This window comes from Sphingomonas natans (assembly GCF_030546695.1).
In the GTDB taxonomy this organism is placed as follows: Bacteria; Pseudomonadota; Alphaproteobacteria; order Sphingomonadales; family Sphingomonadaceae; genus Sphingomonas_I; species Sphingomonas_I natans.
Genome location: NZ_JAUOTP010000005.1, coordinates 1 through 114,586, shown reverse-complemented (window position 1 = coordinate 114,586; position 114,586 = coordinate 1). Strand labels below are relative to the sequence as shown.

The following is a 114,586-nucleotide window of genomic DNA, read 5'->3' as shown; positions in this document are numbered from 1 at the left end:
GGCAAAGTCATGCCGATCGTCAGCGCGGCGGGATCGATCCCCCGATCGCGCAGCACCGTCTCAAAGGACGAGCGCGTCCCCGATCCCTGTTCGCGGACAATCCAGCGCGCGGCGCGCAGCCATTCGTCGTCGATATCGGTCGCGGGCGCGGTGCCCACCAGCGCGAGCCGATCGCGCGCGACGGTCCAGTGCGCCAGCGCCGGCTCGTCGATCACGCCTTCCACAAATCCAAGATCCGCCCCGCCATCGAGTACCCGTCGCGCGGCGCCTTCCGTATTGTCGATCGCGAGATCGACCGCGATCTGCGGGAAGCGCGCGTGGAAGCTCGCAAGGCGGGACGGCAGCCAGTAGCTGGCGATCGTCTGGCTGGCGACGAGCTTCAGCGCGCCGCGCTGCAGACCGGCATAGTCCGCCAGCGCCTCTTCGGCCTGCGCCGCGCGCGCCAGCACGGCCCGTGCTTCGTCGAGGAACATGCGCCCGGCTTCGGTCAGCCGGATGCCGCGGCCGACGCGGTGAAACAGAGGAACGCCGTGCCGCGCCTCCAGCGCCGCGATCGCCCCGCTCGCGGCGGACTGGGTCAGATTGAGGATCGCCGCGGCGCGTGTGACATGTTCGTGCTCAGCGACGGCGACGAAGATGCGAAGATGGTCGAACGTCATATGATCTCCTGCAGCAAATCATGCTCCAGCGAGATCGATCGGTCCAACCGATTGATGCGATCGATCCGATCTCGAAATCGGATCGATCGAGCGGACTACCGCTCAGCCGGGCCGCAGCGCATTCTGGCGGACCGCCTGCGCGCGCAGAGCCTTCACCTGTTCGGCCGTGACGGCGCCCGGAAAATTGTTGCCGAGCTTGGTCCGGATATAGCCAGTCACCTCGACGATCTGAGCATCGCTCAGCTCGGAGAAGGACGGCATCGCCTTCTGGCCCTTCAGCATCACCAGCACCGGATAGAGCGGCGACTGCAGCTTCGGGTTACCGGCGAGTGCGGGATAAGCACCCGCGCCCGTGGCGCCCTTGCCGTCGGGCATGTGGCAGCCCTGGCAGATGTGCGTGTAGAGGTCCTGGCCGGTCTGATAGCGGTAGCCGCCTGCGAACTGCGCGCCGGCAGACGTCGCGAGTATCGCGATCGGGGCGATCGCGGCCGCCAGGCCGAGCCCGCGCATGAGCATCCTGTTCATCGCCTTCACCCTTGCACGATACGTTTGTGGAGCCGCCCGATCGCATCGAGCGAGGAAAGGACCGCGCCCTCCTGCCACGCCGGGATCATCGAGACATGTTCGCCCGCCATCACGATGCGGCCGTCGATCGCGCAGATGTCGTTGTAATGCGCGGCGCGCGTTTCCTCGGTCCAGGATCCGGCGCAGCCGAGCGTCCAGGGGACGCGGTGCCATGCGACCGTCGCGCCGGTCTCGAATTCCTCGCGATATTGCGGGTGAATGTTGGCGCCGTATTCCACCGCCTTCGCGATCCGCTCTTCGGGCGGCATCGCCGTGAATTCGACTGCGTTCGGCCCGAACGTGTAGGCGCCGAGCAGCACGCCCTTGCCGCGCTTGAAGAAATCGGTGCTGGGGTAGCTGATCATGCTGTTGGGCTGATCGGTATAGGTGATGCCGCCGTAAATGCCCTCATCCTCCTCCCAGAAGCGCCGCTTCATCTGGAGGCCGACCTTGGCCGACGCTGCATAAGGCAGAGCGTCGATCGCCGCCTTCATCGGCGCGCCGACGTTGATCGGGATCTGGCTGAGCACCGAGGCGGGGATGGTGCAGACGCACCAGTCGGCATGCGCGGTCTGCGGCGCCCCGCCCTTCAGCGTATCGACGAACGTGGCGGTGACGCCGCGCTTGTCCTGCCGGATCTCGGTGACCTTCGCATTGTAGCGGATGATCTCGCCCAGTTCCTTGCCGAACGCCTTGCCGATCATGCCCATGCCGCCGACGGGCTGGAACATCGTCTGCTGCACGTCATAGGCCTTGGAAGAGCCGATCGAGCGCCACAGGCGCCCGCGGATCATGTCCTCGAGGCTGACGGGATCGGTCGGCGTCGGCATCGCGTCCAGCCCGCCGCCCGGGGGATGATCGAAGCCGCGGCGATTGCTCGCATCCTCGCTTTTGACATAGGCGTAATTCTTGTCGAGCGCGCCCCAGCCGCGCAGCGCCTGCAGCAGGATCTCACGATCCTCCTTCGTCACCGGCCGATCGAGCTTGTCCTGCTGCACCGTCTTGGCGAGCAGCTCGGCGACATAGCCGTCGAAATCGGCCTCGACCGATCGGTAGCGCTGCGGCTTGCCACCGAAAGCCTTCGTCGAATGGACATAGGCCGCATAATTGATCTGGATGAACGGCTCGAGCTGGACGCCGAGCAGCTGGCAATAATGGAGGATGGCCTTGTGGTGGTGCGGGATGCGCCATGGGCCGGGGTTCAGGTACAGGCCTTTGTCGAATTCGATATTCTGCTTGAAGCCGCCCAGCTCGGTATAGGTGTCCCCGCCGTAGAGCGACCAGTTCCGCCCGCCGGGACGGCCCTGATATTCGAGGATCTGAACCTTGTAGCCCGCCTTGCCGAGCTCATAGGCGGCGACCATCCCGGCGAGCCCCGCGCCGAGGATCAGGACCGAGGAACCCTTGGGCGCTCCCGTCAGCGCGATCGGCTGCCTGAACGTGGAATCGGCGGCATAGGCCATCGTGGCCATAGCTTCGTACATGACGGCGATGCCGGCCGTCTTCCCGATCATCGAGAAGAGCGAGCGGCGGCTCATCAGCGCAGGCAATTCATCGCGCACGCAGGTCTACCCCCTTTTAGTGTGTTCGCCCTCCCGTCGCCGCCCTGATTGTCCCCGGGGTCGATCACGCGCGTTCGATCATGCGCGATAAGCCCTGTCAAACAGCCGGGCGGGCGATCATCGCCCACAGAGGCGCTTCTGATCGCTCGTGGGTCGATCAGCGTAGCGTTTCGGATGTTGATCGCGATTTCGGCGACAATAATGCTGCGGCCAAATCACGATCCTCAACGAACTTTGATGTAAACCAGCAGATTGGTCAGGCACCTATTCCGACCGTCATTCACCGACGTCAGTTGAAGCGTTCGTGCCCGCTCGGCGCAGCCCCAGGCGGATTTGCGATTCCGCCGGCCATTCCCATATTCCTGTCATGGACGAAAACCTCACCCGGCTCGGCCTCATCGACGAGGAGGCCATCGTGCTCGACGAGGCGGCCTTGCAGCTGGCCTTGCCCGATCATCCCGAAACCGATCTCGATCCCTATCATAGCCTTCTCGCCGAGATCGCCTTGCGTTTGCGGGCGGTGGCGCCCGACGCGGCATCGCCGCATGCCTGCGCGGATGCGCTGTCGCTCGTCCTGAACGGAGAATATGGCTTTACGGGCGATCGCGACACGTATGACGATCCCGCCAATGCGGATCTGATCCGGGCGATCGACCGGCGCCGCGGTCTGCCGGTCAGCCTGTCGATTCTCTACGTCGCGGCCGCGCGCCGGCTGGGCTGGAGCGCACATGTGCTGGACCTGCCTGGTCACGTGCTCGTCCTGATCGGTGAGCCGGCGGAGTCGGTCATGATCGACCCGTTCTCGGACGGAGCGCTGGTCCCCGCAGGGCAGCTCGTCGCCCTCCTGTCCGCCTCGGCGGGGCCTTCGGCATCGGACGTCGTCGAGGTGCCGGCGATGCCGAACCGGGCGATCCTGGCCCGGCTGCTGCTCAACCAAGCGGTTCGCGCCGAGGATGGCGGCAGCGGCCGTCGCGCGCTCGATCTCTATCGGCGGATCACGGCCTTCGCGCCCGACAATGCGCATGCCTGGTGGCAGCGGGCCAGATTGGAACTCGTCGATCAGGACGTGGCCGCCGCTCGGCAAAGTCTTGCGGCGATGCTGGAGGTCACGCGCGACCCGGCTTTGCGGGTGACGATTACCGATACGCTGGAGGCTTTGATCGCCTCGTGAGGCGCTCCGGGGAACCGGCGGGCATCCGTTCTCATTGATGCCGTACTAGAACGGAACGACGATGGCCAATGGATGGGCGCCGGACGGCGCGGTGCAGGATCAGATCGACGACACCGTGAAGGATGCGGTCTCGGCCGCGCGCGCACGGATGCCGGACGGGGAGGGCGCGGACGACTGCGACGACTGCGGAGAGACGATCTCCGCAGGCCGGCGCGAGGCATTGCCCGGGGTGCGGACCTGCGTACCATGTCAGTCGATCCGCGACGGAAAACGCAGCGCGGCCGGGATCAATCGACGCGGGAGCAAGGATAGCCAGCTCCGGTGAGGGACTGAAGCGTTCGATACTGGCGGATCGTCTTCCGCTTCAAGCCGCCGTCAGCTCGGCGGCTATCCCGCGCAGCGCCTGCTCGAACGCCTCGGGAGGCTGACCGCCCGAGATCAGGTAACGTTCGTTGATGACGACGGCCGGAACGGCCTGGATCCCGCGCGACTGCCACAGCCTTTCTTCGGTGCGGACGGCCTCGGCATGACGATCCGAGGAGAGGATCGCTCGCGCTTCATCCGGATCGAGCCCGACTGAGGCTGCCGCAGCGACGAGCTGGTCGTGATCGGACGGATCGCCGCCGTCGGTGAAATAGAGCTCGAACAGCGCTTCCTTGAGCGCCTTCTGCCTGCCCTGGGGCTCGGCCCAGTGAAGCAGGCGATGCGCATCGAACGTGTTGTAGATGCGTCTGCCCTCCGTCATCTTCATGGTGAAACCGAGCTCAGCCGCGCGATCGCGGATCATCGCGCGGTTCGCCGCGGATTGGGCGGGCGTCGATCCGTATTTCTGGGCGACATGCTCGTCGAGATCCTGCCCGTCCGGCCCCATCGCGGGATTGAGCTCGAATGGCCGGAAGACGATCTCGGCATCGACTGCATCGGCGGCGCGCGCGAGGCCTTCCTCGAGACCGCGCAGGCCGATGACGCACCAGGGGCAGGATACGTCCGAGACGAAATCGATCTTCAGATGCGTGGTCATCGCAATTCTCCCAAACAGTGCGCGGGCGGCCGATGCGGTAGCGCCGTTATCGTATGGCGCCGCGGGCCCAGTCGACAATCGCGCGCTCGGGCATCGCGCCGGACTGGCGCGCGATCTCCTGACCCTTTCGGAACAGGATCATCGTCGGGATCGATCGGATGCCGTAGCGGCCGGCAATCGCCTGCTCGGCCTCCGTATCGAGCTTGCCGAGGCGGATCCACGGCTCCAGCTGTCTGGCGGCGGCCTCGAAGGCGGGCGCCATCTGGCGGCAGGGGCCGCACCACGATGCCCAGAAATCGACCAGCAGCGGCAGATCCGATCGTGCGGCGTGCGCGTCGAAGTTGGCCGAGGTCAGCGTAAGCGGTCGCGCGGCGAAGAGCGCGCTCTTGCATCGCCCGCAGGTCCCGCCACCCATTCTTTCCCGCGGGACGCGGTTCGGCGCGGCGCAACTGGGGCAGGTGATGATCAGCGCGTCGCCAGCTACTGTCGCCATGCGTGTCTCCTTTCGCTCGCTGACCCCGATATGGGGCCGGCCGCCGTGGAGAGAAGCGTTACGCGAGCACGCGCACTGCGAAAGCGGCGGCCGCGGACAATCCGTCCTGGCCGACCGAATGCGCAACGCCGGGCGAAACATGCGTCTCGACCGGCACGCCGGCTGCGGTCAGCGCCTTCGATGCGAGCTCCAGCGAGCGGAACGGCACGACATTGTCGGCCGTCCCGTGAATGAGCAGGACCGGCGGCCGGCTCCGGATCTCGGCCTCCAGCGTCTCGGGAGCGACCAGCATTCCTGAAATGCCGATGATGCCGGCGATCGGCGCCGACCGCCGCAGCCCGACATGGAGCGACATCATCGTGCCCTGACTGAAGCCGACCAGCAGGAGCCGGTCTTCGGACAGGCCGTGGCGGTCGAGCTCGCTCGTCAGGAAGTCGTCCAGCGCCGGCGCCGCCATTTGCGCGCCGGCTGCGCGTTCGGCCGGCGAGAAGGTGTCGATCGGCCACCATTGATGCGCATTGGCCATGTTGGGGATCCGCGACGTCGCGTTCGGCGCCACGAAAGCGACTGTAGGCAGCGCGGGCTGGATCATCTGGGCGAGCGAGATGAGGTCGTCTCCGTTGGAACCATATCCGTGGACGAGGACGACGAGGGCATTCGCCTTTCCGCCTGCGAGCGGGGCGAGTCGGGGACCGTCGAGCAATTGCTATCCTTTCAAGGCAGGGGCGGGCCTCTACGCGATTCCGGTTCCCCGGGCGACTTCATGCCGCCAGCCTTGCGGACACCTCCGATCTGCGGGAGAGGCGTGCACCGATCGAGGCTGGCGCGAGCCACTTGGCGGAGTATTCGCCCGCCGGTGGGCGCACCCGAACAGGAATTGCGATTGCTGAAACTGCCGTCCCGCTTCCGCCGCCTCGACGAGATTCTCGCCGATCTGCCGGTCGACGAGCCGATGCTGCTGACCGAGCTGGACGGCTACCTCACCGCAGTCGTGGTCTGCCCGGCGCCGATGGCGCCGGCGCTGTGGCTACCGCCGATCTGGGGCGGTGCCTATGGAGAGACGCCGCCCTTCGACGATCCGATCGACGCGACGCTGTTCGGCGACATGGTGGTGGCGCGGCAGAGCGAGATCGAACGGGATTTCGCGCGCGGCCGGCCCAAGCCGATCTACGACGTCGAGCGCAACGGCGACATCGTCTGGGAGGACTGGATCGGCGGGTTCGCGATGGCGATGGACCTCGCGCCCGAGGGCTGGGCTTCATCGGATGAAGCGGTAGCGGATGCCTTCGTCCAGATGCGAACGCTGATCGACGTCGCGTTCGATCGATCGGACCTGACGAGCGCCGAGATCAACGCGGTCAGCGACGAGGCGCCAGTGATGCTCGCTCGATTGCTGATGACGTTGTACGGCGGTCGTGCGCGTCCCGAAGCCGCGTCGGCGCCGGGCAAGATCGGGCGCAACGATCCGTGCTCCTGCGGTTCGGGCAAGAAGCACAAGCGCTGCTGCGGCGCGTCCTGATCGACGATCGTCCGTCATCTTCTCGGCCGCAGCCGCGCGGTCAGCCCGGCAGTGTCGCGGTTTGCCGCAATGCCTCGCCCAATGCGAGCGCTGCCGATGTCGCGAGGTTCATCGATCTCACCTGCGGGCGCATCGGCAGGCGCAATTGGGCGTCGCAGCTCTCTGCTATGATCGACGGGACGCCGGCACTCTCCTTGCCGAAGAGCAGGATGTCATCGGGCAAGAAGCGAAAATCGTAGGCTGATTGCCGGCTCTTGGTGGTGAACAAGATCAGCCTCTGCGCGCCGATCGTCGCTCTGAACGCGTCGAAGCCGGCATGGCGGGTGATTGCGACATGATCGATATAGTCCATCGCGGTCCGGCGCACCCGGCGATCGTCCCAGGCGAAGCCCATCGGCTCGATGAGGTCCACCGCCACGCCGAGGCAGGCGCCGAGGCGCAGGACGGCGCCGACATTTCCAGCGATTTCGGGTTCGAAAAGAGCGATGCGCATCCGGCTGATTGGCGCCGACGGACGCGCCACGCAAGCCTGCGCGATGATCGTAAGCGGTCTGATGCTGTGCGCCCGTCCGCTCTTCCGCTAGGGGTCGGCCATGTACTTGCCCGATATCGCCGCCCGATCGCCCGCTTCCGACCGCGCCTGGACCGACGAGGCCGTCCGCATCATCGAGGCGGATTATAACCGTTCGGCCGATACGCATCTCGTGCCCGTGCCGCTTCCGGCTTTCCCCGACGTCCATCTCTACCTGAAGGACGAATCGAGCCACCCGACCGGAAGCCTCAAGCACCGGCTCGCGCGATCGCTATTCCTCTATGCGCTCTGCAACGGGCGGATCGGTCCCGGAGCGACGATCGTCGAGGCGTCGAGCGGATCCACCGCGGTCTCGGAAGCTTATTTCGCGCGGATGCTGGGATTGCCGTTCGTGGCGGTCGTGCCACGCGGCACGGCGACCGAGAAGATTGACGCGATCACCTTTCATGGCGGGCGAACCCATTTCGTCGATCGGCCGGGCGATGCCTATTCGGAGGCGGAGCGGCTCGCGCACGAACTGGGGGGCGTCTATCTCGATCAGTTCACCTTCGCGGAGCGCGCGACTGACTGGCGCGGCAACAACAATATCGCCGAATCGATCTACGCGCAGATGGCGATGGAGCGGCATCCGGTGCCGGCGTGGATCGTCTGCGGGGCGGGAACGGGGGGCACGTCCGCGACGATCGGGCGCTTCGTCCGCTATCAGCGGCATGCAACGCGGCTGTGCGTGGCGGATCCCGAAGGATCGGTGTTCCACCGGCATTGGGCGGATCGAGCGGTGACCCATCTGGAGGCCTGCGCCAGCCGGATCGAGGGGATCGGCCGGGCGCGGGTGGAGAAGAGCTTCCTGCCAGACATCATCGACGAGATGATGGCGATCAGCGACGCGCAAAGCGTCGCGGCGACACGGCTGCTGAGCGCGCGGCTGGGGCGGCGGTGCGGCGGATCGACGGGGACGAACCTGTGGGCCTGCGCGCGGATCGCCGAGCGGATGGCGGCGGCGGGCGAGGCGGGATCGATCGTCTCGATCCTGTGCGACGACGGCAATCGCTACGCCTCGACCTATTTCGATGACGATTGGGTGGCGGCATCTGGGCTGGACCTGGCGACGCCCGGCGCCGAGCTGGCGGACCGGCTGGGCTGGGCATGACGGCACCTGCGTGAAATCTGCGTGCAACATAGCGGCGCCAGATCGCACGCTGGGCGACGCGACGGCGCACGCCAGGGAGCCGAAGTCGAGGGCATGAACGGGGTTCGCAGGCCACGCTGGCGGGGGCCGCCGCTGGCATTGCAGATCATGGCGCTTCTCGTCGGCGGGCTCGTCGTCGCCCAGCTCGTGACGCTAATGCTGACGCTGCTGCTTCCTCCCGCGCCGGAAGCGCAATATGGGCTCGACGATATCGCCGCAGCCTTGCTGGACGATCCCGACGCGGATCTGCGCGGCAACGGTCTGCAGAGGATCATGCAGCCCGGCCCGCCCGATGTGAACGGATCGGGCTGGCTCGTGTCCGAGCGCTCGCGCAGCGAGCTCGCCAAGCTGATGGGAGTCGATCCCAAGCGCGTCTCGCTGGCCTTTTACACCCCTCTGCCGTTCGCGGGGACGGCGGCGGCGCGCAGCCTGGCGATGGCGAATGACGGCACTGCTCCGCCCTTCAAGGCCGCGGCCTATGTCGGCGAGCAGCCCGCACATCTCGTGCTCGCGCAGTTCGCGCCGGACATGCCGGCGATGCCGCGCGGCAACCAGCTGGACGGGGCGGCTCCGCCCCGCGACGGCTTGCCGCCGGGATTGATGGGGCGAGGTTCGCTCGGGCAGATGGCGCCGGGCGGGCAGCAGGTACTGATCGCGCCCGACCGCCGGGGCAGGGCCGCCGAGCTGCGTGGGCAGATCCTCTCTCGGCAGGATAGTGCGCGACCGCTGATCAGTATCGATCCGCGTTTCGCCGGCACGGGTCTGCTCATTCCGGGCGACGGCGGAGCCGCGGTGCCCGGCTTGCTGCGCGGGGGCGACGCGGCGGCGAGCGCGGCGGCTTTGGGCGCGGTGCCCGTGACGAGCGGAGCAACGGCGTCGGCGACGGCGCAGGTGCCGATCGGCGGCGTCGCGGCGGCTCGGCCGGGTTTCACGACGCCCGGCTTCGAGGGCGGCGCGGGAGCGCGGCCGCTCTCGCCGGGCTTCGCACCCGGCGCCGGGCGGATGCTGCCGGATCGCGCCTTGATCGCACAGACCCAGGCCCCGGCCGTGGTGCCCTCGCGGATCGCACCGCCGCTGATCGTCGGTTCGATGCAGGCCGCGCCGGCACCCGCACCGCCTGCGCAACGCCCTGCCGAGCCAGCACCCGCCGCGGCCGCGCCGAGCTTTCCGGGCACGTTCGCGCAGGCCCCTGTCACGCCGGCATTGCAGGCGCCGGTCTTCGCGCCGACCCCCCAGGTCGCGCCTTACGAGGAGCCGGCCGGGCCGCCTATCGCGATCACGCCGACGCGGCGAAGCCTCTTCGGGCTGGCGCAGGCGCCGTTCGTGGAGGGTGATTTCGTTGCCTCGCTGAAGCTGCCGAGCGGGCAGTGGGCGGTGGTGCAGCCCGCGCCGGCGCCGTTCCTCAACAGCTGGCAGCGGCGCGTTTTGCTGTGGTTCGCGATCGCGCTGGGCGTCGTGCTGCCCTTGGGGTGGCTGTTCGCGCGGCGGCTGGTGACGCCGTTGCAGAGCTTCGCGCGCGCCGCCGAGCAGCTCGGCCGCTCGCCCGCCTCGACGATCGTGCCGCTGGACGGACCTGCCGAGATCGGCCGCGCCGCGCACGCCTTCAACCTGATGCAGGGGCGGCTGCGCGCGTTCGTCGACGATCGCACCGCGATGGTCGGCGCGATCAGCCATGACCTGCGTACTCCGCTCACCCGGATGCGCTTCCGGATCGAGGATATCGACGATGGCGACGTGCGCGACGGGCTGCTGGAGGAAGTCGACGAGATGGAGGCGATGATCGCGCAGGTCATCGAATTCATCCGCGACGCATCAACCCCCGGTGCGCGCGAGCGGCTCGATCTGCGGACGCTGGTGGACGACGTAGCCGAGGATGCGCGGATGGTCGGCGGCGAAGTTATCGTCGAGCAGGCGGATCAGGCCCCGGTCGAGGTGGATGTGCTGGGGATGCGCCGGCTGCTCGACAATCTGCTGGAGAATGCGGTCAAATACGGGACGCGCGCGCGGATCCGGCTGCGGACCGATGCCGAGAATGTCTTCGCCGAGATCATCGACGACGGGCCGGGGCTGGCCGATGATGAGCTGGAGCGGGTGTTCGAGCCCTTCTATCGCAGTGACGAGGCGATCGCTTCGGACAAGAAGGGATCGGGGCTTGGGCTGGCGGTTTGCCGATCGATCGCCCGTGCGCATGGCGGTGATGTGCGGCTGATCCGCGGAACGGACGGTTTTCGCGCCGAGGTCAGGCTGCCGCAAGCGTTCGGGACCGCGCCGCTGGCGGCTTAATCGCTGAGCCGCAATCGTCTCAGGAAACGCATTTCGTTTGTTACGCAGATGCGCAATGTCATTGCGTGATTGATCACTCCGCTCAGTTTTCAGGCGAGAGAAAAAGTCGCGGCTTCACGATTACTGCGACGAATGTTTATATTCGAAATGTCGAGGCGGCCTCGCCCGAGACCTACCTCGACATTCCGGCTATCCGATGATTTCCAGCCGGCCCAATCCCAATCGTCGGTCGCTGGCTGCGGCCGCGTCGAGCGACAAGCCGATCTTTTGGATGGCCTCCGGCGTGAGCGAGACGAGAGTCCGGCGGCGATCATGCGGATCGGCAGTCCTCTCGATGAGGCCGCCTTCGCGGAGCAGGTTCAGCCAGCGCAGACCGGTCGTCAGCGGAACCTTCGTCGCGAGGCAGGCACTGGAGATATTGACCACGCGCCCTTCGGCTTGCTGGATATAGAGATCCAGCAGAACCTCCCAGGCGGGATCGGCGAACAGGCGATCACCCTCGCCGAAAATGACCCGTCGGACTTCGCTTGCGCGTTGCCAGGCCTTGGCGGTGACAAGACGCAGCGCCGCAGAGCCCGGTGGGGCATCTCCGGAAAACCGGCTTGCATCCAGTTCGCTCTCCGAAACGTTTAGTTCTTTTGCAATTGCGACAACATGGGCCTTAATTCGATTCATCGTCGCTTTTGAACCGTCCACTTCTCGCAGCTCCCAAATCAATAGTGGTGAAACCTCTGCTGGCTAAGGGCGTGGCGTAAATCTGTACGTGACATTTCTCCGATCGATGGGGCGGTCGCGTCTTGTGCGCATTGGAAAATGGTCTGTCGTAAACCCATGTTTGGATCGAACGCGGTCGCGCGCGGCGTGGCGTCGGTGCAACAAAATGTCGCACAGGTCCGAGGGGTTACGTGCCGATCGTCGCGTCAGCGCCGGATCACGCGGTAGGAACGGGCACCCTCTGTTTCGACAGATGCAGATAGATAGGATCGAAGTCGGTTGCCGCGCGGAGCGCCGCAATGTCCGAAATCGTGATCTGGCGCCGGCGGAAGCTCATCAGCCCCTCCTCACGCAGGCGTTTGAGCACGCGATTGACGTGCACGGGCGTCAGGCCGAGCGCGTCGCTCAGCTCCTCCTGCGTCAGCGGCATATCGAAGGTGCCATCGTCGGCCAGGCCGACATTGTGGAGCCTCGCGTGCAATTCGCAGATCAGATGGCCGACGCGGTCGAACGCATCTCTCCTGCCGAGATTGACGATCCAGGCGCGCAGGACGGCTTCGTCGACGAGGCTGGCCCACCAGAAAGCGCGCGCGATGCCGGGCCGCTCCGTCAGCTCCAGCATGCGTCCCCGCGGGACATAGGCGACCCGGCTTTCGGATATCGCGGCAATCCCATGATCCATCTCGTTGAAGATCGTCACGTGCGTGTCGCAAAAGTCGCCGGGGAGGAGGAAGGCGGTAATCTGGCGCGGGCCCGCGCGCAGCACCTTGTACCGGCAGGCCCAGCCTTCGATCATGACATGGACATGATCGGGACGTTCGCCGTCACGAATGATGTCACGACGTGCCGCAACCGTGCGCACGTCATCGAGCAGGCGGAGCACAAGGCTTTGATCCGCCGGCGAAAGGTCGCCGGCTGACAGGATTTTCGCAAGAAAGGCCTGGGACATCGGCCTCCCTAACATGGATCAGGAGGAAGGCCTATCGGCGCGTCCGTCGCGCAAATCGTGCAGCCGACCGTGGCGAATGCGGGGCGAGCGCGCCTCGTGAGACTATCGGAGCGTATCGAGCTCTGTCATCCCGAAGACGGCCTTTCGCCCGCCGATGAGGCCGAAAAAGGAGAGTTTGCCGCCATGTTCGATGCCTATGTCGCTCATCATGCCCGGCTGCGGCCTACCGCGCCGGCGATCGTGACCGCCGCCGGCGCGACCAGCTTCGCTACGTTCGACGCCGAAATCACGCGGACTGCGATATTGCTCCGAACTTTGGCGGGAGGGACGGACCGGCCCGTGGCGGTCGAGATCGAGAATGTTCGCCTCAACTGGCTCGTGACGCTGGCGCTGGCGCGACTGGGACTTCCCTCGGCGCCGGGCGCCGACCGGGATTGCCCGCTGCGCATATCCGATCGCGCCGCGGCCGATCCGACCCTGCTGATCGGCGAGCGGGAGATAGCGGCGATCCTGTCGGGTCCGGTGCCGATGCTTGCGCGGCCGGCGCGCGCGCCGGAGGATTGCGGACGAATCCTGCTTTCCTCGGGAACGACCGGGCAGGAAAAGCGGATCGCGCTGAGCTGGCGGATGATCGACGCGAGCATCCGCAATGTGCCGGTCACCTATGGCGCGATGCCGGGGCCGTGGCTGACGGCGACCGGCAACCATACGATCCTGGGCTTCGTGCTTGCGCTCGGCTGCTGGGGATTAGGCGAGGCACTGCTGATGCCCGATCGGCCGCTGGACGGGGCGCAACTCCGGGCGCTGCGCCCCAGGCTTGTGGCGATGACGCCGGGCCAGCTCGACCATCTGCTGGATGACCTGCCCGCAGATATGCCGAGGCAGAGCGTGCGCGTCGTGACCGGGGGTGGGCCGATGCCGCCCCGCTTGCTAGCGCGGACGCGGCGTGCGCTGACCGAGGACCTGATGAGCGTCTATGGCGCATCCGAATGCGGAGCCGTGGCGGTTGCGACGCCGGCGCTGTGCGATCGGGTGCCGTGGGCGGCGGGCGTCGTCCTGCCGGGCGTGACGGTGGAGATCGTCGACGAGTCCGGCGACGCGGTGGCAGTCGGCGCACTCGGCCATGTCCGCATCCGCAGCGATCGCACAGCCAATGCCTATCTGCGCGGGGAGGCCGATGCGTTTCGCGAGGGCTGGTTCTGGCCCGGCGATCTCGGCCGGCTCGACACGCAGGGGGTGCTCTGCCTGGAGGGCCGGGCCGACGACCTGATGAATCTGGGCGGGCAGAAGGTGTTGCCCGCGTGGATCGAGGCAGCGGCGCTGACCGCGCCCGGCGTGCGCGAGGCTGCGGCCTTCTCCCTGATCGATGACGACGGGTGGGAGCGCTGCTGGCTCGCCTTCGCGGTGGAGGACGGGTTCGAGGAGCAGGCGCTGGGCGAAGCGCTGCGTCCCCAGCTGGCAGCGGCGGAGCGGATCAGCTGGTTGCATGTCGATCGCCTGCCGCGCAACGCCATGGGCAAGATCGAGCGCAACCGGCTGCGCGATCTCGCGCGGACTATCACAGATTAGGAAATGTAAAAAAACGTTACCAATATTTCGCTTTATTGTCGTTCACCTTAACAAGACTGCGTGACATGCTGAATGATCAGCAATATAGAGGATAGGAAAATCATCGGTTGGTAAGGTCAGCGTATGCCGATTGCCTCGAAAAACCGGCGTGTCGCTGCGGCTTTTGCTTCGGGACGGTCAGCCGCGATCGGTTTCGGTTCGACCGCCGAATGCCCCTTCGCGATTTCGGATGCGACGCTACGGGCAGGATGGCTCGACGGCTTCATGAGCGGAAAGGCGGAGGCCGGCGACAAGGCTCAAGGCCAGCATCATTCCGGGACGACTTCGCTCGATCGATTGATCAACGGCGGTTGAGACGGCCGGCCGGGCGATCCGCCCGCCGATGCGAATGGCGACGGACCCGACCGCGGCTCACCCGAAATAATTGTTGAGCTTCACCGCGAGCTTCTGATCGGGGGCGCCGTGCGTGAAGACGGAATCGCCGAAGCGCGGCGGGCGCAGCGGTAGGCCTTTCATCCCGGAAAAACCGAAGTCCTCCTTCGGGATGCCGAGCCAGCGATCGAGCGCGCCGTTCGCATTGACGTCATGGAACGCCATCGCCGCATAATCACCGGGCGGCACGTTGCGGAAGGTGACGACGACGATACCAGCGCGCGCCGGGGCATGCGCGCCGAGTACGCATTTGCCGAGGAAGTGCTGGCGATCGCACAGCTGGACCATCACCATGCCCTTGTCCGAGCGCACATTCTCGACCGTTACCTCGACCGCGCCGCCATTCAGCATGGCGGGCGCGGCGGCGAGCGTGGCGGCGGCGAGAAGGATCGGGGCAGGCGGCAAGGCGTTCTCCCGGCCCGAGCGGAGATCCGGGGCCAGCTCCCAGGGCCCTAGCCGACAGGCGCGCGGGCGCAAATGTTCGAGTTTCGGTTCGTCCCAAGTGCGGCTAGGCTCGTCGCGTGCCCGTTGCCGATCATCCGCAGATTTACACGATTCCGCCGCACCGCGCCTTCGCCGATGCGCTGGCGGCGGGGCTGATCGCGCGCTTCGGCGGCGAGCCGCTCGGGCTGGCGCGCGGAATCGTGCTGCTGCCCAACAATCGCGCCAGGCGCGCGATTCGCGATGCGTTCGTGCGCGCGAGCGGAGGGGCATTGCTGTTGCCGCGGCTCGTCTCGATCGGCGATCCGGCGCTGGACGAGGCGATCGGCGCGGCGCTGGATCCGGTCGACGCGCCGGTGATCCCGCCCGCGATCGATCCCGTCGCACGGCAGCTGATCCTCGCCCGGCTGATCGAGCGGGCACGCGAGGGCAGCGGCGCAGGCGTGGATGCGGGCGAGGCGATGCGGCTTGCCGCCGATCTCGGGCGCACGCTCGACCAGCTGATCGTGGAGGGCGTGCCACCCGAAAATCTGCGCGATGCCGTGCCCGAGGAGCTCGCGGAGCATTGGCAGGCGAGCCTCGCGGTGCTGGCGGTGGTGCTCGACCAGTGGCCGGTTGAGCTGGCGCGGCGCGGACGGATCGATCTGGCGGACCGGCGCAACCGGCTGATCGTGGCGACCGCGGCGCGCTGGCGGAGCGAGCCGCCGGGCGGGTTCGTCGTCGCGGCGGGGATCAGCGCGGCGGGGCCGGCGGTCGGCGAATTGCTGCGGACGGTGTCACGACTGGAGCGCGGCATGGTCGTGCTCGCCGGGCTCGATCGGGCGATGCCCGAGGAGGAATGGGAGGCGCTGCGCGGCGCCGAGGGAATCGACGGGATCGAGACGCATCCGCAATTCGGCCTGTCGCGGCTGCTGGAGCGGATCGGCGTGGCGCGCGGCGAGGTGCGGCTGTGGCGACCGGCCGGGGCGGAGGGTGCGCGATCGGCGCGCAGCGTCGCGATCGGCAATGCGATGACGCCGGCGGGCTTCACCGACAAATGGCAGGTGCTCAAGCCCCACCAGCGGCGCTTGAGCCATGTGCGCGCGGTGGAGCTGGCCAACCCGGCGGCCGAGGCGCAGGCGATCGCGCTGGCGCTGCGCGAGGCACTGGAGGTGCCGGGGCGGACCGCGGCGCTCGTCACGCCCGATCGCGCGCTGGCCCTGCGCGTGGCGCAGCATCTGAAGCGCTGGGGGATCGATGCGGACGACAGCGCGGGGCGGCCGCTGGCGCTGATGCCGTCGGGGACGTTGCTGCTCGCGCTGGCCGAGGCGATCGCGGCCGACTTCGCGCCGGTGCCATTGCTGGCCCTGCTCAAGCATCCTTTGGTGCGCTCGGGCGAGGCGCGGACGGCGTGGCTGGAGGATGTGCGGAGGCTGGATCGCGCGCTGCGGGGACCGCGGCCGGGGCCGGGGCTTGACGGGATAGCGCGCTTCCTGGCCGAGGGCGACGGATGGAGCGCGCGCGATCGCGAGGCGGCGCGCGCGCCGTGGCTCAGGATATCCGAAGTGCTGACGCCGTTCCTGGCGCCCGTGAAACCCACCCTCGGCGGGCTGCTCGCGCTTGTCCGCGAGGGCGCGAGCGCGCTTGCGGGCGATGCGGCGTGGAGCCGGCCGGCGGGGCGCGCGGCGGCGGATATCGTCGCGGCGCTGGAGGAAGGCGCGCCCGACGGACCGGTGCGGATCGACGTCGCGACCTTTCCGGCGCTGCTCCGCGCGGCGCTGGAGCAGGTGGCGGTGCGGCCGCCGCAGGGCGGGCATCCGCGCCTGTTCATCTGGGGGCTGATCGATGCGCGGCTGCAGCGCGCGGACCTGATGGTGCTGGGCGGGCTCAACGAGGGCGTGTGGCCGGCCTTGCCCGCGCCCGATCCGTGGCTGGCGCCCGCGATACGGCGCGCTCTGGGGCTGCCTGGGCTGGAGCGGCGGATCGGCGCGGAGGCGGAGGAGTTCGCCGCCGCTCTGGGCGCTCCGCAGGTGCTGCTGACGCGCAGCCGCCGCGATGCGCGCGCGCCGGCGATCGCCTCGCGCTTCTGGCTCCGGCTCGATGCGATGACCGGGCGGCTGCCGCGCGCGCATCAAATGGCGCGCTGGGCGGATGCGCTCGACCGGCCCGAGATATTCGCGCCTGCCGACCAGCCCGCGCCGGTGCCGCCGGTCGCGGATCGACCGCGGCGGATCGCGGTGACCAAGCTCGATCGGCTGAAGGCGGATCCGTTCGCTTTCTATGCGGATGCGATGCTGCGGCTGCGGACGATGGACGCGGTGGATGCTGATCCGAGCCCCGCGTGGCGCGGCAGCGCGGTCCACGCAATCCTCGATGCGTGGTTCAAGCAGGATCAGTGCGACCCGGCGCGCTTACGCGCGCGGGCGGAGGCGTTGCTCGGCGAGGCGGCGGCGCATCCGGTGTTGCGGGCGCTGTGGAGCCCGCGGCTGCTGGAGGCGATCGACTGGATCGCGGCGACGGTGGCCGAGGATGAAGCGGCGGGGCGGCGGCCGATCGCGGCGGAGATCAAGGGCCGGATCGCGCTGCACGGGATCGAGTTGGAGGGGACGGCGGACCGGATCGATCGCGATGCTGCGGGCAAGCTCGGAATCGTCGACTACAAGACGGGCAAGCCGCCGTCGAAGCGCGCGGTGGCGGAAGGCTATTCGATGCAGCTCGGGCTGCTCGGGCTGATCGCCGAGCAAAACGGGTTCCAGGATGTGACGGGCCTGCCAGGCACGTTCGAATATTGGTCGCTGGCGGCGAAGAAGAGCGAGCTCGGTTATCGCGACAGCCCGGTGGGGCTGAACAAGAAAGGCGAGGGGATCGCGCCCGAGGATTTCACGACGCGCGCGGCCGGCGTGCTGGGCGAGGCGGTGCGTACGTGGCTGACCGGGGACGCTCCGTTCGTGGCGAAGCTGCACCCGGAATATGCGTCTTATGGCGATTATGACCAGCTGATGCGGCTCGACGAATGGTATGGCCGCGTCGCGCGCAGGACCGAGCCGTGAGCGCGGGTATCAAGCTCCTCCCGTGCAAGGAGAGATGGCATCGCGCAGCGATGACGGAGGGGTATCGCGCCCACGAGAGGGCGACACCCCTCCACCGTCCTTCGGCCGGTCCCCCTCCCCTTGCAGGGGAGGATTGCCGGTGAGCGCGCGGATCGACTTGCTCCGGCGCTTGCAGGGTGCGCAGGCGGATGCGTCGGATCCGCGGCGGCAGGTGTGGCTGTCGGCTTCGGCGGGCACGGGCAAGACGCATGTGCTGACCGCGCGCGTGTTGCGGCTGTTGCTGACGGGGGCGCAGCCCTCCTCGATCCTGTGCTTGACCTTCACCAAGGCGGGCGCGGCGGAGATGGCGGAGCGGATCCAGAGCCGGCTGGCGAGCTGGGTGCGGCTGGACGAGGCGAAGCTCGCGAAAGAGCTGTTCGCGCTCGGCGAGCCGAATGACGTGAATGCGATCCGGCGGGCGCGGCGGCTGTTCGCGCGGGTGCTGGATGCGCCGGGCGGTGGCCTGCGCATCCAGACGATCCATGCGTTCGCGCAGACGCTGCTGGCGGCGTTTCCGGCCGAGGCGGGGCTGGCGCCGGGGTTCAAGCCGCTCGACGGGCGCGCCGAGGCGGCGTTGGCGCGCGAGACGCTGGCACGGCTGCTCGCCGAGGCCGAGAGCGGTGGCGATCTGGGGCTGGTGCGCGACGTGCAGGTGCTTAGCCGCCGGCTGGGAGAGCAGGCGGCGGAACGTTATTTGCGGCTGTGCGCGCGATCGCCGCGGGCCTTGGCGGCGCTGGGGAGCCGCGAGGGGCTGGAGGCGCGCATCCGGGTCGGGCTGGGCGTGTGGCTGGGCGATATCGAGGCGCGCATCGCTGAGGCCTGCGCGGAAGGCGTGTTCGACTGTTCGAGCCTGCGCGCGATCGCGGATGCCAACCGGGCGTGGGGGACCAAGACCGGGCTGGAACATGCCGGGCTGGCCGAGGCGTTCCTCGAAGCAGGGCCAAGCGCGCGCGCGGCGATGCTGGAAGAGGTGATCGGCGTCGCGCGGACGAAGGCGGGCGATCCGCGCAGCCATTCGCCCAAATTGTTCGATTGTGATCCGGGGCATGGCGACAATTGCGAGGCGCTGGCCGAGGCGGTCGAGCTGCTCGTGCAGCAGCGACGCGGGGCGGAGCTGGCTGGCCTGATCGGGGCGGGGCTGCGCGCGGGCCAGGCTTATGCGGCCGCGTATAGCCAAGCCAAGCGCGCGGCCGGAGCGGTGGATTTCGACGATCTGATCCGGCTCGTGCTGGACCTGCTCGATCGACCCGGCATCGGCGACTGGATCCGCTTCAAGCTGGACCGGCGCGTCGATCATCTGCTGATCGACGAGGGGCAGGACACGAACGCGCAGCAATGGCGCATCGTGCGCGCGCTGGCCGACGATTTTTTCGCGGGCGATCCCGAGGAGCACGAGCGGCTCCACCGGACGATCTTTTCGGTCGGCGATTTCAAGCAGGCGATCTTCGGCTTCCAAGGGACCGATCCGTTCGCCTTTGCCGCCGCACGCGAATATTTCGGGCGGCAGATCGAGGCGGGCGCGCTGGATCTGGATCGGCTGTCGCTCGATCGCTCGTTCCGCTCGACGCCGCCGATCCTGACTTTGGTCGATCGGATCGTCTCCGATCTGGGCGGCGAGGCGCTGGGGCTCGTCGACGAGCCCGAGCCGCATGTGAGCGCCAAGATCGACAAGCCGGGGATCGTCACGCTGCTGGCGCCGATGTCGCTCGCCGGGGGCGATGCGGGCGAGGACGAGGGCGACGAGGGCTGGCTCGACGATGCGACACGCGGCTTCGCGCAGCGGCTGGCGCAGCAGATCCGCGCGTGGCTGGACGAGGGGCTGTGGCTGCCGGGCAAGGGGCGCGCGCTGCGGCCCGAGGACATCCTCATCCTCGTCCGCCGGCGGGGCGATCTCGCCTCGCTGATCGTCGCGCGGCTGCATGCCGAGAGCGTGCCCGTGGCGGGGGTCGATCGGCTGCGGCTGGATGCGCCGCTGGCGGTGCGCGATCTGATGGCGGCGATCCGCTTCGTGCTGCAGCCGGGCGACGATCTGAGCCTGGCGGGATTGCTCGTCTCACCTCTGTTCGGGCTGACGCAGGACGAGCTGTACGCGATCGGCTTCGGGCGAAAGGGAACGTTGTGGGCGGCGCTGCAGGCGCATGGCGATCATGCGCCGACGGTGGGTTTCCTGCGCGCAATCCTCGACGCGGCCGACTTCACGACGCCCTACGGCTTCCTCGAGACGATCCTGACCGGGCCGATGGACGGGCGGTGCAAGTTGCTCGGGCGGCTGGGGCAGGAGGCGCGCGATCCGATCGAGGAACTGCTCAACGCGGCTCTGCTGTTCGAGAGCGAGGCGACGCCGACCTTGCAGCGCTTCCTCGACTGGTTCGATCGCGGCGAGGTGGAGGTGACGCGCGACCCCTCCGCGCCGCTCGACGCGGTGCGGGTGATGACGGTGCATGGCGCGAAGGGGCTGCAGGCGCCGCTCGTGATCCTCGCGGATGCGACGGGCGACCCCAAGCGGCAGCCTGCGCGCGACGTGAGCTGGGTGATCGAGGAGGAGAGCGAGGCGGTGCCGATCGTGCGGCCGCGCAAGGACGAGCGGATCGGCCCGCTCGACGCGCGCATCGCCGAGATCGAGCGGCGCGAGCGCGAGGAGCATTGGCGGCTGCTGTACGTGGCGGTGACGCGCGCCGAGGAACGGCTCGTGATCGGCGGCGCGCTGGGGCCCGCGGCCCGCGGCCAGCCGCCGGCCGAGAGCTGGTATGCCGCGATCGAGCAAGCGATGATCGGACTGGGCGCGGACGCGGTGGCCGACCCCTTGTGGGCCTCGGCGCGCCATTATCAGGGCGAGACGCCGGCCTTGAGCGTCGTGCGAGCCAGTCCGATGCCGGCGGCTGCGCGGGCGGCTTCGCCCATGCCCGATTGGGCGCGACGCGCGGCACCGGTCGAGCAATTGCCGCCGCGGCCGCTCGCGCCGTCTTCGCTGGGCGACGATCTCGCGGCCGATCCGCCGCCGAGCCCGGCGATGCGCGCGGCGGCGGAGCGGGGGCGGTTGCTCCATTCTCTGTTCGAGCGCTTGCCCGCGCTGGGGGCGGAGCAGCGCGGGGCGGCAGCGGAGCGCTGGCTGACGGGCGCGGGCGGGGTTGCCGATCCCGGCATGGCGCGCGCGCTGGCCGAGGATGCGTGCCGGATCCTGTCCGATCCTGCGCTCGGCGAGATCTTCTCGCCCGACGCCCTCGCCGAAGCGCCGATCGCGGCGGTGGTGGAGGGCGGCTATGTCGTGGCGGGCACGGTCGATCGGTTGCTGGTGAGGGACGATCGGGTGCTGGTGCTCGACTATAAGACGGGCCGGGCGATGCCGGACCGGGCCGAGGATGCGCCCGTGCATCACCTGCGGCAGATGGCGGCCTATGCCGAGGCGCTCGGCCGGATCTTTCCCGGACGGCGGATCGAGGCGGCGTTGCTCTATACGGCGGGGCCGCGTCTGTTCCCGCTGTCGCCGGCGCTGCTGGCGCGCCACAAGCCGGACTATGCCGGCCCGCAGCAAAAGCTCGCACTGGAGAGTTGAGGGACGCGCCTGCCCTGCCTACATCCGTCTCAACTCAAGGAGTAATACCGATGGCGACCAAGAAGATCACCGACACCTCGTTCGATAGCGACGTGCTGAAGGCGGGCGGGCCGGTGCTGGTCGATTTCTGGGCGGAATGGTGCGGGCCGTGCCGGATGATCGGGCCTGCGCTGGAGGAGCTTTCCGAGGAGCTCGGCGAAAAGGTGACGATCACGAAAATCAATATCGACGAGAATCCCGAGACGCCGGGCAAGTATGGCGTGCGCGGCATCCCGACGATGATCCTGTTCAAGGATGGCCTGCCCGCCGCGACCAAGGTCGGCGCGGCGCCGAAGAGCGCGCTCAAGGGCTGGCTGGAACAGTCGCTCGCCTGATCTGGCCGGTGCTCGCGCTTGCGCGAGCACCGCTCTACACTCGTCGCATAAACCCTATCCGGTAACCCATCGCGACCGTGCCTGTGGCATGATCGCGCTGGGAGCGATTCGAGCATGACCAATCCCGCTTTCGGCGGCACCACCCTCGCGGCACGGCTCGTGGACGCGCTCTACACCGAAGCGATGCTTCTGGCGGACGAGACGCGCGGCTATTTCGACGATGCCGGCCAGATCGAGCGCGATGCGCTGCCGCCCCGGCTGCGCGTGGAATTCGCCTGCGAGGCGCTGAAGGCGACGACGCGGCTGATGCAGGTGATCGGCTGGCTGCTGATGCGCAAGGCCGTGCATGCCGGCGAACTGCCCGAGGGATCGGGCACCGCCGACAATCGCCGGCTCGGCGAGGCGCCGCCGCTGGACCCGGCGGTGGTGACGCGGCTGCCGCACGCGGCGCGGCGGCTGCTCGCCAATGGCGAGGATCTCTATCAGCGCGTGCGGCGGATGGACGAGGGGATCGAGGCGCCCGCGGCCGAGCCGACGGCGAGTCCGGCGCTGTCGCTGCTGCATCGGCTGGAGCGGTCGCTTTAAGGGGCGACTCCTTAGGCTTTCACCGTTCGGTTCGAGCAGCATCGAGCGTGTCGAGATGCGCCCGTCGAGAACTTCGGGCGACTTCTCGACTGCGTTCTCGACAAGCTCGAACTTCGCTCGAAGCGAACGGCTAGGGGACGGGGCGATCGAACGCCTCTTCCCATTTCACGACTGCAATCTTGTGGAAGCAGGCGCGCCTAGTAAGCGTGGACCGATGCTGTTTCCCCGCACCCTTCTGCTCACGATCGCGCTCGCCGCCGGACCGGCCTGGGCCGCGCCAGCGCCGAAGATTCCCGATGGCGCGCCTTATTGCGCGCCGCCGGGGACCAAGCCCGTCTTCCTCTCGCCGATGGGCGAGCCGTTTCGCGGGCAAGCGGGGCAGGCCTATCCCGCTATAACCTGGTTCGCAGGGGCCGATGCCGATCATGACGGGGCGGTCTCGCGCGCGGAATTCGTCCGCGATGCCGAGCGCTTCTTCAAGACGATCGATCTCGACCATGACGGGCGGATCGTGCCCGAGGAGATCGCAGCCTATGAGCGCGACGTCGCGCCCGAGATCGCGCTCTACAGCCGCTCGCGCGAGTATCTCGAAGTGCCGACGAAGCGCAGCAAGAACGAATCCGAAAATTATGGCGGGGCGATGGGGGCGGGGCGCTATGCCTGGCTCAACGTGCCGCAGCCGGTCGTGTCGGCGGATAGCGACTTCAATCGCGTGATCGACGTCGGCGAGTTCCGGCAGGCCGCGTCGCGGCGCTTCGATACGCTGACGCAAGGTGCTGGCAAGCTGGTACTGGCGGCGATGCCGCGCACGCCGTTCCAGATCGCGATCGAGGGGCCGTGTCGCCCTCGCCCGAAACCGGAGATCGGCAAGAACGGCGAACGCCGCGACGGCCCCGACACCGACGACCGCGCCCAGGGGGAGGGGCCGCCCCGATGAACGATCCGACCGCCCGCCTGCTCGTCGTCGACGACGATGCCGAATTGCGCACGCTGATCGCCGATTTCCTGAGCGGGAGCGGCTATGAGGTGACGAGCGCCGCCAACGCCGTGGAAATGGACGAAGCGCTCGCGCAGGAGACGTACGACCTGATCGTGCTGGACCTGATGATGCCGGGCGAGGACGGGCTTTCGGTGCTGCGGCGGCTGCGCGGCGGCGGCGGGCCGGCGATCATCATGCTTTCGGCGATGGGCGAGGATACCGACCGGATCGTCGGGCTCGAAGTCGGCGCGGACGATTATCTGGCGAAGCCCTGCAATCCGCGCGAGCTGCTCGCGCGCGTCCGGGCGCTGCTGCGGCGGCGCGCGGAGCTGCCGGCGACGGGCTCGGGCGCGAAGGTGCGGCGCTTCGGCGTGTGGGCGCTCGATATCGTCCAGCGGCGGATCACTAGGACGGGCACGGCGCCCGTGCAGCTGACCGACGCCGAGTTCCGGACGCTGACCGCTTTCCTCGACCGGCCGCAGCGCGTGCTGACGCGCGACCAATTGATCGAACATGCCAAGGGGCTGTCGAGCGATGTCTTCGATCGCGCGATCGACGTGACGATCAGCCGGCTGCGCAAGAAATTGGCGCCCGAGGATCCGATCCGGACGGTGCGCAACGAAGGCTATATGTTCATGCAGAAGGTCGAGGGGTGATCGCTCGGCTGCGGGGTCTGCCGCTCGTCTGGCAGACGTTGATGCTGCTGATCGCGAGCGTCGCCATCGCGCAAGCGGTGGGGATCCTCGTGCTCATCATCTCGCCGCCGCCGCGGCCCGATTTCAACCGGATGGGCGACATCACCGCGGCGCTGACCGGCGGCGAGCATGTGCCTGCGCGCGAGCGGCGCGGGCACGCGCGCGACCGGGGCGATCGCGAGCGCGAGCTTTCGGTGCATCGCGAGACGGCGCCGCCGGGGCCGCGGCCGCGGATGGTGTCTGATCCCGCGTTCGTCCGTGCGCTGGCCGAGCGGCTGCATGTCGGCGACGCGAATGTGCGGCTGTTTTTCGAACCCGACCGGCCCGGCTATCGATTGTTCGGCGCGCGCGGACGCAAGCCCGTCTATACGCGCGACGACGGCGAGCAGATCTTCTTCACGCCGGTCGTCGCGGGCGTGCGATCGGGCGACGGCTGGACCGTCGCCGAGACGGCGCCGCCGCCCTTGATCCTGCCCTGGCAGCGGCGGACGATCCTGTGGTTCGGCTTGAGCATCCTGCTGATCCTGCCGCTCGCCTGGATGTTCGCGCGCGCGCTGACGCGGCCGATCCGCAATCTGGCCGACGCGGCCGACCAGCTCGGCACCGATCCGACCGCGGCGCCGCTCGCCGAGGAGGAAGGGCCGGCCGAGCTGCGCGTGACCGCGCGCGCGCTCAACCGAATGCAGGGCCGGCTGTCCGATTATGTCGGCGAGCGGACCGCGATGATCGGCGCGATCGCGCACGATCTGCGCACGCCGCTCGCGCGGATCGCCTTCCGGATCGAGGGCGCGTCCGATCCGGTGCGCGAGAAAGTGCTCGCCGATGTCGAGCAGATGCGCGCGATGCTGGCGGCGACCATCGGCTTCGTGCGCAATACCGATACGAGCGGGCCGCGCGTGCCCGTCGACCTCGCCGCCCTGCTCGTTGCGCTGGCCGAGCAGGAGAGCGACATCGGGCGGGAGGTGGCACCCGGCGTGATCCAGCCGGCGATGGTGCTCGGCGATCCGCTGGCGCTGGAGCGATTGTTCCAGAATCTGATCGACAATGGCATCGCTTATGGCGGGCGCGTGACCGTGGCGGTGAGGGCCGAGCAGGGCGCGGCGATCGTCGCGATCTCGGACGAGGGACCCGGGATGGACGAGGCGCTGCTCAAGCGCGCCTTCCAGCCGTTCGTGCGCGGCGAGCCCTCGCGCAATCGCGATACGGGCGGGATCGGGCTGGGGCTTACGATCGCGCGTGCGATCGCGGAGAATCATGGCGGAACACTCGCGCTCGCCAATCGCACAGGCGGCGGGCTGGAGGCGACGTTGCGGTTGCCGCTTTCGGCCTAGCGGCGGCCGAGCCGCCGATCGAGCAGCACCATCAGGTGGCCGCAGACGAGGAACGCCGCCGAGATGCCGATCACATAAGCGCTGACCCCCGCCCAGCCGATCTTGCGCGGATCGATGAACGGATAGGGATAGTCGCCCCCCGTGGCGCCGCGGACGAGCGCATAGCCGAGATAGACGATCGGGAAGATCGCGATCAGCCAGGGATCGCGCGCGCGTAAGCGGCCCTTCTCGGCGAGGAAGAACCATGCGCCGACGGTAAGCAAGGGCACGGCATCGTGGAGCAAGGCGGAGGAGACGAGCCGCCAGCCCGTCGGGTGGAGGATCCGGCGCAGCATCAGTTCGAACACCGAGCCGACGAGCGCCATCGTCATCGCAAGCCCGCCGATCAGGAGCGGATGACGCAGACGCGGCGCTCCGAAGGCGATGCCGGTGAAGACGATCGCGACCGTCAGGTTCGACAGCATCGTGAAGAACAGAGCGAGCCGCCAAAGCGTCGGCGCGAGTGCGTGATAGCGCGCGAAGACGAGGAAGACCTCCATGATCAGCCCGCTCCAGCCGCACAGGGCGATCGCCCCTGCCCATAGCCGCCAGCGTCGCTCCATCATCCGGCCCGTCTCCCGCTCGCTTGTGGCCCTGCTATTCTTTTGTTACGCCTTCGTGAAAGATAATGTCGCGACGCAACGGGGTTAACCGGCGCGCGTTGGCAGAGGATGGATGAAATGGCCGACCCGAGGGCCCCGAGCAACCTGCCGCCTTTGGCGCTGCACGTGCCCGAGCCGCAATTCCGCCCCGGCGACGCGGTGGACTTCGCGTCGTTCGATCGCGGCGAAGCCGGCGCGGTCGCGCGGCCCGATACGGCCGAGAAGGCGGATGCGCTGCGGACGCTGCCTTACGCGCTGATCCGCGTGCTCGACGACGAAGGCAAGGCGCAAGGCCCGTGGAACCCGCGGCTCGATGCCGATCGGCTGCGCGCGATGCTCCGCCACATGGCGCTGACCCGCGCCTTCGACGAGCGCATGTATCGCGCGCAGCGTCAGGGCAAGACGAGCTTCTACATGAAGTGCACGGGCGAGGAGGCGACCTCGGTCGGCGCGGCGCATGCGCTGGACCACGACGACATGTGCTTCCCCTCCTATCGCCAGCAGGGGCTGCTGATCGCGCGCGATTGGCCGATCGGCGACATGATGTGCCAGATCTATTCGAACAGCGGCGATCGGCTGAAGGGCCGGCAGATGCCGATCATGTATTCGGCGCGCGACGCGGGCTTCTTCTCCATCTCGGGCAACCTCGCGACGCAATATCCGCAGGCGGTGGGCTTCGCGATGGCGAGCGCGGCGAAGGGCGACAGCCGGATCGCGGCGAGCTGGGTCGGCGAGGGATCGACCGCCGAGGGCGACTTCCATTCGGCCTGCACCTTCGCCAGCGTCTATCGCGCGCCGGTGATCCTCAACGTGATCAACAACCAGTGGGCGATCTCGTCTTTTTCGGGCTTTGCCGGCGCCGAAGCGACGACCTTCGCGGCGCGCGCGATCGGCTATGGCATCGCCGGGCTGAGGGTGGACGGCAACGACATCCTTGCCGTCTACGCGGCGACCCTGTGGGCGGCTGAGCGCGCGCGGGGCAATCACGGACCGACCCTGATCGAGCATTTCACCTATCGGGCGGAGGGCCATTCCACCTCGGACGACCCGAGCAAATATCGCTCGGCCGAGGAGCGCGGCAAATGGCCGCTCGGCGATCCGGTCGCGCGGCTGAAGCAGCATCTGATCGCGCTTGGTGAGTGGGACGATGCCCGGCACGAGGCGATGGACAAGGAACTTGCCGAATATGTGCGCGACGAGGGCCGCAAGGCGGAGGCTTTGGGGACGCTGCACGACGGGCTGAGCCAGCCCTTCACGACGATGTTCGAAGATATATTCGAGGAGCAGCCCTGGCATCTGAAGGAGCAATCCGAGCAGATGCAGGCCGAGCGCAAGGCGGCGGGGATATGAGAGCGTGTGCCCCAGCGCACCCGTTTGCCCTGAGCTTGTCGAAGGGCGGTTCTTCTCTTCGCTCTGCCGAAGAACAAGGACGGTGCTTCGACAGGCTCAGCACGAACGGATCGAGGGCTCGGGGATGAGCGAGGAACCCGAAACCCGCGCGATGAACATGATCCAGGCGATCAATTCCGCGCTCGACATCGCGATGGGGCGCGATTCCGAGATCGTCGTGCTGGGCGAGGATGTCGGCTTCTTCGGGGGCGTGTTCAAGGCGACCGAAGGCCTGCAGGCCAAGCATGGCAAGAACCGCGTGTTCGACACACCGATCAGCGAATGCGGGATCATCGGCGTCGCGGTCGGCATGGCGACCTATGGGCTGCGGCCCGTGCCGGAGATCCAGTTCGCCGATTATATCTACCCCGCGCTCGACCAGCTCGTGAGCGAAGCGGCGCGACTGCGCTATCGATCGGCGGGCGAATATACCGCGCCGATCACGGTGCGCACCCCGTTTGGCGGGGGAATCTTCGGCGGGCAGACGCACAGCCAGAGCCCGGAAGGCATCTTCACGCATGTCGCGGGGCTGAAGACGGTGATCCCGTCCAATCCCTATGACGCCAAGGGCCTGCTGATCTCAGCGATCGAGGACAATGATCCGGTGATCTTCTTCGAGCCCAAGCGCATCTATAACGGGCCGTTCGACGGCCATTACGACCGGCCGGTGACGCCCTGGGCCAAGCATCCCCAGGCGCAGGTGCCCGAGGGCTATTATCGCATCCCTCTCGGCAAGGCGGCGGTCGTGCGCGCGGGCGAGGCCGCGACTTTGCTCTGCTACGGGACGATGGTGCATGTCGCGCTCGGCGTGGCCGAGGAGACGGGCGTCGACGTCGAGGTGATCGACCTGCGCACTCTGGTGCCGCTCGATATCGAGACAATCGAGGCGTCGGTGCGCAAGACCGGGCGCTGCATCGTGCTGCACGAGGCGACGCGGACGGGCGGCTTCGGTGCGGAGCTGGCGGCGCTCGTGCAGGAGCGTTGCTTTTATTCGCTCGAGGCGCCGGTGGAACGCGTCACGGGCTGGGACACGCCCTATCCGCACAGCCTGGAATGGGCCTATTTTCCGGGGCCGGTGCGGCTGACGCAGGCGCTGAAGCGCGTGATGGAGGGCTGAGGCATGGCGCGCATCGACTTCAAATTACCCGATATCGGCGAGGGGATCGCCGAGGCGGAGATCGTCGCCTGGCATGTGCGGGTGGGCGATGTCGTCGAGGAAGATGACCCGCTCTGCGACATGATGACCGACAAGGCGACGGTGGAGATGACCGCGCCAGTGAGCGGGACCATCGTGGCGGTGGCAGGCGAGGTGGGGGACCAGATCGCGATCGGGGCGGTGCTGGCGGTGTTCGAGAGCGAAAGCGTGGTCGGCGAGGTGACGGTGGTCGAGGCGCCGAATGAGGCGGCTGCCGTCGCAGCGCCTGAGCGGGCCGAACAAGTCCTCCCCGCCCGAAGCGGGGGGAGGGGGACCGGCGAAGCCAATGGAGGGGAGGAGAGCACCGATCTCGCCGCTCCCGAGCCCGTTGCCATTCCCTTCCACCATCCTGCGGATGGTCCCCCTCCCGAGCAAGCTGGGGAGGATGAGAAGAAGCGCCTTCTCGCCTCGCCTGCTGTGCGTGCGCGCGCGAAGGATCTCGGGATCGATCTCGCCGAGGTTCACGCGCCTGACGGACGGATCCGTCATGCCGATCTCGATGCGTTTCTCGGCTATAACGGTGCGCGCGGCTACCGCGCCTCGGCCCCGGCGCGTGCGGACGAGGCGATTAAGGTCATCGGCCTGCGCAGGCGCATCGCGGAGAATATGGCGGCGTCGAAGCGCGCCATTCCGCATTTCACCTATGTCGAGGAGTTCGATGTCACCAAGCTGGAGGCGCTCCGCGCGGACCTCAACGAGACGCGCGGCGCCAAGCCGCGGCTGACGATCCTGCCGTTGCTGATCGTCGCGATCTGCAAGGCGCTGCCCGATTTTCCGATGATCAACGCGCGCTATGACGACACCGCCGGCGTCGTGACGCGGCACGGCGCGGTGCATCTCGGCATCGCGACGCAGACCGAGGCGGGGCTGATGGTGCCGGTCGTGCGCGATGCGCAGGATCTGAACATCTGGCAGCTTGCAGCGGAGATCGCGCGGCTGGCGGAGGCGGCGCGGGCGGGCAAGGCGCGATCCGAGGAATTGTCGGGATCGACGCTGACGGTGACGTCGCTGGGGCCGCTCGGCGGGATCGCGACGACGCCGGTGATCAACCGGCCCGAAGTGGCGATCATCGGACCGAACCGGATCGTGGAGCGGCCGGGGTTTCGCGACGGACAGGTGGTGGCGGCGAAGCTGATGAACCTGTCGATCTCGTGCGATCACCGCGTGGTGGACGGGTGGGATGCGGCCAGTTTCGTGCAGGCGGTCAAGCGGCTGGTTGAGACGCCGGCTTTGCTGTTTGTGGATTGAACGTCCCGAAATCCGTTTGCTTCGAGCGGAGATCGAGCAAGTCGGGACCCCACGAAAGTAGTACTTTCGTGGGAGCCCGGTCGAGATCGCAGTCGAGAAGTGGTGCCAGTGGGACGCTTCTCGACTTCGCTCGAAGCTGACGGGTTCTCGACAAGCTCGAACCAAACGGGAGTGGGGAAGGCAGAAGCCCTAAAGCCGCCGCAGCCACAATTCCTTGACCGCGTGACGCGGGCCCTTGCGGATGATCACGTCGGCGCGGCTGCGCGAGGGGAGGATGTTCTCGCACAGGTTCAGCGCGTTGACCTCGGCCCAGATGTCGCGCGCGGCGTCCAGCGCCTGCTCGCGGGTGAAATGGGCGAAGTGGTGGAAATAGGATTTCGGGTCCTGGAAGGCGGTCTGCTGCAGGAGCAGGAAACGCTCTTCGTACCAGCGCTCGATATCGTCGGGATCGGCATCGATGTAGATCGAAATGTCGAAGAAATCGCTGGCCGTGAACGGGTGGTGGGCGTCGTGCCCCGAGCCGATCTGGAGGACGTTGAGGCCTTCGAAGATCAGCACGTCGGGCTGATCGATCACCTGCCGCTCGCCGGGAATGATGTCGTAGGCGTGGTGCGAATAGACGGGCGAGCTGGCGCGGCCGGTCGAGCGCACTTCGGCGAGGAATTCGATCATCGTGCGGACGTCGTAGCTTTCGGGAAAGCCCTTGCGCGACATCAGCCCGCGCTCTTCCAGCACCGCCGTCGGATAGAGGAAGCCGTCGGTGGTGACGAGATCGACCGAGGGGTGATCGGGCCAGCGCGACAGAAGCGCGCGCAGCACGCGCGCCATCGTGCTCTTGCCGACCGCGACCGAGCCCGCGATCGCGACCACATAAGGACGCCGGCCGGCGGGTCGGCCGAGGAAATCGTCGGTGACGCGCGCGAGGCCACGCGTCGCGCCGACATGGAGGTTGATCAGGCGGGTGAGCGGCAGATAGACCTGCTCGACCTCGCTGAGCGAGATCGGCTCGTTGGCGCCGCGCAGCCGCGCGAGATCGCCTTCGTCGAGCGTGAGCGGCACTGCCGAGCGCAACCGTGCCCAGGCGGCGCGATCGTAGCGCGTGTGGCTGGGGCTGCCGATCGGCGCATCCGGGACGACCGAGGACCAGCCCGGCCGCCTGGCGGTCCCGCCTACAGGAATGACGCCACTTCCCGCTTGGGATGCTCGACGAGGTGGCGGACGAGGCGATTGGCCTTGTCGACGAGGATCACGTGCGGAGTGATCGGCTCGGGCGTCAGCTCGAAGCCCATGATGATGACCTCCTCGCCTTCGCCGATCAGATGCGCGGCGGCGCCGTTCATGCAGATCTCGCCCGATCCGCGCTCGCCTGCGATCACATAGGTCTCGAGCCGCGAGCCGCTGGTATTCGAGACGACGAGCACCTTCTCGCCTGCCCACAGGCCGACCGCATCGAGCAGATCGCTGTCGATCGTGATCGAGCCCACATAAGCGAGGTTCGCCTCCGTGACGGTGGCATTGTGAATCTTCGACCGCATGACCCAACGCACGATAGAAATCCTCCCGCCGCGAAAGCCGGCTCGCCTCCGCATATAAGGACGAAATCCGCGGAAGCGAAGATGCTGCATTTGCGGGCTTTCGCCGGGCAGGCTAGGCCGCTGGCCCCACGCGCTGGAAGGAGCAGGACATGGCGCTCACCGTCGCCGGAATTATCCGGATGAAGGCCAAAGGCGAGCGGATCGCGATGATCACCTGCTATGATCATGCCTCCGCCTTGATCTGCGAGCGGGCGGGCCTGCGCTTCCTGCTGGTGGGCGATTCGCTGGGGCAGGTGATGCTCGGGCACACGAGCACTATCCCGGTGACGCTGGAGGACATGATCGCGCATAGCGCGGCGGTCGCGCGCGGCGCGCCGGAGTCGCTGATCGTCGTCGACATGCCGTTCCTGTCCTATGCGACGCCCGAACAGGCGGTCGCCTCGGCGCAGCGGCTGATGCAGGACGGCGGCGCGCATGCGGTGAAGCTGGAGGGCGGGGAGGCCGTGCTGCCCGCGGTCGAGCGGCTCGTGTCGCTCGGCGTGCCGGTGATGGGGCATCTCGGCTTCACGCCGCAATCGGCCAACCAGATCGGCATCCGCGTCCAGGCCAAGACCGCCGAGGCGGGGGCGACGTTGATCCGCGATGCGAGGGCGCTGGAGCAAGCGGGCGCGTTCGCGATGGTGCTGGAACTCGTGCCGATCGAGCTGGCGCGCGCCGTCTCCGAGGCGATCTCGATCCCGACGATCGGGATCGGCGCGGGGCCGGGCTGCGACGGGCAGGTGCAGGTGTGGCACGACGTGCTGGGCCTGATCGATCATCCGCCCTTCCGCCATGCGGGCCGCTATGCGGAGATCGGCAAGGCGATCGAAAGCGCGCTGGCCGGCTATGCCGCCGACGTGGCGAGCGGCGCCTTTCCGACCGACGCCAATGGCGCCTCGATCGATGCCTCGGTGATCGAGGAGGCCAAGCGCCTCGCGGACGTCGCACGGTGAAGATCGTCCGGACGGTCGCCGAGACGCGTGCGGCGCGGGCGGGGCTCGGGCGCCTGGGCTTCGTGCCGACGATGGGCGCGCTTCACGACGGGCATATGGGCCTGATGGCATCGGCGCGCGACGGCTGCGACGCGGTCGCGGCGAGCATCTTCGTCAACCCTGCGCAGTTCGGGCCGAACGAGGATCTGACGCGCTATCCGCGGCCGATCGAGGCGGATCTGGCCAAACTGGAGGCGGGCGGGGTCGAGCTCGTGTTCCTGCCGTCGGTGGAGATCGTCTATCCGGCGGGGTTCGACACGCGGATCGAGGTCGGCGCGATCGCCAACCGGCTGGAGGGCGCGATCCGGCCCGGGCATTTCTCGGGTGTGGCGACGGTGGTGGCCAAGCTGTTCAACATCGTCGCGCCCGACGTCGCGTGGTTCGGGCAGAAGGACGTGCAGCAGACGCGCGTGATCAAGCAGCTGGTGCGCGATCTGGATCTGCCGGTGAATATCCGCGTGGGGCCGACGCTGCGCGAGGCGGACGGCCTCGCGCTATCGAGCCGCAACGTCTATCTGTCCGCCGAGGATCGCGCGCAGGCGACGGCACTCTATCGCGGGCTTTCAGGGGCGGAGGCGGCGTGGGCCGGAGGCGAGGCGGGCGCTGCGACGCTCCGCAGCGGAATCGCCACGCATATCGCGGAGACGACGGGTATCGTCGACTATATCAGCATCGCCGATCCCGACACGCTGGTCGAGCTCGACGAGGTGACGGACGCCGGCGCGGTAGTGTCGCTGGCGGTCCGCTATGGCACGACGCGGCTGATCGATAATGTGGTGCTGCCGGCGCGAGCCTGAGCCTGCCGGAGTGCCTTCGCTCAAGCAGCGGATCGGCCCGACTGCCTTACGAAAGGACGGCGACGATATTGCATATCGACCGCGTCCGTTCCGAACGACGCAAATGCTGTTTGAGGCCCGCGCAAAAGTTCCATGAAAAAAGAATTTACAAGAATCCGCTTTTTTCCGGTTAACGACTGTTAATGCCCGGATTTCTGGTTTAGCGACGAATCACGCCATCGAATCGCTTTTCCTGGTGCGGAGTATTTCATGAACAAGTTTGCTTTTGCGTTTCTCGCACCCGTAATGATCTTGGCATCGCCCGCCAGCGCCACGATCACGATCGCGTTCCAGAATGCCGCCGTCAACGGCGGCGCCGTCACGACCGTCGCAACCGATTCGGGCAGCGGTCTGGCTTCCTTCACGGGTGCCTACGGATCGTTCACGACTTTGGTGTCTGCGTTCGGATCGCCGTTGCTGCCGCAGCCGATCCTGCAGACTAATGGCATCAGCGTCTCGTCGACGATTGCCGGGATGCTGACCGTCTATGTGACGCAGCAGAATTTGACGGCGTCGACCGCCGGCCTCACCAGCTCCTTCACGTCGAATTCCTTCACCGGTTCGGCCCAGTCGGTGGTGGAATCGACCTATTATAGCGCTTCGAACGAACTGTTCGGTGGTACGCAGCTGGCGTCGGCTCTGTTCACCGGCATCGGCACCGTTGTCTCGACCGACGCGCTCGTCGGCCTGAGCGGCCCTTATTCGCAGACGGCGAAATATGTGATCGCAGTCGGCGACGGTACCGCTTCCGTGAACAACACGATCAACCTGTCCGCGCCGGCCGCCGTGCCCGAGCCCGCGACCTGGGCGATGATGATCGTCGGCTTCGGTGCTGTCGGTTCGACGATGCGCCGCCGGCGCACCAGCGTCCGCTTCGCCTGACACACGCAACGCCGCCGGCCTCAAAACCGGCGGCGTTTTCGTGTCTGCGACCGGCCAAATAGAATCCGGCGAACGCCGTGCGTGAATATCGTGCCGCTTCCGTCTAAGGAGCGCGCATGCCTTTACCCATCGTTGCCATCGTCGGACGCCCCAATGTGGGCAAGTCGACCCTTTTCAACCGCCTCGTCGGCAAGCGTCTCGCGCTCGTCGACGACATGCCCGGCGTCACGCGCGACCGGCGCGAGGGCGACGCGACCCTGCTCGGCCTCGAATTCCGGATCGTCGATACGGCAGGCTTCGAGGACGAGGATCCCGATACGCTGCCGGGCCGGATGCGCGCCCAATCGGAAGCCGCGGTCGGCGATGCCGACGTCGCCTTGTTCCTGATCGATGCCCGCGCGGGCGTGATGCCGCTCGATCAATCGATCGCGCGCTGGCTGCGCCAGTCGGACACGCCCGTCATCCCGATCGCCAACAAGGCCGAGGGCAAGGCCGGCGAAAGCGGGATCATCGATGCCTATTCGCTGGGTCTCGGCGATCCGATCCCGTTTTCGGCCGAGCATGGCGAGGGGCTTGTCGATCTGTTCGAGGCGCTGCGTCCCTATCTGGAGCGCGAGGACGAGGACGGACCCGAGGAGGATGACGAGATCCTGCTGGAGGGCGACGAGCCGGACGGGCCGCTGAAGCTCGCCATCGTCGGGCGCCCCAATGCGGGCAAGTCCACGCTCATCAACCGGATGCTGGGCGAGGATCGCCTGATCACGGGTCCCGAAGCCGGGATCACGCGCGACTCGATCGCGGTGGAGTGGATGTGGAAGGATCGGCCCGTGCGGCTGATCGACACGGCAGGGCTGCGGCGCAAGGCGAAGGTGGAGGACAAGCTGGAGAAGCTCTCCGCCGCCGACACGCAGCGCTCGATCGACTTCGCGGAGGTCGTCGTGCTGCTGCTGGACGCGACGCGCGGGCTGGAGGCGCAGGACCTGCGCATCGCCGGCCAGGTGCTGGAAGAAGGCCGCGCACTGATCATCGCGATCAACAAATGGGACGTCGCCGAAAATCCGCCGAGCCTGTTCCAGGGCGTGCGCGGCGCGCTGGACGAGGGGCTCGCGCAGGTGAAGGGCCTGCCGGTGCTGACGGTATCGGCCGAGACCGGGCGCGGCATCGACCAGCTGATCGAAGCTTCGTTCAAGATCCGCGACGAATGGTCGAAGCGCATCTCGACGGGCCAGCTCAACCGCTGGTTCGAGAAAGCGATCGAGGCCAATCCGCCGCCGGCGCCGGGCGGCAAGCGCATCAAGTTGCGCTATCTGACGCAGGCGCGGACGCGTCCGCCGAGCTTCATCCTGTTCGGCACGCGCGTCGATCAGCTGCCGGAGAGCTATCGCCGCTATCTGATCAACGGGATCCGTCGCGACTTGGGCTTTGCAGGCGTTCCCGTGCGGATGACGCTGCGCGCGCCGAAGAATCCGTTCGGGACGTGACCGAGACGATCGTCGATGCGCGCGGGCTGAAATGTCCGTGGCCGGCGTTGCGGCTGGCCAAGGCGATGCGCGGGGCGAACCACGTGAGAATATCCGCGGACGATCCGCAGGCGCCGGCAGAATTCCGCGCACTCTGCCGGGAGCATGGCTGGTCGATCCTAGCGGAGGCGACTGATTTCATCATCAAGCGCCCTCTGGAAGCAAAGTCTTAACCGAATCAATCGCACTAGAGGGCTTGGCGCGCGTAGGCGTGGAGTGGGCAAGTGCACGAAATTAGCAGCCAGATCGTCGACAGGGACCGGTTCAGCGCCGCGCGGAGCGAGCTCGGCGAGAGCTTCGCCCGGATCCTCAGCTATTATCGCGAGGACGGCGCGAAGGCGATCGAGGAGATCGAGCGCGCGGTGCGCGATCGCAGCGCGGTGTGCCTCGTGCGTCCGTCGCACACGCTGAAGGGCGATTCGCTGATGGTCGGTGCGGATGCGCTCGCGCTGGCGGCCGAGGAGATCGAGAAAGCGGCCCGGCTCTCGATCGAGATGCACGACTTTCCCGATGACGTGCTGCTGAAGGTGCTCGAACTGCGCGGGCTGTTCGCGCAGACGATCGCTTTCTTCGATCGCGAGACCGCCGAGCGGGCACCTCCCGCCCCGACGCTGGCGCCACGGCGCACGGGCGGGTTCGGGCGAAAGGTCGTCGGCGCCTAACTTTTAGCGGCGCCGTCCCGCGCGGGGGTGGGGAACCACCGCCCGGGCGGGACCGGCGCGAGGCTCAGTGCGCCTCTTCGTCCGCCGACTTCGACTGCAGCTGGACATAGTTCTGGATGCCCATGCGCGCGATCATATCGAACTGGCGCTCCAGATAATCGACATGCTCTTCCTCGTTGTCGAGGATGCGCTTGAACAGATCGCGCGTGATATAATCGCGCACCGTCTCGCAATGGGCGATGGCTTCGCGCAGCTGCGGGATCGCTTCATTCTCCAGCGCGAGATCGGCACGGAGGATCTCCTCCACCGTCTCGCCGATGCGCAGGCGGCCGAGCAGCTGGAAATTGGGCAGTCCATCAAGGAACAGGACGCGCGCCGCGAGCATGTCGGCATGCTTCATCTCGTCGATCGATTCGCCATATTCGAACTTGGCGAGCTTCGCGATGCCCCAATGATCCAGCATCCGGTAATGGAGGAAATACTGGTTGATCGCCGTCAGCTCATTCTTGAGCGCGACGTTCAGATATTCGATGACTTTCTCGTCGCCCTTCACGGCTGCATTCCTTCTTTAATCGGTCGAGCGCGCCGATAGACCGGATGCCTGCAAATTTGAAGCGCGAACAACTCGCAAGTCGGCTGAGAATAGATCGCAAATATTACTGCGAGTATTTCGCATTATATCACAGCAGACGCGGCTGATCGCCTTCCGGCGGCCTGAACAGATCGGTGCGCAGCACCAGCCGTTCGCGATTGAGGCCGAGCTTGCGGCACGCGATCTGGAAGCGGGTGCGCAGCAGATCGGCCCATGGCCCCTGACCCTTCATGCGCGTGTGGAAATCGGGATCATTGTCGCGCCCGCCGCGGATCGACCGGATCGTGGCCATGACCTTGGCCGCGCGATCCGGGTGGTGCGCGTCGAGCCAAGCGCGAAACAGGGGCGCGACCTCATGCGGCAGTCGCACGGGCATGAAGAAGGCACGGCGCGCGCCGGCGTCGGCAGCGGCCGACAGGATCTGTTCCATCTCGTGATCCGTGATCTGCGGCACCACGGGCGCGAGCGAGACGTGACATTGGACGCCGGCATCGCTGAGCGCGCGGATCGCGGCGAGGCGCTTGGCGGGGCTCGGCGCGCGCGGCTCCAGCGTGCGCGCGGTCTTCGGATCGATCGTCGGCACCGACATGACGACCGAGACGAGGCCCTTCGCCGCCATCGGCGCGATCAGATCGAGATCGCGGACGACGCGATCCGATTTGGTCGTGATCGTGAAAGGATGGCGCGTCTCGTGGAAGATCTCGATGATCTCGCGCGTGATCCGCCATGTGGCCTCGATCGGCTGATAGGGATCGGTGTTGGTCCCGAGCGCGATTGGCTTGGGCAGATAGGATTTGGCCGACAATTCGACGCGGAGCAGCCTGGCGGCATCGGGCTTGGCGAACAGACGCGTTTCGAAATCGAGACCGGGCGAGAGATCGTGGAAGGCGTGGGTGGGGCGCGCGAAGCAGTAAATGCAGCCATGCTCGCAGCCGCGATAGGCGTTGATCGAGCGATCGAACGGCACGTCGGGCGAGCTGTTGCGGGTGATGATCGTGCGCGGGCGTTCGATCGTGACCGTCGTCCGGACCGGGGCCGGCCCGCCATCGACATCGTCGCGCGCATCCAGCCAGTCTCCGTCGCTCTCGCGGGCGGCCAGACCGAAGCGATTCGGAGTGTCGTTCAGGGTGGCGCCGCGTCCCGCGTGACGCATGGAAGTAGACGGGATTCGCGCCATTGGCGGTAATTAGCGAATCCCGCCGAACAAAACAAGAACTAATGCTAAAAGACTGTGACGACATGGTTATTTAAGCCCGATTGCGGCATAAGAAGCGGAGCAGATCGGCTTTTGGTCCGTGTACGGACCGGCGTGGCGGATCGGCCGTGTAACGTAGCGTTGTGGAGTATCGTCGATGTTCGCCCGTATCCTGAAGTCGGCCGCAATCGCGGTCGCAGCGCTCGGACTTGCCGCCGGCGCGAATGCCGCCACTATCTTCAATTTCAGTTTCATGGCGCCACTGCCGCTCACCACGCCGGCCACCGGCAGCGGCCAGATCTTCACGAACGATCTCGGCAACGGAACCTACCAGGTCTATGACGTCGTCGGGACTGCCAAGCTGACCAGCACGAGCTCCGCGGCGACGCTGAACACGGTCAGCGCGGCGGCGTTCAGTTCGCTGTCGATCACCGGAAACGCCACGAGCGGCTTCACGTTCACGGGCATGTTGTCTGGTCCGACCACCAGCTACAATTTCGCCCGCAACATCTTCGACAGCAATTACACGATCTCGAACGGACTGCGTTCGTCGAGCGCGAGCACGTTCAGCCTCACGCAGGTTCCGATCAGCGCGCCGGTGCCGGAGATCGGCACGTGGATGATGATGGTGCTAGGCTTCGGCGTCATCGGCGCGACGCTCCGCGCAGGCCGGCGCAGCCCGACGATCCAGCACCTCCGATAGGCGCGCCTCAGCGCTCCTGCAGCCTCGGCATGAGCTCGACGAAGTTGCAGGGGCGGTGGCGACTGTCGAGCTGGGTGGAGAGAATGCCGTCCCAGCCGTCGCGGCAGGCGCCGGTCGAGCCGGGCAGCGCGAACAGATAGGTGCCGCGCGCGACCGCGGCGGTCGCGCGCGACTGGATCGTCGATGTGCCGATCGTCTGGTAGCTGAGCCAGCGGAACAGCTCGCCGAACCCCTCGATCTCCTTCTCGCGGACGCGGGCGAAGGCCTCGGGCGTCACATCGCGCCCGGTGACGCCGGTGCCGCCGGTCGTGATGATGCAGTCGATCCCGGGATCATCGATCCAGCGGTTCAGGTGCGTGACCAGCGCCGCGACATCATCGCGCAGGATCGCGCGATCGGCGAGGATATGGCCCGCCGCCTCCAGCCGCTGGACGAGCGTGTCGCCCGAGCGATCGTCGGCGAGCGTGCGGCTGTCCGAGACGGTCAGGATCGCGATGCGAACGGGGAGGAACGGCAGGCTGGTATCGATGGGCATGAGACGCTCCTGCCACCGGCGGGGCCGGGGCGGAAGCCCGATCAGTTGAGCGCGGGTAGCCCCGCCGGGCTCGCATCGGCGCGCAGCGCGACGCGCGCCGCCGAAGTCGGGAAACGCGGCCATTTGCCCTGCGCCATCGTCACGAGGCTGTCGGTCGCAGCGCCGCTCTCGCGCTGATACATCCAGTAATTGCGCAGCACGATCGCGGTGTAGGCGCGCGTCTCGGCAAAAGGCATCGCCTCGATGAAGAAGAGCGGATCCTGCGAGGCGCCGGGGCGGACGTTCCAGGCGGCGATATTGTTCGGCCCGGCATTGTAGGCGGCGATCACCTTGGGCAGCAGGCCGCCGGTGCCGCCATGTGTGGCCAGTTCCTCAAGGTAGGACTGGCCATATTCGAAATTGATCGCGGGATCGTTCATCCGCGCCGCCATGTCGGCGGTCTCGCCCTTGTGGCGGGCGACCAAGCGCGCGGTGCCGGGCATGAGCTGCATCAGCCCGCGCGCGCCGGTGCGGCTGACGGCATCGGTGCGGAACTGCGATTCCTGAAGCGCATGCGCGAAGCAGAGCGCGGGGTCGACGCGCCAGCCGCTCGACGGCCTCCACGACGGCATCGGATAGCGCGCGGCGACGGGGGTCGTGACGCCTGCGGGGCCGTTCTGCGCGAGCCACATCTGCGTCGCAGGCAGATCGAGCTTGGCGGCGAGGCGGATCAGCGCGCCATGTTCGGGCGAGGGGCCGATCCGCGCCTGCTGGCGAAGCAGCTGATCGGCCAGCGCGGTCTCGCCGATCTGCGTCAGCGCGGCGGCGACGCGGGCATTGGGGCGCAGCGCGAGGATGTCCGGCGCGTCGCCCGCAGGCGGCGCCATCTGCGTCGCGAGGCCGAGAGACGCCGAGGCGAGCATGCCGTAGAAGGTCTCGTCGAGGCGAGCGGCGGAGCGCAGGCGCGCGGCGACGCGATCGGGGCGGCCACCGGCCGTGTCGCTGCGCGCGGCCCAATAGAGCCCGGCGGCGACCGTCTCGGCATCGCGCGCCGAGGTTGCAACGGCGGCGAAGGCATCGGCGGCGGCGGCCATGTCGCCCGCCCGCCACGAGGCGAGGCCGAGCACCCAATTGGCCTGCACGGTCCATTCGCCCGCACCCGCGCCGGCGGCAGCTGCGACCCGGCGAGCATTGGCATCGTCATATGCGAGGAAATAGGCCCAGGCGGTCCGCTGGCGCCATTCCGCGAGCGCCTCGGGCGTGAGCTGACCTGCGGCGGCCTCGACCACGGCTTCCGCGCCGGCGCCGTCATTGGCCTTCACCAGCGGCGTGGCGACGATCGACAGGCGGGCGGCGGTGGCGTCGCTGCGCGTGGGGCGGGCAGCGACGCGCTTCGAGGCACCGGCCATGCGCACCAGATCGTGCGGCTGGGGCAGGATCGGCAGATCGGAGACGCCTTGCTGCACGGCGAGGCGCGCGAGGGCGGGGGCTTCGGGAAGCTCGGGCGCGGCTGCGAGCAGGCTCGAGAGCTTGACCACGTCGGGGCGTGGCGCGTTGCGGGCAAGATAGAGTTCGGCGCGCGCGACGGACGTCAGCAGGCCATCGGGGCGCGCATCGAGCGCAGCCGACGCGGTCGCCCAGTCACCCGCATGGATCGCCGCGAAGATCAGGCGATAGGCGGCGCGATCGACATCGGAGAGCCCGGCCGGCCGCGCACCGGTGATCGTGATCACGGCGGTATCGCTGTCTGCGGCGAAAGCGGCCGTCGGCAAGGCGGTCGCGGCGAGAAGCAGGGGAAGCAGGATGCGCATCACAGGGCCATGAAAAGCTGGAGATCCTCCCACGCCGCTTTCTTGCGGGCGGGGGTCTGGATGAGGAGGCGGGGGTGGAAGCTGGCGATGGCGGGGACGGGGCCGCCTTCGCTCGTGACGTCGTGTGTACGCCCGCGCGCTTCGACGCAACCCAGACCGAGCAAAGCGCGCGCAGGCGCATCGCCCAGCAGCAGCAGGCGCTTCGGGCGGACGAGCGCGATATGGTGGCGCATCAGCGCCCCGAGCGCGGTGATCGCCTCGGGGGTCAGCCGGCCGCTGGCCGAGCGCGCGGGCGAGAGCGGGGCAAGATAGGCAATGTCGCGTGAGAGGCCCATCGCGCCGAGCATCTTGTCGAACAGCTCGCCGACGTCACCCGTCAGCAAGCGACCCGCCGCGCGATCGCCGGCCTCGGGCATGTCGAGGATCATCATCGTGCCCGATGCGGGATCGCCGGTCGCGTCGAGCCGAGCGAGCGGCGGGCCGGGGACCGCGCCATCGGCAAGCAGGAAACGGCGGAAGGCCGCGAGATCGGCGGGCAGCGTCGCCGGTGCCTCGGCCTGCGCGCTGGGCGACGGATGGTTGCGAACCGGGGCGGGGGCAGCCGGGGCGGCGGCGGGGGCGAGCCAGTCGCGCGGAGCATCGTCGACGAATGTATCGACGCCGGCTTCCTCCCACCAATCCAGGGCGCTCAGCGCCAGCCGATCTTCCATCGGCTTCCCCCTTATTAAACCACTAGCTTTTGGATAGACGGACTGTTGACGAACAGGTCAATCTGCGTTCACCGGGAAAATGACAAAGCGTTCGGCCAATAAGACGACCGGACGCGAGAGAGGTTAGCAATGCACGACCGGGAATCGATGGAGTATGACGTGGTGATCGTCGGCGGAGGCCCCGCCGGTCTTGCCGCGGCGATCCGTCTCAAGCAGCTGGCTTCGGAACGCAGCAGCGATATCTCTGTCTGCATCTTGGAAAAAGGCTCCGAGATCGGTGCGCATATCCTGTCCGGTGCGGTCGTCGATCCGATCGCGCTCGACGAGCTGCTGCCCGACTGGCGCGATGACGGCTGCCCGATGGCCGAGGTGCCGGTGACGGAGAACCATCACTGGTTCCTGTCGAAGAACGGCAAGGTCGGCATGCCGCATCTCTTCACGCCCGGCTTCATGCACAACAAGGGCGCCTATACCGGATCGCTCGGCAATCTGTGCCGCTGGCTGGCGGGCAAGGCCGAGGAACTCGGCGTCGAGATCTTCCCCGGCTTCGCGGCCGCCGAAGTGCTGTTCCACGAGAATGGATCGGTGAAGGGCGTCGCCACCGGCGACATGGGCGTCGCGCGCGACGGCACGCACAAGCCCGATTACCAGCCGGGCATGGAACTGCACGCCAAATACACCTTCTTCGCCGAGGGCGCGCGGGGATCGCTCACCAAGGAAGTGAAGCGGATCTTCGACCTGGAGGCCAAGTGCGAGCCGCAGGTCTATGGGCTCGGCATGAAGGAGCTCTGGGATATCGCCCCGGAGAAGCATGTGCCCGGCCGCGTCATCCACACGCAGGGCTGGCCGCTGACAGAGGAGGTCGGCGGCGGCTTCCTCTATCATCAGGCGAACGGGCAGGTCGCGCTCGGCCTCGTCGTCGGACTGGGTTACAAGAATCCGCACCTCTATCCGTTCGAGGAATTCCAGCGCTGGAAGCAGCATCCGGCGATCCGCGAGATCCTGGAGGGCGGGCGGCGCATTTCGTACGGCGCGCGCGCGATCAACGAGGGCGGGTGGCAGTCGGTGCCGAAGCTGGCTTTTCCGGGCGGGGCGCTGATCGGCTGTTCGGCGGGCTTCGTGAACGTGCCGCGCATCAAGGGCAGCCACACTGCGATGAAGAGCGGGATGCTCGCGGCCGAAGATGCGTTTGCGGCGATCGGTGCGGGGCGGACGGGCGATGTGCTGGAAGGCTATCAGCCGGCGGTCAACGACAGCTGGATCGCCAAGGAATTGAAGATCGTCCGCAATGCCGAGCCCGCGATCGCCAAGTTCGGGCCGGTGATGGGCACGATCTGGGCAGGCGTGGACATGTGGATGAACACGCTCAAGATCGGCCTGCCCTACGCATTCAAGCACCACCGCGACAGCAAGAGCCTGTGGCGCAAGGATATGGTGCAACCGATCGCCTATCCGAAACCGGACGGTAAGATCAGCTTCGATCGTCTCTCCTCGGTGTTCCTCTCGAACACCAATCATGAGGAGGATCAGCCGATCCACCTGACGCTGAAGGATGGGGATGTGCCGATCACGGTCAATCTCGCGCTCTACGACGCGCCCGAGCAGCGTTACTGCCCGGCGGGCGTCTATGAGATCGTGGGCGCGGACGTCGGCACGCCGCGCCTGCAGATCAACGCGCAGAATTGCGTCCACTGCAAAACATGCGACATCAAGGACCCGACGCAGAACATCAACTGGGTCGTGCCCGAGGGCGGCGGCGGACCGAACTACCCGAACATGTGATCGGCGGCTAAGGCGGTGGGGATGAACATGCCACGAGTCACCCCCGCCTTGCTCTCCCTGGTCGCCGCGCTCGCGCTCGCCGGTCCCGCGGCCGCCGCGCAGACGCGCGAACCCAGCCAGGCCGAGCGCTACGTCCGGATGCGCGCCGCCGCGACGGCGGGGGACCTGCAGACCGCGACCGACGAGCTGGCCGTGCTGCTGGCGCGCGATCCGGGCAGCGACGTCATCGCCCAGCGCGCCTTTCGCGAGGCGATCGCCGCGGGCGACAAGCCGCTCGCGCTGAAGGCGGCGCGCGCGCTGGAGCAGCAGGGTGCGCCGCAGCCCGACGCGCTGCTGCTGTACCTGGTGGATGCCGTGCAGGCGAAGGACTGGAAGCGCGCGCGAGCGACGCTCGACCAGATAGAGGCGGGCAAGGTCTTCGCCTTCATGGCGCCGATGCTGCGCGGCTGGGTGGCGCTGGGATCGAAGGACGGCGATCCGCTGGCGGCGCTGGAGCCCGCGCGGCAATCCGGGCTCGGCACGGCCTATTTCCCGGGCCAGCATGCGATCCTGCTGCTGGCGATGGGGCGCGTCGACCAAGGCGCGACCGAAGTCACGACCTTGCCCGGCGCCGGTACGCGGCTGCGCCTCGCCACGGCCGCAGCGCTGCTCCGGGCGGGCAAGGCGGCGCAGGCAGCGCCCTTTCTCGAAGGCAGCGATCCCGTGTTCGTGGCGGCGCGCGCGCGGATCGCCGCCGGCGGCGAGATCGGGCTCGGCTATCAGAGCGCGGCCTCGGGCATTTCGGAGCTGATGACGCAGGTCGCGCTGGATTTCAGCCGCCAGCGGCTCGCACCGATCGCGACGACGCTGGCGCGGCTCGCCACCTTCGCCGATCCCGACAATTCGGGCGGCTGGATCGCCACGGGCAATATTCTCGGCATGGCGAAACGCACCGACACGGCGCTGGAGGCGCTGGGCCATGTCAAGCCGAGCGATCCTTATGCCGGATCGGCCGAGGCGTTGCGCGTCGCCTTGCTGATGGACAGCGACGACAAGGCGAAAGCGCTTGCGGTCGCCAGCGCGGCGGCCGAACGGCCGGGTGCGGGGGCGCCGGAGTGGGCGCGCGTCGGCGATGTGCAGATGACGCTTGAGCAGCCCGCGCTCGCGGCGGCCGCGTTCGAAAAGGCGATCGCGGCGGCGGGTCCGAATGCCGCAGCCGATCAGGTCTGGCCGCTCTGGCTGCAGCGCGGCGCGGCGCTGGAGCAAGCGGGCGACTGGCCGACGGCGAAGGTCGCGCTCGACAAGGCCTATGCGCTGGCGCCGGACCAAGCGGTGGTGCTCAACCATCTCGGCTATTCGCTGCTCGCGCGGCGCGAGGACGTGCCGCAGGCGACCAGGCTGATCGAGGGCGCGAGCAAGCTTCGCCCCGAGGATCCCGCAATCACCGATTCGCTGGGCTGGGCGCGCTTCGTGGGCGGCGATGCGGCGGCGGCAGTGGCGCTGCTCGAACGCGCCTCGGCCGGCGAGCCGGGTGAGCCGACGATCAACGAGCATCTCGGCGACGTCTATTGGGCGCTCGGGCGGCGGATCGAGGCGCGCTTTGCCTGGCGCGCCGCGCTCGTCACCGCCGAGACGCGCGATGCGGGCCGGATCCGATCGAAGATCGAGACCGCGCCGACCCCGGCCACCGCCGCCCCGTGACGGGGCTGGAGGAGACCGCTTACGCGAAGATCAACCTCGCGCTGCACGTCCGCGCGCGCGAAGCGGACGGCTATCATGCGCTGGAGACATTGTTCGCCTTTTGCGACGCCGGCGACGTGCTGACGCTGGAGGAGGCACCCGGGCTGAGGCTGGAGGGGCCGTTCGGCGCAATGCTGGCGGGCCACGACAATCTGGTGACGCGCGCAGCGGCGGAGTGGGTGGACCGCTTCGGCGGGGCGCTGGCGGGATTCCGGCTCGACAAGAGGCTGCCGATCGCATCAGGCATCGGCGGCGGATCGGCGGATGCGGCGGCGGCGCTGCGGCTGCTCGCCCGGCGCGACGGCATCGCTTCGTCCGACGCAGGCGTAAGCGAGATCGCGCGCCGACTGGGCGCGGACGTGCCGGCCTGCCTGCTGTCGCGCGCGGCGCGGGGTGAGGGGCGCGGCGAGCAACTCGCTGAGGTCGATCTGGAGGCATTGGCGGGGGCGCCGGTGCTGCTCGTCAATCCCGGTGTCGCTGTCTCGACCGGTGCGGTGTTTAAGGCATGGGACGGCGTGGATCGTGGGTCGCTCGGGCAGGGGGCTGCGGGTGCGATCGCCGGGCGCAACGACCTGGAAGCGCCGGCGCGGGGCCTATGCAGCGAGATAGGCGACGTGCTGGCATGGCTTTCGGCACAGCCCGGCGCCCATCTGGTCCGCATGTCAGGATCGGGCGCGACCTGCTTCGCGCTGTTCGACGATATGGCCGCGCGCGATCGTGCGGCCGGGGAGGTGCCTGCCGGCTGGTGGCCACTGGCGACGGCGCTGCGAGCATGATCACGCTGGAGCAGGACGGCGGGATCGCGCGCGTGACCTTGCGTCGGCCCGAGGCGCGCAACGCCATCCCGATCGCGCGCTGGGCGGACCTGGCGGCGTGCGTTTCACGCGCGGGCGAGAGTGCGCGTGTGATCCTGCTCGGCGGCGAGGGGCCGGCGTTCAGCGCCGGCGCGGACCTTCACGAGATGGCCGCGCTCGTCCAGGACGTGGCCGGCCGGGCGGCGCTTCGGGCGGCGATGCGCGAAGGGATCGGGGCGATCCTCGCGTCGCGCGTGCCCGTCGTCGCGGCGATCGACGGGGGATGCTTCGGCGCCGGCGTTGCGCTCGCGCTGGCGTGCGACATCCGCGTCGCGGGGCCACGGGCGCGCTTCGGCCTGCCGCCGGCGCGCTTCGGGCTTTCCTATCCGCAGGAGGATATTGCGCGGCTCGTCGCGCGCGTCGGGCAGGGGCAGGCGTCGCGACTGCTGCTGACGGCGGAGACGATCGATGCGGCCGAGGCGGCGCGGATCGGGCTGATCGACGTGCTAGCGGATGATCAGGGCGAGGGCGTTGCGCGGGCCATCGCCGGCAACGTGCCCGAAAGCGTGGCACTTCTTCGTCGCAAAATCGGCGGGATCGAAGCGGACGAGGCGGATGCGGCGTTCGACGCCTGTTTCGACAGCGCCGCCTTCGCCGCCACCGCGGCCGGAATCAGGGAGAGACGGGGATGAACGCGCCATGGGAGCGGATCGACGGCGCGGGACCGATGCTGCTGATCGCCGACCACGCCTCCAATCGCGTGCCGCTTGGCATCGATCTCGGCGTGCCGGACGCGATCATGGGCGAGCATGTCGCGATCGATATCGGCGTGGCGCCGCTCGGCCGGGCGCTGTGCGCGCGGATCGGGATGGCGGGGATCCTCGGCAACGTCTCGCGCCTCGTGATCGATCTCAATCGCGAGCCGGATGCGGCGGGGCTCATTCCGGGCGCAAGCGACGGCCATGTCATCGCCGGCAATGCGACGCTGGACGAAGCGGGGCGGGCGGATCGCATCGCGACGTTCTGGACGCCTTATCATGCGGAGATCGAGCGGACGATCGCGGCAGTGCGGCCTACGCTGCTGATCTCGCTGCACAGCTTCACGCCTGCGCTGCGCGAAGGCGGCGCGCCCAGGCCGTGGGAAGTGGGCGTACTCTACAACGAGGACGAGCGTGCGGCGCGAATCGCGATTCCCTTGTTCGAGGCGGCGGGGATCGTGACGGGGGACAACCAGCCTTATTCGGGCAAGGTCCTGAACGCGACGATGAACCGGCACGGCGAAGGCAATGGCATTCCCTATCTCGGGCTGGAGGTCCGCCAGGACCTGATCGGGGATGAGGAGGGCGTTGCCGCCTGGTGCGATCGGCTGGCGCCGGTCATTGCGGCGACGGCTCGGGCGCTGGGCGCGTCCGCATAAGAGACGGCGGCCGGACTAGCGCTGAAGGGCGGCGAGCAGGTCTTCGACGATATCGGGCAGCGTGCCCTGCACGTCCGGATTGGCGAGATCGAAGATCGCGTCCGCAACGACCGCCTCGTGGCGCATCTCGAACTCCAGATCCTCCCGGCACTCGACCAGACTGGCCCAGCGCCCGATCTCGCCGGCCTTCAGCAGGCCGGCCTGATAGCGTCGCAGAACGTCAGCTATGTCCTTGCGGGTCAGTTGGCCGACCGGCTCGGCGTCCCAGTCCAGCGTGGCGACGGCGGCTTCGAGCTCGGCGAGCGGCTGATCGAAGCGGATCAGGGAAGCGATGATCAGGCGGCGGTCCATGCCCGCCACGTTAGCGAAGGAAGCCGCGCGAGCAAAGCTAGCGCGCGGCAGCGGCCGACACGTGTCTCTAAAGCGACAAATCGAACGCCTAACAATTCGTAATATTACCTAATCGTTGTTGAAGAACAAAGTGACGCGATGATCATACTATACGACCTTGGTCAGTAAAAGTAGGCGCGGTCCTGAAAGAGCATTGCCAACGCATTCAAATTCGTGGTTAACCTGCACGCGCAGGCAATCCTTCCCGGAAAGCCTTCGCATTCCGAGGGGTGAGCACATGCTTGGATTCTTGCTGACGTTCGTCGAGTGGCATCTTGAGCGCAGCGCCCGATCGGCGGCCGCGATCGCCGCCGCCCATCGTCGATGAGCGCTCGTCCTCGCTAGACCAATGCTACGGTAACGCTGGCCAGCCGACATCGTCGACTGGCCACTCCGGATCTTATTTCTTGCGTGCCTTGCGCGCCGCATAGCGCGCGTCGCGCTCGGCCTTCTTTTCGGCTTCGGTCAGCTGCGGACGGACGACGGCGCGTTCCGCGGCCGCTGCAGCGGCGGCCGCCTCGGCCTCGGCCCGGGCGGCGGCCTTCGCTGCTTTCTCTTCCTCGATCGCGGCCAGACGCGCGGCGCGCTTCTCGGCGGCGGCGGCTTCCTTAGCCGCGGCGGCGGCCTGCTTGGCGGCGATCACTTCCGGATCCGGCGCGGGCTTGTCGCGCAGCAGATCCAGCGCGCGCTGCTTGGCGGCGCGGGCCGCCGCGGCGCGGTCGTTGAGGTCGGGAATCTTGAAGGCTGCCATGTCGATCCGCTCTGTGGTGCCGGCCCATATAGGCCGCGAAAGATGGCTCCCTAGCCGCATCGGCCCGAATGCGACACGGGAGATGATGGTTCGCATGCATTTTTCTCGCATGCGCGCGCCCGTGCCTGCGCAGGAGCGGCGTATCGGCCCATCAAATTCTTGCCTGTCACCGCGCCGCGGGCCTAGGGGCGCGGAACGAAAGGATCGTCCGTGCCCACATTCGACAAGTCCAAGCTGCCCAGCCGCCACGTCTCGGTCGGCCCCGAAAAGGCGCCGCATCGCTCATATTATTACGCGATGGGGCTCTCCGAGGAGGAGATTGCGCGGCCGTTCGTGGGCGTGGTCAGCGCGGGCAATGACAGCGCGCCGTGCAACACGACGCTCGACATGCAGGCCGACGCCTGCCGGATCGGCGTGGAACAGGGCGGGGGCATGCCGCGCCGGTTCAACACGATCACCGTGACCGACGGCATCGCGATGGGCCATGAGGGGATGAAGTCCTCGCTGGTGAGCCGCGAGGTCATCGCGGATTCGGTCGAGCTTTCGGTGCGCGGCCATTGCTACGATGCGCTGGTGACCTTCGCGGGATGCGACAAATCGCTGCCGGGAATGATGATGGCGATGCTGCGGCTCAACGTGCCGTCGATCTTCGTCTATGGCGGATCGATCCTGCCGGGCCGCTTCCAGGATCGTGACGTGACCGTCGTCGACGTGTTCGAGATCGTCGGCAAATATGCGGCGGGCAATTGCCCGCTCTCCGAGCTGATCGCGCTGGAGAAGGTGGCGTGCCCGGGCCATGGCGCATGCGGCGGCCAGTTCACCGCCAACACGATGGCGTGCGTCGGCGAGGCGATCGGTTTGTCCTTGCCGAACAGCAATATGGTGCCAGCGCCTTACAAGAGCCGTGAGGAGATCGCGATCGCCGCCGGCAAGCAGGTGATGACGCTCGTCGAGCGAAATATCCGCCCGCGCGACATCTGCACGCGCGAGGCCTTCGAGAATGCGGCGCGGATCGTCGCGGCGACGGGCGGCTCGACCAATGGCGGGCTGCACCTTCCGGCGATGGCGAACGAATGCGGGATCGATTTCTCGCTGTTCGACGTCGCCGACATCTTCAAGACGACGCCCTATCTCGCCGATCTCAAGCCCGGCGGCCGCTATGTCGCGAAGGACATGTACGAGGCCGGCGGCGTCTACATGCTGATGAAGACGATGCTGGGCGAAGGCCTTCTGCACGGCGACTGCCTGACCGTGACCGGCAAGACGCTCGCCGAGAATATCGACGAGATCACATGGAATCCCGACCAGAAAGTCATCTACGACGCGAAGACCCCGATCACGCCGACCGGCGGCGTCGTGGGCCTGAAAGGCAGCCTCGCGCCCGAGGGCGCGATCGTGAAGGTCGCCGGCATGAAGCGGCTGCAATTCACGGGCCCGGCGCGCGTGTTCGATTGCGAGGACGAGGCGTTCGCCGCGGTCGAGAAGCGCGATATCGCCGAGGGCTGCGTGATCGTCATCCGCTATGAAGGGCCGAAGGGCGGGCCCGGGATGCGCGAGATGCTCGCCACCACCGCCGCACTCTACGGGCAGGGCATGGGCGAGAGTGTGGCGCTGATCACCGATGGGCGCTTCTCGGGCGGCACACGCGGCTTCTGCATCGGCCATGTCGGGCCGGAAGCGGCCGATGGCGGGCCGATCGCGCTGATCGAGGACGGCGATTCGATCCGCATCGATGCCGAGGCGGGGACGATCGATCTCGACGTGCCCGAGGATGTGCTGGCGGCGCGCAAGGCGGCGTGGCGGCCGCGCATCAACAATTATCAGGCGGGCGCGCTGTGGCGCTACGCGAAGAATGTCGGCCCGGCCTGGGCGGGCGCGGTCACGCATCCCGGCGCGAAGGCTGAGACGCACGTCTTCGCGGATATTTGAGTCCGCCGCTTTTATTGCCGTTGCTTCGAGCGAAGTTCGAGCTTGCCGAGAACGTTCTCGACGGTCGCTTCTCGACAAGCTCGAAGCTGCTCGAACCGAACGGCATGGGTTGGACCAGGCGCGCTTTCTCCCTTAGGCGGCGCCGATGACCAGCCCCGTCCTCACCGCCGCCGAGACGCGCGCTGCCGAGCAGGCCTTGTTCGACGCGGGCATCACGCCGGTCGATTTGATGGAGCGCGCCGGGGCAGGTGCGGCCGAGGCGATCGTCGCCCGTTTTCCGGCCCAGGAGGTGCTCGTCGCGTGCGGGCCGGGCAACAATGGCGGGGACGGCTATGTCGTCGCGCGGCATCTGGCCGAGCGCGGCTGGCCGGTGCGCGTGGCGGCGCTGGCCGAGCCTGCGACCGATCAGGCACGGGCGATGCGCGCCCAATGGGCGGGCCCGGTCGAGGCGATGCCGGCCGTGGTGCCGCCGCTGGTAGTGGATGCGCTGTTCGGGATCGGTGCACGGGCGCTGGATCCGGCTTTGGCGCGCTGGCTGGATACGGTGCCGGCGGTGATCGCAATCGACCAGCCGAGCGGGATCGATACCGATACGGGGGCGGCGCGCGGGCGGGCAGCAGCGGCGGCGCTGACCGTTGCGTTGGGAGCGCTCAAGCCGGTCCATGCGATCATGCCGGGCGCAGGACTGTGCGGCCCCGTTGCGCACGTGCCGATCGGCCTGCCTTTGTCCGAGCGGGCGATGCTGGCGCGGATCGCGCCGCCGGCGCTGCGCGCGCCGGATGCGACGAGCAACAAATATACGCGGGGTAAGGTCGTCGTCGTGGCCGGCGCGATGCAGGGCGCGGCGTTTCTCGCCGCCGAAGCCGCGCAGCGCAGCGGGGCGGGCTATGTCGAGCTGGTGGGCGATGACGTGCCGTTCGGCGCGCCCTTCGCGTTGGTGCGGCGCGCGTGGGACGCGTCCGTGCTGGAAGACAAGAGGATCGGCGCGGTCGTGATCGGGCCGGGGCTCGATGCTTCGGATACCAGCCGGGTGAGGCTCGAAGCGGCACTCGCGATCGCCTGCCCGGTCGTGCTCGATGCCGGAGCGCTGACGCAGCTGGCGAGCGATAAAGACGCGCTCGCTTCTCGCCTTCGCGGGGATGACAGAGAGAAGGTCCGGTTGCTCACGCCGCACGCAGGCGAGTTCGAGCGACTGTTCGGCCCGGTCGGCGGCGATCCGCTGGCAGCCGTGCGCGCGGCGGCCGCAAAGACCGGCGCGCTGGTGTTGCTGAAAGGCGCGACCTCGATCCTCGCCGCGCCGGACGGGCGGGCGCTGGTCGGGCCGATCGCCTCGCCGTGGCTGTCGACCGCAGGGACGGGCGACGTGCTGGCGGGCGTATGCGGGACGATGCTGGCGCAGGCTGCGTGGCATGGCTTCGATCCGCTGGAGGCGGTCGGCGCGGCGATCTGGTTGCATGCGCGCGCCGCCGAGTTGGCGGGACCGGCATTGATCGCGGACGATCTGTTGTGGAGTCTCAAGCGGGCGGTGGCGAAAGCATGAGTGCAGTGATTACCCGGCTGGCCGCGCGCGGCGACGGCGCTACCGACGACGGCCGCCACGTTGCGCTGGCGGCGCCCGGCGACACGATCGCGGACGACGGCACGATCCTGCCCGGCCCGCATCACCAGATCCCGCCCTGCCGGCATTTTCCGAAATGCGGGGGATGCCAGCTCCAGCATATCGACGACGAGACCTTCTCGGCCTTTCTCGTCGATCGCGTGGCGGGCGCGCTGCGCTCGCAGGGACTGGCGCTCCCCGAGATCCGCACGCCGCATCTGTCGCCGCCGCGCACGCGCCGCCGCGCGTCGCTGCGCGCCGAGCGGATCGGGCATCGCATCGTGCTCGGCTTCAACGAGGAAGCGAGCCACCGGATCGTCGACATGATGGAATGTCATGTGCTCGCGCCCGATCTGTTCGCCCTGATCGCGCCGCTGCGCGCGCTGCTGGGGACGATGCTCGATCGCAAGAAGGGCGCGGAGGTGCGGCTGACGCGCGCCGACCAGGGGATCGACCTGCTGCTGACCGGGGTCACCGCCGACGGGCTCGCCGCGAGCGAGGCGATCACCGAATTCGCGCAGACGCACAAGATCGCCCGGCTGGCGCTGGACGACGGTTTTGGTCCGCAATCGCGCTGGGAACCGGATGCGGCGACTGTGACTTTGGGCGGAGTGGCGGTGCCGCTGCCGATCAACGGCTTTCTGCAGGCGACGCCCGATGGCGAGGCGGCTTTGGTCGAGGGCGTGATGGACATCGTCGGCGGGGCGGGAACGGTCGCCGATCTGTTCGCGGGGCTCGGCACCTTTGCCCTGCCGCTGTCGGCGCAGGCGAAGGTGCTGGCGGCCGAGGGCGCGCGCGATCCGGTGCTGGCGCTGAAGCTGGCGGCGGCGCGGGCCGGGCGGCAGATCGTCGCGGATCATCGCGACCTGTTTCGCCGGCCCTACATGGCCAAGGAGCTGTCGCGCTTCGACGCGGTCGTGCTCGATCCGCCGCGCGCGGGCGCCAAGGAGCAGATGGGGGAGCTGGCGCAGGCCGATCTGTCGCGCATCGCCTATGTCTCGTGCAACCCGGCGACCTTCGCGCGCGACGCGGCGATGCTGGCGGCGAGCGGCTGGCGGATCGACTGGATCCGGCCGATCGGCCAGTTCCGCTGGTCGACGCATGTCGAACTGGTCGCCTCGCTCTCGCGTTAGTCCGGCGCTGGTTGCCACCTGCGTCCGCGCGGTTAAAAGGCCGGAAACATTGAGGGTAGAGCCTTGCCGACACTCGTCCTGATCCGTCACGGTCAATCCTCCTGGAATCTGGAGAATCGCTTCACCGGCTGGTGGGACGTGGACCTGACCGAGAAGGGGATCGAGGAAGCCAAGGCGGCGGGCGAGTTGATGGCCGCCAAGGGCCTCGATTTCGACATCTGTTACACCAGCTTGCAGACGCGCGCGATCAAGACGCTGAACCTGGCGCTGGAGGCGATGGGGCGGCTGTGGCTGCCGGTCGAGAAGGACTGGCGGCTCAACGAGCGCCATTATGGCGGCCTGACCGGCCTCAACAAGGCCGAGACCGCGGCCCAGCATGGCGACGATCAGGTGAAGATCTGGCGCCGCTCGTTCGACATCCCGCCGCCGGTGCTGGCACCGGGCGGCGAATTCGATCTGGCCGCCGACCGCCGCTATGCGGGCATCCCGATCCCGAACACCGAGAGCCTGAAGGACACGATCGCGCGCGTGCTGCCTTATTGGGAAAGCCGGATCGCGCCGGATCTCAAGGCGGGCAAGCGGGTCGTGATCTCGGCACACGGCAATTCGCTGCGAGCCCTGGTCAAGCATCTTTCCGCCATTCCGGACGAAGAGATTACGGGGCTGGAGATACCGACCGGGCAGCCGATCGTCTATGAACTGGACGACGCGCTGAACGCGACCGACCGTTATTATCTTTCGGAACGCTGAGTGACCCAGCCCCTCGTCGGCATCATCATGGGCAGCCGCTCCGATTGGGAGACGATGCGCCACGCCGCCGAGACGCTCGAGGCGCTGGGCGTCGCGCACGAGGCGAAGGTCGTCTCGGCGCACCGGACTCCGGATCGGCTCTATGACTATGCGAAGAGCGCGGCGGGGCGGGGCCTCAAGGTCGTGATCGCGGGCGCAGGCGGTGCGGCGCATCTGCCGGGCATGGCCGCATCGATGACGGCGCTGCCGGTGCTGGGCGTGCCGGTGGAATCCAAGGCGCTGAAGGGCATGGATAGCCTGCTTTCGATCGTCCAGATGCCGGGCGGCGTGCCGGTGGGCACGCTGGCGATCGGCAAGGCCGGCGCGATCAATGCCGGCCTGCTCGCCGCCTCCATCCTCGCTTTGTCGGATGAAGCGCTCGGCGAGCGGCTGGCGGCGTGGCGTACGGCGCAGACCGCGGCCGTGGACGAGTCACCCGAATGATTCCGCCCGGCGGCACGATCGGGATCATGGGGGGCGGCCAGCTCGGCCGGATGCTCGCGATCGCTGCGGCCAATCTCGGCTATCGCACGCACATCTACGCGCCGGGAATGAGTGGTCCCGCAACCGAGGTCGCCGCGCGCTGGACGCACAGCGCCTATGACGATGCCGCCGCCGTCGCTGCCTTCGCCGCGCAAGTGGACGTCGTCACTTACGAATTCGAGAATGTCGATGTCGCGTCGCTGCCTGCGCACAATTGCGTCTTCCCGCCGCCCGAGGCGCTGGAGGTGGCGCAGGACCGGCTGACCGAGAAGAGCTTCGCCGAACAGCAAGGCGGGCGCGTCGCGCCCTATCGCAAGGTGGATACGATCGAGGATCTGCGCGCCGCGCTGCGCGAGCTTGGCTGCCCGGCGATCCTGAAGACACGGCGCTTCGGCTATGACGGCAAGGGGCAGGAGCGGATCGACGATCCGGCGCGCGCCGCCGCCGCCTGGATCGGCATCGGGCAGAGGCCGGCGGTGCTGGAAGGGCTCGTCCGGTTCGAGGCCGAATTCTCGATCATCCTGTGCCGCGGCATGGACGGGACGGTGGTGCGCTGGGATGCGGTCGAGAACCAGCACCGCCACGGCATCCTAGATCTCTCGACCGCGCCGGCGACGGGGCTCGCCGCCGAGCAGGCGGCCCAGGCGGGCGCCTTCGCCGAGCGGCTGGCCGAGGCGCTGGACTATGTCGGCGTGCTCGCCTGCGAATTCTTCGCGACGAAGGACGGGCCGGTGTTCAACGAGATGGCGCCGCGCGTCCATAATTCGGGGCATTGGACGATCGAGGGATCGGTGACCTCGCAATTCGAGAACCATATCCGCGCGATCTGCGGCCTGCCGCTGGGATCGACCGACCTGATCGGGCGCCGCGTGGAGATGCGCAACCTGCTCGGCGCGGAGGCGGAGCAGTGGCAGACGATCCTTGCCGACAGGAGCAACCACTTGCATCTCTACGGCAAGAGCGGTGCGCGCCCCGATCGCAAGATGGGTCATGTGACCAGGGTGTTCGTCTAGCAATCGCCGCTCGCGGCCAGACAAGGATCGATCCGATGCGCCATGCCATGACCCTGTTGCTCGCCGCGACCTTGCTCGCCGGGACGGCGCAGGCCGCCGATCCCGCGCGACGCTATCTGCCGCCGCACCAGTCGCTGCCGGGCGCGCCGCAGCCGCCTTATAGTTCGGCCGTGGAGGTGAACGGCACGCTCTACGTCTCGGGCATGATCGATACCGATCCGGCGACGGGCAAGCCGCCGGAAACGCCGGAGGCGGGTGCGAAGCTGGTGCTCGACGCGTTCAAGGGCACGCTGGCGGCGGCGGGTTACACGATGGACGATCTGGTGCAGGTGCAGATCTTCGCGAAGGACCTCGCCGACTTCCCGACCTTCAACAAGGTCTATGTTACCTATTTCACCGGGCCGAAGCCGGCGCGCGCGTTCATCGGCGCGGGCAATCTGCTTGCCGGCGCGCATTTCGAGGTGATGGGGATCGCGGTCCGCAAGGCCAAATAGCGGCGCCATCGTCCATTCTGCCGAGCGGCGACGCGAACCCGGCGAGGCATCGTCATGTCATGTCCGAACCATCGCTCGTTCGGGATCGAATGGACGGCCCGTCTCGCAATTTTCGGTGTTTTGCGTATAACAGGGCATCGGCGGGTGTGACTGCCTCAATGCGAGCCAGACGTGACCCGGACTGACAGTACGCCCTTCTTCGACCGCGCCATCTCCTGGTCGCTCGATCATCCGCTGCCGGCGCCGATACGCTATCTGGCGGCGACGCTGCTGGTCGTGGCGGTCGCGCTGGTGCGCGCCTTCCTCGTCACCGAGCTGGTGCCATGGCTGCTGTTCATTCCCGGCATCCTGATCGTCGCGCTGATGCTGGGCGAGGGCGCGGGCTTCTACGCGGCAATGCTCGCGGCGTTGCTCGCCGCGCTCTCGATCGGGCGGAGCTCGCTGCCGCTGTTCCTGACCGACGCGCAATGGGCGGGCACGGCGCTTTTCCTGCTCATCGGCGCGGGAATCGTGCGCGTCAGCGGCGAGGTGCGTGCCGCCTTCCGTCGCGCGCGCGAGGCGAATAGCGCGCTCGCCGAACGGCAGAGCTTCCTGACGAGCGTGCTCGCCAGCTCGACCGACTGCATCAAGGTGCTCGGCCTCGACGGCCGCCTCTCGTTCATGAGCGAAGGCGGCATGAAGGTCATGGAGATTCCCGACTTCAACGCGGTCCAGGGATGTCCGTGGCCCGATTTCTGGACGGGGGAGGGCAATGCCGAAGCCCGCGCCGCGATCGACAATGCCCGCGCCGGCAAGGCCAGCCACTTCACCGCCAAGGCCGATACCTATCTGGGTAACTCCCGCTGGTGGGACGTGTCGGTCTCTCCGATCCTCGGCGAGGACGGTCGGACGATGCAGATCCTGTCCGTCTCGCGCGATACGACCGACCTGCTCGAGGCGCGGGAACAGCAGGCGCTGCTGAATGCCGAACTGGGCCATCGCCTGAAAAACGTGTTGTCGATGGTCCAGGCCATCGCCAACCAGACGTTCCGGCAGGGCGGCGCGCTGCACGAGATCAATGCGAAACTGGCGTCACGCTTCTCGGCGCTGGGGAAAGCGACGGACCTGCTGACGTCGTCCGCGTGGCAGAGCGCCACGCTGCACGACGTGATCGGCGCGAGCATCGTCTCCGCCGACGGGACGAAGGGGCGCATCCAAGTCGAGGGCCCGGACATAAAGCTGGATGCCCAAGTGGCGCTGGCACTTTCTCTGGCGCTGCACGAGCTGACGACCAATGCCTGCAAATATGGATCGCTCTCGAACGAGACGGGAACGGTCGCGATTAATTGGGAGCATCGCGCGGTAGAGAATGACCAGAGCGGACGTTTCATTTTCCTGTGGCAGGAGAGTGGCGGGCCGGAGGTGATTCCTCCCACCCGACAAGGCTTCGGTTCACGGCTCATAGAGCGTTCGCTGCGGTCCTATTTTCGCGGCGAGGCCTCGCTGGATTACGCCCCGGAGGGACTGCGCTTCACGATCGATGCCCCATTGCCGAAATCGGCAAACATATTGGAACAGTGACATTGGCACAGCTGGATCGCTCCCGGCAGACCATCCTCATCGTGGAGGATGAGGCGATCATTCGCATGGATCTGGTCGACTTCTTTGCGGACTCGGGATTCGACGTGCTGGAAGCGGAGGGCGCTGACGGGGCTATCGCGCTGATGGAGAATAACCCGTCGATTGCCGCCGTGGTGACCGACATCCAGATGCCGGGATCGATGGATGGCGTGAAGCTCTCGCATTATCTTCGCGATCGCTGGCCGCCGACGGTGCTGATCGTCACGTCAGGCGCGATCAAGCCGACCGCGGCTGATCTGCCGCAGGGCGCGATCTTCATGCCCAAGCCCTTCAATCCGCGGACCGTGCTCGATCTGCTCCGGGACGCGCGGCCGGTCATCTGACGGTGGCGCGCGCCTCTGGACAGGACGTCGCGAAAAGGCGGAGATACGCACCGTCACTGGGGGCCTGATCCATGCAGAAGCATTTCGACCTCGTCGTGATCGGCAGCGGGCCCTCGGGCCGTCGCGGTGCGGTGCAGGCGGCAAAGCTCGGCAAATCGGTGCTGGTGGTGGAGAAGGGCCGGCGCGTCGGCGGCGTCTCGGTCCATACCGGCACGATCCCGTCCAAGACGATCCGCGAGACCGTGCTCAATCTGTCGGGCTGGCGCGAGCGCGGTTTTTATGGGCGCAGCTACCGGGTGAAGCAGGATATTTCGGCCGGGGACCTGATGGGCCGGCTCCACAAGACGCTGGAGCATGAGGTGGAGGTGCTCGAACATCAGTTCCACCGCAACGGCGTGCAATGGGCGCACGGCACGGCGCGCTTCGTCGAGCCGCACGTCATCGAGATCGTCGGCGAGGATGGCGAGTGTCGGCGGGCCGAGGCCGATTTCGTGCTGCTCGCCTGCGGGACGAGGCCGTTCCGCCCGGACTATGTCCCGTTCGACGGTTCGATCGTGCTCGACGGCGACGAGATCCTCGACATCACGCAATTGCCGCGCAGCCTGACCGTGATCGGCGCGGGCGTGATCGGGGTGGAATATGCGACGATCTTTTCGGCGCTGGACGTCGCGGTCACGCTCGTCGAGCCGCGCGCGACCTTCCTCGACTTCATCGACAAGGAGTTGATGGAGGAGTTCGTCCATGAGCTGCGCGATCGCAATGTCGGGTTGCGGCTGGGCTCGGCCGTCAAGCAGATCGCGGTCGTCAATGGCCGCGCGCAGTGCCGGCTGGAAAACGGGCGGAGCGTGGTGAGCGACATGCTGCTGTTCGCGGCGGGGCGGGTCGGCGCGGTGGAGGCGCTGGATCTCCCCGCGGCAGGGCTTTCGGCCGACCATCGCGGGCGGCTGACGGTGGATGCGCAGACGATGCAGACCGCGCAGCCGCATATCTATGCGACCGGGGACGTGATCGGATTCCCGAGCCTCGCCTCGACATCGATGGAGCAGGGGCGGCTCGCGACGCTCCACGCCTTCGGCCATCAGCCGCCGTCGCCGCCCGAATTCTTCCCCTACGGCATCTATTCGGTGCCGGAAATCTCGGTGGTGGGGATGAGCGAGGAGGAGGTCCAGCGGCGCGGCATCGCCTACGAGACGGGGATCGCGCGCTTCCGCGAGACATCGCGCGGGCACATCATGGGCCTCGACAGCGGCATGATGAAGATGCTGTTCTCCATCAAGACGCGCCGCCTGCTAGGCGTCCACATCATCGGGGAGGGCGCGACCGAGCTGATCCATATCGGCCAGGCGGTGCTCAACCTGCGCGGCACGATCGACTATTTCATCCAGAATACCTTCAATTATCCGACGCTGGCCGAGGCGTACAAGATCGCGAGCCTCGATGCGTGGAACAAGCTGCAGGCGGCGGCGGGGCCGGCGGCGCGGCCCGTGGCCGAGGAGCCGGTGGTCGAGGGCGAGTGAGCCTTCCGGCCGTCATGCTCGCCTTCGCTGGGACGACGAGTCTCTAGCGGATTGCGCCCTTGGCGATCAGGCGGGGGAGCAATGTGAGCGCGCCGATTATCGGCCAGCGGCGTTGCCACGGGCGGATCGTGACGGGGTGGCCCGAGTGGCGGCCGATCTTCCAGGCGAGATAATCGAGACCGCCGGCATAGGTAGTACTGGCCTTGGCGAGCCGGGCGAGGGTCAGGAGCTTGCCGTTGCGGCGGAGGCTCGCCCAGCGGCGCGCGGCGGCGGCGGGCGAGAGCAAGGCGGGCAGCTCGGCAAGGGCGGCGCGGCCGAAAGCTTCGTAGCGCGCGAGATCGGCATCGACGATCGAGCCCGGGCGATTGGCGCGCTCGGCGCGGAGCTCGGCGGAGTAGGTCAGCGCGAAGCCCTCGCGCCAGACTGCCAGGAGTGACTGGCCCAACGGGGGTGGGGGAGCGACCTGCATCGGGATCGTCAGCGCGAAAAGGGTGGGCGCGGCCGCCGCGATGGCGTCGATGATGCGGTCGGCCGGGCCATTCGACCATACGAGCCGGGAGGGCTGGGCGAAGCGCGCCCAGACCGAGACGGTCTCGGCGTCCGGGCCGTTGAGGCGGAGGAAGTCCTCCGCGCTCAGCACCGCATATTTCGCGACGAGGCCCGCATGCTCGAACGGGAAGACGTTGGGGGGGAGCAGGCGGTTGGCGGCGGCGAGCCATGCGCGGTCGAAGGCCTTCGTGTAGCTTTCGACGATCAGATAGAAATCCAGCATTAGCCCGTCGAAGCTCTGCTCGCGCAGGCACGAGCCGTAGAAGAGCACGCCCAGCGCGCCGGGATGGCTCGCGGCGATCGCGGCGGCCATCTCGGTCACCGCCGCGGGTACGGGCACGGCCAGCTCGGCGGCGACGAGGTCGCGGAGCGCGGGCGCTCCTTCGCTCACGCTCTCAGGCCGCGAGGCGGACGAAGGGGAGGGGATCGGTGTGGCGCAGCACGATCGTGCGGCCGGCGCCCGCGAGGAACACCTCGCCGTCGAGGATCACGCTGGAGCGATCGCCCGAAATCCGGATCTCGTCGCCGCTCTCGACCTGCACGCCATGGAGCCGGCCATAATGCAGCTTGCCGAACGCGCTGGTGATGACCGCGCGCGCCAGCGCCAGCGGGTTCTGATCGACGACGAGGAGTTGCAGCGCACCGAGCCGGCCGGTCGCCGGCACGTTCGAGCCGAGCAGCAGCTTGCGGAGCGTGGTGACGATCAGCAGCGAGAAATGGCCCTGGATCTGGCCCTGCCGGATGAGCTGGACCTTCACCGAGGCCGGGCGCGGCGGCAGGAAGGCGGCGCGCATCCCCAGCACGAGTGACAGCAGCAGCGCGAAGAAGGTCAGGAAGTGGCTCAGCCAGTTGGGCAGGCCGAGCGGGTAGATCTTGTTGCGGCAATAGAGGATCGAATCGGCGAGCCCCGCGCCGCCGAGGAACATACCGAGCACGGGCACGCCATCGTCTTCGCTGAGCGCGATCAGCTCGCGGCTGACGATATGATCGGCGACATTGCCGCGCGCGATCTCCAAGACCCGCTCGAGCGCGACGATCGGATCGCCGACCGCGCCGAGATCGAGCGCGATCAGGTTGGTCTTGCCGTTGGGGAGGACCGCGACCGGGGGCGGGTTCGGACCGAACTGGCCGCTATGATAGAGTTCGGTCAGCGTCGACTGGACGGTGCCGTCGCCGCCATTGATGACGAGGATGCTCGGCTGGACGCGCGCGATCGTCTTCAGCGCAGTGCCGATCTGGTCCGCGCTCTCGACCTCATAGTGAAAGATTTCAGGATGATCGGCGCAGAAGCTGCGGACGCGCGGGAGCAGCGACCGGTTGCCGGTCGACTGCGGGTTCGAAAGAAGCGCGATGCGGACCATCAAATTCCTGTCAGCGTTCTGCAGACGCGATCGGCTTCACCGACCCGCCCTGAACATAATTGAGTACAATCGGTACGCGCGTGACGCCGCTCGCCACCTTGACCTCGACCTGTACGGGCGAGGGGCGGCGCTTGAAGATGATGTCCATCAGCGAAACGCTGGGATTGCCCGAGAAGCCACCGCCGTCCGACATGTCGGACTTGCCGCTGCCGTTAAGATCGTGGCGGATCGAGATGGCGTAGCTGCCGGAGCGCGGCACGGGCATGCAGACTTCAACCGGGCCGGTCGCCGGCGTCGCGACATCGACGCGTTCGATATAGCTGCCCTTGTCGAAATAATGCGCGGGATCGCCGCCATAGGATTGGACGCGGACCATTCCGGTGCGAGCCTTGAGGCCGAGCACGCGCACCAGCATAGCCGGTTTTCCGCCATTTCCGACGCATTCTGCGGCGTGCGGGCCAACGATCGCGGCGGCCGCCGCGGCAGGCGCGACCGTGCTGCCCGCGCCAAGCGCGATCGCAGCCACGGGCGCGAAAAGTTTAGACATGACCAACCAACTCCCGGAAGCTATAGCCCGCCGCCAGTGGCGACGGGCGAAACACGCCCCCATGCCGACTGCAGATTGGCCGCGATTGCGGCCAGATCATGGTGACGGAGCGTCGGCATTTTGAATTCTGGCAAGCTGGTCGACCGTTACCTCGCTCGTCTCATCGCCGTGCCGCTCGCCGCGACGCTGGTGATCGCGGCGATGCTGCTGTTGCTGGACAAGATGCTGCGCCTGTTCGACTTCGTCGCGCAGTCGGGCGGGCCGGTCAGCGTCGTGTGGCGGATGCTGGCGAGCCTCATCCCCGAATATCTCTCGCTCGGCATCCCGATCGGGCTGATGCTGGGCATCCTGCTTGCCTTCCGCCGGCTCGCGACCTCGTCCGAGCTGGACGTGATGCTGGCGGTGGGGATGAGCTATGGCCGGCTGCTGCGCGTGCCGCTTTATTATGCGGGTGTGCTCGCGATCATCGATTTCGCGATCCTCGGCTTCGTCGCGCCTTATGCGCATTATGCCTATGAGGGGCTGCGCTACGAGCTGCGATCGGGGGCGCTGGGCGCTTCGATCAAGGTCGGCGAGTTCACCAAGCTCGGCAAGAAGATGACGCTGCGGGTCGAGCGCAGCCAGGATGGCGGGCGCGAGCTTTCGGGCCTGTTCGTGATGGCGCGCGGCGACGACGGCAAGAGCCTGGCGGTGACCGCCGAGCATGGCCGCTTCATGGCGACCGACGATCCCAACACGATCATCCTGCGGCTGCGCAACGGCAGCCTCGTCCACAATGCGCCGGGCTTCGCCTCCCCGCGCGTGCTCACCTTCGTCAATCACGATCTGCCGATCGATCTGCCGCAGGAGGAAGCGTTCCGAATGCGCGGCGGGCGCGACGGCGAGATGACGATCCCCGAGCTCGTCCGCTCGGGCCACAAGGATGCCACCGCGGTGAAGGAGCGCGCCAAGAATCGCGCCGAATTCCATTTCCGGCTGGTCCAGGTCGCGATGATGATGATGCTGCCCTTCCTGGGCGTGGCGCTCGCGGTGCCGCCCAAGCGCTCCAGCTCGGCGTTCGGCGTGTTCCTGTCGATCGTGATGATCGTGACCTACTACAAGGTCAACGAATATGCCGAAGCGCTCGGCAGCCTTGGCCGGATCGATCCGCTGATCGCCCTGTGGGTGCCGTTCGCCTTGTTCGCCTCGCTGATATTGTGGATGTACCATACGCTCGCGCACAAGCCCGGCGGGCAGCCGATCGGGGCGCTGGAGAAGGGTGCTGGCGTGGTCTGGCAATCGATCCGCCGCCGCTTCGCCGCCGACCGCAAGGGAGAAGCGGCATGAGCAAGGGCCCCGGCCTTCGCGTGCCGCCGACGATGGGCTGGTATCTGGCGAAGACCTTCGTTTCGCGATCGATCGCGGTGCTGGCGGCGCTCGTGCTGATCTTGCTGATGCTGGATCTGCTCGGCGAATCCGGCGATATCCTCGCCTATCCCGGCAACGGGCAGGCGGCGATCCTCCATTATGTCGCGCTGCGCACGCCGCAGATTGCCGCGCGCTTTCTGCCTTTCTCGGTGCTGCTCGGCACCTTGATCACGCTCGTCCGCCTCAATGCGAACAGCGAGATCATCTCGATGAAGGCGGCGGGGATCTCCGCGCACCAGATCCTGGCGCCGCTGGGCGTCGCGAGTCTGGCGATCGCGGGCATCTCGTTCTGGTTCAACGATCATGTCGTCGCGCGCGCGACATCGACGCTCACCGCCTGGCAGAATGCGGATTACGGCCCGGTCAAGGATACGCGCGGCATCGTCGACAATGTCTGGGTGCGCGATGGCGAGGATCTGATCCATGTCGATCGGGTCACGGGCAAGGGGGCGGCGACGAAGCTGACCGGCGTCGAATATTATGACCGGACCAAGGATCGGCTGACGACGCTCGCCCGCGGCGACTATGGCCACCTCGTCAATGGGGCGTGGCAGATCGAAAAGGTTCAGCTGTTCGACGTGAAGGCGGGCGCGCTGCGGAGCGTGCCGGCGGTGACGATCGGCAAGGGGATCCTGCCCGATCGCTTCACACTGGCCAGCGTCGATGGCGACAGCCTCTCGTTCCGCGCCTTGTGGGAGGCGATCGACGAGCTGGAGGCGAGCGGCCGGCCGACGGGGCCGCTGCGGACGGTGCTGTGGCACAAGATTTCCGGGCCGCTCTCGACAATCCTGATGCCGCTGCTGGCGGCGGTCGCGGGCTTCGGGCTCGCGCGATCGGGCAAGCTTTTCATCCGCGCCGTGATCGGCATGGCGCTAGGCTTCCTCTATTTCGTCGCCGACAATTTCGCGGTCGCGATGGGCAATCTCGGCGCCTATCCGCCTCTGCTCGCCGCCTGGGCGCCCTTCCTGCTGTTCTTCCTGATCGGCGAGGCGGTGCTGATCCGCACCGAGGAGTGACGCCGGGGGCCGGCCCCGGCCCGAGTGCCGAGGCCGCCGCGGAGGCCGCCGCCCATGCCGTCCGCAAGCAGGCGGCGAAGGGAGCGGGAACGGTTGCGCTCTCGCGGCTCGGCGCGGTCGTCGAGGTCGTCAGCCAGCCAGCCTACACCTGGATGTTCGGGCTGCCGACCTACGGGCTTTACATGGTGCTGTGGAGCCTGGTGAACCTCGTCGAGAACATCTTCGATCTCGGCGTGACGAGCGGCCTCCAGCGGATCCTTCCCGCCTGCCGCGCGCCCGAGGAGCGGGCGCGAGCGGTGCGCGCGGCTTTGATCCTCGGTATCCTGCCCAATTTCGTGATCGGCGCGCTGGCCTGCCTGTTCGCGCCGCAGATCGCAGCCTTGCTCAACGTCGCGGCGCAAGACAGCGCCAAGCTGGTGACGGGGATCCGCCTGTTCGCCTGGGCCTTGCCCTTGTGGGCGACGATCGAGGTGGCGACATCGGCAGTGCGCGCCAACCATGCCTTCGGCCCCGAAGTGCGCGTGCGGCTGATGTGGGAGCAGCTCGCCCGATTGATTGCTGCGGTCCTGTTGTGGGCGGCGGGGATCGATACGCTCGGGCTGCTGCTCGCGCATCTGATCTCGCTCGCCTTCACCGCGGGATCGGCGCTGCGCCTGCTCAACCGCTACGTGCCGCTGCGCGACGTCGTCGCTCATCGCGCGGGCCGGGCGATGAACCGCGACATGCTGCTCGCGGGGCTTTCGGTGCTGCCTGCCAATATCCTGGCGCGGACGTTCAGCGATCTGGCGACGATCATCGCCAATCTGCTCGCGCCGGGCGCGGCCGGCGCCTCGGCCGCGGGCCTCTATGCGATCGCGCGCAAGGTCTCGAGCATCCCGCAGATCGTGCGGCAGACGTTCGGCTACGTGCTTGGGCCGATCGCGGCGGCCGCGCAACGCGGAGACCGATCGACGCTGCAGGCTCTCTACGATTTCGCAGTGCGGCTCTCGCTGCTGCTCGCTGTGCCGACATGCGTCGCGCTGGCGGCGGCGGGACCGGCGATCCTCGGCAGCTTCGCGCATGGCGCGGAGGCCGGCCTGCCGATCCTGATCATCCTCGTCACGGCGCGCGGCATAGAGGCGGCGGTCGGGCCGGCCTCCTCGATCCAGCAGGTGATCGGCCGGCGTGTCCTGCCGTTGCAGAACAGCCTCGTCGCAGTGATCGCGGCGGCGGCCGTGCTGGCCGCGACGGCGGGACGCTGGCCCGGCCTCGCCGTGGCGCTGGCGGTGGGGACGGGGCAGGTGGTCGTCGCGGCGCTTTCGATCGGTCAGTTGAGCCGCGAGGAGGGGCTCGTCGCCTTCGCGCCGCCATTCCTGCGAACGCTCGGACTGGCGATCGGTGCGTCAGCCGCGATCATCGTCGTTGCGCTCATCACGGCGCGCGCGCCGCTCGAAATCGGCGGGATCGCGACTTTCCTGGCGTGGATGGGGGCACTGTGGCTGGCGCTGCGGCTGGGGCTCGCCGACTCCGACAAGCGGGCGTTGGGCAAGACGGCGCGGCGGCTAAACCTCTAGGGAACGACCGATTTTCGCGACGGGACGGGATTCGCCGGGGATCAGCGGAAAATGGCTCATTCGCCGTTCAGGAACCCGACACCGACAATATTGTTAATCTACACTAGATGCAGCACCGATCGTCTCACCCTTTGAGGATGCTCCGGCGGCGGTGCCCGATTCAGTCAGGTGAGTTGATCCTATGATCTTGCCAGCTCGCGCCGTGCTCGACGCGGCGCTTCTCGACCTTTCGCTGACCGCCATGGTCGCGAGCCTGTTCATGGCCGCGCAGACACGCGCCGTGTTCGGCATCGACGAGACCGAGGGCCGCCAGGTCGGCCCCGTTTGGGCGGCCGCCGTCGCGTGCGGGATCGCCGCGGCTTATTTTGGGCAGGACATCGTCGGCGCACTCGTGGCGACCCTGCTCGCATTGATGGGGGCTAGCCTCGTCAGCTGGGCGATGCCGCGGCTGACTGCCGCCGGTGCGCTCGCCATGGCGGTCCAGCCGCTGCTCCTGCTGACGGCCTTGCCCTGGTCGCTGCTGCTGCTGAGCGGGCTCGATTATCCGACCTGGGCACTGATGTTGTGGACCGCGAGCGGGGCGCTAGGCGTGCTGCTCCTCGGCTTCACGATGGCGGGCTCGCTCGTCCGCCAGGCGACGATGACGCATATGAGCTGGCGCCGGCCGACCGCGCCGCTTCCGCCCAAGCTCGGCCGGGACGCGCCGATGATCTCGGTGCAGATCCCCTGCTATGCCGAGCCGCCCGAGCTCGTCATCGCGACGCTCGATGGCATCGCCGCGCAGAACTACCCGAATTTCGAGGTGATGGTCTGCGACAACAACACCAAGGACGAGACGCTGTGGCGCCCGGTCGAGGCGCATTGCCGCCGGCTCAACGCGAAGCTCGGCTTCGATCGCTTCCGCTTCTTCCACGTCGCGCCACTGGATGGCGCCAAGGCGGGTGCGCTCAACTGGTTGATGCCGCGCATGGACAAGGCGGCCAAGCTCGTCGCGGTGCTTGATGCCGATTATGATGCCGAGGCCGGCTTCCTTTCCAAGCTGGCGGGCTTCTTCGACGATCCCAAGATCGGCTACGTCCAGACGCCGCACGATTATCGCGCTTATGAAGCGAGCCCGTATCTGCGTGCGTGCTATTGGGAATATATGCCGACCAACAAGGTCGTCTATCCGGGGATCAACGAATATAACGCCGCCTTCACGATCGGGACGATGTGCATCGTCCGCGCGGATGCGATCCGCGACGTCGGCGGCTGGGCCGAATGGTGCCTGACCGAGGATAGCGAGATTTCGGTGCGGCTGCGTGCGATGGGCTATGACGGCGTGTATCTGCCGCAGACGTTCGGGCGCGGGCTGATCCCCGAGACGTTCGAGGATTATCGCAAGCAGCGCTTCCGCTGGTGCGCCGGCCCCGTGCAGCAGCTGCGCCGCTACTGGCGCTATTATCTGCCGCGTCCGTTCGGGCTCAAATCGGGAATAAACGGCTGGTCGAAGCTGCTCGAATTCCAGCGCAGCGCGGCGCCGCTCGTCCAGCTCGTCGGCACCGGTTTCGGCCTCGTCATGATGACGGTGATGACCGTGCTGAGCGCGACCAACGTGATCCCCGATGTCGTCTTGCCGGGCGTTGCCTGGGGTATCCTCGCGGCTGGCACGACGGCGTCGGTCGCGCTCAAGTGGCGCCGCTATCGCCTGTCGGGCTGCGAGCGGATTTCCGACATGCTGCTCGGCGAAGTCGCGCAGGCGAGCCTGTCCTTCGTGCAGATGACCGCGGCGATTGCGGGCCTGTCGTCGAAGCCGCAGCCGTGGCGCCGGACACCCAAGTTCGCGGTCGCGGGATCGTGGCAGCGCGCGATCGATGCGACGAAGCCCGAGGCAATCCTCGGCAGCGCGCACCTCGCGCTGATCGCCGCGCTGTTCGCGATCTCGCCGAGCATTGGCGGACATATGACCCTGCTCGCCTCGGTCGCTCTGCTGATGTCGGGCGCGCGCTTCCTCGCGGCGCCGGCGATGGCGCTGCTCGGCGAGCGCGAACTTGCTCGGCAGGCGCTCCAGGCGCGCGAGCAGGAAGACCGGTTCGCGGCCATCGATCGCCGGCGCACCTTCAAGATCGCCTGATCCGCCGCCCGCGCCGGTGCCTTGCGGCGCCGGGCGTGACAAGCGATGAGGCGGCAGGAGGATTGCTCATGGCCGATGCGCGCGAAGACGCGACTTGCCCCGCCGGGATCGCGACGCGGTGAGCAGCCCGTTCGATCTGGATGACGACCAGCGCGCGATCCAGGAGATGGCGCGCCGCTTCACCGCCGAACATATCACCCCGTTCGCGGCCGAGTGGGACGAGCACCATATCTTCCCGCGCGACGCGGTGAAGGCGGCTGCCGCACTCGGCTTCGGCGCGATCTACGTCTCGGAAGAATCGGGCGGCGTCGGGTTGGGGCGGCTGGAGGCGGCGTTGATCATGGAGGCGATGGCCTATGGCTGTCCGTCCACCTCGGCCTTCATCTCGATCCACAATATGGCGGCGTGGATGATCGATCGCTTCGGCGATCGGGCGGCGAAGCAGGCCTATCTCCCCGGTCTTGTCTCGTGCGATCTGCTCGCCAGCTATTGCCTGACCGAGCCGGGCTCGGGATCGGATGCGGCCGCGTTGAAGACCAAGGCGGTGCGCGAGGGGGACGCATATGTCGTCACCGGGCAAAAGCAGTTCATCTCGGGCGGCGGGGTCAACGATCTCTACGTTACGATGGTCCGCACCGGCGAGGAGGGACCCGCTGGCATTTCCTGCCTCGTCATCGAGAAGGACATGCCCGGCGTCAGCTTCGGGGCGCCCGAGCGCAAGCTCGGCTGGAACAGCCAGCCGACCGCGCAGGTGAATTTCGACGGCGTACGCGTGCCCGTCACCAACCGCATCGGCACGGAGGGCGAGGGCTTCCGCATCGCGATGACGGGGCTTGACGGCGGGCGGCTCAATATCGGCGCCTGCTCGCTCGGCGGGGCGCAGCGCGCGCTGGACGAGGCGATCGCCTATGTGAAGGAGCGCCGCCAGTTCGGGAAGGCGGTCGCCGATTTCCAGGCCACGCAGTTCAAGCTCGCCGACATGGAAACAGAGCTGCAGGCGGCGCGGATGCTGCTCTATGCGGCGGCGGTCAAGGTGACCGAGGGCGCGCCCGACAGGACCAAGTTCGCGGCGATGGCCAAGAAGCTGGCGACGGACACCGGCTGGTCGGTCGTCGATCGCGCGCTGCAATTGTTCGGGGGCTATGGCTATCTGAAGGATTATCCGATCGAGAAACTGCTGCGCGACCTGCGCGTCCACCGCATCCTGGAAGGCACCAACGAAGTGATGCAGATGATCATTGGACGCGATCTGGTGCGCGGATGACCGACGAACTGATCGTGATGCGCGAGGGCGCGGTCGGGCGACTGCGCCTTAACCGGCCGCGCGCGATCCATGCGCTGACCTTGCCGATGTGCGAGGCGATGATCGCGGCTTTGCTCGAATGGCGAACCGATCCGGCGGTCGAGCTGGTGCTGCTCGACCATGCCGAGGGGCGCGGCTTCTGTGCGGGCGGCGACGTGCGCGCGGCGGCGGAGAGCGGGCGGGGGGACGGCGCCGCGGCGAGGGCATTTTTCCACACCGAATATCAGCTCAACCATCTGCTGTTCACGTATGCCAAGCCGATCGTCAGCGTGCTGGACGGGATCGTGATGGGCGGCGGGGTCGGCATCGGCCTGCCCGCGCGCCATCGCATCGCGACCGAACGGACCATGTTCGCGATGCCCGAGACGACGATCGGCTTGTTCCCCGATGTCGGGGCGGGCTGGTATCTGTCGCGGTTGCCGGGGCGGATTGGGCAATATCTGGCGCTGACGGGCGCGCGACTGACCGGCGCGGATTGCCTCACGCTGGGACTGGCGACGCATTATCTGCAGAGCGACCGGGTGGAAGAGGCCAAGCAGCAACTGCTTGCGAGGCCTTCGGCGGAGGCACCTGCGATCCTGGAGCGCCTGTCCGGGCAGCCCGACGAGCCCACGATCCTGACGTTTCGCGACGATATCGATCGCCTGTTCGCCTCGGACGATTTTGAGGAGGTCCTGGCCGTACTGACGGCGGACGGATCGGACTGGGCGCGGCAGCAAATGGCAATCCTCGCCACCAAGAGCCCGCAAGCGTGCAAGGTCTCGCTCGAACTGCTCGCGCAGGGGGCCGCGCAGACCGATTTCGCGGGCGAGATGATGGTCGAATATCGGGTCGCCTCGCGCGTATGCCAGCGGCACGATTTCCTCGAGGGCGTGCGCGCCTTGCTGATCGACAAGGACAATGCGCCGCGCTGGGATCCTGCCACGCCCGATGGGGTGACGGGCCACCTGATCGACCAGATCTTCGCGCCGCTGCCGGATGAGGAATGGTCGCCCGCTTACTAATCGGGACGATCGGAAAGGGGATCATGACCAAGCGCGTTCTTCACAAGATCGGGTTGCTCCTGGCGGCGACGCTTGCCTTCAGCGGATCCGGCGCGATGGCCGGGGCGCGGCCGCCGGTGATGCCCGTTCTGACCCCCGACGCGAACTGGCTGAAGCCACCCGCCGGATTGCTGATCGGCAATATCAGCGCGGTGGCGGTGGATGCGCAGGACCATGTCTGGATCCTGCACCGCCCGCGAACGGCGCATGCGGCGGATGGCGCGAAGGCCGCGCCGCCGATCCTCGCCTTCGCGCGCGACGGAACCTATCTGCGCGGGTTCGGCGGGCCGGGTGCGGGCTATGACTGGCCCGCGAACGAGCATAGCCTGGCCGTCGACCGCAAGGGGCGGGTCTGGATCACGGGCAATTCCGGCACCGACGACATGCTGCTTGTCTTCGCGCCCGACGGCCATTTCCTCCGCCAGATCGGGCGCCCCGGCGCCAGCAAGGGCGACCTCGACACGGCGAACCTCCACGCGCCGGCGGACATCTTCGTCGATGATCGCGCCCACGAGGTCTATGTTGCGGATGGCTATGGCAACCGCCGGGTGATCGTGTTCGACAGCGAGACCGGCGCGTTCAAGCGGATGTGGGGCGCGTTCGGCGCTGCGCCGCCCGAAGCGCCGGCTCCCGAGCCGCGTGTCGCCGGCGCGTCGTTCACGCCCGAGACCGGCGACGGTCCGCAGGGCTTCAGCGGGGTCCATGGCGTCGAGCTGTCCCGCGACGGCAAGCTCTACGTTGCCGATCGCTACAACCAGCGGGTTCAGGTCTTCACGCCGACCGGCAAATATCTCGGCCAGGTCTTCGTCGATCGCAACATGGCCTCGCCGCAGACCGCCTCGGGCATCGCCTTCTCGGCAGATGCCGCTCAGAGATATTTGTATGTCTCGGACTCGGGCAATTCGCGCGTGCTCGTGTTCGACCGGGCGCGCCTCGCCCTGCTCGGGGCCTTCGGGAGCAAGGGCAGCGCGCCGGGACAGTTTTCGGGCCTTCACCTGATCGCGACCGACAGCCACGACGCCTTATATACCGCGGAACTGACCGGGCAGCGTGTGCAGCGCTTTATTCCGAAGAAGTAAGCCCGAGGCCCATCGTCGCAACAGTTCATCCGCGCGCATGATCGCCCGTATACGGATGGCCGCCCCTCGACAGCCGTCAGGTCAGGCGACATGAGACCGGCATGACGGGATCGGAACTGAGAGACGTGATCGTGCGCCACCTCGCCAAGTCCAAGGGCGGCGGGACGGTCCGGTGGCGGGCGGCGATCGGCGAGCTCAAGGTCTATTCGCTGTCGACGCATGGACATTGCAACTGGGACGTCCGCCCGGCGGGCACAACTTACGAGATGGCAGAGATCGAGCGGGCCGTCGACGTGCTGCGGCTGGCACATCCGTTCGTGGACGTCGGCGTTTAGACACCGCAAGACGAGCGGGAGTCGGGCGCGGCGTCTCTTCTTGCGGCCAAGGCTTATCGAAAAGGAAAACGACGATGCGCATCGTATTTCTGGCCGCTCTGATCGCCGCAACCCCGCTCGCGGCGAAGACGGTCGAGCTGCAGGCGACGCCCGAGACGGTCGCGTGGGGTCATTATGATGCGACTTCCAAACCGGTCCTGACGATCCGGACCGGTGACACGGTCAAGATCCACACTTTGCTGACCAACAGCCCGGCGGGCCTCGAAAAGGCCGGCGTCGCGCCCGCCGATGTCGAGCAGAGTCTCCGCGACGTCTATGACAAGGTGCCGGCTGCCGCACGCGGCCCGGGCGGGCATATCCTGACCGGCCCGATCGCGATCGAGGGCGCGGAACCGGGCGACATGCTGGAGGTGCAGATCCTCGCGATCGATCTCGCCATCCCCTATGCCTATAATGCGTTTCGCTACGGCGCCGGCTTCCTGACCGACGACTTCCCTTATGCGCGCATGAAGATCGTGCCGCTCGACAAGGCACGGATGGTCGGCAAGTTCGCACCGGGCATCGACGTGCCGCTGCGCCCGTTCTTCGGATCGATGGGGGTGGCGCCGCCGCCCTCCTTCGGCCGCTATGACAGTGCGCCGCCGACGATCAACGGCGGCAATATGGACGACAAGGCGCTGGTCGCCGGCACGACGTTGTATCTGCCGGTTCATGCGACTGGCGGGCTGTTCCAAGTGGGCGACGGCCATGCCGCGCAGGGCAATGGCGAGGTCGACATCACCGCGCTGGAGACCTCGCTCGTCGGTACGTTCCGCTTCGTGCTGCACAAGGCGGCCAAGCTGCCTTATCCGCGCGCCGAGACCCCCGACGCATGGATCGCAATGGGCTTCGACGACGATCTCTCGAACGCGACGCGCAAGGCGCTGCGCAACATGATCGACTTTCTCGTGACCGAAAAGCATATGAGCCGCGATGACGCTTATATGCTGATCAGCGTCGCCGGGGACGTCGAGATCACCGAATTGGTCGATCGCAACAAGGGCGTCCACGTCGTGCTGCCCAAGCGATTGTTCACCGGCGCGCGCTGATCATCAAAAGTAGGATCGCAGCGCTTCGTGAGCTTAACCGAACTCGATATAGTCTCGGTATAGTGTGCATTTTCGACAATAGCCGACCTTATAGTGGGAATCGAGCGCAGCACGATCTTGGATGCAGCTGGGTCTCGTGATATTTTTGATGAATTGTTGCCGCGTGTCGTTTGCCGGCTCTATTCTATAGCGTATGGCGCGTCTTGAGCTTTTCATGAAATTCGGCCGAACGGATATTTATCCGAGATAGGGCGTTACTATAACGCAGCCGCATCTTGCGCGTTCGCACGAGCGGGGCAAATATGCGGATCGGGATCATTGCGCACCTCAAGCATGCGATCGGCGAGCCGTTCGCCGGCGGCCTGGAGATGCATACGCACATGCTCGCGACGTCGCTCGCCGCGCGCGGACATGACGTCACCTTGTTCGCATCGACGCGCTCGGATCCCGATCTGAAGAACGAGGCGATCTGCGACGAGACGGCTTTGCTCGGCACAGGGACCGCCGAGGCCGTCGATGTCACCTTCTTCCGCGAGCATCATGCCTATCTGACGCTGATGTCCGCACTCCGGCACCGGTCTTTCGACATCATCCACAACAATTCGCTTCATTATCTGCCGGTGACGATGGCCGACACGATTTCGGCGCCGATGGTGACGACCTTGCACACGCCGCCCTTCTGCTGGCTCGAGAGCGGCATCAGGCTGTGCCGCGCGGAGACGATGCGGTTCGTGGCGGTCTCGGAAGCGATCAGGGGGCTGTGGAGCCCGATCGTACCGATCGATCGGGTCGTGGAGAATGGCGTCGATCTCGCGCGCTTCCCGTTCCGGCTCGTGCCCGACGCGCAGCCCTATCTCGTCTGGTATGGTCGCATCGTGCCGGAGAAGGGCCTCGATCACGCCATCGAGGCGGCGCGGCTGCTGGACATGGAGTTGCGGATTGCCGGCCCGATCTCGGATCGCGACTGGTACGAGGCCGAGATCGCACCCAAGCTCGGGCCGAAAGCGCGATATCTGGGTCATCTCGATCATGGCGCGCTGGGCCGGCTGATCGGCGGTGCGCGCGCGTTCCTGTGCACACCGCGCTGGGAAGAGCCTTACGGGCTGGTCGTCGCCGAGGCGCTGGCCTGCGGCACGCCGGTGGCCGCGTATGCGCGCGGCGCGATCCCCGCGATCCTCGATGCGACGAGCGGCGTGCTGGCGACGCCCGACGATCCGCGGGCGCTGGCCGAGGCGGCGCGCGCCGCGCTCGGGCTTTCGCGCCTGGCCTGTCGAGCCCGCGCAGAGCGCAAGTGCGATGCCGGAGCGATGATCGACGGCTACGAACGGCTTTACGAAGAGATCATGTCGGCGCGCATGCTTCCCGCGTCGCATTCGGACGCGGCCAACGATCTGGAGGTCGCTGCCGCATGACCCCGCCCTTTTGCGTCTGCGTGCCCGCGCGCAACGAGGCCGCGCGACTGCCGCGGCTGTTCGAAGCATTGGCGGCGCAGGATGTGGACGGGCTGATCCCGATCGCTTTGTGCATCAACAATAGCGACGACGGCTCGGCGGAGCTGGTCCGGGTGATCGCGGCACGGCCGGGCAGCCGGCTGCAGCTGCATCTCGACGAAGCGTCGTTTCCGCCGGCGCTCGCGCATGCCGGGTCGGCGCGTCGGCGGGCGATGGATCTGGGTGCGGCGGTCAGTCCCGCCGGGCTTTTGCTGTCGACCGATGCCGACTGCCGGCCGCCGCCCTCCTGGATCGGCGCGAATCTGGCGGCGTCCGCCGGCGGCGCGAACATGATCGGCGGTCGGATCGTAATCGATCCCGAGGAACCGCTCGCGCCGCTCGTGCAGAATGCCCGCCATCTGTGGGACGCCTATTGGGAGCGGGTCCGCGCGATCGAGGATGCGATCGATCCGCGGCCCTGGGATCCGGCGCCGCGCCACGGCGATCATACGGGCGCGAGCCTCGCTCTGCCGACGAGCCTCTACCGCGCGGCCGGCGGCGTGCCGCTGCTGGCGCTGGGCGAGGACCGCGCTCTGGTGGATGCGGCGATCACGGTGGGCGGGCGGCTCGCGCATCCGGCGAGCGTGTGGACCTATGTCTCGCCGCGCCAGGACGGCCGCGCGGCGGGCGGAATGGCGGACGACATGCGCCGGCTGCACGGCGAGGCCGGCATGGGCGACGCGCTCGTCGCACCGGCCTTCACGCACTGGCAGGCGCGGGCCGAATGGCGCCGCGCGCTGAGGGGGCACCCCCAAGGCGAGCGCCGGATCGTGCAGGAGGAGGCCGCGCTGCCGCCGATGCCGCACGACATGCGGCTGGCGGACGCCGCCTGATGGCGCGTCCGATCGGCTATTATGTCCACCATCATGGCGACGGGCATCGCCAGCGCGCGCTGGCCCTTGCCGACTCGATAGGAGAGCGGCTCGTACTGCTCGGCACCGGGTTGGCGGGCCGGACCGGCGGGGTCCGGACGATCGAGCTGCCCGACGATTGCCTGCCGGAACAGGGCTTCGCGGGCGCGGATGGCGAGGCGCATCGCGCGCAGGCGCTCCATTTTGCACCGATCGACCATGATGGCATCCGCGAGCGGGTCGCGATCGTGAGCCGCTGGATCGCGGACGAGCGGCCCGCCTTGATCGTCGTCGACGTGTCGGTCGAGGTGGCGATGCTCGCGCGTCTGGCGGCGACGCCGGTCGTCTATGTCCGCCTCGCCGGGCTGCGCGACGACCCGGCGCATCTCGACGCGTTCCGCGCGGCACACGCGCTGATCGCGCCGTTCGACGAGGCTCTCGACGATCCGGCGACACCGGACTGGGTGCGCGCGAAAACGACCTATTTTTCGGGGCTCACCGCGCATCGGTCGGAGCCGGCACCGGATGCGCCGCGCGACGATATCCTCGTCGTCGTCGGCGCAGGCGGGAGCATGATCGATGGACCGGCGCTCGCCGCTGCGGCGCGGGCGACACCCGATCGCCACTGGCGGGTCGCCGGATTGATCGAGCCTGTCTCGGATGCCCCCGCAAACCTTCAGATGCTGGGTTGGGTCGATGACGTGGCCGCCGAGATCGACCGTGCGACCGTCGTCATCGGCGGGGGCGGGGACGGGGTCGTGAGCGCGGTGCTCGCGGCCGGGCAGCCTTTCCTGTGCCTGCCCGAAGCGCGGCCCTTCGACGAACAAAGGTCAAAGGCCCGGCAGCTGCGCGCTGCCAGGGCGGCGGTTGTTCGCGAAAGTTGGCCGGTGGCGGAGGACTGGCAGGCGGTCCTCGCCGAGACCGCCGCGTCAGCGACCGGAGTCGGCGCGAAGCTGCATGATCCGGACGGACCGGCGCGTGCTGCCGCCTTCCTGCTTGCGATGGCGGAGCAGCGCGCATGACCGCAGGCGATGCCGACCGGGACCTGTTCGAGCAGCTGTGCGCGCTCGGCGCGGGCTATGACGAGACGCCGCGCTTTCCGGCCGAAAGCCTCGCGGCGGTCGCAGCGTGCGGCCTTCATCGCAGGTTCGCGCCGCTTGCCAGCGGCGGCGACGTGTTCGAGAGCGCGCGGGCGATTCATGCGGCGATGTTCGATGCGCTCCGCCTCGTTGGCCGGGGGGATCTGAGCGTCGGGCGCCTGTTCGAAGGCCATGTCAACGCGCTGCGCCTGTTCGACTGGTATGGCAGCGCGGCACAACAGGATTGGCTCGGCTCGCAGCTCGCGGCGGGGCGCTTCTTCGGCGTCTGGGCGACCGAGCCCAGCCCCGGCGTCGCGCTCTCCTTCGATGGGGCGTCGGGCGCACTGACCGGCGCGAAGAGCTTCGCCAGCGGCGCGGGCGGCCTCGATTTTTCCTTAGTGACGGTTCAGCCGCCCGAGGGGCAGAGGCGTGTCGCGATCGTGCCCGCCAACGACACGGCCCGCGCCGATACGCGCGGCTGGCGCGTGCGCGGCATGCGCGCGACCCTGAGCGGGCTGTACCGCCTCGATGGCGTGCCGGTGCAGGCGAACGACCTGCTCGGCGAGCCCGGCGATTATGATCGCGATCCGCGCTTCACGGGCGGCGCCTGGCGCTTCACCGCAGTCCAGCTCGGCGGGATCGAGGGCCTCTTGCAGGAATTGCGTGCGGCGATGTCGGCGACGGCGCGCGCGGATCCGCTGCAGCGCGCGAAGTTCGGGGCGGCGGTGGCGGCGACGCGCACCGCCTGGTTCTGGGTGAAGGCCTGCGCCGAGCGCGCCGCGGACGAGCATCCCGACACGCCCGCTTTCGCGCAGATGACGCGCGGGATCGTCGAGCGGGCCGCGCTCGACGTGATGGAGCTGGCGGCGCGCGCGATCGGCACGCGCAGTGCGTTCGACGGCGAGCGCGCCGACAAGATCATCCGCGATCTCAGCCTGTATCTGCGCCAGGCCGGCCCCGATCATGCGCGCGATCAGGCCGCGCTCGCCTGGCTGGACCGGGATTGCTGGGGCGAGGACCCCTTATGGTAGCGATCCCGCTGAACCGGAGCATCTTCGCGCGAGCGCGCTGGCTGATCCTGGCGCCCCATGCCGACGACGAGACTTTGGGGGCGGGGGCGCTCATCGCCGAGGCGGCGCGCGCGGGGCGGCTGGGTGCGGTCGCCTTCATGACCGACGGATCCGGCTCGCATGCGTGCGATGACGCCGGCGCGCGCCGACGGTTGATCACCCTCCGCGAGCGCGAAGCGGGGCTGGCGCTGCGTCGGCTCGCCAAGCAGGGCGCGGTTGCGCCCGTCTTTCTCGGCTGGCGGGACGCCGACCCGCATGCCGCCGACGCTGGCGCGCTCCGGCGCACGCAGGATCGTCTGTTGGCCCTGTGCCGAACTCGTCGCATCGATGCGATCGCGGTGACGGCGGGCGACGAGCCGCATTGCGATCATGCCGCGGCCTTCCAGCTCGCCCGCGCGGTATGTCGCCGCACGCCCGGTTCGCTGGCGCTTTTTCGATATGCGGTGTGGAGCGAGACCGCCCCGTCCGGTCGCGCATTCGAGACGAAGGCGATGCCGGTCGGCGTTCGCCGCCACGCCTTGCAGGCGCATCGCAGCCAGCTGACCGCGTCGTTCGGCCCGGGCTTCCGCCTGCCGCGCGCGAAGCAGCGCATGCCCGCGCGCGACCGCCTCTATCTTTGGGAGAGCCGTCATGCGGCATGAGAACTCGCTCGACGCCGATTATTTCGAAGGCATCTTCGCCGCAGACGAGGATCCGTGGGGACTCGACAGCGAAAGCTACGAAGCCGCCAAGTTCGACGACAGCATCGCGGCGATTACGGACCGGCGCTACGAACGCGGCTTCGAGATAGGCTGCGCGCAGGGTGCGCTGACGCGTCGGCTCGCGCCGCTCTGCGGTGCCCTGCTCGCGATCGATGTCAGTACGACCGCGCTGGACCGCGCGCGCAAACGCTGCGCCGACCAGCCGAACGTGACGTTCGAACAGATGGCTTATCCGCGCGAGCAGCCAAGCGCGGCGCGGTTCGATCTCATGATCCTCTCGGAGGTCGCTTATTATTGGGACGCGGGCGATCTCGGGCGGGCGGCGGACCAGATCGCCGGGGCGCTCGCGCCGGGGGGGCGGATCCTGCTCGTGCACTGGACGGGCGAGACCGATTATCCGCAGACGGGCGATGGTGCGGTCGAGGCGCTGTGGGACAGGCTGCACCCGATCCTCAGGGTCGAGCGGGCCGATCGGCGCGAAAAGTATCGGCTGGACCTGTGGCGCCGATCATGAGCGGCGTGAGCCTGCTGACGATCGTGAAGAACCGTGCCGCGCATCTGGCGCAGCTTATCGCGGGCGTGCGCCGGAGTTCATTCCAGCCCGACGAAGTCATCGTCGTGGACATGAGCGACGAGCCCGTCACGATCGAAGCGGGGGCGCTGCCGATCCGGTTGATCCGGCACGAAACGGACGGCCTTCCGCTTGCCGCAGCGCGCAACCTGGCGGCGCAGTCGAGCAAAGGTGCCCGGCTCGTGTTCCTCGATGTCGACTGCATTCCGCTGGCGACGATGATCGGGGATGTCGCGGGCCTGCTGGAGCGCGAGGACAGCCTCGTCTGCGCCGAGGTCCGCTATCTGGGCGCCGGCGACGAGCGCGTCGTCTGGGACGATGCCTCGCTGCTGGCGGCCGGCGCATCGCATCCGGTGCGCGACTTCCCGCGCGCCGGAGTTCGCACCGAGACCAATCCGGGCCTGTTCTGGTCGCTCGCCTTCGGCATCCGCCGCGCACGTTTCGAGGCATTGGGGGGCTTCGACGAACGGTTTGCGGGCTACGGCGCCGAAGATACCGACTTCGGCTTCCGGGCAGCTACCGCCGGACTGCCCCTGCGCTTTCTCGGCGGGGCGATCGCCTGCCATCAACATCATGCGACCTACGATCCGCCGCTCCAGCATTTCGACGATATCGTCGCCAACGCCCGGCTGTTCCATGACATCTGGGGGCGATGGCCGATGGAAGGCTGGCTTGCGAGGTTCCAAAGCGCAGGGCTCATTCGCTGGACCAGCGACGGGCTCGATACGATCCGCGGCCCGTCCCGAGCGGAGATCGGCGCCGCTCTCGTCGCTTAGGACAAGCGAGGCGGCCGGCTTGACGGCTGATGTGGGCCGGCCTTCCCGATCAGAACTTTCCTCCGACACTGACCTTGCCCGAACCCAGCCGGCTTCCCCGTCCGAGCGCGGCGCCGATGTCGAGCCCCAGCGTCCAGTCGCCCCCCAGATTCACGCCCGTACCGGCCTCGAGCTGGATGGCGTCGCGCAGCCATCGATCGTTGGTGATCGCGTAGGAGAGACCGGCGAGATCGGCATAATCGAGCGCCTGCGCGCCGCTGCCGCTGAACTCGTGCCGCCATTCGAAGCGGACGCGCGGCATGATCGCGCCCAGGGTCATTCCGGCACGCACGCCAAGGACGCTGGAGAGCGATTCGAGCGAGCGTCTGCCGAAGGCGAGATCGTACATTCCGGCACCCTCTTCCGAATAAGCGCCGAGCCGGGCCGACATATATTCGGCGCGGGCGAAGGCGGAGAAGGAGGTGCGATCACTGCTGCGGTCGATGCCGGCGGCGAGCGAGGCGAAGACCATCGATCCGTCGCGTTGACCGCGCGCGGTCGCGGCATTGGCCGAGACCGCGCGGCGCGTGGCGAAGTCGAGCCCACCAATGCCCAGCACGCCATCGAGGAACGCGCCACGGGCCGGCTGGAAGCTGCCGTAGAGTGAGCCCATCCAGCTATCGGCCGTGAGATGCGCCGCGCCCTCGGCGATGCGCGAGCGCTCGCCGCCGTAGCCTCCGCCCGCGCCGACGATCAGTCTGTCGGTCAGCTTGACGTCGATCCCGGCGCTGAGACCGGAGCTCGAGACGCTGAACCGGTCGCGCCGCGTGGTGGCATCGCGCGTGCCGATCATAATCGCGCCGCCACTCCAGACCGCGGCCGAGCCGATCGCGCGGTTTCCGTCGTCCGTCGCCTCGGCCGGGGCGCCGCTGGCGGCTGTCGTCGAGAGCGCCGGCTGACCGCCATCGTCAATCTGGACGATGCCGGATGTGCTATCTGTCGTCAGCCCCGCTGTAGAAGCCGGACGATCGCTGCCGTTGACGCGGATCCCCATCGTCCCGTGCTGGCTACCGCGACCGCCGCCATGCAACTGTTCTGTCCGCCGACTGAAAATGTCGATCTGGGTCGCGGCGAAGCGCCGGGTAGCCTCGGCCTGGGCGAGGCTGAGCGCGCGCACCGCCGGATCCTGCGAGGGATCGGGGCGCGCCGTCACGGTGACCGTGACCGTCGCGACCGCAGACGTGCCGAATATGTTGCTGAGCGTATAGCCGATGACGGCCGTGCCGCTGAACCGCCCGAGCGGCGTGATCCTCATCTGATAGGTCCGGGCGGTAGCTGTGCCGCCCTCGACCAGTATCGCCGAGACCGAGCCGGCGGGCGTGATCGAGGCGATCGTGCTTGCGGTGAACGGGCCTTCGCCCGCGCCGGTCGTGAGATCGACGATCGCCGCCTGGCCGTTGACCGTGGCGGCGGTGACGGACCGGGCGGTCGGCGCCGCGCCGACGACGTCGATCGCGACCGCTGCGGGACGCGAGGTGCCGCCCGGGCCGATCGCGACGAACGTGAAAGCGTCCGCGCCCTTATAGCCTGCCGCTGCCGTGTAGGTGGCGACGAAGCTCGTGCTGGCCAGCGGCTTTTTCTCGCCGAGCGCGAGGAGCCGCTGCTGGCCGACGCGATTGACGACGACGTTACCGTGCTGCGGCGGCGTATCGACGCGCACGTCGTCATATGCGCCAGTGACGAGTGCCGAGAGATCGATGTCGATCGAGGTGCTGCTCGTGACGGTCGAGGCGGTGACGGCCGAGGCCGGCGCGTCCTGCGCCTGCGGCGGCTGGGGTGCCGCGATGGCCAGCACATAGGACTTGACCGCGGTGAACGGGCCCGAGCCGGTGGAACTGTCGGTTGCGGTCACGCTGACGGCGAAGTCTCCGCTCGCCGTCGGCGTGCCGGTGAGGGCGCCCGTGGGGGACAAAGTCACGCCGGCGGGCAGCGTGCCGGATGTGACGGCGTAACTATAGGGCGCGGTGCCACCGGAGGCAGACACGGCAGCGGCATAAGCGGTGTTGATCTGCCCGCCCGGCAACGGCTCGCCGGCGATCGTCATGACGGGCGCACCGACCGTGAGGCCGATCGTCTGTGCACTGGCGGTGCCGCCGGGCCCGGTCGCGGTGAAAGCGAAGCTGTCCAGCCCCGAATAGCCCGCAGCAGGCGTGTATGTGACGACATCGCCAGCGACGCTGGCCGTGCCGTGGGCCGGCGCGAGCGAGACCGAGGTCGCGCTGTGAACGCCGCTGATCAGCGACGAGAGATCGATCGCGAGCGGTGTGCCGTAGCCGACCGCGACATCGGCCTTGGCGGCGACGATCGGAGCACTGGGCGCAGCGATGGTGAGCGCGATGACCTGGGGTGGCGACGTGCCGCCGGGACCGGTGGCCGCGTAGCTGAGGCTGTCCGCGCCGAAATAGCCGGCGACCGGCGTATAGGTGACCACATCGCCGCTGACGCTTGCCGCACCGTGCGCGGGCGCTGCCACGATCGCGATCGCGCTGTGCACGCCCGTGACCGAACCCGAAAGATCGATGACGGTCGGCGCCTCATACGCGGCGGTCACGCCGGCGGGAGCGGAGACGACCGGCGTCGCCGGTGCCGCCACGGTCAGGTTGACGGTCTCCGGCGAGGAGACGCCACCCGGGCCGGTCACGGCAAAGGCGAAGCTGTCCGGCCCGAAATAGCCGGCAGCGGGCGTGTAGGTGACGACATCTCCCGCGACGCCGACCGTACCGTGCGCGGGCGTGGTGACGGCGATGCTCGTGTGGACGCCAGTGATCGATCCCGAGAGGTCGATCGTGGTTGCGGCGCCGTATACGGCACTGACCGCGGCGGGGCCCGAGGCGGTCGGCGAATCCGGCGTAGCGACGGTGATCGTCACTATGGCCGGGGCCGACGTGCCTCCGGGGCCGGTAGCGGTGAAGGTCAAGCTGTCCGTTCCGGAAAAGCTGGGCGACGCCACGTACGTGATCACGTCGCCGCTGAGCGTCGCCGTGCCGTGCGACGGCGCGCTCGCGATTCCAATGCTCGAGTGCACGCCTGTGATGGACGTCGACAGATCGATCGTGCCGGTGCTCCGGTAGGGCACCGAAGCCGAGCTGGGCACGGCGACGGGAGCGGCGGGGTCGGCCACCGTGATCGATATGCTGGCGGGCGCCGACGTGCCGCCCGGCCCGGTAGCGACATAGGTGACGGCGTCAGGGCCGTGATAGCCCGTCGCGGGCATGTAGGTGACGACATCGCCCGAGACGGTTGCGGTCCCGTGCGACGGCGCGCCGGCGATGACCAGACCGGAATGTGCGCCTGTGACGGACTCGGAAAGGTCGATCTGGCTGGCGGCGCCGTACGGCACCGAAACCGACTTCGCGGCTGCGACGGGAGCGGCGGGCGCGGCGATGGCGATCGTCACGACGGCAGGCGTGGACGTGCCGCCGGGGCCGGTGGCCGAATAGCTGAAGCCGTCCGCGCCGGAATAGCCGGGGCTCGGCGTGTAGGTGACGACGTCGCCCGACACGCTGGTGCTGCCATGGGCCGGTCCGCTCGCGATGGCGATGCTGGAGTGCACACCGGAGATCGATGCGGACAGATCGACGGGCGTCGCAGACTCGTAGGGCACCGAAACGGATCTTGCGGCGACTGTGGGCGCGCCGGGTGCGGCAACGGTGATCGATACGGTCGCCGCCGCCGACGTGCCACCAGGGCCCGTCGCGGTATAGGTGAAGCTGTCCGCACCGTAATAACCGCTCGCAGGCGCGTAGGTCACGACGTCTCCGGCGAGGCTGGTCGTGCCGTGCGCGGCGGTGCCGGCTACGGCGATGCTGGCGTGCATGCCCGTGATCGATCCCGAGAGATCGATGGCGACGGGAGTGTCGTAGGGCACGGAAGCAGATCGAGCACCTGCCACGGGCGCCGGCGGCGCCGCGACGGTAATGCTGACGGTGGCGGGCGCGGAGGTGCCGCCGGGGCCGGTAGCGGTGTAGGTGAAGCTGTCGAGCCCTGAATAGCCGGAGCCGGGCGTGTAGGTCACGACATCGCCCGATATGCCGGCGCTGCCGTGCGTGGGGCCGCCAGCGAGGGCGATGCCGGAATGAACCCCCGTTACGGATCCCGACAGGTCTATCGCCGTGGCCGTGTGATAAGGCACCGCGACCGATTGCGCAGCCGTCACGGGCGCGGCGGGCGCGGCGACGGTGATCGAAACGGTAGCGGCCGACGACGTGCCGCCCGGGCCCGTAGCGTTGTAGGTGAAGCTGTCCGCGCCAATATAGCCATTCGCCGGCGTGTAGGTGACGATATCGCCAGACACGCTCGTCGTGCCATGCGCGGGGCTACCGACGACGGCGGTGCCTGTGTGCACCCCGGAGATCGAGCCGGACAGGTCGATGGCGGTTGCGGTGTTATGTGCTGCCGAGACCGACCTGGCTGCCGCAGTGGGCGCGGCGGGGGCGGCGACCGTGACCGACACGGTGGCGGGCGCGGAGGTGCCGCCGGGGCCGGTTGCGGTGTAGCTGAAGCTGTCTGCGCCGAAGTAGCCGCTGGTCGGGGTATACGTGATCACGTCGCCGGACACGCTGGTCATGCCATGCGCCGGCCCGCTCGAAATCGCGACGCTGGAATGCACGCCGGTGATCGAACCCGACAGGTCGATTGCCGTCGCGGTGCCGTAGGGGACGGACGCAGACTGAGCGCTCGCCGCGGGCGCGGGAGGCGGAGCGACGGTGATCGATATCGTGGCAGGCGCAGAGGTGCCGCCGGAGCCGGTGGCGGTGTAGGTGAAGCTGTCCGGCCCCGAATAGCCTGAGGTAGGCGTGTAGCTGACGACATCGCCCGAAACGCTGGTCGTCCCGTGTGCCGGTGCGCTCGCGACGGCGATACTGGAATGCACTCCGGTGATCGATCCCGAGAGGTCGATCGCTGTCGCCATATTGTACGGCACCGAGGCGGATGTCGCGCCCGCGGTGGGCGCCGCAATATAGGTGTAGCCGCTGCCCCCGCCGATAATGCTGGTTCCCGCCGGCGTAGTGACCGTGATATTGACGCTGCCGGTGCCCGCTGGCGCGGTCGCGACGATCGAGGTGGCGCTGTTGACCGTGAAGCCCGTGGCCGCCGTTGCTCCGAACCGGACCGTAGTGGCGCCGGTGAAGCCGGTGCCGCCGATCGTGACGCTGGTATTGCCGGCGGCCGGGCCGCTCGTAGGCGAAAGCGAGGAGACTACGGGCGCGCTGGCGGCGGCGGGATCGACGAAGACGGTGACCGTGATCACTTGCGACGTGTTGTTATTGTCGATCGTGAACGTGTCGCTGCCCGAAAAGCCCGGCGAAGGCGGACGATAATTGATCTCGGTGACGGTCGCGCGGACCAGAGTGCCACCCTGCTGCGTCGCATTGGGGACCTCGACACCGGGCGTCGCCGTTGCTGTGCCGTTCACCAGCGGGCGGATGGTCGTGCGGGGCAGCGGACTGCAGGGGCCGAACGCGCTGAGGTTCGCACCGGTCAGGACACCGACCAGCTGGAAGGAGCCGTCGCCGGCATTGGTGAAGCGCAGCCCGGGAAGAGCGGCGGGTCCGACCGCGCACGGCGTGTTGGCACGGGACGCTACCGGCAACAGCGCTGACGCTGCTGCCAGCAGCCATATCAACCGGACCCACATCCTTCCGACGCGAGCAAACGCAAAGAAACTCGTCACACAGGCTCTCCATTGACCCAGCAGGTCACGACGAGCCGCGTTTGTTATCGAGCGAGTTTGATCCAGGTTAAAGATTGCAAGTGTTAGACCAAGGTCTGACAGCTTATGGCAATTTCGTCCGACTCATCCAAAGTCGTGGGCGGAAGATACGAAGTTACGGTAGCGAAACTGTTTTCGTTGTTAAAAAGAAAATGCAACCTCAGTTGCAATAAATAGGACGAATAGATCCAATTTATATATGTATAACTTGGAGGATGCAGTTTTGATGTCTAAATGCAGAGGCGGCTGCTCGGCTCGATTAACGCAGGTATCGACGTCGCCGGCTTATCGGGCGAGCGATATCGATCCGGCCGTCAGGGCATCGCTTTTGCGGCATCGGAGACGTCGGCCCATCAATCCTTCGGTGCCTTGAGCAGATCGGTTTCGTCATAGACGACGCCGTTCGCGACCACCTTCCTGACGTTGTAGGTCGCCGAGATGTCGGCGCGCGGATCCCCCTGGACCAGGACGATGTCGGCGAGTTTGCCCGGCTCCAGCGTGCCGGCGTCGAGGTTGAGATCCTTTGCCGAGTTGACGGTGACGGTCTGCAGCGCCTGGAAAGGCGTGAGCCCGGCGACGACATAGGCATAGATTTCCGAATGGAGATTGGGCGCCATCAGCGTGTCGGTGCCCGCCGTCACCAGCGCGCCGGCATTAAAAGCGTCCTTCACCATCTTGAGCGATCCCGCATAGGTCGGCGCGAGCAGGGCACCCATCGTGTCCGTGCCGACGATCGTCTCCTGCGCCCAGGCCGGATAGAGCTTCACCCGCGGGTCGGCGCGGAATTCGGGATGCTTCTCCAGATACGGACCCCAGGATCCGAACATCGTCGGCGTGAAGGTGCGCCCGCTCTTGCCGAACAGCTGGATCACGTCCTCGTAGGCGCGACCTTGCGGCGCCTGCTTGGGCGAATAGCCGCGCCGGCTGGTGGCGCCGGTATGCTCGGTCGCATCGACTCCCGAATAGGCGGCCGGATAGATTTCGTGGCCCGACACAGGCACGCCCATCGCATGCGCCGCCTCGACGATGCGGCGCTGGCCGAGATCGGTCATCCGCACATAGGACTTGATCATATCATATTTGAGCGCGCTCACCGCGCCCAGCTCGCGCTCCAGATGCGCATAGCCCGAGATCGCGACGCCCATCTTGTAGAAAGTGCGGTTCCATTCCAGCAACGGCCCGCCCGAATAGATGCGCGGCCCGATCCGCACGCCCGCCTCGGCCGCCTCGCGATTCTCGATCCCGTCATACCATTGGCTGCCCGGATCGCGGACGGTGGTGATGCCGTAAGCGAGCCAGGCGCGATTGCCCGCGGCGCCGAAATCCTTCTGCGCGTGGCTGTGATGCTCGATCAGGCCGGGGATTGCGGTGAGCCCGGTCCCGTCGATCACCCGGGCGCCGCTATGGGCCGTGGCATCATGATCGCGGATCTCGGCGATCCGGTTGCCGTCGATCACGATGTCCTTGTCGTGCTGGGTCACGTCGTGGACCGAATCGACCAGCGCCGAGACGTGGATGATCGTGCGCCCGCTCGGCTTGGCGAGCGTGTAGGTGAGGTCCAGCGGCACCTCGCGGATTGTCCCCGTCTCGAGATCGACGGTCTTCAGCCTGTCCTCGTTCTGGTAGAGGATCGTTCGCGAATCCCCGCTCCAGGTCGGGTAATGCGACATCTCGCTGTTGACGCTGCGCGGCGGCCCGACGGGCGCGCCGTCCGGCGTGACCGGCCAGACGCGCAGGACGCCTTCGTAGATCGCCGCCATCCGGGTGCCGTCCGGCGACCAGGCCGGCCCGCCGCCGCCGCGCGTGTCGATCGAGAGATCGGCATCGGGCACGTACCAGCGGGGCGGGCTCTTGCCGTCGGTCGGAATGACGAAGACCTGATTGGTGCCCTCGCGGAAGCTCTTGGAATAGAGTTTGGAGAGCGAGATCACGACCGACCTGCCGTCCGCCGACCAGCTCGGCTCGCCGGGCTGAGGCAGCGAACCCTGCAGCCGCGTGATCTTGCCGCTGGCGACGTCGGCCAGCGCCACGCCGGCCACGCCCCAGCGCCCGTCGACATCGATGAAGGCGATCTGCTTGCCATCGGGCGACCAGGCGGCGCCCAGCGGCTGGGTCGCGATGTCGGTCAGCTGGCGGGCGGTGCCGGTGCGCAGGTCGCGCACCCACAATTGCGGCAGGCCGCCGCCTTTGTCCGAGCTGTAGACGATGCGGCTGCCGTCGGGCGACCAGGACGGATCCGCATCCATCGCATGATCCCTGGTCAGGTTGGTCGGCGCACCGCCGGTGACCGGCACGGTCCACAGATCGCCCAGCGCGATGAAGGCGATCGCCTTGCCGTCCGGCGAGAGCGTGGGCTTGAGGATGCCGAGTGCCTTGCGCGGGCTGGTCGAATCCCAGTCGCGCTTGGCGCGCGCATAGCTGGCGCGCGTCACGTCGAGCGTGACCGAGAAGGGTATCGTCGTCAGCCGGCCGCCGGCCCGGCGGCGGATCTGGCCGTCCGAGACATAGACATACTCTTTGCTGCCCTTCAGCCAGGAGAGCTTGAACGGAAACACATTCTCCGCGCCCGAGACCGGGACGCCGTCCATCTCCAGCCGGCTGCCTTTCGCATCGTTCGCGACGTAGGCGAGCTTGCCGTCGGGGGTCCACACGGGCGCATCGTAGTGCGCGCTGCCTTCCTTCAGGACGCGCTCGGCACCGCCGGCGGCAGGCACGGCGTAGAGGCTCATCGCCACCCCACGCGTGCTGGAATAAGCGATCTCCTTCGCGTCCGGCGACCAGGAAGGCATGCGATCCTCATAATCGTCGGCGGTCAGCTGCGTCAGCGCGCCGCTCGCCAGATCGATCGTCCAGATATTGTAGCCGGCGGCGCCCTTGCCGGCGCGATCCGACGAGAAGGCCAGCTTGGTGCCATCCGGCGACCATGCGGGTTCGCGGTCGTCCGCGATGCCTTCAGTGACGTGGCGCATCTCCGATCCGTCGGGCTTCATCGTGTACAGGTCGTAGCTTCCTTCCCGATAGGAAAAGAAGGCGAGCGTCTTGCCGTCGGGCGACCAGACCGGCTGGCGCGCATCGTTGAAATAATCGGTGATCCGCTTCGCCTTGCCGCCCTTCGCCGGCACGATCCACAGGCTGCCCTGCAGGTCGATCGCCAGCCACCTGCCGTCCGGCGAGGCAGACACGGCCATCGACGTGCCCTGATGCACCTCGATCGGGAAGGATTGCGCGCCGCCGGGCGGGGGAAGATTGGCAGGCTCGGCGCGCGCGGGCGCGACGCCGCCCACCGCAATCGACACGGCGATGAGCGACGTGCGTAGAGTGCGATGCGGCATGATCTTCCCCTGTTGATACGAACGCGAACCCCTCCGTCGGGATTTCAAACCGACGGAGGACGGTCCGGGCAAATTTGCGACCTGCTCCGCTGCGGAAACACATCGATCGATGACGATTGGCGGACTTTCCAACGCCCGCTCGTGCGGATGGCGTCCGGCCTCGGACCGATCGATCCGAGGCCGTCTGTCCGATCCTACCAGAAGGTCTTCTTGACGCTCGCATACCAGTAGCGCGCGGTCGGCGAGTAGAGGTTCGAGAGGTAGCCCGCCGACGAGAAAGGCGGATCCTTGTCGAAAATGTTGCGCGCGCCGACCTGGAACGATGTGCCTTTCAGCCAGCGGTTGCTCTCGTCGCCGAACGTATATTGGACGTAGAGATTGACGGTCGTCTGGCCCTTGACCGGATAGGGCGTCGCGTTCGCGTTCAGCACGGCGCTTTCATAGACATTGTCGATAAACTGCGTGAACGCGCCGATCGTGACCGGCCCGGAGGACCAGGTGCCGGTGGCCGAGATGCGCCATTTCGGCTGGCCGTCGCGGCCGACGACGTCGCCGCCGCCGATCAGCGGGATACCCGCGTTGAGCACGCCTGCCGCCTTCGCATCCAGCACCTGCTGAACGCCCGCCGGAACGCCGACATAATAAGAGATGAGCTTCGAGGCATTGAGGTTGAGCGAAAAATTGCCGATCGGCGTGTTGCGGATCCGGTAATCGACCTGGAAATCGATGCCCTGCACCGTGATCGGCAGCAGATTCTGGAAGTTGGCGATCACGTACAGGAGCTGACCGACCGGGGCGAGGCCGGTGCCGGCGACCGCGGCGATATCGTCGGCCGTCGGCGCCATGCGGATGACGTTCGGGTTGGTGCTGCCGCCGACGCGCTGCAGATAATCGAGGTTCAGGCCGTTCTGGTAATCGAACAGGCCGACCACGTCCTTCTGCTTGATGCGCCAGCGATCGACGGTGAGCGTGACATTGCCCCAGCCGGTCGGCAGCGGCGGCTCCAGCACCGTGCCGAAGCTCCAGCTCTTCGAGGTTTCGGGCTTCAGGTTGCGGTTGCCGCCCGAGCGGCGCAGCACCGAGATGCTGCGGTTGCACTGGGAGAAGTTGGTGATCCGGCGCGCGCGCAGGTCTGCCTCGCACAGGACATAATCGACGCCGGTGTTCACGCGATCGAGCGTGGAGGTGTTGATCACCTCGAGGTTCGGCGCACGGAAGCCCTGGCTGTAGGAGCCGCGCAGCTTCATCCCCTTCAGGAGCTCCCACGAGCCCGCGAACTTGGGCTTCGCCACGTCGCCGACGTCGCTATAATCTTCGTAGCGCCCGGCGACCTGGAAATCGAGCGCGCGGACGAAGGGGACGTTGTCGTTCGGGCTGATCAGCCCGATGCCAAGCTCGGCATAAGCCGACTTCACGGTGCGCTTGCCGCGCACGTCGGGGCTGGGGCTCGCGCCGCCGAGGTCCGAACCGTAGAAGATGCCGGTCACCGAGTCCGTGTAGGTCGTGTCGACGCCGGCGATGCCGCCCTGATAGGTCGAGCGATCGTCGCGATAGGTCTCGCGGCGGATCTCGACGCCCGCGGCCAGCCCGATCTTGTTGTCGCCCCACAGGTTGAGGATGTTGGGCGTCGAGACCTTGAAGTCGGCCAGCGCCAGCGAGGTGCGCGTCCGGCGGGTCGCCTCGATGCGGAAACTGTCGATCGTGGCCTGATTGTTGGCCGTGCAGTCGCCGATGGAAGGCGTGTTCACGCAGCCGCCGTTGAACGGATTATAGGCGTCCGACGTGGTCTTGTTGATCGCCGCCTGCAGCTTGGTGTTCGAGAAATTGACCTGCTTGTCCGCAGCCGTCGCCCAATTGTAGAGCGCGGCCGTCTCCCAGTTCCAGTTGCGGATGTCGCCCTTCAGGCCGCCGAGGAAGCGGTACTGATAGTTGGTGACGACCACCGGACGCGAGCCGAGATCGACATAAGCGAGCGTGCTGATCGTGATCGGCAGGCCGGCGGCGGGCACGCCGACGAGGCCGGGCAGGCGATTGACCGAGCCGGTCGGGCCGAACGGGTTCCAATAGGCGTTGGCGGCCATCGTGATCGGGATGTTGGCCAGGCTGCTCGACGCGCCGACGGTGGCGTGCGTCCGCGCCGCATAGAAGCCGGCCTCGCCGAAGAAGGTGATGTGGTCGGCCAGCTCGTAGTTCAGGAAGCTGAAGGCGTTGAGGCGCTTCACGGACGGTTGTTGGGTTAGATCCGGGAACGTGCCGGGCGCGTTGAAGCGCAGGTTGGCGTCTGGCGGATTGGCCGCGGGCGAGGTCATCTCGGTCGTGCCGACGCCGTCATCGTAGCAGACGCCCGCAGTGCCGGTGGGCGCGACGCAGCCGGCATTGCCGGTAGGCTGGGTGTGGAACTGGCGCGAGGCGTTGGTCAGCGCCACGCCATTATAGGTGATGACGCCCGCGCCCGTCGCGCGGAACGTCCCCCAGGGCGCGGTCGTGCTCGTGCCGTTGAACGCGGCGACGCCCGCATAGGACGTGCCGGCAACGTAAGGTCGCCGGTCCGGATTGGCGGTATAGGGATTATCGCTGATGTAGAGCTTGGTCTTGCGCGCATAGCCGACGAACAGCGAGATATTGCCGCGACCTTCGTTGAAGTCGGTGCCGATCAGCCCGTTGACGTTCAGCTCCTTGACGTTGGTGCCCTCGGCGAACCCATATTGGGAGTCCATCCTGAACCCCTTGTAGTTCGACTGGAGCACGTTGTTGACGACGCCCGCGACCGCATCCGAGCCATAGAGCGCGGCGGCGCCGTCGCGCAGCACCTCGACGCGTTCGATCCCGCCGACGGGAATCGCGTTGGCGTTGTAGCCGAAGGTCGGCACGCCGGAATCGACGACGCCCGTGATCGCCTGGCTAGTGGGGTGGAGCACGGTGCGGCGGCCGTTGATCAGGATCAACGTATTGCCCTGGCCCAGGCCTCGCAGCGAGATCGTCGAGACGTCGCCGCGCGCGGCATTGGCGTTGCCGCCGCCCAGCACCTGCTCGTTGAACGTCACGCCGCCCAATTGCGGGATCGATCGGAACAGATCCGCGCCCGAGACGGCGGCGACGCCCTCGATCTGATCGATGCCGACGACATTGACGGGCAGCGCGCCCGTGATGCGTGCACCCTTGATCTGCGAGCCGACGACGAGAATGTCCTCCGAACGCGGCGCATTCTCGCCGCCCGGATCGGCGCTCGACGTCTCCGCCTGCGGATCGGCCTGCGCCACCGTTATCGGAGCCGCCGTCTGCGCGGATGCCATGCCTGCCGCGAGGGTCGCGATGCTCACCCCAAGCAATGCGGCGGTCGTAACCTTGATCGTCATCGGCGCTTTCCCCTGTTTCGCGACACGACTTCCGCCTGCCCGGGGCGGAAGGTAATTCTCCTGCTACGCTGGCTGATTTGACGTTTTACAATCGACGATCCGGCAAAACGCCTCGAAAACCCCGAGCGAGCGCCTTACTCAACGATGATGTGATGGATTTGTGCGTGCAGGATCCCGTATAGTGTTCGGGCATCCCTCCCATCGGCAGCTATTCACGCTGCCTCGGCTTACGAATCGCAAGTTTGCCCCCTGCGAATCCGCCGCTGATCGACAGGTTACGTTAGAATTTCAGAATATCTACGAATTTGTTTTCATCACGCATCAAACCGCTTGCTCGCATCATTCTTTTCGCCATGATCTGGTCAAGGGAGATCGATGTGGTGTCGCCGGGCGACTTGTCGTCCTCACGGTACATCGTTGGCGATCGGCGTCGTCGACGGCGTCGGCGTCCGCGTTTCTGTCAGGATATTAGCGAGCGGGGCCGGGCGCAGGGGTGATGTCGCGTCGGCGCAAAAAGCGGAGGCGACGTGGCCAAGAATCGACCGGACGATTTCGGAGTGACCCGGCGCGAGCTCGGCGGGCTGATGGGCGGCATGGCTGCCGCCGCCGCCGTGGCGGGCTCGCCGGCCTTCGCGCAGGACAAGCCGGCTATCGAACCGACCCGCCTCAAGAGCGCGGGAGAGACGTTGCGCCCGGAGATCGTCGGCGATTTCGGGATCGTCGCCGCCGGTCGCCATTATGCGGTCGCGGCGGGCGTGAAGATGCTGATGGCGGGCGGCAACGCCACCGATGCGGGCGTCGCCGCGGTGTTCGCTGCCTCGGTCACCGAAATCTCGCATTTCGGGTTCGGCGGAGAGGCGCCCTCGATCATCTATGACGCGAAGACCAAGACGGTCTCCGTGATCAACGGCCAGGGCGTCGCGCCCGGCCTCGCCACGCCCGCTTATTTCGCCAAGGAGGGCGTCATACCCGGCAACGGCCCGAATGGCGGCACGATCCCGGCGATGGTCGATGCGATGGCGAAGGCGCTCGCGCTCAACGGCACCAAGACTCTGCACGAGGTGATGGAGTATGCGATCGAGCTCGCCGACGGGTTCGTGATGTACAATTTCCTGGCCGAGGTCTTCGCCAGCCAGAAGAAGGCGACGTCTCAATATAAGACGGCCTACGACACGTATTATCCGGGCGGGAAATCGCCGGTGACGGGCGAGATGTTTCGTCAGCCCAATCTTGCGCGCACGATGCGCATCGTCGCCGATGCGAGCCGCGCGAGCTTCGCCGCGACCCAGGATCGCAAGGCGGCGATTCAGGCGGGCCGCGACGCCTTCTACAAGGGCGATATCGCGCGGCGCATCGGCGCGGCGATGCAGGCGGATGGCGGGCTGATGCGCTACGAGGATCTCGCCCGCTACGAGGGCAAGGTCGAGGCGCCGGCGACCGCCGACGTGTTCGGCTACACGATCTGCAAGGGCGGTTTCTGGAGCCAAGGGCCGACCCTGCTGATGACGCTGCAGATCGCCGAGGCGGCGGGCATTTCGAAGATGGAGCCGGGCAGCGCGCTCTATCTTCACACGCTCACCGAGGCGATGAAGCTCGCCTTCGACGATCGCAACGCCTATTTCGGCGATCCGGATTTCGCGACCGTGCCTGCAAAGGGGCTGCTCTCCAAGGCCTATGCAGCCGAGCGGGCCAAGCTGATCGGGCCGATGGCATCGCTCGAGCATCGCTATGGCAATCCGTGGAAATATGAAGGCAAGCGCCGCACCACGCCGGCTTTCACGCCGCACAAGATCGAGAAGCCGGCCGGGCCGACCGCCGACACGACCGCGATCGAGGTGGTCGACAAGGACGGCAATCTGTTCAGCTGCACGCCGAGTTCAGGCTGGCTGCTAGGCGGCGCTTATATTGCCGGCGACACCGGCGTGCCGATGAGCAATCGGCTGACCGTCTTCGATCTGGATCCGACAAGCCCCAACTTGCTGGTGCCCTATAAGCGCCCGCGCACGACGCTCTCGCCCTCGATGGTGCTGAAGGACGGCGCGCCGTTTCTCGCGATCGGCACGCCCGGCGGCGACAACCAGGACCAGCAGATCGCCAATGTGCTGCTGCGCGTGCTGGCCTTCGGCGAGCCGCTGCAGGCCTCGATCGAGGCGCCGCGCATCAATTCTAACCATTTCCACGGCTCGTTCGGCCGCAAGGAGGATGCGCCGGGTGAGCTGGAGATCGAGGATCGCGTACCGACGGCGGTGCGCGCCGATCTCGCCGCGCGCGGGCACAAATTGGTGGTGCTGGGGCCGTATGGCGTCTCGACCGGCATCGTCGCCGCCGGCGTCGCGCCCGGCGGCAATCTGCGGGGCGGCGCCGACGTTCGCCGCGAACGCTACGTCTTCGGCTGGTGAGGAGCATCATGGCAAATCAATTTGCATCCCTGCTGCTCGCCACCGCGATCGTATCCGCACCGCTCGACGCGGCGCCTGCGCCGACCGCGGGCGAGCCCGCCTTCCGCGCGATGTTCAAGGAAATGGTCGAGATCAATTCGGCGCAGGAAGGCGGCAGCTGCACCGCCGTGATCGATGCGCTTGCCACGCGGATGAAGGCGGCAGGCTTCCCCGAGGCCGATCTGCATCGCTTCGTGCCCGACGGCGATCCGAAGGCCGGCATCCTCGTCGCGGTGCTTTCGGGCCGCGATCCGAAGCTCAAGCCTGTGCTGATGCTCGGCCATGTCGATGTCGTGAATGCGCGCCGCGCCGACTGGACGCGCGACCCTTATACCTTGATCGAGGAAGGCGGCTTCTTCTACGCGCGCGGCGTCGCCGACATGAAGGGCCAGGACGCCATCTGGGCAGACAATCTGCTGCGATACAAAGCGGAGGGCTACAAGCCGCTGCGCACGATCAAGATGGCGCTGACCTGCGGCGAGGAAGGCGGCGGCTTCGTCAACGGCGCCAAGTGGCTGGTCGACAATCAGCGCGCGTTGATCGACGCGGGCATCGCGCTCAACGAGGGTGGCTATGGCGAGCTGGATGCGGCCGGCAAGCCCGTCGTCCAGACCTTCCAGGCGGCGCAGAAAGTGGTGATGAGCTTCACGCTGGAGACGACCAATCCGGGTGGCCACAGTTCGGTGCCGCGCCCGGACAATGCGATCTACAGCCTAGCCCGCGCGCTGGACGGGATCAGCAAATATGACTTCCCCGTCCAGTTCATCGACGCCAATCGCGGTTATTTCACGCAGATGGCCAAGATCGTCGGCGGCGCGGACGGCGCGGCGATGGCGAAGATCGTGGTCGATCCGACCGACAAGGCCGCGAACGACCGGCTCAACAAATCACCCCAATATCATTCGATGCTTCGCACGACCTGCGTGGCGACGCTGATGAATGGCGGCCATGCCGGAAATGCGCTGCCCCAGCGCGCGACCGCGACGATCAATTGCCGCGTGATACCGGGCGTGTCGCAGGACGCTGTGCAGGCGGCTTTGGTCAAGGCGATCGACGATCCCGAGGTGAAGGTCACGGCCAGCCGCGGCTATCGGCCGATGAGCCCGGCCCCCGTCACGGAGACGCTGCTCGGCCCGGCGCGCCGCATCTCGGCGGGCATATGGCCCGGTGTGCCCGTGATCCCGCACATGGCGACCGGCGCGACCGACGCCGTCTCGCTCACCCCGGCCGGCATTCCCACCTACGGCGTCTCCGGCCTGTTCCGCGATCCGGACGGCAACGGCGTGCACGGCCTCAACGAGCGCATCCGCGTGAGTTCGCTGATGAACGGGCGGGCGTTTCTCTATCAGCTGGTCAAGGCCTATGCCGATCAGAAGGACTGAAGGCGGCGGCGCGGATTTCCCGGGTCCAGTGATCATCGGGCGAAAAGCGCCGACGCTATCAGGAAGTGGCCGTCTGCGGCACCTGCGTCGAGGATCCGATCAACCGGACCCCCCGGTCGGATATCGTCATCGCTGGTGACCCCTACGAGAATCGAACTCGTGTTTTCGCCGTGAGAGGGCGACGTCCTAACCGCTAGACGAAGGGGCCGTGCGAGCGGAACGGCGCGCTTATCGGGGTGGCCCGATATCGTCAAGCGCCAGCGCTTCGAAACAGGGGGCGCGGCAGAAAAACGGGCGGCGATTGGGTCGCCGCCCGAGAGCCGGACCTACCAGCCGTAACGCCCGTAAGCCGGATAACCGTAATAAACGGGCGGGGGCGGGGGCGGCGCGTAATAATAAGCGGCGGGCGGCGGGGCGTAATAATAGCCGGGCGCGTAGCCGCGATCATAATAGCCACGGTTGGACGAGGCGACGGCTGCGCCGACGCCCAGCCCGAGGATGCCCGCGGCGATCGCGGCGCCCGAGCCGCCGCCGCGATGATAACCGTAGCCATAGCCGCGCCCGCGATAGCGCTGCGCGTCCGCGGGGGCTGCGGCGGCGACGAGCGTACCGGCCAGTGCCAGCGCCGTTGCGGCGGTCGTTATAAGCTTACGCATGACCGATCTCCAATCCTGAGCGAAACCGAACTTATCCTGAAACGCCTGATAGCGCGATTCGGATGAACCGGCTGAAAACCAGTCGTTTAGCTGCGGTTCAGCCGTCGAAGGCGCAGTGGGTGGCGGGTTGCGCCCGGTTGGGCTAAATCGAGGGCCAGATGCCGCTCCCGCTGCTCCGCTCCCGTCCGTTTTTCGAAGACAAGAACCGGGCCTTCTGGACCTTCCAGACGATCGGCTGGTCGGGTTATTTCATGCTGCGCGCGCTGGGCGGAATCGCCAATGCGATGGGCTGGCTGTTCGTCGTGCCGACCGCGCTGACGACGGCGACGGGCTACTCGCTGACCCTGCTCATGTCGGCGGCCTATCGTCGGCTGTTCCGGCAATCGGCGGCGATCACCTGGCCGGTCTCGATCCTGATCCTGCTGCTGGCCTCGGCGGCTTTCTCGTCGATCGAGACCTGGGCGCATGCGACATTCTACCGAACCGGGGCGATGCCCGAGGGGATTCAGTATCTGTCGGCGATCCTGCTCGACTTCTCGGTGCTCGGCGCCTGGTCCGCGCTGTATTACGGGATCAACTTCTACCTCGTCGCCGAGGACCAGCGCGAGCAATTGCTGCGGCTGGAGGCGCAGGCGAGCTCGGCGCAGCTGGCGATGCTGCGCTACCAGCTCAACCCGCATTTCCTGTTCAACACGCTCAATTCGATCTCGACGCTCGTGCTGCTCAAGCAGACCGATCGCGCCAACGCGATGCTGTCGCGGCTGTCCTCGTTCCTGCGCTACACGTTGGTCAGCGAGCCCGAGGGGGCGATGACGGTGGCGCAGGAGGTGGCGACGCTGAAACTGTATCTCGACATCGAGAAGATGCGATTCGAGGAGCGGCTGCGCACCGAATTCGAGATCGATCCCGCGGTGGCCGAGGCAAAGATGCCCTCGCTGCTGCTGCAGCCGCTCGTGGAAAATGCCGTGAAATATGCGGTGACGCCGCAGGAGGACGGGGCCGACATCACGATTTCGGCCAAACGGATCGGCAACCGCGTTCACATTGAAGTCAGCGACACCGGTCCAGGATCGAACCTGACCGAGGCCATGGCGCGGGCGACCGTGTCCACCGGCGTCGGTCTGGCGAATATCAGGGATCGGCTGGCCCAGGCCTATGGGGCAGACCATCGTTTCGACATCCAGGCCGGGGAAAGCGGCTTCGCCGTCGCCATCGAAATCCCCTATCAGGCCGCATGAACTGAGGACTTCCGACGCATGACCATCCGCACGATCCTCGTCGACGACGAATCGCTGGCGATCCAGGGGCTGCAGCTCCGCCTCGAGCCGCACGAAGATGTCGAGATCGTCGAGACCTGCACGAACGGCCGCGAGGCGATCCGCGCGATCAAGACGCAGAAGCCGGACCTCGTCTTCCTCGACATCCAGATGCCGGGCTTCGACGGATTTTCGGTCGTGTCGGGGCTGGCCGAGGTCGAGCCGCCGCTGTTCGTGTTCGTGACGGCCTATTCGGATCATGCGCTGAAGGGCTTCGAGGCGGGCGCGGTCGATTATCTGATGAAGCCGGTGGACACGGATCGCCTCGCCGACACGCTGGAGCGGGTGCGCCAGCGCCTCGCCGAAAAGCGCGCCGCCGAGGAGGTGGTGCAGCTGAAGGAAGTCATCGCCGAGCATGCGCCCGAGGCGCACGAGGCGCTGCCCGACAGCGCCGAGCAGATGGCGTCGAACCGCTACGAGAAGCTCATCAACATCAAGGATCGCGGGCAGATCTTCCGCGTCGACGTCGATACGATCGAGCGGATCGATGCCGCCGGCGATTATATGTGCATCCACACGGGCGACAACACGCTGATCCTGCGCGAGACGATGAAGGATCTCGAGCGCCGGCTCGATCCGCGCCGCTTCCAGCGCATCCACCGCTCGACGATCGTCAATCTCGATCTGGTCAAGCAGGTGAAGCCGCATACCAATGGCGAATGCTTCCTCGTGCTCGACAGCGGTGCGCGGGTGAAGGTGAGCCGCTCCTATCGCGACGTAGTGGCGCGCTTCGTTCACTGATCGGGCCCACTTCGCTCTTGCTCCGCTCCTCCTGAGGAGCCACTGAGCCCGTCGAAGTGGCGTCTCGAAGGATCCTTCGAGACGGGCCTTCGCCAAGCTCAGTCCCTCCTCAGGATGAGCGGCGAGGGAGATGGAGTAGAGCGATGCAGCCGCTGACCGAGATCGAGGGCCGGGCCTATCCCTTGGGCCTCAAGAACGTGGATACCGACGTCATCATCCCCGCCCATTATCTGAAGACGATCACGCGCACGGGCCTGGGCAAAGGCGCGTTCGAGACGATCCGGGCGGAGCCGGGCAACGTGTTCGACGATCCCGAATATGCGGGCGCGCCGATCCTGATCGCGGGCGACAATTTCGGCTGCGGATCGAGCCGCGAACATGCCGCCTGGGCGCTCGGCGATCTCGGCATCAAGGCGGTGCTGGCGCCGTCCTTCTCGGACATCTTCTCGGGCAACGCCTTCAAGAACGGCATCGCGACGATCGTGCTGCCGCAGGAGGCGATCGACCGCCTGATCGAGGTGGCGAAGAGCGATCCCGTCACCGTCGATCTCGAGACCCAGTCGGTCACAACGCCCTTCCAGGACCGGTTCGAATTCCGCATGGACCCGTTCCGCCGCAACTGCCTGATGAAGGGGCTCGACGAGATCGGCCTGACGCTGGCTGGCGCGAACGATATCGATACGTTCGAGGCGGGAATGGCCAAGGAGCGGGCCTGGCTCTAGCGCCTATGCGGACCGTTCCGGAGCCTGCTGCTGGCCGCGAGTCCGGATCGGAAGTTGACAAAGTTGACACTACGTCACCCCCCACCCGGGCTCCTGCGCGGTCGGATCACCGGCGGCAGAAGTAATTTCGGGAGCGGGGCGGTGCGATTAACGCGGGCCTGCCTCTGCCTTGTGCGTGTCGTGCGGGGATCGTCTCGGGTCATGGCGTCCGGCTCCTTGCGCTGGGGCGGACAAACCAAGTGTCAGGCCAAATCCTACATTGCAAAAGGATTTTTCGAGCGTCGGCTGAAGGCGACACCGAGCTCGGCGCGCCGGATGCGGCGGCGGCTCCGATACCGCTTGGTAATAGATGGACTCCCCTTGCGGGAGCGATGGCGGGGCTATGTTGTTTGGACAATACAGCTTGGGTTCGGCTCGTTCTCACACTCCGCTCATCCTGAGGAGCCACTGAGCTTGGCGAAGTGGCGTCTCGAAGGACGGTCGAGACAGTGCGGGTCCTTCGAGACGGGCCTTCGACTTCGCTCAGTCCCTCCTCAGGATGAGCGGTGAGGGAGCGCGGGTACGGTTAAGCCACGCCCTCGGCATCCAGCGCATAGCCCGCCGAGCGCACGGTGCGGATCAGATCGGGGCGGTCGTTCAGGTTGATCGCCTTGCGCAGGCGGCGGATATGGACGTCGACGGTGCGCGGCTCGATCTCGCTTTCGCGGCCCCACACGCTGTCCAGCAGCCGCTCGCGCGAGAAGACGCGGCCGGGATGTTCGAGGAAGTGGCGGAGCAGGCGGAATTCGGTGGGGCCGAGCGGCACCGTATCGCCGTCGCGGCGGACGCGGTGGCTGGCGAGATCCATTTCGATGCCGCGATATTCGAGCCGCTCGCCGGTGAGCGCCGGGCGGGTGCGGCGGAGCACGGCGCTGACGCGTGCGACGAGTTCGCGCGGGGAGAAGGGCTTGGTCACATAATCGTCGGCGCCGGTCTGGAGGCCGCGGATGCGATCCTCTTCCTCGCCGCGCGCGGTCAGCATGATGATCGGCACGCGCTGCGTCTCGCGCGCGCGGCGCAGGCGGCGGCAGACCTCGATGCCCGAGACATTCTCGATCATCCAATCGAGCAGGACGAGATCGGGCGTACGCTCGCTGGCGAGCAGCATCGCCTCGTCCCCGTCGCCGGTACGCTCGACCGAATAGCCGTCGCGCTCCAGATGCCATGCGATCAGCTCGGCGAGTGCCGCGTCGTCCTCGACCAGCAGGATGTGCCCCGTCGTCATTCCGTTCCCCTTAGGCCGCCACCGGCGCCAATGTGTCCGCACCACGCCCGCGTTCCGCCACCTGTTCCCCCGTGGCGGCGAAATGGACCATCTCGGCGATGTTGGTCGCATGATCGCCGATCCGCTCGAGATTCTTGGCGATGAACAGCAGGTGCGTCGATGCCGAGATCGTGTGCGGATTTTCCATCATGTAGGTCAGCAGCGCGCGGAACAGGCTGTTGTAGAAATCGTCGACGACCCGGTCCTGCGCGCAGACCTTGAGCGCGGCGTCCGGATCGCGCGCCGCGAAGGCGTCGAGCGCGTCATGGACCATCTCGGCGGTGGCGCGGGCCATCGCCGGCAGGATCGAGAGCGGCTCAATGCCGCGGCTGTCGAGCAGGAGCGGTACGCGCTTGGCGATGTTCTTGGCATAATCGCCGATCCGCTCGATCACGCCGGCGATCTTGAGCGCGGCGAGGATCTCGCGCAGGTCGTCGGCCAGCGGCGCGCGCAGCGCGATCAGGCGGACGACCTGACGCTCCAGCTCGGCCTCCAGCCTATCGAGCGTGCGATCGCCCTCGACGATCGCGGCGGCGGCTTCGGTGTCGCGATTGGCCAGGGCGGCGATGGCGCCGTCGATCGCCTCTTCGGCAAGCCCGCCCATCTGCGCGACGAGCGCGCGGAGTTCGGCGAGATCCTCATCGAAGGATTTCAGGATATGTCCGGTCGCCATTGCCATTTTCCGCCCTGTTGCGCCTAGCTGCGCTTCACGACAGTGATGTTACACGACTTTGGCGCCTCAGGGGATGAGGGCGAGCGGCAATGTGACGGTCAGCGTCGTGCCGGTGCCGACGACGCTGGTGATGTCGAGGCGGCCGCGGTGCCGCTCTACGACATGCTTGACGATGGCGAGGCCGAGGCCGGTGCCGCCGAGCGAGCGGCTGCGGCCGGGATCGACTCGGTAGAAGCGCTCGGTGAGGCGCGGGATCAGCTCGGCGGGGATGCCTTCGCCCTCGTCGCGCACGGCGACGATCACGTTGCCGTCGGCGGTGGCGACCGAGACCGCGACTTCGCTGCCCGGCCGGCCATATTTGAGCGCGTTGCCGATGACGTTGTGAAGCAGCTGGAGCAGCTGCGCGCGATCGCCATGGACCATCGCCTGCGGCGCTTCCAGCGTGCAGCGAATGCGGCCGCCGGCCTTGCCGCCGCCCTCGATCTCGGCGCAGGCGATGCGGGCGAGCGCGGCGAGATCGATTGCGTCGCGCGGCGCGACGAAGCGGTCCGCCTCGATCCGCGAGAGCGACATCAGATCGTCGATCAGATGCTGCATGCGCCGCGCCTCGGTCCCCATGATGCCGAGGAAGCGCGCGCGGATCGGGCCTTCGTCGGCGCCGTTGGCGTCCTCCAGCGTCTCGATGAAGCCGATCAGGGCCGAGAGCGGCGTGCGCAGCTCGTGGCTGGCATTGGCGACGAAATCGGTCCGCATCCGCTCGCCCGCCTGCGCGGAGCTGCGGTCCTCGAGGCGGACGAGACGGCGGCCATCGGCGAGCGTGGTGACGGCCATCTCCCAGCGGCGATCGGGATTGCCGAGGCCGCCGATCGCGACCGGCCCCTCGCGCGTGCCCGAGAGCAAGGCGGTCGCCTGCGGATGGCGAATGGCGAGGCGGACATCCTCGCCATCGAGATAGGCGCCGAACAGCTGGCGCGCGGCATCGTTGGCGACGAGCACGATGACGCCGTCCAGCAGAAGCAGCGGCTCGGGAAAGACATCGAGCAGCACGGCGGCATCGCTGGCGGCGGCACCGGGGGGGAGCGCGTCGGCGGACTCGTTCCTAGCGGCGCGGCGCCTGCCGATCAGTTCGGGCCAGCGCGCCATCAGCCGGCCAGCCGCTCCAGCGCAGGGATCAGCTCGTCATAATGATCGATCAGCAGATCCGCGCCGAGTTCGGCCGGGGGGCGATCGTGGAAGCCGAAGCTCAGCGCGATGCAGGGAATCGCGGCGGCGCGTGCGGTGGTCGTGTCGGTGATGCTGTCGCCGACGAAGGCGGCGCGGCCGCCGCCGGCGCGCGCGATCGTGGCGAGGAGGGGGGCGGGATCGGGTTTGCTCACCCCCACCGTATCGCCGCCGATGATGACAGGGAAACGACGGTTCCAGCCGATCGCGTCCACGAAGCGCCACGCGAGGGCCTCCAGCTTGTTGGTGCAGATGGCGAGGATCACGCCGCGCGCGGCCAGCTCGTCGAGCGCGGCTTCGCAGCCGGGGAAGGCGAAGCTCTCGTCGGCGATATGCGCTTCGTAATAGTCGAGGAAGATCGGGAAGCCGCGTTCGACCAGCGCCTCGTCCGACCGGCCGCCTGCGGCGAGGCCCTGGCGGAGCAGGGCCTTCGCGCCGTGGCCGACCATGTGGCGCACATCCCCGGCCGGAACCACGGGATAGCCGAGCTGCTCCAGCGTGTGATTGAGCGCGGCGGTGAGATCGGGGGCGGTGTCGGCGAGCGTGCCGTCCAGATCGAAGGCGACGACGTCGAAGGGGAAGGCTGCCATGGCCCCGCCTAAGGCGCAGCCTGTGGCGCGTGCAAGCGGAACATGGCAGAGGTGCGCGCCATGACCGAAACGCGACCGCCGCTTGCCGCCATCATCCTTGCCGCGGGCAAGGGCACGCGGATGAAGTCCGATCTCCACAAGGTGCTGCATCCGATCGCGGGCAAGCCGATGCTGGGGCATTTGACCGACGCGGTCGCGAGCCTCGGCGCCGAGCGCACGGTGATCGTCGCCGGCGCGGGGCGCGAGCAGGTGGAAGGCTTCGCCGCGCCGCTGGGGCTCGCGGTGGCGGTGCAGGCCGATCAGCTGGGCACCGCGCATGCCGTGCAGCAAGCCGAGGCGGCGCTTGCCGGCTTCGCGGGCGACGTGCTGATCCTCTATGGCGACGTGCCGCTCGTCGCCGAGGAGACGATGGCGCGGATGATCGCGCGGCTGAACGCGGCGGATCGCCCGGCCATCGTGGTGCTCGGCTTCCGCCCTGCCGATACGCTCAGCTACGGCCGGATCGTCGCCGACGGCGACCGGATCGTGAAGATGGTCGAGCACAAGGACGCGACGCCCGAGGAACGTGCCGAGACTTTGTGCAATTCCGGGCTGATGGCGGCGCGCGCGGCCGATCTGTGGCCGCTGCTGGCGCGCGTCGGCAATGCCAATGCCGCCGGCGAATATTATCTGCCCGACATCGTCATGCTCGCGGCTGCGGACGGCCGCGCCTCGGCGGTGATCGAGGCGGATCCGGACGAGGTGGCGGGCGTCAACAGCCGCGCCGAACTCGCCACGGTCGAGGCGATCTGGCAGCAGCGGCGCCGCGCGCGGGCGATGGCGGACGGCGCGAGCCTGATCGCGCCCGAGACGGTGTGGTTCGCATGGGACACGATCGTCGGCCGCGACGTGACGATCGCGCAGAATGTGGTGTTCGGCCCCGGCGTGACGATCGCGGACGGCGTCAGGATCCATGCCTTCAGTCATATCGAGGGCGCGAGCGTCGCGCGTGGTGCGATCGTCGGGCCTTATGCGCGGCTGCGGCCCGGCGCGGAGGTGGGCGAGGAGGCGCATGTCGGCAATTTCGTGGAGCTCAAGAAAGCGCGGCTCGGCAAGGGCGCGAAGGCCAATCACCTGACCTATCTGGGCGATGCCGATATCGGCGCGGGCACCAATATCGGCGCGGGCACGATCACCTGCAATTATGACGGCTACGACAAGAGCCTGACGCGGATCGGCGAAGGCGCGTTCATCGGATCGAACAGCGCGCTGGTGGCGCCGGTCTCGATCGGCGCGGGCGCGATCGTGGCGGCGGGATCGGTCGTGACGCGCGACGTCGCGGCGGATGCGCTCGCGGTGGCGCGCGGCGTGCAGGAGGACAGGCCTGGCTGGGCGGCGCGCTTCCGGGCGCGCAAGAAGGAGCAGCGCTGCTCGAAGTGATGGGCGCTCAGCTGCGGCCGATCTGCCCCGGAACCTCGAAGCGCATGCCGCCGGGATGGCGCAGCAGCCGCTCGGCATCGTCGGCCGGCATCGCCTTGCCGAACAGATAGCCCTGCGCATAGCCGCAGCCCTGCCGGAGCAGATAGGCCGCCTGTTCGGGCGTCTCGACGCCTTCGGCGACGACTTCCATGCCGAGCCTCTGACCGAGCCCGACGACGGCATCGACGATCGCGGCGTTGCCCGATCCCTCGCTGAGATTGCCGACGAAGCTCCGGTCGATCTTGATCACGTCGACCGGGAAGGCCTGGAGGTGCGTGAGCGAGGCGAAGCCGGTCCCGAAATCGTCGAGCGCGATGCGGATGCCCTCGCGATGGAAGGCGTCCAATGTCTGGCCGACCTCGCCGGCGCTGCGGCCGAGGAACACCGTCTCGGTCACTTCCAGCTCGAAGCAGGACGGCGGAATGCCGGCCAAAGCGAGCTTGCCCATGATCCGGGGCACGAGATTTTCGTGCCGGAATTCGGCGGGCGAGAGGTTGAAGGCGATGCTGCCGAAATCGACGCCGCGATCGAGCCAGCTGCGCATGTCGCGCATCAGGCATTCCAGCATGCGCTCGCCGAGCTGCATCGCCAGATCATAATCGTCGAACGCGGCCGCGACGGTCGAGGGCATCTGGATCCCGTTGGTGTCGTGCCGCCAGCGCAGGAGCGCCTCGAAGCCGGTGATCCGGCCATCCGCCAGCGAGATTTTCGGTTGGTAATGCGGGACGATGCGATCCTCGCGCGCGACGACGCGCGCCAGCCCCAGCATCGACGAGCGCCGCTGGAGATCGCCGCGCATTTCCGAGCGGAAGATCGAGAGGCCGCCGCGCGCATTCGCCTTGCCGGCATAGAGCGCGATATCCGCCGCCTTCAGCAGATCGGTCGCCGCGCCGCCGTGGGCCGGGAACATCGCGACGCCGGCGGTCGCGGCGCAATCCAGCGTGTGGCCGTCATAGGTGAAGGGATCGTGGAGCGACTTGAGCGCCGCCGCGATCTGGTCGGCGACGAGGTCCGGATCCGGATCATAGACGAGCGCCGCGAATTCATCGCCGCCGAGACGGCCGAGCATGCTTCCCTGCGGCAGCGTCTCGCGCAGACGCCGGGCGAAGGTCCAGAGCAGGAGATCGCCGGCATCGTGACCGATCGTGTCGTTGGTCGCCTTCAGGTGATCGACATCGAACAGCACCAAGGCGAGCGCGCTATCGCCCGCATGCGCCATGCTGATCGCCATCTCGAGCTGATCGGAAAAGGCGCCGCGATTGGGAAGTTCGGTGAGCGCATCGTGTGTCGCGGTCCAGCGGATCCGCTCTTCGGCGGTGCGCTCGTCGGTCACGTCGCGGACGGTGACGAGGATGCGATCGAGCCGGCCCGACGGCGCCTGGATGCGCCAGCCGCTCGTGCGCATCCAGCGCAGCGCGTCCGTGTCGGCACGGCGGATCCGGATGGTCGCATCGAAGCGATGATCGCCGTCGCCCGCATCCGCGGCCTGGATCAGGTTCAGGAGCAGGTGGCGATCCTCGGGGATGACCAGGGTCAGTGCGGTTTCCAGTTCGGCCGGCGCATCGTCGCCCAGCCCGAACATGAGCTTCAGTTCGCGCGACCATTCGCGGCGATCGCGGGTCGCGTCATAGTCCCAGACGCCGAGGCCCGCGGCCTGCGCCGCAAGCCTGAACCGCTCCTCGCTCTCGCGCACGGCTTCCTCGGCCAGCCAGCGATCGTGGATATCCTCGAGCGTCCCGTACCAGCGGACGATCGCCCCTTCTTCGTCGCGCCGTGCGGTGGCGCGGGCGCGGAACCAGCGATAATGGCCGCCCACCGTCTGCAGGCGATATTCGACATCGACCGCCGTCCCCGCGACGAGCGCCTTTCCCCAGGCCGCGAGCGCAAGCGGCACATCGTCCAGATGGAGGCGATCGATCCAGCCGCTGCCGAGCGCGGCGACCGGATCGGTGCCCGTCGCCTCGGCCCAGCGCGGGCTGACCTCCTCGACCATGCCGGATGGGGTCGCCGTCCAGCTGATCTGCGGCGCGAGTTCGACGGTATGGCGATAATGTTCCTCGCTCTCGCGCACCTCCATCTCCGCCGCGCGGCGGGCGGTAATGTCCTGCGCGACGGTGATGATCGAAATCGCGCGACCCTGATCGTCGCGCAGGAAAGAGACGTCCTCGGCGCACCAGACGGACGAGCCGTTCGGGCGGACATATCGCTTCTCGATATGGAACGGTTCGGCCCGCGCCAGCTGCGTATGGAAGATATGCGAGCTCGACGCCCAATCGTCGGGATGCGTCAGGCTCTCCATCGACCGGCCGTCAATCTCGTCCGCGGTAAGGCCGACCAGCTGGCAATAATGGTCGTTGACCATCAGTACCCGGCGATCGAGATCCCGATGCATGACGCCGATCCGCGCGTAGCTGAGGATGCCGTTGAGGTTCGGGGAAGGTGCGCGGCCGCGCGGCTCGTCGAGAGCCGGCTGCGGCCGGTAGGTCAGCGCCGCACTCAGCTCCGCCACGAGCTCGCCCGGCGAACCCGACACTGGCATCTCGTCGGGCGGGACGCCATGCGCCCCTTTCAAACGCCTGACATTCGCCCCAGCCACGATACCACCCCCGCATGCGCCGGCCGCACGACGATAAATCGTCGGATCGGCCTCACCTGGGATCGCCCGGATCGATCGAAGGGCGAGCGCGTCCCCGCGCGATATCTCTCTGCAAATCCTTAGAAATCAATAATAAAGCGGCGTGCAATCGCGGTGCTGAAGCGCGCGGCGCGGATTTCCGACGAAAATCGCAAACCGCGCCGCTTCACATTTTGTCAGCCCGCGCAAATGCCGGCGTCCGCGACCCGGACAGCGCCGAAATCCGGGCGCCGAGTCGCGTGCGACGGCGATCAGGCCGGGCGGCGGCCGCGATGCGGGGCACGATCGGGACGCCCGTGGTTCGGGCGCGGGCCGGCATCGTTGCCGGGCGCGCGGCGGCCGACCGCGGGCGGCTCGCCCGGCGCGCGCTCGATGCGAATGCCGTTCTCGTCCTCGCCCTGCGGATCGGCGGTACGCGCCAGCGCGGCGGCGAACTTGGCGGCGATGGCGTTGGGGACCTGGAACCAGGTCTCGCCCGGCAGGATGCGGATCGCGCCGACCTCGTTCTTCGTGATGTGCCCGCGACGGCAGATGACCGGCAGGATCCAGCGCGGATCGGCATTTTGGCGGCGACCGATATCCATCCGGAACCAGACGGTATCGTCGAAGCCGGGGCGGTGGCGCTCGACCTGCGCGGCCTGGCGCGCCTGCGGGCTGTTCTCGATCAGCTCCTCGGGCTGCGGCATCGACGCGCGGTGCATGCGCACGAGCGCAGCGGCGATGTCCTCGGGCGACTTCTCGGTCATCAGGCGGGCGCCGAGCGCGCGATCCTCGTCGTCATATTCGACCGGCTCGAGCAGGGTCGCGATCAGCCGCTCATGATCGTTCTTGCGGATGTCCTCGGGCGTCGGCGCCTCGATCCATTCGGCGTTGATGCGCGCGCCCTTCAGGACCATCTCGACCCGGCGACGGCGCGGATAGGGGACGATCAGGACGGCGGTGCCCTTCTTGCCCGCGCGGCCGGTGCGGCCCGAACGGTGCTGGAGCGTCTCGGCATCGCGCGGCAGCTCGACATGGATGACGAGGCTGAGCGAGGGCAGATCGATGCCGCGCGAGGCGACGTCGGTGGCGACGCAGACGCGCGCGCGGCGATCGCGCAGGGCCTGCAGCGCATGGTTGCGCTCGGATTGGCTATGCTCGCCCGACAGCGCCACCGCCGAAAAGCCGCGCTCGACGAGCGTCGCGTGGAGGTGGCGGACATTGTCGCGCGTCGCGCAGAACAGCATCGCCGTCTCGGCTTCGTAGAAGCGCAGCAGGTTTATGACGGCATGTTCGATGTCGGACGGCGAGACGGTCACCGCCTTGTAGGCGATGTCGCCATGACCGCGATCCTCGCCGACCGTGGAGATGCGCAACGCATCGCGCTGATAGCGGCGCGCGAGCGCGACGATCGGCTTGGCCATCGTCGCCGAGAACAGCAATGTGCGGCGCTCGGACGGGGTCGCGTCGAGAATCCCCTCCAGATCGTCGCGGAAGCCCATGTCGAGCATCTCGTCGGCCTCGTCGAGAACGGCGACGCGCAGCCCGGAGAGATCGAGCGCGCCGCGCTCGATATGGTCGCGCAGGCGCCCGGGCGTGCCGACGACGATATGCGCGCCGTGGCTAAGCGAGCGACGCTCCTTGGAGGCGTCCATGCCGCCGACGCAGGTCGCGACGCGCGCGCGGGCGGCGCCATAGAGCCACATCAGCTCGCGGCTGACCTGCAGCGCGAGCTCGCGCGTCGGCGCGATCACCAGCGCGAGCGGCTTCTGCGGCGGGGGCAGCTGGCCATCGACGAGCAGCTGATCGGCGAAGGCGAGGCCGAAGGCGACGGTCTTGCCCGAGCCGGTCTGAGCCGAGACGATCAGATCGCGGCCGATCGCCTCTGGCTCGAGCACGGCGGCCTGGACCGGGGTGGGTGATTCATAGCCACGCGCGGCGAGCGCCTCGCCGAGAAGCGGCGGAAGAGAAGGAAATGTCATGGTCGTCCTGAAGATGGAGCGCGTCGAAAAGACGCGGCAAGCGCGGGGGAACGAGCGCATCCCGCAGCTCGCGATTGCCCCCTATGCCACAGAAACGGCTCCGCGCGAAGGGCGACGGTGAGGGGCGCCCGTTCGTGACGAGCGAGGTCGGAGCAGTGGCTCCAGGCACGCCGCTTTCCGGCACGTCCTTCGACTTCGCTCAGGACGAACGGAGCGTGGGATCGGTCGTTGGACGAATGGATAGCTGGGCAGGGTGCGCGGCGTTCAGCTTCGTGTAAACCGGGTGCGCGCCTTGGGCCTGCGCATCACGTTTTGGGACATGAAACAGCATGTGCGGAATCATCGGGATCGTCGGCAAGGATCAGGTCTGCAGCCGGCTGCTGGAGGGGCTGAGGCGGCTCGAATATCGCGGCTATGATTCGGCGGGCATCGCCACCGATCATGACGGGCGGATCGATCGCCGCCGCGCGCCGGGCAAGCTCGACAATCTCGCCGCCGTCCTGAAGGAGCAGCCGCTCGCGGGCACGACAGGGATCGCGCACACGCGCTGGGCGACGCACGGCGCGCCGACGCAGGACAATGCGCACCCGCACGCGACCGAGGAAGTCGCGGTCGTCCACAACGGCATCATCGAGAATTTCAAGTCGCTGCGCGAGGAATTGCAGGCGCGCGGCCGCACCTTCACCTCGCAGACCGACACCGAGGTGGTCGCGCATCTCGTCTCCGAGCGGATCGAGGCGGGCGACGAGCCGGCGGCGGCCGTCTCGGCGGTGCTCAAGCGGCTGCACGGCGCCTTCGCGCTCGCGATCCTGTTCCGCCAGCATCCCGATCTGCTGATCGGCGCGCGGCTCGGATCGCCGCTCGTCGTCGGCTATGGCGAGGGCGAGACCTATCTCGGCTCCGACGCGCTGGCGCTGGCCCCGCTGACCCAGCGCATCTCCTATCTGGAGGAGGGAGACTGGGTCGTCATCACGCGCGACGGTGCGCAGGTCTTCGACAGAAACGATGTGCCGGTCGAGCGGCCGATCGTCGCCTCGGGCGCGACCGACATCGCCGTCTCGAAGGGCAATCATCGCCACTACATGCTGAAGGAGATTTACGAGCAGCCGATCGTCGTCGCGCAGACGCTGCGGACCTACCTGCGCCGGCTGGAGGGCGAGCTCGCGCCCCTGCCGGTCGAGGATTTCGATCTCGCCTCGGTCCGCCGCGTGACGATCGTCGCCTGCGGGACGAGCTTCTATGCCGGGATGGTCGCCAAATATTGGTTCGAGCAATTCGCGCGCGTGCCGGTCGACATCGATGTCGCGAGCGAGTTCCGCTATCGCGCGCCGGTGCTGGAGGAGGGCGGACTCGCGCTCTTCATCAGCCAGTCGGGCGAGACCGCGGACACGCTGGCGGCGCTCCGCCACGCGCGCTCCGAGGGACAGAAGATCGCCGTCGTCGTCAATGTGCCGACCTCGACGATGGCGCGCGAGGCGGATCTGTTGTTGCCGACGCATGCCGGGCCGGAGATCGGCGTCGCCTCGACCAAGGCCTTCACCTGCCAGCTCGCGGTGCTGGCGGCGCTGGCGGCGAACCTCGCCAAGGCCAAAGGGCGCCTCACCCCGGCCGAGGAGCGCGAGATCGTGCGGCATCTGTCCGAGGCGCCGGCCTCGCTCAACGGCGCGCTCGCTTATGACGAGACAATCCAGGAGATGGCGGGGGTCGTCGCGGTCGCGCGCGACGTGCTCTATCTCGGGCGCGGGCCCGATTATCCGCTGGCGATGGAAGGCGCGCTGAAGCTGAAGGAGATCAGCTACATCCACGCCGAGGGCTATGCCGCCGGCGAGATGAAGCACGGGCCGATCGCGCTCGTCGACGACAGCGTGCCGATCATCGTCATCGCCCCTTCGGGTCCGCTGTTCGAGAAGACCGTCTCGAACATGCAGGAGGTGCAGGCGCGCGGCGGCAAGGTCGTGCTGATCTCGGACTATGACGGGGTGCGGGCGGCGGGCGAGGGCTGCGCCGCGACGATCACGATGCCGAAGGTCCACCCGCTGATCGCGCCGCTCGTCTATGCGGTGCCGATCCAGCTGCTCGCTTATCATGTCGCCGTCGCCAAGGGGACGGACGTGGATCAGCCGCGCAATCTGGCGAAGAGCGTGACGGTCGAGTGATCCCCCTCGACCGTTTGCCCTGAGCCCGTCGAAGGGCCGTTCTTGCTTCTCGGCTCCGGCCGAAGATCAAGGACGGTGCTTCGACAAGCTCAGCACGAACGGGCGTTTAGGTCCGCGGCTTGTGCGACAGCCACCACGCGCCCAGCCAGATCGCGAGTCCGCCGAGCGCGAGCGCGCAGCCGACATAGCCGGTCGAGGTCCAGCCGAAACCGGCACGGATCGCCATGCCGCCGAGCAGCGGCCCGATCGCGTTGGCGGTGTTGAACGCGGAGTGGTGGAGCGAGGCGGCGAGGCCCTGCGCATCGCCGGCGACGTCCATCAGCCGGGTCTGGAGCACGACGCCATAAGCGCCGCCGAAGCCGATCCCGAAGACCGCGAGCAGCAAGGTCGGCAGATGCGGGGCGGCGAGCGGCCAGAGCAGCAGCATGACCGCCGACCAGAGCAGGAGGACGGCGGCGGTGGGCATCAGCGCGCGATCGGCAAAGCGCGGGACGAGTGCCGTCCCGGCGGTCATGCCCGTGCCGAACAGGACGAGCGCGACGGGGATCATCGCGGGCGAGACCTTGGTCACTTCAAGCATCGTATCGGCGAGGTAGGTGTAGACCGCGAACAGCCCGCCGAAGCCGACCGCGCCCGTCGCGAGCGTCAGCCAGACCTGCGGGCGGCGCAGCGCGCCGAGCTCGCGCAGGGGGCTCGCCGCCTCGTCGGGGACATCGCGCGCCGCGAAGATCGCGACGAGCAGGGCCGTCGTCAGCGCGAGCGCCGCGACGAGCAGGAAACCCCAGCGCCAGCCGACGACCTGGCCGAGAATGTTGGCGAGCGGCACGCCGACGACGGTCGCGATCGTCAGGCCGAGCATGACCCGGCTGACCGCCATCGTCCGCCGATCGGGCGGCACGAGCGAGGCGGCGACGAGCGCGGCGATGCCGAAATAGGCGCCGTGCGGCAGGCCGCTCAGGAATCGGAAGAACAGCATCCAGTGATAATTGGGGGCGATGCCCGAGAGGCCGTTGGCGACGGCGAAGACGAGCATCAGCCCGATCAGCAAGGTTCGCCGCGAGAGCTTGGCGGCAAGGATCGCGATCGTCGGCGCGCCGACGACGACGCCCAGCGCATAAGCGCTGATGACGTTGCCCGCGGTCGGCGCATCGATGCCCAGATCGCGCGCGAAATAGGGCAGGAGGCTCATCGTCGCGAATTCGGTCGTCCCGATCGCGAAGCCGCCGACCGCCAGCGCGAAATGGACCAAGGCGGGATGATGCGCGACGCGCGGCGCGTGGAGAGGCTCGATTTTCATTGCGGTGCAACATCGTGGGCCGGCCGTCCTGCCGCAACCCCGTTCCGCCGCTAAGTCGCCCAGTGGCGGAATATCACCGGCAGATGGCGATCGCGTTCTGCTAAGCGATCGGCGCGGCAACGGAGTTGGGTGGGCGAATGGACGATCGGAAGCGTGGCGTCGTGTTGGGCGAACGAACGGTGCCTTTCCCGAGCTCGATCAGCGCGGAGGCGCGGGCCGCGCTGGAGCGGCTGGTGGGCGAGGACGGCATCCCGCTCAACGCGCTCTACACGATGCCGGCGCCGGACGATCGTGACGCCTGGATGCGCCTGAAAGCCGCGGCCGATGCGAATTATGCGGCCGCGGTGGCGGCGCTTGCGGGCCGGCTGCGCTCCACCGTCGAGACGATCCGGATCGGCGACGCTGTCGTCCATATCGCGACGCCGCATGGCGCGTTCTGGCCGGAGCGCGCGTTCATCGACCTGCACGGCGGCGCCCTCGTGTTCGGCGGCGAAGATGCGTGCCGCGTCGGTGCGCAGATGCAGGCCGATCTGCATGGGACGCTCTGTTACGGCATCGACTATCGCATGCCGCCCGAGGATCCCTATCCCGCTGCCCTCGACGATTGCCTGGCCGCCTATCGCTACGTGCTGGAGCGCCATCACCCGTCTGACATCGTCATCGGCGGCCGATCGGCGGGCGGCAATCTTGCGCTGGCGATGGCGCTGAGAGCGCGGGACGAAGGCCTGCCGTTGCCGGCCGCGCTCGTCCTGCTTTCCCCGCAAGTGGATCTGACCGAATCCGGCGACAGTTTCGAAGTGAACCGGATGGTGGACGTGGTGCTGCCCGGATCGCTCATGGCGAACCATCTGCTCTACGCAAACGGGGCGGATCTCGCAGACCCGTATCTGTCGCCGCTCTTCGGCGATCTGGCGGGCCTGCCCGCCACCTTCCTGCAGACGGGCACCCGCGATCTCTTCCTGTCGAACACGGTTCGTCTGCATCGCGCGTTGCGACGGGCAGGCGGGCAGGCGGAGCTGCACGTCTTCGAGGCGATGCCGCATGGCGGCTTCATGGGCGGAACGGCCGAAGATCGCGAGCTGAGCGAAGAGATTGCGCGCTTCGTCCAGGCCCGATGGCGGGCGTGAAAGGCCTGTTTGCCGCCTAGTTTCTCGGCCGCTGGCCCGGCTGGAACGGCCCGCGCGGCGGCACGGGCGCGAAGAGCTTGCGGAAGCCGATGCGGACCGAGCGACCGAGCGGATCCAGATAAGCGGGCTGGTAGCGGACGGGCGTGTCGCCGTTCGCATCGCGCACGTCCTGGCGCTGGTTGAAGATGTTGGTCACGCCGAACGTGAGGCGGACGTTGCGCGCCCAGCCCTTGCCGATGAAGGCGGGCATCTGGCCGAGATCGGCGAAGACGCGCAGATCGAAGGTCGTCAGATCCGAGAAGCGCAGATCGCCGAGCGTGCTGCCGACCGAGGCGTTCGAGGTCGTCGCGCTCTGCCAATTGCCCGACAGGCGCACGCCGAGGCCGCCGTTCGAATAGCCGAGCTGGCCTTCCAGCTCGTGGCGCGGGCTGCCGCCGCCCGAACCGGTCGCGTCGCCCTTGAGACGATCGAGCACGGGCAGGCCCGGCCGGATCAGCACCTCGTCCTGAAAATGCCAGGTGTGATAGAGCGCGACCTGGATGCGGCCGCCCGCCTGGCCACCGCCGCGCGGGCCGCCGAAGCCGCCACCCGGACCGCCGAAGCCGCCGCCACCCGGGCCGCGACCACCGCCGCCGCCGGG

Annotated in this window: 97 protein-coding genes, 1 tRNA gene and 1 pseudogene (1 of these 99 cut by a window edge); 63 read left to right on the top strand and 36 right to left on the bottom strand. The window is 67.7% G+C overall.

Annotation, left to right across the window (positions count from 1 at the left end; genetic code table 11):
• The 3 genes from Q4F19_RS12390 to Q4F19_RS12380 form a co-directional block, all read right to left on the bottom strand.
• Positions 1–659 carry the 5' portion of a LysR substrate-binding domain-containing protein gene (locus tag Q4F19_RS12390; RefSeq protein ID WP_303542998.1) on the bottom strand. The gene continues 214 nt to the left of window position 1, outside the view, so 659 of the gene's 873 nt are visible here — the first part of the coding sequence; it begins with the start codon at positions 657–659; its stop codon lies beyond the left edge, outside the window.
• Between the two features lie 102 nt (positions 660–761).
• On the bottom strand, positions 762–1,184 hold the full coding sequence (locus Q4F19_RS12385) for a c-type cytochrome (protein WP_303542997.1): 423 nt from the start codon (positions 1,182–1,184) through the stop codon (positions 762–764).
• A 5-nt stretch (positions 1,185–1,189) separates the two neighbouring features.
• Complete coding sequence (locus Q4F19_RS12380) at positions 1,190–2,785, bottom strand: flavin monoamine oxidase family protein (protein ID WP_303542995.1); 1,596 nt, start codon at positions 2,783–2,785, stop codon at positions 1,190–1,192.
• A 367-nt stretch (positions 2,786–3,152) separates the two neighbouring features.
• Here Q4F19_RS12380 and Q4F19_RS12375 point away from each other — a divergent pair, with 367 nt between their 5' ends.
• Both Q4F19_RS12375 and Q4F19_RS12370 read left to right on the top strand, forming a co-directional pair.
• Positions 3,153–3,956, top strand: a complete 804-nt coding sequence (locus tag Q4F19_RS12375) for a SirB1 family protein (RefSeq protein WP_303542994.1) — start codon at positions 3,153–3,155, stop codon at positions 3,954–3,956.
• Positions 3,957–4,017: 61 nt separating this feature from the next.
• Positions 4,018–4,281, top strand: coding sequence for a DksA/TraR family C4-type zinc finger protein (locus tag Q4F19_RS12370; RefSeq protein WP_303542992.1), 264 nt, complete (start codon positions 4,018–4,020; stop codon positions 4,279–4,281).
• A gap of 39 nt (positions 4,282–4,320) precedes the next feature.
• On the opposite strand, the gene Q4F19_RS12365 is transcribed toward Q4F19_RS12370, so the two are convergent.
• Genes Q4F19_RS12365 through Q4F19_RS12355 form a run of 3 tightly spaced genes read right to left on the bottom strand, consistent with a single transcriptional unit; the run spans position 4,321 to position 6,173 of the window.
• Positions 4,321–4,977, bottom strand: a complete 657-nt coding sequence (locus Q4F19_RS12365) for a DsbA family oxidoreductase (RefSeq protein ID WP_303542990.1) — start codon at positions 4,975–4,977, stop codon at positions 4,321–4,323.
• A gap of 46 nt (positions 4,978–5,023) precedes the next feature.
• Positions 5,024–5,470 (bottom strand): thioredoxin TrxC, encoded by a 447-nt coding sequence (trxC, locus tag Q4F19_RS12360; protein WP_303542988.1) that lies wholly within the window; start codon positions 5,468–5,470, stop codon positions 5,024–5,026.
• Between the two features lie 58 nt (positions 5,471–5,528).
• Positions 5,529–6,173: an alpha/beta hydrolase gene (locus tag Q4F19_RS12355; RefSeq protein ID WP_303542987.1), complete on the bottom strand. Its 645-nt coding sequence runs from the start codon at positions 6,171–6,173 to the stop codon at positions 5,529–5,531.
• Between the two features lie 153 nt (positions 6,174–6,326).
• Between Q4F19_RS12355 and Q4F19_RS12350 the strand changes: the two genes are divergently transcribed.
• On the top strand, positions 6,327–6,989 hold the full coding sequence (locus Q4F19_RS12350) for a UPF0149 family protein (RefSeq protein ID WP_303542985.1): 663 nt from the start codon (positions 6,327–6,329) through the stop codon (positions 6,987–6,989).
• A 40-nt stretch (positions 6,990–7,029) separates the two neighbouring features.
• Here the strand turns inward: Q4F19_RS12350 and Q4F19_RS12345 are convergent, their stop codons facing one another.
• Positions 7,030–7,482, bottom strand: a complete 453-nt coding sequence (locus Q4F19_RS12345) for a tRNA (cytidine(34)-2'-O)-methyltransferase (RefSeq protein WP_303542983.1) — start codon at positions 7,480–7,482, stop codon at positions 7,030–7,032.
• Positions 7,483–7,582: 100 nt separating this feature from the next.
• Between Q4F19_RS12345 and Q4F19_RS12340 the strand changes: the two genes are divergently transcribed.
• A complete protein-coding gene (locus Q4F19_RS12340) occupies positions 7,583–8,671 on the top strand; it encodes a PLP-dependent cysteine synthase family protein (protein ID WP_303542981.1) in 1,089 nt (362 codons plus the stop codon).
• Positions 8,672–8,764: 93 nt separating this feature from the next.
• On the top strand, positions 8,765–10,993 hold the full coding sequence (locus Q4F19_RS12335; RefSeq protein ID WP_303542979.1) for an ATP-binding protein: 2,229 nt from the start codon (positions 8,765–8,767) through the stop codon (positions 10,991–10,993).
• Between the two features lie 189 nt (positions 10,994–11,182).
• Here the strand turns inward: Q4F19_RS12335 and Q4F19_RS12330 are convergent, their stop codons facing one another.
• A complete protein-coding gene (locus tag Q4F19_RS12330; protein WP_303542976.1) occupies positions 11,183–11,689 on the bottom strand; it encodes a winged helix DNA-binding protein in 507 nt (168 codons plus the stop codon).
• Positions 11,690–11,924: 235 nt separating this feature from the next.
• Positions 11,925–12,656, bottom strand: coding sequence for a Crp/Fnr family transcriptional regulator (locus Q4F19_RS12325; protein ID WP_303542974.1), 732 nt, complete (start codon positions 12,654–12,656; stop codon positions 11,925–11,927).
• A 183-nt stretch (positions 12,657–12,839) separates the two neighbouring features.
• Between Q4F19_RS12325 and Q4F19_RS12320 the strand changes: the two genes are divergently transcribed.
• Positions 12,840–14,225, top strand: coding sequence for a class I adenylate-forming enzyme family protein (locus tag Q4F19_RS12320; protein ID WP_303542972.1), 1,386 nt, complete (start codon positions 12,840–12,842; stop codon positions 14,223–14,225).
• A 411-nt stretch (positions 14,226–14,636) separates the two neighbouring features.
• Here Q4F19_RS12320 and Q4F19_RS12315 read toward each other — a convergent pair whose 3' ends face one another.
• Positions 14,637–15,062, bottom strand: a complete 426-nt coding sequence (locus Q4F19_RS12315) for a DUF2141 domain-containing protein (protein ID WP_303542971.1) — start codon at positions 15,060–15,062, stop codon at positions 14,637–14,639.
• Positions 15,063–15,178: 116 nt separating this feature from the next.
• Between Q4F19_RS12315 and addB the strand changes: the two genes are divergently transcribed.
• The 7 genes from addB to Q4F19_RS12280 all read left to right on the top strand — a co-directional run bounded on the left by addB (position 15,179) and on the right by Q4F19_RS12280 (position 25,683).
• Positions 15,179–18,127, top strand: coding sequence for a double-strand break repair protein AddB (addB, locus tag Q4F19_RS12310; protein ID WP_303542969.1), 2,949 nt, complete (start codon positions 15,179–15,181; stop codon positions 18,125–18,127).
• Between the two features lie 139 nt (positions 18,128–18,266).
• Positions 18,267–21,719: a double-strand break repair helicase AddA gene (addA, locus tag Q4F19_RS12305; protein ID WP_303542967.1), complete on the top strand. Its 3,453-nt coding sequence runs from the start codon at positions 18,267–18,269 to the stop codon at positions 21,717–21,719.
• Positions 21,720–21,769: 50 nt separating this feature from the next.
• Positions 21,770–22,093 (top strand): thioredoxin TrxA, encoded by a 324-nt coding sequence (gene trxA / locus Q4F19_RS12300; protein WP_303542966.1) that lies wholly within the window; start codon positions 21,770–21,772, stop codon positions 22,091–22,093.
• A 114-nt stretch (positions 22,094–22,207) separates the two neighbouring features.
• Positions 22,208–22,678 carry a DUF1465 family protein gene (locus Q4F19_RS12295; protein WP_303542964.1) on the top strand — a complete coding sequence of 157 codons (471 nt, stop codon included), beginning with the start codon at positions 22,208–22,210 and terminating at the stop codon, positions 22,676–22,678.
• A 214-nt stretch (positions 22,679–22,892) separates the two neighbouring features.
• Complete coding sequence (locus Q4F19_RS12290; protein WP_303542962.1) at positions 22,893–23,615, top strand: EF-hand domain-containing protein; 723 nt, start codon at positions 22,893–22,895, stop codon at positions 23,613–23,615.
• On the top strand, positions 23,612–24,313 hold the full coding sequence (locus Q4F19_RS12285; RefSeq protein ID WP_303542961.1) for a response regulator: 702 nt from the start codon (positions 23,612–23,614) through the stop codon (positions 24,311–24,313). The genes Q4F19_RS12290 and Q4F19_RS12285 overlap by 4 nt, the downstream gene beginning before the upstream one ends.
• Positions 24,310–25,683 (top strand): ATP-binding protein, encoded by a 1,374-nt coding sequence (locus Q4F19_RS12280; RefSeq protein ID WP_303542959.1) that lies wholly within the window; start codon positions 24,310–24,312, stop codon positions 25,681–25,683. Before Q4F19_RS12285 ends, Q4F19_RS12280 begins: the two co-directional genes overlap by 4 nt.
• Here the strand turns inward: Q4F19_RS12280 and Q4F19_RS12275 are convergent.
• Positions 25,680–26,288 (bottom strand): Pr6Pr family membrane protein, encoded by a 609-nt coding sequence (locus tag Q4F19_RS12275; RefSeq protein ID WP_303542957.1) that lies wholly within the window; start codon positions 26,286–26,288, stop codon positions 25,680–25,682. The genes Q4F19_RS12280 and Q4F19_RS12275 overlap by 4 nt on opposite strands.
• Before the next feature lie 114 nt (positions 26,289–26,402).
• Here Q4F19_RS12275 and Q4F19_RS12270 point away from each other — a divergent pair, with 114 nt between their 5' ends.
• From Q4F19_RS12270 to Q4F19_RS12260, 3 genes are all read left to right on the top strand, one after another.
• A complete protein-coding gene (locus tag Q4F19_RS12270; protein ID WP_303542955.1) occupies positions 26,403–27,674 on the top strand; it encodes a thiamine pyrophosphate-dependent enzyme in 1,272 nt (423 codons plus the stop codon).
• A gap of 151 nt (positions 27,675–27,825) precedes the next feature.
• Positions 27,826–28,830 carry an alpha-ketoacid dehydrogenase subunit beta gene (locus tag Q4F19_RS12265; RefSeq protein WP_303543394.1) on the top strand — a complete coding sequence of 335 codons (1,005 nt, stop codon included), beginning with the start codon at positions 27,826–27,828 and terminating at the stop codon, positions 28,828–28,830.
• Between the two features lie 3 nt (positions 28,831–28,833).
• The gene (locus Q4F19_RS12260; protein ID WP_303542953.1) at positions 28,834–30,156 is read left to right on the top strand and encodes a dihydrolipoamide acetyltransferase family protein; all 1,323 of its coding nucleotides are present in this window, start codon (positions 28,834–28,836) and stop codon (positions 30,154–30,156) included.
• Positions 30,157–30,345: 189 nt separating this feature from the next.
• Here the strand turns inward: Q4F19_RS12260 and coaA are convergent, their stop codons facing one another.
• Both coaA and panD read right to left on the bottom strand, forming a co-directional pair.
• Entirely contained in the window at positions 30,346–31,275 is a 930-nt protein-coding gene (coaA, locus tag Q4F19_RS12255) for a type I pantothenate kinase (RefSeq protein ID WP_303543392.1), read from the bottom strand.
• A gap of 50 nt (positions 31,276–31,325) precedes the next feature.
• Positions 31,326–31,691, bottom strand: coding sequence for an aspartate 1-decarboxylase (panD, locus tag Q4F19_RS12250; RefSeq protein ID WP_303542951.1), 366 nt, complete (start codon positions 31,689–31,691; stop codon positions 31,326–31,328).
• Between the two features lie 149 nt (positions 31,692–31,840).
• Here panD and panB point away from each other — a divergent pair, with 149 nt between their 5' ends.
• The 6 genes from panB to Q4F19_RS12220 all read left to right on the top strand — a co-directional run bounded on the left by panB (position 31,841) and on the right by Q4F19_RS12220 (position 36,622).
• Entirely contained in the window at positions 31,841–32,683 is an 843-nt protein-coding gene (gene panB, locus Q4F19_RS12245; protein ID WP_303542949.1) for a 3-methyl-2-oxobutanoate hydroxymethyltransferase, read from the top strand.
• Complete coding sequence (gene panC, locus Q4F19_RS12240) at positions 32,680–33,519, top strand: pantoate--beta-alanine ligase (protein ID WP_303542947.1); 840 nt, start codon at positions 32,680–32,682, stop codon at positions 33,517–33,519. Before panB ends, panC begins: the two co-directional genes overlap by 4 nt.
• 249 nt (positions 33,520–33,768) lie before the next feature.
• Positions 33,769–34,440, top strand: coding sequence for a PEPxxWA-CTERM sorting domain-containing protein (locus Q4F19_RS12235; protein ID WP_303542945.1), 672 nt, complete (start codon positions 33,769–33,771; stop codon positions 34,438–34,440).
• A 116-nt stretch (positions 34,441–34,556) separates the two neighbouring features.
• On the top strand, positions 34,557–35,921 hold the full coding sequence (der, locus tag Q4F19_RS12230; protein ID WP_303542943.1) for a ribosome biogenesis GTPase Der: 1,365 nt from the start codon (positions 34,557–34,559) through the stop codon (positions 35,919–35,921).
• On the top strand, positions 35,918–36,133 hold the full coding sequence (locus tag Q4F19_RS12225; protein ID WP_303542941.1) for a sulfurtransferase TusA family protein: 216 nt from the start codon (positions 35,918–35,920) through the stop codon (positions 36,131–36,133). The genes der and Q4F19_RS12225 overlap by 4 nt, the downstream gene beginning before the upstream one ends.
• A gap of 51 nt (positions 36,134–36,184) precedes the next feature.
• Positions 36,185–36,622 carry an Hpt domain-containing protein gene (locus tag Q4F19_RS12220; protein WP_303542939.1) on the top strand — a complete coding sequence of 146 codons (438 nt, stop codon included), beginning with the start codon at positions 36,185–36,187 and terminating at the stop codon, positions 36,620–36,622.
• Positions 36,623–36,686: 64 nt separating this feature from the next.
• Here Q4F19_RS12220 and bfr read toward each other — a convergent pair whose 3' ends face one another.
• Positions 36,687–37,175 carry a bacterioferritin gene (gene bfr / locus Q4F19_RS12215; protein WP_303542937.1) on the bottom strand — a complete coding sequence of 163 codons (489 nt, stop codon included), beginning with the start codon at positions 37,173–37,175 and terminating at the stop codon, positions 36,687–36,689.
• A gap of 127 nt (positions 37,176–37,302) precedes the next feature.
• A complete protein-coding gene (locus tag Q4F19_RS12210; protein WP_303542935.1) occupies positions 37,303–38,367 on the bottom strand; it encodes a PA0069 family radical SAM protein in 1,065 nt (354 codons plus the stop codon).
• A 199-nt stretch (positions 38,368–38,566) separates the two neighbouring features.
• On the opposite strand from Q4F19_RS12210, the gene Q4F19_RS12205 reads away from it, so the two are divergent.
• Complete coding sequence (locus Q4F19_RS12205) at positions 38,567–39,112, top strand: hypothetical protein (protein WP_303542934.1); 546 nt, start codon at positions 38,567–38,569, stop codon at positions 39,110–39,112.
• A 7-nt stretch (positions 39,113–39,119) separates the two neighbouring features.
• Here the strand turns inward: Q4F19_RS12205 and moaB are convergent, their stop codons facing one another.
• From moaB to Q4F19_RS12190, 3 genes are read right to left on the bottom strand one after another with little or no spacing between them, the layout of a single operon-like run.
• Complete coding sequence (moaB, locus tag Q4F19_RS12200; protein WP_303542933.1) at positions 39,120–39,647, bottom strand: molybdenum cofactor biosynthesis protein B; 528 nt, start codon at positions 39,645–39,647, stop codon at positions 39,120–39,122.
• Between the two features lie 41 nt (positions 39,648–39,688).
• Positions 39,689–41,437 carry a lytic transglycosylase domain-containing protein gene (locus tag Q4F19_RS12195; protein ID WP_303542932.1) on the bottom strand — a complete coding sequence of 583 codons (1,749 nt, stop codon included), beginning with the start codon at positions 41,435–41,437 and terminating at the stop codon, positions 39,689–39,691.
• Positions 41,437–42,147: a uracil-DNA glycosylase gene (locus tag Q4F19_RS12190; RefSeq protein ID WP_303542931.1), complete on the bottom strand. Its 711-nt coding sequence runs from the start codon at positions 42,145–42,147 to the stop codon at positions 41,437–41,439. Before Q4F19_RS12190 ends, Q4F19_RS12195 begins: the two co-directional genes overlap by 1 nt.
• Before the next feature lie 129 nt (positions 42,148–42,276).
• Here Q4F19_RS12190 and Q4F19_RS12185 point away from each other — a divergent pair, with 129 nt between their 5' ends.
• The 5 genes from Q4F19_RS12185 to Q4F19_RS12165 are packed head-to-tail and all read left to right on the top strand — an operon-like array spanning position 42,277 to position 47,859.
• Positions 42,277–43,929, top strand: a complete 1,653-nt coding sequence (locus Q4F19_RS12185) for an electron transfer flavoprotein-ubiquinone oxidoreductase (RefSeq protein ID WP_303542929.1) — start codon at positions 42,277–42,279, stop codon at positions 43,927–43,929.
• Between the two features lie 21 nt (positions 43,930–43,950).
• The gene (locus Q4F19_RS12180; protein ID WP_303542927.1) at positions 43,951–45,609 is read left to right on the top strand and encodes a tetratricopeptide repeat protein; all 1,659 of its coding nucleotides are present in this window, start codon (positions 43,951–43,953) and stop codon (positions 45,607–45,609) included.
• Positions 45,606–46,424, top strand: coding sequence for a 4-(cytidine 5'-diphospho)-2-C-methyl-D-erythritol kinase (locus tag Q4F19_RS12175; RefSeq protein WP_303542925.1), 819 nt, complete (start codon positions 45,606–45,608; stop codon positions 46,422–46,424). The genes Q4F19_RS12180 and Q4F19_RS12175 overlap by 4 nt, the downstream gene beginning before the upstream one ends.
• Positions 46,421–47,134, top strand: a complete 714-nt coding sequence (locus Q4F19_RS12170; RefSeq protein ID WP_303542924.1) for an enoyl-CoA hydratase/isomerase family protein — start codon at positions 46,421–46,423, stop codon at positions 47,132–47,134. The genes Q4F19_RS12175 and Q4F19_RS12170 overlap by 4 nt, the downstream gene beginning before the upstream one ends.
• A complete protein-coding gene (locus Q4F19_RS12165) occupies positions 47,131–47,859 on the top strand; it encodes an N-formylglutamate amidohydrolase (protein WP_303542922.1) in 729 nt (242 codons plus the stop codon). Before Q4F19_RS12170 ends, Q4F19_RS12165 begins: the two co-directional genes overlap by 4 nt.
• A gap of 15 nt (positions 47,860–47,874) precedes the next feature.
• Here the strand turns inward: Q4F19_RS12165 and Q4F19_RS12160 are convergent, their stop codons facing one another.
• On the bottom strand, positions 47,875–48,210 hold the full coding sequence (locus tag Q4F19_RS12160) for a hypothetical protein (RefSeq protein ID WP_303542918.1): 336 nt from the start codon (positions 48,208–48,210) through the stop codon (positions 47,875–47,877).
• A 439-nt stretch (positions 48,211–48,649) separates the two neighbouring features.
• Positions 48,650–49,000, bottom strand: a complete 351-nt coding sequence (locus Q4F19_RS12155) for a DUF6481 family protein (RefSeq protein WP_303542916.1) — start codon at positions 48,998–49,000, stop codon at positions 48,650–48,652.
• Positions 49,001–49,210: 210 nt separating this feature from the next.
• Here Q4F19_RS12155 and ilvD point away from each other — a divergent pair, with 210 nt between their 5' ends.
• From ilvD to sthA, 10 genes are all read left to right on the top strand, one after another.
• Positions 49,211–50,929 (top strand): dihydroxy-acid dehydratase, encoded by a 1,719-nt coding sequence (gene ilvD / locus Q4F19_RS12150; RefSeq protein ID WP_303542914.1) that lies wholly within the window; start codon positions 49,211–49,213, stop codon positions 50,927–50,929.
• Between the two features lie 145 nt (positions 50,930–51,074).
• A complete protein-coding gene (locus tag Q4F19_RS12145; RefSeq protein WP_303542912.1) occupies positions 51,075–52,469 on the top strand; it encodes an NAD(P)H-hydrate dehydratase in 1,395 nt (464 codons plus the stop codon).
• Positions 52,466–53,659: a class I SAM-dependent RNA methyltransferase gene (locus Q4F19_RS12140; protein WP_303542910.1), complete on the top strand. Its 1,194-nt coding sequence runs from the start codon at positions 52,466–52,468 to the stop codon at positions 53,657–53,659. Before Q4F19_RS12145 ends, Q4F19_RS12140 begins: the two co-directional genes overlap by 4 nt.
• A 63-nt stretch (positions 53,660–53,722) precedes the next feature.
• Positions 53,723–54,409: a 2,3-diphosphoglycerate-dependent phosphoglycerate mutase gene (gene gpmA, locus Q4F19_RS12135; protein WP_303542909.1), complete on the top strand. Its 687-nt coding sequence runs from the start codon at positions 53,723–53,725 to the stop codon at positions 54,407–54,409.
• 27 nt (positions 54,410–54,436) lie between these two features.
• Positions 54,437–54,892, top strand: coding sequence for a 5-(carboxyamino)imidazole ribonucleotide mutase (gene purE, locus Q4F19_RS12130; protein WP_303543390.1), 456 nt, complete (start codon positions 54,437–54,439; stop codon positions 54,890–54,892).
• Entirely contained in the window at positions 54,889–55,944 is a 1,056-nt protein-coding gene (locus tag Q4F19_RS12125; RefSeq protein WP_303542908.1) for a 5-(carboxyamino)imidazole ribonucleotide synthase, read from the top strand. Before purE ends, Q4F19_RS12125 begins: the two co-directional genes overlap by 4 nt.
• Positions 55,945–55,979: 35 nt before the next feature.
• A complete protein-coding gene (locus tag Q4F19_RS12120; RefSeq protein WP_303542907.1) occupies positions 55,980–56,438 on the top strand; it encodes a RidA family protein in 459 nt (152 codons plus the stop codon).
• Between the two features lie 171 nt (positions 56,439–56,609).
• The gene (locus Q4F19_RS12115) at positions 56,610–57,998 is read left to right on the top strand and encodes an HWE histidine kinase domain-containing protein (protein WP_303542905.1); all 1,389 of its coding nucleotides are present in this window, start codon (positions 56,610–56,612) and stop codon (positions 57,996–57,998) included.
• Positions 57,999–58,000: 2 nt separating this feature from the next.
• On the top strand, positions 58,001–58,381 hold the full coding sequence (locus tag Q4F19_RS12110) for a response regulator (RefSeq protein WP_303542903.1): 381 nt from the start codon (positions 58,001–58,003) through the stop codon (positions 58,379–58,381).
• Between the two features lie 71 nt (positions 58,382–58,452).
• Complete coding sequence (gene sthA / locus Q4F19_RS12105) at positions 58,453–59,898, top strand: Si-specific NAD(P)(+) transhydrogenase (protein WP_303542901.1); 1,446 nt, start codon at positions 58,453–58,455, stop codon at positions 59,896–59,898.
• Positions 59,899–59,941: 43 nt separating this feature from the next.
• Here the strand turns inward: sthA and Q4F19_RS12100 are convergent, their stop codons facing one another.
• From Q4F19_RS12100 to Q4F19_RS12090, 3 genes are read right to left on the bottom strand one after another with little or no spacing between them, the layout of a single operon-like run.
• Complete coding sequence (locus tag Q4F19_RS12100; protein WP_303542900.1) at positions 59,942–60,838, bottom strand: hypothetical protein; 897 nt, start codon at positions 60,836–60,838, stop codon at positions 59,942–59,944.
• A gap of 4 nt (positions 60,839–60,842) precedes the next feature.
• Positions 60,843–61,808, bottom strand: coding sequence for a diacylglycerol/lipid kinase family protein (locus tag Q4F19_RS12095; RefSeq protein ID WP_303542899.1), 966 nt, complete (start codon positions 61,806–61,808; stop codon positions 60,843–60,845).
• A 10-nt stretch (positions 61,809–61,818) separates the two neighbouring features.
• On the bottom strand, positions 61,819–62,355 hold the full coding sequence (locus tag Q4F19_RS12090; RefSeq protein WP_303542897.1) for a DUF2141 domain-containing protein: 537 nt from the start codon (positions 62,353–62,355) through the stop codon (positions 61,819–61,821).
• A 120-nt stretch (positions 62,356–62,475) separates the two neighbouring features.
• Between Q4F19_RS12090 and lptF the strand changes: the two genes are divergently transcribed.
• From lptF to Q4F19_RS12010, 16 genes are all read left to right on the top strand, one after another.
• Positions 62,476–63,681, top strand: coding sequence for an LPS export ABC transporter permease LptF (gene lptF / locus Q4F19_RS12085; RefSeq protein WP_303542895.1), 1,206 nt, complete (start codon positions 62,476–62,478; stop codon positions 63,679–63,681).
• Complete coding sequence (lptG, locus tag Q4F19_RS12080) at positions 63,678–64,778, top strand: LPS export ABC transporter permease LptG (protein WP_303542893.1); 1,101 nt, start codon at positions 63,678–63,680, stop codon at positions 64,776–64,778. The genes lptF and lptG overlap by 4 nt, the downstream gene beginning before the upstream one ends.
• The gene (locus Q4F19_RS12075; RefSeq protein WP_303542892.1) at positions 64,775–66,331 is read left to right on the top strand and encodes a lipopolysaccharide biosynthesis protein; all 1,557 of its coding nucleotides are present in this window, start codon (positions 64,775–64,777) and stop codon (positions 66,329–66,331) included. Before lptG ends, Q4F19_RS12075 begins: the two co-directional genes overlap by 4 nt.
• Positions 66,332–66,512: 181 nt before the next feature.
• Positions 66,513–68,444 (top strand): glycosyltransferase, encoded by a 1,932-nt coding sequence (locus Q4F19_RS12070; protein ID WP_303542891.1) that lies wholly within the window; start codon positions 66,513–66,515, stop codon positions 68,442–68,444.
• 118 nt (positions 68,445–68,562) lie between these two features.
• Positions 68,563–69,708 (top strand): acyl-CoA dehydrogenase family protein, encoded by a 1,146-nt coding sequence (locus tag Q4F19_RS12065; protein WP_303542888.1) that lies wholly within the window; start codon positions 68,563–68,565, stop codon positions 69,706–69,708.
• Complete coding sequence (locus Q4F19_RS12060; RefSeq protein WP_303542887.1) at positions 69,705–70,751, top strand: enoyl-CoA hydratase/isomerase family protein; 1,047 nt, start codon at positions 69,705–69,707, stop codon at positions 70,749–70,751. The genes Q4F19_RS12065 and Q4F19_RS12060 overlap by 4 nt, the downstream gene beginning before the upstream one ends.
• Positions 70,752–70,774: 23 nt before the next feature.
• Positions 70,775–71,869, top strand: a complete 1,095-nt coding sequence (locus Q4F19_RS12055) for an NHL repeat-containing protein (RefSeq protein ID WP_303542885.1) — start codon at positions 70,775–70,777, stop codon at positions 71,867–71,869.
• A 101-nt stretch (positions 71,870–71,970) separates the two neighbouring features.
• Entirely contained in the window at positions 71,971–72,204 is a 234-nt protein-coding gene (locus Q4F19_RS12050; protein WP_303542883.1) for a hypothetical protein, read from the top strand.
• A 74-nt stretch (positions 72,205–72,278) separates the two neighbouring features.
• Positions 72,279–73,292: an acetamidase/formamidase family protein gene (locus Q4F19_RS12045; RefSeq protein ID WP_303542881.1), complete on the top strand. Its 1,014-nt coding sequence runs from the start codon at positions 72,279–72,281 to the stop codon at positions 73,290–73,292.
• 302 nt (positions 73,293–73,594) lie between these two features.
• Positions 73,595–74,704 (top strand): glycosyltransferase family 4 protein, encoded by a 1,110-nt coding sequence (locus Q4F19_RS12040; protein WP_303542879.1) that lies wholly within the window; start codon positions 73,595–73,597, stop codon positions 74,702–74,704.
• A complete protein-coding gene (locus tag Q4F19_RS12035; protein WP_303542877.1) occupies positions 74,701–75,615 on the top strand; it encodes a glycosyltransferase family 2 protein in 915 nt (304 codons plus the stop codon). The genes Q4F19_RS12040 and Q4F19_RS12035 overlap by 4 nt, the downstream gene beginning before the upstream one ends.
• On the top strand, positions 75,615–76,655 hold the full coding sequence (locus Q4F19_RS12030; protein ID WP_303542875.1) for a glycosyltransferase: 1,041 nt from the start codon (positions 75,615–75,617) through the stop codon (positions 76,653–76,655). Before Q4F19_RS12035 ends, Q4F19_RS12030 begins: the two co-directional genes overlap by 1 nt.
• On the top strand, positions 76,652–77,743 hold the full coding sequence (locus Q4F19_RS12025; protein ID WP_303542873.1) for an acyl-CoA dehydrogenase family protein: 1,092 nt from the start codon (positions 76,652–76,654) through the stop codon (positions 77,741–77,743). The genes Q4F19_RS12030 and Q4F19_RS12025 overlap by 4 nt, the downstream gene beginning before the upstream one ends.
• Positions 77,737–78,423, top strand: a complete 687-nt coding sequence (locus tag Q4F19_RS12020; protein ID WP_303542870.1) for a PIG-L deacetylase family protein — start codon at positions 77,737–77,739, stop codon at positions 78,421–78,423. Before Q4F19_RS12025 ends, Q4F19_RS12020 begins: the two co-directional genes overlap by 7 nt.
• The gene (locus Q4F19_RS12015; protein WP_303542868.1) at positions 78,413–78,997 is read left to right on the top strand and encodes a class I SAM-dependent DNA methyltransferase; all 585 of its coding nucleotides are present in this window, start codon (positions 78,413–78,415) and stop codon (positions 78,995–78,997) included. The genes Q4F19_RS12020 and Q4F19_RS12015 overlap by 11 nt, the downstream gene beginning before the upstream one ends.
• Positions 78,994–79,830: a glycosyltransferase family 2 protein gene (locus tag Q4F19_RS12010; protein WP_303542866.1), complete on the top strand. Its 837-nt coding sequence runs from the start codon at positions 78,994–78,996 to the stop codon at positions 79,828–79,830. The genes Q4F19_RS12015 and Q4F19_RS12010 overlap by 4 nt, the downstream gene beginning before the upstream one ends.
• A gap of 49 nt (positions 79,831–79,879) precedes the next feature.
• Here the strand turns inward: Q4F19_RS12010 and Q4F19_RS12005 are convergent, their stop codons facing one another.
• From Q4F19_RS12005 to Q4F19_RS11995, 3 genes are all read right to left on the bottom strand, one after another.
• On the bottom strand, positions 79,880–85,495 hold the full coding sequence (locus Q4F19_RS12005) for an Ig-like domain-containing protein (RefSeq protein ID WP_303542864.1): 5,616 nt from the start codon (positions 85,493–85,495) through the stop codon (positions 79,880–79,882).
• 440 nt (positions 85,496–85,935) lie between these two features.
• Positions 85,936–88,914: an amidohydrolase family protein gene (locus tag Q4F19_RS12000; RefSeq protein WP_303542862.1), complete on the bottom strand. Its 2,979-nt coding sequence runs from the start codon at positions 88,912–88,914 to the stop codon at positions 85,936–85,938.
• A gap of 194 nt (positions 88,915–89,108) precedes the next feature.
• Positions 89,109–92,270 carry a TonB-dependent receptor domain-containing protein gene (locus tag Q4F19_RS11995; protein ID WP_303542860.1) on the bottom strand — a complete coding sequence of 1,054 codons (3,162 nt, stop codon included), beginning with the start codon at positions 92,268–92,270 and terminating at the stop codon, positions 89,109–89,111.
• Between the two features lie 584 nt (positions 92,271–92,854).
• Between Q4F19_RS11995 and Q4F19_RS11990 the strand changes: the two genes are divergently transcribed.
• Together Q4F19_RS11990 and Q4F19_RS11985 are read left to right on the top strand one after the other, a co-directional pair.
• The gene (locus Q4F19_RS11990) at positions 92,855–94,669 is read left to right on the top strand and encodes a gamma-glutamyltransferase family protein (RefSeq protein ID WP_431312402.1); all 1,815 of its coding nucleotides are present in this window, start codon (positions 92,855–92,857) and stop codon (positions 94,667–94,669) included.
• An 8-nt stretch (positions 94,670–94,677) separates the two neighbouring features.
• Positions 94,678–96,090: a M20/M25/M40 family metallo-hydrolase gene (locus Q4F19_RS11985; RefSeq protein WP_303542856.1), complete on the top strand. Its 1,413-nt coding sequence runs from the start codon at positions 94,678–94,680 to the stop codon at positions 96,088–96,090.
• A gap of 133 nt (positions 96,091–96,223) precedes the next feature.
• On the opposite strand, the gene Q4F19_RS11980 is transcribed toward Q4F19_RS11985, so the two are convergent.
• Both Q4F19_RS11980 and Q4F19_RS11975 read right to left on the bottom strand, forming a co-directional pair.
• Positions 96,224–96,298 (bottom strand) — tRNA-Glu (locus tag Q4F19_RS11980).
• Between the two features lie 118 nt (positions 96,299–96,416).
• Positions 96,417–96,746: a hypothetical protein gene (locus tag Q4F19_RS11975; protein WP_303542853.1), complete on the bottom strand. Its 330-nt coding sequence runs from the start codon at positions 96,744–96,746 to the stop codon at positions 96,417–96,419.
• Between the two features lie 158 nt (positions 96,747–96,904).
• Here Q4F19_RS11975 and Q4F19_RS11970 point away from each other — a divergent pair, with 158 nt between their 5' ends.
• The 3 genes from Q4F19_RS11970 to leuD all read left to right on the top strand — a co-directional run bounded on the left by Q4F19_RS11970 (position 96,905) and on the right by leuD (position 99,525).
• On the top strand, positions 96,905–97,984 hold the full coding sequence (locus Q4F19_RS11970; RefSeq protein WP_303542851.1) for a sensor histidine kinase: 1,080 nt from the start codon (positions 96,905–96,907) through the stop codon (positions 97,982–97,984).
• Between the two features lie 18 nt (positions 97,985–98,002).
• A complete protein-coding gene (locus tag Q4F19_RS11965; protein WP_303542849.1) occupies positions 98,003–98,803 on the top strand; it encodes a LytR/AlgR family response regulator transcription factor in 801 nt (266 codons plus the stop codon).
• A 143-nt stretch (positions 98,804–98,946) separates the two neighbouring features.
• A complete protein-coding gene (gene leuD / locus Q4F19_RS11960; protein ID WP_303542848.1) occupies positions 98,947–99,525 on the top strand; it encodes a 3-isopropylmalate dehydratase small subunit in 579 nt (192 codons plus the stop codon).
• A 565-nt stretch (positions 99,526–100,090) separates the two neighbouring features.
• On the opposite strand, the gene phoB is transcribed toward leuD, so the two are convergent.
• From phoB to gph, 4 genes are all read right to left on the bottom strand, one after another.
• Complete coding sequence (phoB, locus tag Q4F19_RS11955; protein WP_303542847.1) at positions 100,091–100,789, bottom strand: phosphate regulon transcriptional regulator PhoB; 699 nt, start codon at positions 100,787–100,789, stop codon at positions 100,091–100,093.
• A gap of 10 nt (positions 100,790–100,799) precedes the next feature.
• Positions 100,800–101,501: a phosphate signaling complex protein PhoU gene (phoU, locus tag Q4F19_RS11950; protein WP_303542845.1), complete on the bottom strand. Its 702-nt coding sequence runs from the start codon at positions 101,499–101,501 to the stop codon at positions 100,800–100,802.
• Between the two features lie 66 nt (positions 101,502–101,567).
• On the bottom strand, positions 101,568–102,644 hold the full coding sequence (locus tag Q4F19_RS11945) for an ATP-binding protein (RefSeq protein WP_303542844.1): 1,077 nt from the start codon (positions 102,642–102,644) through the stop codon (positions 101,568–101,570).
• Entirely contained in the window at positions 102,644–103,312 is a 669-nt protein-coding gene (gene gph, locus Q4F19_RS11940; protein ID WP_303542843.1) for a phosphoglycolate phosphatase, read from the bottom strand. The genes Q4F19_RS11945 and gph overlap by 1 nt, the downstream gene beginning before the upstream one ends.
• A 60-nt stretch (positions 103,313–103,372) precedes the next feature.
• On the opposite strand from gph, the gene glmU reads away from it, so the two are divergent.
• On the top strand, positions 103,373–104,731 hold the full coding sequence (gene glmU, locus Q4F19_RS11935; RefSeq protein ID WP_303542840.1) for a bifunctional UDP-N-acetylglucosamine diphosphorylase/glucosamine-1-phosphate N-acetyltransferase GlmU: 1,359 nt from the start codon (positions 103,373–103,375) through the stop codon (positions 104,729–104,731).
• 7 nt (positions 104,732–104,738) lie between these two features.
• Here the strand turns inward: glmU and Q4F19_RS11930 are convergent, their stop codons facing one another.
• Entirely contained in the window at positions 104,739–107,303 is a 2,565-nt protein-coding gene (locus tag Q4F19_RS11930; protein ID WP_303542839.1) for a sensor domain-containing protein, read from the bottom strand.
• A gap of 353 nt (positions 107,304–107,656) precedes the next feature.
• Entirely contained in the window at positions 107,657–109,366 is a 1,710-nt protein-coding gene (locus tag Q4F19_RS11925; protein WP_303542837.1) for a DEAD/DEAH box helicase, read from the bottom strand.
• Here Q4F19_RS11925 and Q4F19_RS11920 point away from each other — a divergent pair.
• The gene (locus Q4F19_RS11920) at positions 109,365–109,487 is read left to right on the top strand and encodes a hypothetical protein (protein ID WP_303542835.1); all 123 of its coding nucleotides are present in this window, start codon (positions 109,365–109,367) and stop codon (positions 109,485–109,487) included. The two genes, Q4F19_RS11925 and Q4F19_RS11920, sit on opposite strands and share 2 nt — an antisense overlap.
• Positions 109,488–109,695: 208 nt before the next feature.
• Positions 109,696–111,522, top strand: coding sequence for a glutamine--fructose-6-phosphate transaminase (isomerizing) (glmS, locus tag Q4F19_RS11915; protein WP_303542833.1), 1,827 nt, complete (start codon positions 109,696–109,698; stop codon positions 111,520–111,522).
• A gap of 106 nt (positions 111,523–111,628) precedes the next feature.
• Here the strand turns inward: glmS and Q4F19_RS11910 are convergent, their stop codons facing one another.
• The gene (locus Q4F19_RS11910; RefSeq protein ID WP_303542832.1) at positions 111,629–112,819 is read right to left on the bottom strand and encodes an MFS transporter; all 1,191 of its coding nucleotides are present in this window, start codon (positions 112,817–112,819) and stop codon (positions 111,629–111,631) included.
• A gap of 137 nt (positions 112,820–112,956) precedes the next feature.
• Between Q4F19_RS11910 and Q4F19_RS11905 the strand changes: the two genes are divergently transcribed.
• The gene (locus Q4F19_RS11905; RefSeq protein ID WP_303542831.1) at positions 112,957–113,946 is read left to right on the top strand and encodes an alpha/beta hydrolase; all 990 of its coding nucleotides are present in this window, start codon (positions 112,957–112,959) and stop codon (positions 113,944–113,946) included.
• 16 nt (positions 113,947–113,962) lie between these two features.
• On the opposite strand, the pseudogene Q4F19_RS11900 reads toward Q4F19_RS11905, so the two are convergent.
• Positions 113,963–114,586 (bottom strand): annotated as a pseudogene (locus tag Q4F19_RS11900) (TonB-dependent receptor); the annotation flags it as partial.

What these genes read in the sequence shown, in the direction of transcription:
- Q4F19_RS12385 (WP_303542997.1), bottom strand. Translation starts at nt 1,184, where the DNA reads ATGAACAGGATGCTCATGCGCGGGCTCGGCCTGGCGGCCGCGATCGCC.
- Q4F19_RS12375 (WP_303542994.1), top strand. Translation starts at nt 3,153, where the DNA reads ATGGACGAAAACCTCACCCGGCTCGGCCTCATCGACGAGGAGGCCATC.
- Q4F19_RS12370 (WP_303542992.1), top strand. Translation starts at nt 4,018, where the DNA reads ATGGCCAATGGATGGGCGCCGGACGGCGCGGTGCAGGATCAGATCGAC.
- Q4F19_RS12365 (WP_303542990.1), bottom strand. Translation starts at nt 4,977, where the DNA reads ATGACCACGCATCTGAAGATCGATTTCGTCTCGGACGTATCCTGCCCC.
- trxC (WP_303542988.1), bottom strand. Translation starts at nt 5,470, where the DNA reads ATGGCGACAGTAGCTGGCGACGCGCTGATCATCACCTGCCCCAGTTGC.
- Q4F19_RS12345 (WP_303542983.1), bottom strand. Translation starts at nt 7,482, where the DNA reads ATGCGCATCGCTCTTTTCGAACCCGAAATCGCTGGAAATGTCGGCGCC.
- Q4F19_RS12340 (WP_303542981.1), top strand. Translation starts at nt 7,583, where the DNA reads ATGTACTTGCCCGATATCGCCGCCCGATCGCCCGCTTCCGACCGCGCC.
- Q4F19_RS12335 (WP_303542979.1), top strand. Translation starts at nt 8,765, where the DNA reads ATGAACGGGGTTCGCAGGCCACGCTGGCGGGGGCCGCCGCTGGCATTG.
- Q4F19_RS12325 (WP_303542974.1), bottom strand. Translation starts at nt 12,656, where the DNA reads ATGTCCCAGGCCTTTCTTGCGAAAATCCTGTCAGCCGGCGACCTTTCG.
- Q4F19_RS12320 (WP_303542972.1), top strand. Translation starts at nt 12,840, where the DNA reads ATGTTCGATGCCTATGTCGCTCATCATGCCCGGCTGCGGCCTACCGCG.
- trxA (WP_303542966.1), top strand. Translation starts at nt 21,770, where the DNA reads ATGGCGACCAAGAAGATCACCGACACCTCGTTCGATAGCGACGTGCTG.
- Q4F19_RS12295 (WP_303542964.1), top strand. Translation starts at nt 22,208, where the DNA reads ATGACCAATCCCGCTTTCGGCGGCACCACCCTCGCGGCACGGCTCGTG.
- Q4F19_RS12290 (WP_303542962.1), top strand. Translation starts at nt 22,893, where the DNA reads ATGCTGTTTCCCCGCACCCTTCTGCTCACGATCGCGCTCGCCGCCGGA.
- Q4F19_RS12285 (WP_303542961.1), top strand. Translation starts at nt 23,612, where the DNA reads ATGAACGATCCGACCGCCCGCCTGCTCGTCGTCGACGACGATGCCGAA.
- Q4F19_RS12275 (WP_303542957.1), bottom strand. Translation starts at nt 26,288, where the DNA reads ATGATGGAGCGACGCTGGCGGCTATGGGCAGGGGCGATCGCCCTGTGC.
- Q4F19_RS12270 (WP_303542955.1), top strand. Translation starts at nt 26,403, where the DNA reads ATGGCCGACCCGAGGGCCCCGAGCAACCTGCCGCCTTTGGCGCTGCAC.
- Q4F19_RS12265 (WP_303543394.1), top strand. Translation starts at nt 27,826, where the DNA reads ATGAACATGATCCAGGCGATCAATTCCGCGCTCGACATCGCGATGGGG.
- Q4F19_RS12260 (WP_303542953.1), top strand. Translation starts at nt 28,834, where the DNA reads ATGGCGCGCATCGACTTCAAATTACCCGATATCGGCGAGGGGATCGCC.
- panD (WP_303542951.1), bottom strand. Translation starts at nt 31,691, where the DNA reads ATGCGGTCGAAGATTCACAATGCCACCGTCACGGAGGCGAACCTCGCT.
- panB (WP_303542949.1), top strand. Translation starts at nt 31,841, where the DNA reads ATGGCGCTCACCGTCGCCGGAATTATCCGGATGAAGGCCAAAGGCGAG.
- Q4F19_RS12235 (WP_303542945.1), top strand. Translation starts at nt 33,769, where the DNA reads ATGAACAAGTTTGCTTTTGCGTTTCTCGCACCCGTAATGATCTTGGCA.
- der (WP_303542943.1), top strand. Translation starts at nt 34,557, where the DNA reads ATGCCTTTACCCATCGTTGCCATCGTCGGACGCCCCAATGTGGGCAAG.
- Q4F19_RS12210 (WP_303542935.1), bottom strand. Translation starts at nt 38,367, where the DNA reads ATGCGTCACGCGGGACGCGGCGCCACCCTGAACGACACTCCGAATCGC.
- Q4F19_RS12205 (WP_303542934.1), top strand. Translation starts at nt 38,567, where the DNA reads ATGTTCGCCCGTATCCTGAAGTCGGCCGCAATCGCGGTCGCAGCGCTC.
- moaB (WP_303542933.1), bottom strand. Translation starts at nt 39,647, where the DNA reads ATGCCCATCGATACCAGCCTGCCGTTCCTCCCCGTTCGCATCGCGATC.
- Q4F19_RS12195 (WP_303542932.1), bottom strand. Translation starts at nt 41,437, where the DNA reads ATGCGCATCCTGCTTCCCCTGCTTCTCGCCGCGACCGCCTTGCCGACG.
- Q4F19_RS12190 (WP_303542931.1), bottom strand. Translation starts at nt 42,147, where the DNA reads ATGGAAGATCGGCTGGCGCTGAGCGCCCTGGATTGGTGGGAGGAAGCC.
- Q4F19_RS12185 (WP_303542929.1), top strand. Translation starts at nt 42,277, where the DNA reads ATGCACGACCGGGAATCGATGGAGTATGACGTGGTGATCGTCGGCGGA.
- Q4F19_RS12180 (WP_303542927.1), top strand. Translation starts at nt 43,951, where the DNA reads ATGAACATGCCACGAGTCACCCCCGCCTTGCTCTCCCTGGTCGCCGCG.
- Q4F19_RS12170 (WP_303542924.1), top strand. Translation starts at nt 46,421, where the DNA reads ATGATCACGCTGGAGCAGGACGGCGGGATCGCGCGCGTGACCTTGCGT.
- Q4F19_RS12165 (WP_303542922.1), top strand. Translation starts at nt 47,131, where the DNA reads ATGAACGCGCCATGGGAGCGGATCGACGGCGCGGGACCGATGCTGCTG.
- Q4F19_RS12160 (WP_303542918.1), bottom strand. Translation starts at nt 48,210, where the DNA reads ATGGACCGCCGCCTGATCATCGCTTCCCTGATCCGCTTCGATCAGCCG.
- Q4F19_RS12155 (WP_303542916.1), bottom strand. Translation starts at nt 49,000, where the DNA reads ATGGCAGCCTTCAAGATTCCCGACCTCAACGACCGCGCCGCGGCGGCC.
- Q4F19_RS12145 (WP_303542912.1), top strand. Translation starts at nt 51,075, where the DNA reads ATGACCAGCCCCGTCCTCACCGCCGCCGAGACGCGCGCTGCCGAGCAG.
- Q4F19_RS12140 (WP_303542910.1), top strand. Translation starts at nt 52,466, where the DNA reads ATGAGTGCAGTGATTACCCGGCTGGCCGCGCGCGGCGACGGCGCTACC.
- purE (WP_303543390.1), top strand. Translation starts at nt 54,437, where the DNA reads ATGGGCAGCCGCTCCGATTGGGAGACGATGCGCCACGCCGCCGAGACG.
- Q4F19_RS12125 (WP_303542908.1), top strand. Translation starts at nt 54,889, where the DNA reads ATGATTCCGCCCGGCGGCACGATCGGGATCATGGGGGGCGGCCAGCTC.
- Q4F19_RS12120 (WP_303542907.1), top strand. Translation starts at nt 55,980, where the DNA reads ATGCGCCATGCCATGACCCTGTTGCTCGCCGCGACCTTGCTCGCCGGG.
- sthA (WP_303542901.1), top strand. Translation starts at nt 58,453, where the DNA reads ATGCAGAAGCATTTCGACCTCGTCGTGATCGGCAGCGGGCCCTCGGGC.
- Q4F19_RS12095 (WP_303542899.1), bottom strand. Translation starts at nt 61,808, where the DNA reads ATGGTCCGCATCGCGCTTCTTTCGAACCCGCAGTCGACCGGCAACCGG.
- Q4F19_RS12090 (WP_303542897.1), bottom strand. Translation starts at nt 62,355, where the DNA reads ATGTCTAAACTTTTCGCGCCCGTGGCTGCGATCGCGCTTGGCGCGGGC.
- lptG (WP_303542893.1), top strand. Translation starts at nt 63,678, where the DNA reads ATGAGCAAGGGCCCCGGCCTTCGCGTGCCGCCGACGATGGGCTGGTAT.
- Q4F19_RS12070 (WP_303542891.1), top strand. Translation starts at nt 66,513, where the DNA reads ATGATCTTGCCAGCTCGCGCCGTGCTCGACGCGGCGCTTCTCGACCTT.
- Q4F19_RS12060 (WP_303542887.1), top strand. Translation starts at nt 69,705, where the DNA reads ATGACCGACGAACTGATCGTGATGCGCGAGGGCGCGGTCGGGCGACTG.
- Q4F19_RS12055 (WP_303542885.1), top strand. Translation starts at nt 70,775, where the DNA reads ATGACCAAGCGCGTTCTTCACAAGATCGGGTTGCTCCTGGCGGCGACG.
- Q4F19_RS12050 (WP_303542883.1), top strand. Translation starts at nt 71,971, where the DNA reads ATGACGGGATCGGAACTGAGAGACGTGATCGTGCGCCACCTCGCCAAG.
- Q4F19_RS12045 (WP_303542881.1), top strand. Translation starts at nt 72,279, where the DNA reads ATGCGCATCGTATTTCTGGCCGCTCTGATCGCCGCAACCCCGCTCGCG.
- Q4F19_RS12040 (WP_303542879.1), top strand. Translation starts at nt 73,595, where the DNA reads ATGCGGATCGGGATCATTGCGCACCTCAAGCATGCGATCGGCGAGCCG.
- Q4F19_RS12035 (WP_303542877.1), top strand. Translation starts at nt 74,701, where the DNA reads ATGACCCCGCCCTTTTGCGTCTGCGTGCCCGCGCGCAACGAGGCCGCG.
- Q4F19_RS12030 (WP_303542875.1), top strand. Translation starts at nt 75,615, where the DNA reads ATGGCGCGTCCGATCGGCTATTATGTCCACCATCATGGCGACGGGCAT.
- Q4F19_RS12025 (WP_303542873.1), top strand. Translation starts at nt 76,652, where the DNA reads ATGACCGCAGGCGATGCCGACCGGGACCTGTTCGAGCAGCTGTGCGCG.
- Q4F19_RS12020 (WP_303542870.1), top strand. Translation starts at nt 77,737, where the DNA reads ATGGTAGCGATCCCGCTGAACCGGAGCATCTTCGCGCGAGCGCGCTGG.
- Q4F19_RS12015 (WP_303542868.1), top strand. Translation starts at nt 78,413, where the DNA reads ATGCGGCATGAGAACTCGCTCGACGCCGATTATTTCGAAGGCATCTTC.
- Q4F19_RS12010 (WP_303542866.1), top strand. Translation starts at nt 78,994, where the DNA reads ATGAGCGGCGTGAGCCTGCTGACGATCGTGAAGAACCGTGCCGCGCAT.
- Q4F19_RS12000 (WP_303542862.1), bottom strand. Translation starts at nt 88,914, where the DNA reads ATGCCGCATCGCACTCTACGCACGTCGCTCATCGCCGTGTCGATTGCG.
- Q4F19_RS11995 (WP_303542860.1), bottom strand. Translation starts at nt 92,270, where the DNA reads ATGACGATCAAGGTTACGACCGCCGCATTGCTTGGGGTGAGCATCGCG.
- Q4F19_RS11990 (WP_431312402.1), top strand. Translation starts at nt 92,855, where the DNA reads ATGGGCGGCATGGCTGCCGCCGCCGCCGTGGCGGGCTCGCCGGCCTTC.
- Q4F19_RS11985 (WP_303542856.1), top strand. Translation starts at nt 94,678, where the DNA reads ATGGCAAATCAATTTGCATCCCTGCTGCTCGCCACCGCGATCGTATCC.
- Q4F19_RS11975 (WP_303542853.1), bottom strand. Translation starts at nt 96,746, where the DNA reads ATGCGTAAGCTTATAACGACCGCCGCAACGGCGCTGGCACTGGCCGGT.
- Q4F19_RS11970 (WP_303542851.1), top strand. Translation starts at nt 96,905, where the DNA reads ATGCCGCTCCCGCTGCTCCGCTCCCGTCCGTTTTTCGAAGACAAGAAC.
- Q4F19_RS11965 (WP_303542849.1), top strand. Translation starts at nt 98,003, where the DNA reads ATGACCATCCGCACGATCCTCGTCGACGACGAATCGCTGGCGATCCAG.
- leuD (WP_303542848.1), top strand. Translation starts at nt 98,947, where the DNA reads ATGCAGCCGCTGACCGAGATCGAGGGCCGGGCCTATCCCTTGGGCCTC.
- phoB (WP_303542847.1), bottom strand. Translation starts at nt 100,789, where the DNA reads ATGACGACGGGGCACATCCTGCTGGTCGAGGACGACGCGGCACTCGCC.
- phoU (WP_303542845.1), bottom strand. Translation starts at nt 101,501, where the DNA reads ATGGCGACCGGACATATCCTGAAATCCTTCGATGAGGATCTCGCCGAA.
- Q4F19_RS11945 (WP_303542844.1), bottom strand. Translation starts at nt 102,644, where the DNA reads ATGGCGCGCTGGCCCGAACTGATCGGCAGGCGCCGCGCCGCTAGGAAC.
- gph (WP_303542843.1), bottom strand. Translation starts at nt 103,312, where the DNA reads ATGGCAGCCTTCCCCTTCGACGTCGTCGCCTTCGATCTGGACGGCACG.
- glmU (WP_303542840.1), top strand. Translation starts at nt 103,373, where the DNA reads ATGACCGAAACGCGACCGCCGCTTGCCGCCATCATCCTTGCCGCGGGC.
- Q4F19_RS11920 (WP_303542835.1), top strand. Translation starts at nt 109,365, where the DNA reads ATGGTCGTCCTGAAGATGGAGCGCGTCGAAAAGACGCGGCAAGCGCGG.
- Q4F19_RS11925 (WP_303542837.1), bottom strand. Translation starts at nt 109,366, where the DNA reads ATGACATTTCCTTCTCTTCCGCCGCTTCTCGGCGAGGCGCTCGCCGCG.
- glmS (WP_303542833.1), top strand. Translation starts at nt 109,696, where the DNA reads ATGTGCGGAATCATCGGGATCGTCGGCAAGGATCAGGTCTGCAGCCGG.
- Q4F19_RS11910 (WP_303542832.1), bottom strand. Translation starts at nt 112,819, where the DNA reads ATGAAAATCGAGCCTCTCCACGCGCCGCGCGTCGCGCATCATCCCGCC.
- Q4F19_RS11905 (WP_303542831.1), top strand. Translation starts at nt 112,957, where the DNA reads ATGGACGATCGGAAGCGTGGCGTCGTGTTGGGCGAACGAACGGTGCCT.